This window comes from Sorangium sp. So ce295 (genome assembly GCF_051527405.1).
Classification (GTDB): Bacteria; Myxococcota_A; Polyangia; order Polyangiales; family Polyangiaceae; genus Sorangium; species Sorangium cellulosum_B.
The window spans coordinates 1,382,820-1,498,162 of the sequence record NZ_CP150324.1 but is presented as its reverse complement, the minus strand read 5'-3'; the positions used below and the strand labels follow the sequence as shown (position 1 = coordinate 1,498,162).

92 protein-coding genes and 1 pseudogene (2 of these 93 cut by a window edge) are annotated in these 115,343 nt (G+C 70.5%); 40 read left to right on the top strand and 53 right to left on the bottom strand.

Translation table 11 applies throughout. From position 1 onward, the window contains the following. Positions 1-293, bottom strand: partial view of a LysR substrate-binding domain-containing protein gene (locus WMF11_RS05610; protein WP_437976695.1) — the beginning only. The gene continues 613 nt to the left of window position 1, outside the view; only the first 293 of its 906 coding nucleotides appear in the window; its start codon is at positions 291-293; its stop codon lies off the left edge, out of view. Between the two features lie 214 nt (positions 294-507). Here WMF11_RS05610 and WMF11_RS05605 point away from each other — a divergent pair, with 214 nt between their 5' ends. Both WMF11_RS05605 and WMF11_RS05600 read left to right on the top strand, forming a co-directional pair. Next, positions 508-963 (top strand): DUF6640 family protein, encoded by a 456-nt coding sequence (locus tag WMF11_RS05605; RefSeq protein WP_437907394.1) that lies wholly within the window; start codon positions 508-510, stop codon positions 961-963. Between the two features lie 16 nt (positions 964-979). Continuing rightward, positions 980-1,612, top strand: a complete 633-nt coding sequence (locus tag WMF11_RS05600) for a HupE/UreJ family protein (RefSeq protein WP_437976694.1) — start codon at positions 980-982, stop codon at positions 1,610-1,612. Positions 1,613-1,794: 182 nt separating this feature from the next. Here WMF11_RS05600 and WMF11_RS05595 read toward each other — a convergent pair whose 3' ends face one another. Further along, complete coding sequence (locus tag WMF11_RS05595) at positions 1,795-3,015, bottom strand: FAD-dependent monooxygenase (RefSeq protein ID WP_437910951.1); 1,221 nt, start codon at positions 3,013-3,015, stop codon at positions 1,795-1,797. Between the two features lie 84 nt (positions 3,016-3,099). Here WMF11_RS05595 and WMF11_RS05590 point away from each other — a divergent pair, with 84 nt between their 5' ends. Next, positions 3,100-4,056, top strand: a complete 957-nt coding sequence (locus WMF11_RS05590; RefSeq protein WP_437976693.1) for a LysR family transcriptional regulator — start codon at positions 3,100-3,102, stop codon at positions 4,054-4,056. 134 nt (positions 4,057-4,190) lie between these two features. Here the strand turns inward: WMF11_RS05590 and pyrF are convergent, their stop codons facing one another. The 15 genes from pyrF to WMF11_RS05515 form a co-directional block, all read right to left on the bottom strand. Beyond that, positions 4,191-5,069 carry an orotidine-5'-phosphate decarboxylase gene (gene pyrF, locus WMF11_RS05585; protein ID WP_437976692.1) on the bottom strand — a complete coding sequence of 293 codons (879 nt, stop codon included), beginning with the start codon at positions 5,067-5,069 and terminating at the stop codon, positions 4,191-4,193. An 11-nt stretch (positions 5,070-5,080) separates the two neighbouring features. Next, entirely contained in the window at positions 5,081-5,722 is a 642-nt protein-coding gene (tmk, locus tag WMF11_RS05580) for a dTMP kinase (RefSeq protein WP_437907389.1), read from the bottom strand. Further along, positions 5,719-6,327, bottom strand: coding sequence for a GTP cyclohydrolase II (locus WMF11_RS05575; protein WP_437976691.1), 609 nt, complete (start codon positions 6,325-6,327; stop codon positions 5,719-5,721). Before WMF11_RS05575 ends, tmk begins: the two co-directional genes overlap by 4 nt. Continuing rightward, entirely contained in the window at positions 6,321-7,010 is a 690-nt protein-coding gene (locus tag WMF11_RS05570) for an SDR family NAD(P)-dependent oxidoreductase (protein ID WP_437976690.1), read from the bottom strand. Before WMF11_RS05570 ends, WMF11_RS05575 begins: the two co-directional genes overlap by 7 nt. Beyond that, positions 7,007-7,891, bottom strand: coding sequence for a hypothetical protein (locus WMF11_RS05565; protein ID WP_437976689.1), 885 nt, complete (start codon positions 7,889-7,891; stop codon positions 7,007-7,009). Before WMF11_RS05565 ends, WMF11_RS05570 begins: the two co-directional genes overlap by 4 nt. Next, positions 7,881-8,573, bottom strand: a complete 693-nt coding sequence (locus tag WMF11_RS05560) for a hypothetical protein (RefSeq protein WP_437907381.1) — start codon at positions 8,571-8,573, stop codon at positions 7,881-7,883. Before WMF11_RS05560 ends, WMF11_RS05565 begins: the two co-directional genes overlap by 11 nt. Before the next feature lie 22 nt (positions 8,574-8,595). Further along, positions 8,596-9,927, bottom strand: coding sequence for a hypothetical protein (locus WMF11_RS05555; protein ID WP_437976688.1), 1,332 nt, complete (start codon positions 9,925-9,927; stop codon positions 8,596-8,598). A gap of 2 nt (positions 9,928-9,929) precedes the next feature. Then, a complete protein-coding gene (locus WMF11_RS05550) occupies positions 9,930-10,388 on the bottom strand; it encodes an acyl carrier protein (RefSeq protein WP_437976687.1) in 459 nt (152 codons plus the stop codon). Further along, positions 10,385-11,329, bottom strand: coding sequence for a nucleotidyltransferase domain-containing protein (locus WMF11_RS05545; protein ID WP_437976686.1), 945 nt, complete (start codon positions 11,327-11,329; stop codon positions 10,385-10,387). The genes WMF11_RS05550 and WMF11_RS05545 overlap by 4 nt, the downstream gene beginning before the upstream one ends. Then, complete coding sequence (locus WMF11_RS05540; RefSeq protein WP_437976685.1) at positions 11,319-12,839, bottom strand: AMP-binding protein; 1,521 nt, start codon at positions 12,837-12,839, stop codon at positions 11,319-11,321. Before WMF11_RS05540 ends, WMF11_RS05545 begins: the two co-directional genes overlap by 11 nt. Then, on the bottom strand, positions 12,836-13,621 hold the full coding sequence (locus WMF11_RS05535; protein ID WP_437907371.1) for a glycosyltransferase family 2 protein: 786 nt from the start codon (positions 13,619-13,621) through the stop codon (positions 12,836-12,838). Before WMF11_RS05535 ends, WMF11_RS05540 begins: the two co-directional genes overlap by 4 nt. A gap of 2 nt (positions 13,622-13,623) precedes the next feature. Continuing rightward, a complete protein-coding gene (locus tag WMF11_RS05530; protein ID WP_437976684.1) occupies positions 13,624-15,174 on the bottom strand; it encodes a condensation domain-containing protein in 1,551 nt (516 codons plus the stop codon). Positions 15,175-15,241: 67 nt separating this feature from the next. After that, entirely contained in the window at positions 15,242-16,231 is a 990-nt protein-coding gene (locus WMF11_RS05525) for a hypothetical protein (protein ID WP_437976683.1), read from the bottom strand. Positions 16,232-16,269: 38 nt separating this feature from the next. Next, positions 16,270-16,605, bottom strand: a complete 336-nt coding sequence (locus WMF11_RS05520; protein WP_437907364.1) for a hypothetical protein — start codon at positions 16,603-16,605, stop codon at positions 16,270-16,272. Positions 16,606-17,177: 572 nt separating this feature from the next. Beyond that, positions 17,178-20,108 (bottom strand): protein kinase domain-containing protein, encoded by a 2,931-nt coding sequence (locus tag WMF11_RS05515; protein ID WP_437976682.1) that lies wholly within the window; start codon positions 20,106-20,108, stop codon positions 17,178-17,180. Positions 20,109-20,514: 406 nt separating this feature from the next. Between WMF11_RS05515 and WMF11_RS05510 the strand changes: the two genes are divergently transcribed. From WMF11_RS05510 to WMF11_RS05490, 5 genes are all read left to right on the top strand, one after another. Then, positions 20,515-21,363 (top strand): SDR family oxidoreductase, encoded by an 849-nt coding sequence (locus tag WMF11_RS05510; protein ID WP_437976681.1) that lies wholly within the window; start codon positions 20,515-20,517, stop codon positions 21,361-21,363. Positions 21,364-21,374: 11 nt separating this feature from the next. Beyond that, positions 21,375-23,708 (top strand): tetratricopeptide repeat protein, encoded by a 2,334-nt coding sequence (locus WMF11_RS05505; RefSeq protein ID WP_437976680.1) that lies wholly within the window; start codon positions 21,375-21,377, stop codon positions 23,706-23,708. Next, positions 23,705-23,968, top strand: coding sequence for a GIY-YIG nuclease family protein (locus WMF11_RS05500; protein WP_437976679.1), 264 nt, complete (start codon positions 23,705-23,707; stop codon positions 23,966-23,968). Before WMF11_RS05505 ends, WMF11_RS05500 begins: the two co-directional genes overlap by 4 nt. Before the next feature lie 104 nt (positions 23,969-24,072). Further along, positions 24,073-24,708: a PH domain-containing protein gene (locus tag WMF11_RS05495; protein WP_437976678.1), complete on the top strand. Its 636-nt coding sequence runs from the start codon at positions 24,073-24,075 to the stop codon at positions 24,706-24,708. 36 nt (positions 24,709-24,744) lie between these two features. Then, complete coding sequence (locus WMF11_RS05490) at positions 24,745-24,963, top strand: hypothetical protein (RefSeq protein ID WP_012233609.1); 219 nt, start codon at positions 24,745-24,747, stop codon at positions 24,961-24,963. A 41-nt stretch (positions 24,964-25,004) separates the two neighbouring features. Here WMF11_RS05490 and WMF11_RS05485 read toward each other — a convergent pair whose 3' ends face one another. Then, entirely contained in the window at positions 25,005-25,334 is a 330-nt protein-coding gene (locus tag WMF11_RS05485) for a DUF2325 domain-containing protein (protein ID WP_437976677.1), read from the bottom strand. A gap of 253 nt (positions 25,335-25,587) precedes the next feature. Beyond that, positions 25,588-25,917, bottom strand: a complete 330-nt coding sequence (locus WMF11_RS05480; RefSeq protein WP_437976676.1) for a DUF2325 domain-containing protein — start codon at positions 25,915-25,917, stop codon at positions 25,588-25,590. A gap of 539 nt (positions 25,918-26,456) precedes the next feature. On the opposite strand from WMF11_RS05480, the gene WMF11_RS05475 reads away from it, so the two are divergent. Both WMF11_RS05475 and WMF11_RS05470 read left to right on the top strand, forming a co-directional pair. Further along, positions 26,457-27,431: a ferritin-like domain-containing protein gene (locus WMF11_RS05475; protein ID WP_437976675.1), complete on the top strand. Its 975-nt coding sequence runs from the start codon at positions 26,457-26,459 to the stop codon at positions 27,429-27,431. Continuing rightward, positions 27,404-28,318 carry a hypothetical protein gene (locus WMF11_RS05470; protein ID WP_437976674.1) on the top strand — a complete coding sequence of 305 codons (915 nt, stop codon included), beginning with the start codon at positions 27,404-27,406 and terminating at the stop codon, positions 28,316-28,318. The genes WMF11_RS05475 and WMF11_RS05470 overlap by 28 nt, the downstream gene beginning before the upstream one ends. 9 nt (positions 28,319-28,327) lie before the next feature. Here WMF11_RS05470 and WMF11_RS05465 read toward each other — a convergent pair whose 3' ends face one another. From WMF11_RS05465 to WMF11_RS05455, 3 genes are all read right to left on the bottom strand, one after another. After that, entirely contained in the window at positions 28,328-28,960 is a 633-nt protein-coding gene (locus tag WMF11_RS05465; protein WP_437976673.1) for a sigma factor-like helix-turn-helix DNA-binding protein, read from the bottom strand. Further along, entirely contained in the window at positions 28,953-29,879 is a 927-nt protein-coding gene (locus WMF11_RS05460) for a helix-turn-helix transcriptional regulator (protein ID WP_437907343.1), read from the bottom strand. The genes WMF11_RS05465 and WMF11_RS05460 overlap by 8 nt, the downstream gene beginning before the upstream one ends. Before the next feature lie 98 nt (positions 29,880-29,977). Then, a complete protein-coding gene (locus tag WMF11_RS05455) occupies positions 29,978-31,066 on the bottom strand; it encodes an RNA polymerase sigma factor (protein ID WP_437907342.1) in 1,089 nt (362 codons plus the stop codon). Between the two features lie 225 nt (positions 31,067-31,291). On the opposite strand from WMF11_RS05455, the gene WMF11_RS05450 reads away from it, so the two are divergent. The 3 genes from WMF11_RS05450 to WMF11_RS05440 are packed head-to-tail and all read left to right on the top strand — an operon-like array spanning position 31,292 to position 35,651. After that, positions 31,292-32,413, top strand: a complete 1,122-nt coding sequence (locus WMF11_RS05450) for a hypothetical protein (protein ID WP_437907341.1) — start codon at positions 31,292-31,294, stop codon at positions 32,411-32,413. Then, the gene (locus WMF11_RS05445; protein ID WP_437907340.1) at positions 32,407-34,068 is read left to right on the top strand and encodes a hypothetical protein; all 1,662 of its coding nucleotides are present in this window, start codon (positions 32,407-32,409) and stop codon (positions 34,066-34,068) included. Before WMF11_RS05450 ends, WMF11_RS05445 begins: the two co-directional genes overlap by 7 nt. 35 nt (positions 34,069-34,103) lie before the next feature. Then, positions 34,104-35,651, top strand: coding sequence for a hypothetical protein (locus WMF11_RS05440; protein WP_437976672.1), 1,548 nt, complete (start codon positions 34,104-34,106; stop codon positions 35,649-35,651). 215 nt (positions 35,652-35,866) lie between these two features. Here WMF11_RS05440 and WMF11_RS05435 read toward each other — a convergent pair whose 3' ends face one another. The 4 genes and pseudogenes from WMF11_RS05435 to WMF11_RS05420 all read right to left on the bottom strand — a co-directional run. Continuing rightward, a complete protein-coding gene (locus WMF11_RS05435; RefSeq protein WP_437976671.1) occupies positions 35,867-36,457 on the bottom strand; it encodes an SMI1/KNR4 family protein in 591 nt (196 codons plus the stop codon). Between the two features lie 57 nt (positions 36,458-36,514). Further along, complete coding sequence (locus WMF11_RS05430) at positions 36,515-37,570, bottom strand: RHS repeat-associated core domain-containing protein (protein WP_437979277.1); 1,056 nt, start codon at positions 37,568-37,570, stop codon at positions 36,515-36,517. 153 nt (positions 37,571-37,723) lie between these two features. Continuing rightward, the gene (locus WMF11_RS05425; RefSeq protein WP_437907336.1) at positions 37,724-38,098 is read right to left on the bottom strand and encodes a hypothetical protein; all 375 of its coding nucleotides are present in this window, start codon (positions 38,096-38,098) and stop codon (positions 37,724-37,726) included. Positions 38,099-38,769: 671 nt separating this feature from the next. After that, positions 38,770-44,798 (bottom strand): annotated as a pseudogene (locus WMF11_RS05420) (RHS repeat-associated core domain-containing protein); the annotation flags it as partial. A 371-nt stretch (positions 44,799-45,169) separates the two neighbouring features. Between WMF11_RS05420 and WMF11_RS05415 the strand changes: the two are divergent. The 6 genes from WMF11_RS05415 to WMF11_RS05390 all read left to right on the top strand — a co-directional run bounded on the left by WMF11_RS05415 (position 45,170) and on the right by WMF11_RS05390 (position 49,863). Further along, entirely contained in the window at positions 45,170-45,766 is a 597-nt protein-coding gene (locus tag WMF11_RS05415; RefSeq protein ID WP_437976670.1) for a hypothetical protein, read from the top strand. 12 nt (positions 45,767-45,778) lie between these two features. After that, a complete protein-coding gene (locus tag WMF11_RS05410) occupies positions 45,779-46,345 on the top strand; it encodes a sterol desaturase family protein (protein ID WP_437907333.1) in 567 nt (188 codons plus the stop codon). Beyond that, the gene (locus WMF11_RS05405; protein WP_437907331.1) at positions 46,342-47,097 is read left to right on the top strand and encodes a sterol desaturase family protein; all 756 of its coding nucleotides are present in this window, start codon (positions 46,342-46,344) and stop codon (positions 47,095-47,097) included. Before WMF11_RS05410 ends, WMF11_RS05405 begins: the two co-directional genes overlap by 4 nt. After that, positions 47,097-47,264: a hypothetical protein gene (locus WMF11_RS05400; protein ID WP_437976669.1), complete on the top strand. Its 168-nt coding sequence runs from the start codon at positions 47,097-47,099 to the stop codon at positions 47,262-47,264. The genes WMF11_RS05405 and WMF11_RS05400 overlap by 1 nt, the downstream gene beginning before the upstream one ends. A gap of 128 nt (positions 47,265-47,392) precedes the next feature. Further along, complete coding sequence (locus WMF11_RS05395; protein WP_437976668.1) at positions 47,393-48,085, top strand: hypothetical protein; 693 nt, start codon at positions 47,393-47,395, stop codon at positions 48,083-48,085. A 74-nt stretch (positions 48,086-48,159) separates the two neighbouring features. Beyond that, a complete protein-coding gene (locus WMF11_RS05390; protein WP_437976667.1) occupies positions 48,160-49,863 on the top strand; it encodes a DNRLRE domain-containing protein in 1,704 nt (567 codons plus the stop codon). 57 nt (positions 49,864-49,920) lie between these two features. Here the strand turns inward: WMF11_RS05390 and WMF11_RS05385 are convergent, their stop codons facing one another. Next, complete coding sequence (locus WMF11_RS05385) at positions 49,921-51,312, bottom strand: right-handed parallel beta-helix repeat-containing protein (protein WP_437907326.1); 1,392 nt, start codon at positions 51,310-51,312, stop codon at positions 49,921-49,923. Between the two features lie 499 nt (positions 51,313-51,811). Here WMF11_RS05385 and WMF11_RS05380 point away from each other — a divergent pair, with 499 nt between their 5' ends. The 3 genes from WMF11_RS05380 (at position 51,812) to WMF11_RS05370 (ending at position 56,106) form a co-directional block, all read left to right on the top strand. After that, positions 51,812-52,993 carry an N-acetylglucosamine-6-phosphate deacetylase gene (locus tag WMF11_RS05380; protein WP_437907325.1) on the top strand — a complete coding sequence of 394 codons (1,182 nt, stop codon included), beginning with the start codon at positions 51,812-51,814 and terminating at the stop codon, positions 52,991-52,993. A gap of 527 nt (positions 52,994-53,520) precedes the next feature. Then, positions 53,521-54,741: an aldose epimerase family protein gene (locus tag WMF11_RS05375; protein WP_437976666.1), complete on the top strand. Its 1,221-nt coding sequence runs from the start codon at positions 53,521-53,523 to the stop codon at positions 54,739-54,741. A gap of 165 nt (positions 54,742-54,906) precedes the next feature. Further along, entirely contained in the window at positions 54,907-56,106 is a 1,200-nt protein-coding gene (locus WMF11_RS05370; RefSeq protein WP_437907322.1) for an alpha/beta hydrolase, read from the top strand. A 116-nt stretch (positions 56,107-56,222) separates the two neighbouring features. Here the strand turns inward: WMF11_RS05370 and WMF11_RS05365 are convergent, their stop codons facing one another. Together WMF11_RS05365 and WMF11_RS05360 are read right to left on the bottom strand one after the other, a co-directional pair. Beyond that, positions 56,223-57,878 (bottom strand): glycoside hydrolase family 30 protein, encoded by a 1,656-nt coding sequence (locus tag WMF11_RS05365; protein ID WP_437976665.1) that lies wholly within the window; start codon positions 57,876-57,878, stop codon positions 56,223-56,225. Positions 57,879-58,299: 421 nt separating this feature from the next. After that, positions 58,300-58,830 carry a hypothetical protein gene (locus WMF11_RS05360; RefSeq protein WP_437976664.1) on the bottom strand — a complete coding sequence of 177 codons (531 nt, stop codon included), beginning with the start codon at positions 58,828-58,830 and terminating at the stop codon, positions 58,300-58,302. Here WMF11_RS05360 and WMF11_RS05355 point away from each other — a divergent pair. The 3 genes from WMF11_RS05355 (at position 58,829) to WMF11_RS05345 (ending at position 62,086) form a co-directional block, all read left to right on the top strand. Then, positions 58,829-59,377, top strand: coding sequence for a glycoside hydrolase family 11 protein (locus tag WMF11_RS05355; RefSeq protein ID WP_437976663.1), 549 nt, complete (start codon positions 58,829-58,831; stop codon positions 59,375-59,377). The genes WMF11_RS05360 and WMF11_RS05355 overlap by 2 nt on opposite strands. Before the next feature lie 331 nt (positions 59,378-59,708). Continuing rightward, positions 59,709-61,259, top strand: coding sequence for a DUF5924 family protein (locus WMF11_RS05350; RefSeq protein ID WP_437976662.1), 1,551 nt, complete (start codon positions 59,709-59,711; stop codon positions 61,257-61,259). Next, the gene (locus tag WMF11_RS05345) at positions 61,256-62,086 is read left to right on the top strand and encodes a hypothetical protein (protein WP_437976661.1); all 831 of its coding nucleotides are present in this window, start codon (positions 61,256-61,258) and stop codon (positions 62,084-62,086) included. Before WMF11_RS05350 ends, WMF11_RS05345 begins: the two co-directional genes overlap by 4 nt. 18 nt (positions 62,087-62,104) lie before the next feature. Here WMF11_RS05345 and WMF11_RS05340 read toward each other — a convergent pair whose 3' ends face one another. From WMF11_RS05340 to WMF11_RS05295, 10 genes are all read right to left on the bottom strand, one after another. After that, positions 62,105-64,024 carry an ATP-binding protein gene (locus WMF11_RS05340; protein ID WP_437976660.1) on the bottom strand — a complete coding sequence of 640 codons (1,920 nt, stop codon included), beginning with the start codon at positions 64,022-64,024 and terminating at the stop codon, positions 62,105-62,107. A 187-nt stretch (positions 64,025-64,211) separates the two neighbouring features. Beyond that, complete coding sequence (locus tag WMF11_RS05335; protein ID WP_437976659.1) at positions 64,212-65,945, bottom strand: SEL1-like repeat protein; 1,734 nt, start codon at positions 65,943-65,945, stop codon at positions 64,212-64,214. A gap of 204 nt (positions 65,946-66,149) precedes the next feature. After that, positions 66,150-66,479, bottom strand: a complete 330-nt coding sequence (locus WMF11_RS05330; protein ID WP_437976658.1) for a hypothetical protein — start codon at positions 66,477-66,479, stop codon at positions 66,150-66,152. Between the two features lie 169 nt (positions 66,480-66,648). Continuing rightward, positions 66,649-67,029, bottom strand: a complete 381-nt coding sequence (locus WMF11_RS05325; RefSeq protein ID WP_437976657.1) for a hypothetical protein — start codon at positions 67,027-67,029, stop codon at positions 66,649-66,651. Positions 67,030-67,642: 613 nt separating this feature from the next. Next, positions 67,643-67,873 carry a hypothetical protein gene (locus tag WMF11_RS05320; RefSeq protein ID WP_437976656.1) on the bottom strand — a complete coding sequence of 77 codons (231 nt, stop codon included), beginning with the start codon at positions 67,871-67,873 and terminating at the stop codon, positions 67,643-67,645. Between the two features lie 134 nt (positions 67,874-68,007). Beyond that, positions 68,008-68,493, bottom strand: a complete 486-nt coding sequence (locus WMF11_RS05315; RefSeq protein WP_437976655.1) for a DUF1579 domain-containing protein — start codon at positions 68,491-68,493, stop codon at positions 68,008-68,010. Between the two features lie 75 nt (positions 68,494-68,568). Continuing rightward, complete coding sequence (locus WMF11_RS05310) at positions 68,569-68,955, bottom strand: VOC family protein (protein WP_437549822.1); 387 nt, start codon at positions 68,953-68,955, stop codon at positions 68,569-68,571. 261 nt (positions 68,956-69,216) lie between these two features. Then, the gene (locus tag WMF11_RS05305; protein ID WP_437976654.1) at positions 69,217-70,350 is read right to left on the bottom strand and encodes a formimidoylglutamate deiminase; all 1,134 of its coding nucleotides are present in this window, start codon (positions 70,348-70,350) and stop codon (positions 69,217-69,219) included. A 161-nt stretch (positions 70,351-70,511) separates the two neighbouring features. Beyond that, positions 70,512-71,150, bottom strand: coding sequence for a hypothetical protein (locus WMF11_RS05300; protein ID WP_437976653.1), 639 nt, complete (start codon positions 71,148-71,150; stop codon positions 70,512-70,514). A gap of 174 nt (positions 71,151-71,324) precedes the next feature. Beyond that, entirely contained in the window at positions 71,325-72,347 is a 1,023-nt protein-coding gene (locus WMF11_RS05295) for a YegS/Rv2252/BmrU family lipid kinase (RefSeq protein WP_437910949.1), read from the bottom strand. A gap of 158 nt (positions 72,348-72,505) precedes the next feature. Between WMF11_RS05295 and WMF11_RS05290 the strand changes: the two genes are divergently transcribed. Further along, entirely contained in the window at positions 72,506-75,589 is a 3,084-nt protein-coding gene (locus WMF11_RS05290; RefSeq protein ID WP_437976652.1) for a PEP/pyruvate-binding domain-containing protein, read from the top strand. A 235-nt stretch (positions 75,590-75,824) separates the two neighbouring features. After that, positions 75,825-76,337: a DUF1993 domain-containing protein gene (locus WMF11_RS05285; protein WP_437976651.1), complete on the top strand. Its 513-nt coding sequence runs from the start codon at positions 75,825-75,827 to the stop codon at positions 76,335-76,337. A 39-nt stretch (positions 76,338-76,376) separates the two neighbouring features. On the opposite strand, the gene WMF11_RS05280 is transcribed toward WMF11_RS05285, so the two are convergent. The 4 genes from WMF11_RS05280 to WMF11_RS05265 all read right to left on the bottom strand — a co-directional run bounded on the left by WMF11_RS05280 (position 76,377) and on the right by WMF11_RS05265 (position 83,440). After that, positions 76,377-76,859: a Uma2 family endonuclease gene (locus tag WMF11_RS05280; RefSeq protein ID WP_437976650.1), complete on the bottom strand. Its 483-nt coding sequence runs from the start codon at positions 76,857-76,859 to the stop codon at positions 76,377-76,379. Positions 76,860-77,079: 220 nt separating this feature from the next. Further along, positions 77,080-78,978: an FG-GAP repeat protein gene (locus WMF11_RS05275; protein WP_437976649.1), complete on the bottom strand. Its 1,899-nt coding sequence runs from the start codon at positions 78,976-78,978 to the stop codon at positions 77,080-77,082. A 368-nt stretch (positions 78,979-79,346) separates the two neighbouring features. Next, positions 79,347-81,386 carry a sulfatase-like hydrolase/transferase gene (locus tag WMF11_RS05270; RefSeq protein WP_437976648.1) on the bottom strand — a complete coding sequence of 680 codons (2,040 nt, stop codon included), beginning with the start codon at positions 81,384-81,386 and terminating at the stop codon, positions 79,347-79,349. A gap of 5 nt (positions 81,387-81,391) precedes the next feature. Then, positions 81,392-83,440: a sulfatase-like hydrolase/transferase gene (locus tag WMF11_RS05265; protein ID WP_437976647.1), complete on the bottom strand. Its 2,049-nt coding sequence runs from the start codon at positions 83,438-83,440 to the stop codon at positions 81,392-81,394. A gap of 152 nt (positions 83,441-83,592) precedes the next feature. Here WMF11_RS05265 and WMF11_RS05260 point away from each other — a divergent pair, with 152 nt between their 5' ends. Beyond that, positions 83,593-84,876, top strand: a complete 1,284-nt coding sequence (locus WMF11_RS05260) for a SprT-like domain-containing protein (protein WP_437549810.1) — start codon at positions 83,593-83,595, stop codon at positions 84,874-84,876. A gap of 182 nt (positions 84,877-85,058) precedes the next feature. Further along, entirely contained in the window at positions 85,059-85,523 is a 465-nt protein-coding gene (locus tag WMF11_RS05255) for an SRPBCC family protein (RefSeq protein WP_437549809.1), read from the top strand. On the opposite strand, the gene WMF11_RS05250 is transcribed toward WMF11_RS05255, so the two are convergent. Continuing rightward, positions 85,520-85,750, bottom strand: coding sequence for a hypothetical protein (locus tag WMF11_RS05250; RefSeq protein WP_437976646.1), 231 nt, complete (start codon positions 85,748-85,750; stop codon positions 85,520-85,522). The two genes, WMF11_RS05255 and WMF11_RS05250, sit on opposite strands and share 4 nt — an antisense overlap. Positions 85,751-85,978: 228 nt before the next feature. Between WMF11_RS05250 and WMF11_RS05245 the strand changes: the two genes are divergently transcribed. The 11 genes from WMF11_RS05245 (at position 85,979) to panD (ending at position 98,747) form a co-directional block, all read left to right on the top strand. After that, positions 85,979-87,385, top strand: coding sequence for a sensor histidine kinase (locus tag WMF11_RS05245; protein ID WP_437976645.1), 1,407 nt, complete (start codon positions 85,979-85,981; stop codon positions 87,383-87,385). Positions 87,386-87,795: 410 nt separating this feature from the next. Further along, positions 87,796-88,197, top strand: a complete 402-nt coding sequence (locus WMF11_RS05240) for a c-type cytochrome (protein ID WP_437976644.1) — start codon at positions 87,796-87,798, stop codon at positions 88,195-88,197. A gap of 179 nt (positions 88,198-88,376) precedes the next feature. Continuing rightward, the gene (locus WMF11_RS05235; RefSeq protein WP_437976643.1) at positions 88,377-90,932 is read left to right on the top strand and encodes a transglycosylase SLT domain-containing protein; all 2,556 of its coding nucleotides are present in this window, start codon (positions 88,377-88,379) and stop codon (positions 90,930-90,932) included. 106 nt (positions 90,933-91,038) lie between these two features. Then, positions 91,039-92,376 (top strand): protein kinase domain-containing protein, encoded by a 1,338-nt coding sequence (locus WMF11_RS05230; protein WP_437976642.1) that lies wholly within the window; start codon positions 91,039-91,041, stop codon positions 92,374-92,376. A 4-nt stretch (positions 92,377-92,380) separates the two neighbouring features. Further along, complete coding sequence (locus WMF11_RS05225; protein ID WP_437976641.1) at positions 92,381-93,460, top strand: dipeptidase; 1,080 nt, start codon at positions 92,381-92,383, stop codon at positions 93,458-93,460. A 47-nt stretch (positions 93,461-93,507) separates the two neighbouring features. Then, complete coding sequence (locus WMF11_RS05220) at positions 93,508-94,686, top strand: hypothetical protein (RefSeq protein WP_437976640.1); 1,179 nt, start codon at positions 93,508-93,510, stop codon at positions 94,684-94,686. Between the two features lie 220 nt (positions 94,687-94,906). Then, complete coding sequence (locus tag WMF11_RS05215; RefSeq protein WP_437549802.1) at positions 94,907-95,452, top strand: DUF1232 domain-containing protein; 546 nt, start codon at positions 94,907-94,909, stop codon at positions 95,450-95,452. A 102-nt stretch (positions 95,453-95,554) separates the two neighbouring features. Further along, the gene (locus WMF11_RS05210; protein ID WP_437976639.1) at positions 95,555-96,700 is read left to right on the top strand and encodes a metallophosphoesterase; all 1,146 of its coding nucleotides are present in this window, start codon (positions 95,555-95,557) and stop codon (positions 96,698-96,700) included. A 202-nt stretch (positions 96,701-96,902) separates the two neighbouring features. Then, positions 96,903-97,079 (top strand): hypothetical protein, encoded by a 177-nt coding sequence (locus WMF11_RS05205; protein WP_437744419.1) that lies wholly within the window; start codon positions 96,903-96,905, stop codon positions 97,077-97,079. After that, the gene (locus WMF11_RS05200) at positions 97,079-98,224 is read left to right on the top strand and encodes a hypothetical protein (protein ID WP_437976638.1); all 1,146 of its coding nucleotides are present in this window, start codon (positions 97,079-97,081) and stop codon (positions 98,222-98,224) included. Before WMF11_RS05205 ends, WMF11_RS05200 begins: the two co-directional genes overlap by 1 nt. A 133-nt stretch (positions 98,225-98,357) precedes the next feature. Next, positions 98,358-98,747, top strand: a complete 390-nt coding sequence (panD, locus tag WMF11_RS05195) for an aspartate 1-decarboxylase (RefSeq protein WP_437297999.1) — start codon at positions 98,358-98,360, stop codon at positions 98,745-98,747. Positions 98,748-98,831: 84 nt separating this feature from the next. On the opposite strand, the gene WMF11_RS05190 is transcribed toward panD, so the two are convergent. The 9 genes from WMF11_RS05190 to WMF11_RS05150 all read right to left on the bottom strand — a co-directional run. Continuing rightward, positions 98,832-100,211, bottom strand: coding sequence for an MATE family efflux transporter (locus WMF11_RS05190; protein WP_437976637.1), 1,380 nt, complete (start codon positions 100,209-100,211; stop codon positions 98,832-98,834). Positions 100,212-100,588: 377 nt separating this feature from the next. Then, positions 100,589-102,241, bottom strand: a complete 1,653-nt coding sequence (locus tag WMF11_RS05185; protein WP_437976636.1) for a hypothetical protein — start codon at positions 102,239-102,241, stop codon at positions 100,589-100,591. 8 nt (positions 102,242-102,249) lie between these two features. After that, a complete protein-coding gene (locus WMF11_RS05180) occupies positions 102,250-104,337 on the bottom strand; it encodes a PhoX family protein (RefSeq protein ID WP_437976635.1) in 2,088 nt (695 codons plus the stop codon). 585 nt (positions 104,338-104,922) lie between these two features. Continuing rightward, positions 104,923-105,126 (bottom strand): hypothetical protein, encoded by a 204-nt coding sequence (locus tag WMF11_RS05175; RefSeq protein WP_044964020.1) that lies wholly within the window; start codon positions 105,124-105,126, stop codon positions 104,923-104,925. 153 nt (positions 105,127-105,279) lie between these two features. After that, complete coding sequence (locus tag WMF11_RS05170; protein ID WP_437976634.1) at positions 105,280-107,769, bottom strand: sodium-translocating pyrophosphatase; 2,490 nt, start codon at positions 107,767-107,769, stop codon at positions 105,280-105,282. A gap of 494 nt (positions 107,770-108,263) precedes the next feature. Beyond that, positions 108,264-110,015 (bottom strand): protein kinase domain-containing protein, encoded by a 1,752-nt coding sequence (locus WMF11_RS05165; RefSeq protein WP_437976633.1) that lies wholly within the window; start codon positions 110,013-110,015, stop codon positions 108,264-108,266. Between the two features lie 225 nt (positions 110,016-110,240). After that, positions 110,241-112,757 (bottom strand): sensor histidine kinase, encoded by a 2,517-nt coding sequence (locus WMF11_RS05160; protein WP_437976632.1) that lies wholly within the window; start codon positions 112,755-112,757, stop codon positions 110,241-110,243. Between the two features lie 104 nt (positions 112,758-112,861). Next, complete coding sequence (locus tag WMF11_RS05155; protein WP_437976631.1) at positions 112,862-113,557, bottom strand: DNA-directed RNA polymerase; 696 nt, start codon at positions 113,555-113,557, stop codon at positions 112,862-112,864. A 166-nt stretch (positions 113,558-113,723) separates the two neighbouring features. Continuing rightward, a protein-coding gene (locus WMF11_RS05150) for a hybrid sensor histidine kinase/response regulator (protein WP_437976630.1) crosses the window boundary here: on the bottom strand, positions 113,724-115,343 show its 3' portion. Its footprint extends 285 nt past the window's final position; only the last 1,620 of its 1,905 coding nucleotides appear in the window; its start codon lies off the right edge, out of view — the gene reads right to left on this strand; it ends in the stop codon at positions 113,724-113,726.

Genomic DNA, 115,343 nt, shown 5'->3' with positions numbered 1-115,343 from the left:
GCGTAACCGATGCGAACTTTGCCGATGTCGCCGCGCAGCGATTGCTGGACGATCGCCTTGGCCCGCTCCGCCTGGGCGACCGCCCGCTGCGCCTCGACGACCAGCAATGCGCCGGCTTCGGTCAGCTCCACGCGCCGACTCGTCCGCACGAACAGCGCGCCGCCGATCTCGCTTTCGAGCGCCCGAATCTGCATGCTCAGCGCCGGCTGAACGATGTGCAGTCGCTGCGCGGCGCGGCCAAAATGGCGTTCTTCGGCGACGGCCAGGAAATAGCGGAGGTGTCGCAGGTCCACGACATTCGACCGTACCACGAATCAATCAGAAGATCAAATCGATCGATTGGATCAATATATTGTTATTCTGGTGAATGGGCGGCTATGGTCTTCCTGGCCGGCGCGCCCGCCACCTGCTGGCCAATGCCGATAGCCAACGGAGTCACCGGTGTGCGGGGAATGGGTGGCTCGTCACAGCGGATCGATCGTGCCCGCCGGTCAGGAGCCTATCACCATGAACCGAAGTACCCTGGGAAGAGTCGTCCTCACGTTCGCGCTGGCGAGCGGCGCCATCGTCGCTGTCGGCGTGGACTGGAATAAAACCCACCTGTTCAACCCTGCATGGCATGAGCATGCGCGCTTTCATGGCGCCCTCATGCTGCTCATCCTGTGTGGCGTGACGATCGTCGGATTGTGGATGGTGTGGCGGCGGTCCATGGAGCCGCAGGTCGGGTTCAACGTGGCGGCCTGGATCGTCGTCATCACCTGGACGCCCTTCTTCTACATTACGTGGCTCATCCCGGGGACCAGCCTGCTCGCGGGCCCCGACGTGCCGCTCCCGGTCGTGGCGGGCATCCCGCTCTACCCGAACGTGATCATCGCAGGTACCGAGCTCTTGCTCGCGGCGCTCGCCTACAAGCTCTTCCACAGCGATCCTGCATCGACGGCAGCGCGCGTGGCGAACGCCTGACGAGGAGAGGCGCTTCATGAAATCCACGATTCAGAAGACGATGGGATGGGCTTCATGTCCCGGCGCGCGCGCCCTGCTCGTCGCCACGCTCGTCTCGTGGCCCTCCGTGAGCTGGGCGCACCCGGGCGGCGCCGATGCGGGATTTCTGAAGGGCCTCTTCCATCCGGTGTTCGGCGCGGACCACCTGCTCGCGATGGTGAGCGTCGGTGTCGTCAGCTCGCAGCTCGGCGGAAAGCACCTCCTCCGGATCCCCGCCACGTTCGTCGCCGCGATGCTGGTCGGCGGCCTCCTGGGGATGGCGCGATGGCCCATGCCCCTGGGTGAGCTTTGCATCGCGGCGTCGGTCGCGGCGCTCGGTCTCGGCATCCTCACCACGACCCGTGGCTCCTCACCGTTCCTGCTCTCCGGATGCGTGGCGATGTTCGGTGTCTTTCACGGACATGCCCACGGCCTGGAGATGCCTCATGCGGTCAGCCCGGCGCTGTATGCCATGGGCTTTCTGCTGAGCACGACCGTGCTTCATCTCTGCGGTCTCGTCCTCGGCGAGCTCGCCGCCGGTCGAGAGTCCCTGTCGCGGGGGCTGCGCTACGCCGGCGCCGCCGTGATGGGGACGGGGATGGTCCTTCTGGTGCGCGGGACCGGCATCTGACTGGAAGCGGCTCGCCGCGACGGATGAAGCTCGTCGCCATGGTCACTGAGCCCCGGAACATCGCCCGCTTCCTCTCCGCGCTCGGCGAGCCGACCGATGTTCCAGCACGCTCTCCCATCGTCCACGCGGCGGCCGCCGTACTGGAATCCTGGTGGACGTCCAGAAAGATCGCAGGCCCCTGACTACCGCCGCTTCGGATGGGCATCGCCGTCGCCGCCATCGTAGCTCTTGAAATCGAACGGCAGCGTCAGCGCTCCGAAGTCCGGGATGCTGCCGGCGGGGGCGGTCTGCCCCTCGTCGGTCGGTTCGTCAGGCTTTGCGTTCTGGTCCAAAGCGATGTCCTGATTGCGGATCACATAGGCGCGCAGGGCGTCCTCGTACGCGGCGATGCCACCCACCAGATCATCCTCGTGCCTGGCGAGCTCACTGGCCAAAACGTAAGCGCCGACCATCGCGACCGAGGTGGCCTGCCCCGTACCCAGAGAGACGGCGTAGCCAGCATCGCCGACCAGCACGATCCGCCCGCGTGACCAGCTGCTCATGCGGACCTGGCTCAGCGAGTAGAAATGGAAGTCGGTCGCGCGCAGCATATGCTCCACGATCTGCGGAATGACCCAGCCTGCGCCTGCGACGCGGTCGGCGAGCAATCGCTTCTGTGCGTCGATGTCGCGGGAGTCGTGGTCGATCCCCTTCGGCGCGTTGAAGCCGAGATAGGTCCTCGCGTGGACATCCCTCCGCAGGCCCATGACCAGCGCGCCGACGGAGTCCGGCTGCCGGTACATGACCTGCCAGCGCTCGAGACCGAGGAAGTTCGGCATGCCGAACGTCGCGACGTACAGGTCGCCGAAGGCGCGGATGAACTGCTCATCGGGGCCGAAGGCGATCCGCCGCACCCCCGAACCCAATCCGTCGGCGCCAACCACCAGCTCGAAGCGGCGAGGCGCAGCCTTGAGGAACGTGACGTCGACGCCCGACTCGTCCTGGGTCAGCGACGTGATGGAATCGGCGAAGAGGTACTCGACCCGGGGGCCCACGGCCTCGTGAAGCACGTGACACAGGTCGTCGCGCAAGATCTCGACGTCGGGGCTGTCGAGCCGGCCGCCTGTCAAGGTGCTCTCCGTGCTCCGAAAGATCTCCTGACCGGCCGAGTCGACCACAGAGATGCCCGTCAGCCTCGTGCTTCGATCGCGAAGCGTGGCGAGGATGCCCATCCGCTCCGCGACCTCCAGGGCCGGCCCCCGAACGTCGAGCGCGTGCCCGCCCGGGCGTAGATGCGGCGCACGCTCGACCACCGTGACCGCGAAGCCGTGGCGGGCGAGCCAATAGGCGACGGTGAGACCGGAGACGCTGGCGCCGGAGACCAGCACCCGGGAGGCGGGACGCGTCGGGATCGTCGAGTTCATGGCGAGCACGGTATGTTTCTCGAACCGAGCCGTCCAAGACATTGATCGCACGGCTATGATGCCTGTAGGGTAACGGTCGAGACCATGGAGCTCCGACACCTGCGCTACTTCGTCACGATCGCCGAGGAGCAGAGCTTCCGCCGAGCCGCCGCCAGGCTCCACGTCTCGCAGTCTCCATTGAGTCGGCAGATGAAGGACCTCGAGGAGGAGATGGGCGTCGAGCTCTTCGCGCCCGAGGGACGCGGGATCAAGCTCACGGCCGCCGGGAAGTCCTTCGCGGAGAGAGCCAGGAGCATCCTCGCGAGCGTTGACGCGGCCGTCGACGAAGCCAAGGGAATCGCCGAAGGCAGGCTCGGAACCGTGGTCATCGGCTTCGAGACGGGCACGACCTTCATGGGCTTGTTCTTGTCCCTCGTCGCGGCGTTTCGTCGGCGAACGCCCCGCGTCGGCCTCCAGCTTGTCCCCATGAGCAGCCTGGAGCAGTGGACGGCGCTGCGGCAGGGGACGATCACCTTCGGCTATGGGGCCTACGCGCCCGAAGACGACGCCCTCGGCCACCTCGAGATGACCCGCGATCGACTGGGGCTGCTGCTCTCCCCTGAGCATCGGCTCGCACGGCTCAAGAAGATCCGGCTTCGAGATCTCGAGAGCGAGCGCGTGCTGCTCCAGCCGCGTCAGCTCTATCCGAAGCTCCACGCGGACATCATCACGGCGGCGCGCGCACAGGGCGTGACGCTGCACGTGACGGCGGAGGTGCTCGACCTGGAGGCGCTCATGGCCCTGGTCGTGATCGGCGACGCGGTCACCTTCCTCTCAGAGAAGTTCTGGGAGCTGGCTTCGCAGACGTCGTTGCTGTGGCGGCCCGTCGAAGATCTCCACATCGATCTGAGCGAAGTCGTCACATGGCGCGCGGAGGACGACGGCGCGCCCATGGTGCGAGCGCTGATCGAGGCCGCGCGAGAGGTGAGCCCGCTCCTGCAGCACGCCGCAGACCGCGCGCGCTCCCCCAGGGCCGCCGGGCGAAAGCGCAACGAGCGCTGAGGCGTTTTCCCGGGCGGTCACGAGAGCAACACGCGTCGCCTCCGCGCCTGGGCGGCTGCTTTGCCCGTGCGGAGGTCGACATCACCGGCGCGCTGCAGCGCCTGCTGCCCTGACCTGCCTCCGAGCGGAGGGCCTCAAGCAGCCCGGTGGGCAACCACGGTGTCGATGAGCTGCCGGGTCGACGACCGGACCGCCTCTTCGCTCCAAGCCGCCGCGCCGCCGAACCGATCCGGGAACGTGAGTGCCCTCGAGCTCGACAGCAGCGCGCCGAGCCCATCAGGCCGGCGAAAGCGAACGAGGGTGTCGAGGGAGCCCCCCTGGGCACCGATGCCCGGCACCAGAAACCACGACCGCGCCCCCGAGCTGCGTAGCGCCTCCGCCGTCCCGGGGAAGGTGGCGCCCACGACGAGGCCGAGGCTCGGCTCTTCGGCCTGATCGTAGCGCGCTACATGCTCGGCGACGAGCTGGTACACTGGCTTTCCGTTCACGGTGGCGAACTGGAGATCCCGGGCGCCGGGGTTCGACGTCTGCGCCAGGACGAACACCCCCTTGTGGTTCGCAAGAGCCACGGAGAGGAAGGGCTCGATGGCGTCCCACCCGAGGTAGGGGCTCACCGTCATCGCGTCGCACGGGAGGAAGGCTCTCGGGCCCAGGTACGCCTCCGCGTAGGCCGCGGAGGTCGACCCGATGTCGCCGCGCTTGGCGTCGATGATCACCAGGAGGCCCCGGGCGGTCGCGGAGGCGGCCACCTTCGCCATGGCGTGCACCCCGTCCCCCCCCAGCACCTCGAAATACGCTGACTGCAGCTTTACCACCGGGACGAGATCCCCGACCGCGTCGAGGATGGCGAGGCAGAACCGCTCGACGGCGGCGCTCGGCCCGCCTCCGCTCAAGAACGCCGGAGGGATGAGATCCAAGCTTGGATCGAGGCCGACCACCACGGGATTGCCCAGGCGCCGCACCTGACTGGCCAGCCTGACACCAAACGAGACGACTGTGGATTGATTCTCCATGACCCCCCCTATCACAGGATCGAGCCCCACCGGCGCTGGATCTCCTCGGCGATCCTGACCGAGAGGACATCCGCCGACAAACCGGCGTCGAGCACCAGGAACGATTCGTCCCGGCACTCGAGGAACGTCTCCCGGACAAGTGTCATGAACTCGATCCTCCGCTCCTCGAATTTCGTGATCTTCCCCTCCCGGCACAGTACGCGGCTCCTGGCCTGCTCCGCGGAGAGATCCAGCAGCAAGGTAAGGTCGGGGATCCGCACCCCCTCGTTCGCACGCCGAACGAACGCGAGGTCGACCCTCCGCGCGCGAAAGAACGCATACGAAGAGTATACATACCGGTCACATAGCACCCAGGCGCCGCGCTCCAGGGCCGGGCCGATCACGGTTGCAAGGTGCTGCCGCCTATCCTCGGCAGCCAGAATACACAACTCCTCCATCCCGATGCTCCCGTCGCCTCGCTCCAGGTAGGCACGGACCCGCGGGTCCTCGCGGTAGTGGGACGTCGGTTGACGCGTACAGAGCACGCTGGCGCCCCGCGCGCGCAGCATGCTCTCCAGGGCTCCGAGCTGGGTCGTCTTGCCGCACCCGTCAAGCCCCTCGAAGGCGATCAGCTTTCCACTCGCTACATCCATGTCCGGCCGGTCGTTACTCATGGTCCGGCATCTCCCGACAGGAACCGATCCCGGAAGCGATAGAAATCCGCGAGGCGAGGCTCGGGTGACCGCAGCCCGACGACCTCCACCGCCTCGATGCCCTCCTCTACAAGAGCGCCCCTCTTGGCGTCGTTGTCCGAGAGCAGGCGAGCCCTCCGGACGCCAAGCCATCGCGCCGCGAACGCCTGGCTGCGGAATTGCCGCAGGTCACGCGTCGCGAGGTATCGGCCCTCGAGGCCGCTCGAGGCGGTCCCGTCGGACCCGAGATAGGCGCGCAGCTTCGAGACGAGGCCGTGACCGCGCCCCTCGTCCGTCGGAGTGTACACCAGCGCGCACGACTCCTCGGCCTCGAACATCCTCAGCGCCTCGGCGAGCTGCCAGATGCAATCACAGCGCTGGCAACCGAAGAGCTCGGAGGTCAGGCACGCGGAGTTCAGCCGCAAGAGGCAGATGGATCCCGGCCCCACGCCCCTGTACAGGCACAGGTGCTCGCTCTCGCGCCCAGCCACGTCGCGCAGCCGGATCGCAGCGGACAGGAAGCGCCCGTGCGGCGTCTCCATGGGAACGTCCCGCACGCAGTCGAGGATGACGTGCTCGTTCACCATGTCAGTCCATTGCTCACGTTGAGGTCGGCGCCGCTCATGTAGTGAGGGCGCGTCTCGACGAGCCAGAGGATCGCCGCCGCCACCTCCTCCGGCCTCGCGGCCCTCTTCAGCATGGTTCTCGAGATGGCCATCTCTCTCCGCTCCTCCGGCTGTGCGCGGGACATCGCCGTATCGACGATCCCGGGAGACACACTGAACACGCTTGGCCCGCGCCCCGTCAGGTTGAGGGCCAGGCTCCTCGTCAGGCCCAGGATGCCGGCCTTCGAGGCCGAGTATCCGGGATCGCGGCTGCCGATGTGGCCGGCCGCGGAGCCCACGAGCACGACGACGCCCCGCGGATCCTCCGCCGATGGATCGAGCCACGCCCGGACGAGCGCGAACGGGCTCACGAGGTTCATCCGGAGCACGGAGGCGAACGAGTCGACGGTGCACCCGTCGAGAGTCGAGGCGTCGTAGCGCGCGGCGCACAGGACCAGCGAGTCGATGGATCCGAGGGCGGTCCGCACGGACGCGATGAGCGAGCCCGCCCCCTCCGTCTCGCTCAGATCACACTGGACGTAGCAGTCCGCCTCCTGCGGCTGGTTCCTGTCCGCTACGGCCACCCGGTGCCCCCGGACGCGGAGCCCCTGCACGACAGCCTGGCCAATGCCGCCCGAGCCTCCCGTCACGAGCACGTTGCTCACACGACCCACCTTTCGTCGTCGAGCAGCCCGTCGCCCGACGTGCGCCCGCGCAGGTGCACCGGAGGTACCTCGTGCTCCGCGAAGCGGGCCACGTACTCCTCGAGGGTCGTTCCGAGCTCGTCCCGGGCGGCGACGCCGCCGAGCAGGTACTCGGCGACCGCCGCCGGCCCGCAGAGATGGGCGCCGGCCAGGACGCCGGACAGGTCCGCGCCCCGCCTGCGCAGGCTCTCATCGAGCGTCGCTCCGGCGGCCGCGAGTACCTCCTCGAGCGCGCAGAGGTTCCGCTCCAGGAGCTGACGGACGAGGAGCTCCTGGCTCGCAGGTGACATGCAGTCTTCGTACGTCCAGATGCCGTGGCGTCCCGTGAACGTGCCCGCCCAGGTGTTGACGTCTGTCGCCCAGATCAGCTGTCCCTCCACGCGCTGGAGCCCCGCCCGCCGCCCGGCAGCCCAGCAGCTGGCCGGGACGGCGCCCGAGTAGAGGCAATCGACATCGATCCCGCGCCCTTGGTGATCCACGCGCACGCGCCGCGGACGGTAGACACCGAGGCTCACGAGGGCCGCTTCGCCGAACTGGTATCCGAAGAAGCCGAGCGCGTTCACCGAGCGGTACTGCATCGAGGCCAGGCACCCGGGATCCCGGGGATCGAACAGGTCGGCGACGCCGAGGCTCGCGAAGTACTGTTGAACGGTCATCTGCTCGATGATCAGCGCGCCGGTCCGCGGATCGCGGCGGCACCGCCCCGGGCGCTCGACCGCCATCGACCGGAGGACCGGCTCGTGCAGGTTGCTGCGGTACCAGGCGTGGCGCCGTAGATCGACGCCCGACTCGACCGCCAGCAGCGCCGGCAGGAGCGGCTTCGAGAGCCTGTCAAACGGCATGGCTCCTCTCGATCACCTCGAGGAGGGCGCGCTCGACCTCGCGCGGCTCGAGCGTGCGCCCGGAGGTGGTCCCGTCGCACGATCCCCCTGTCTCCGGGTCAGGCCGCATGATCACCCGGGAAAAGCTCCGCCGCGGGGGACCCGTGAGCACCAGGGTCGCCGCGAAGCTGCTCGGCGCCGGTGTCCGGTGGAGCTGGGTGTGCTCGATCCAGTGCGTCCCGCCGGGGGTCACGGTATACTCGCAGGTGAGGCGCAGATCGCAGCGCGCGAGCTGCGCGCACTGCTTCACGCCCCGCAGGTCCGCGTCGGTGAGGTCGCGCGCGAACCAGCCTCCGCCCGCCGCGGGCACCTGCTCGAAATTGGAGAAGCTCAACCGGCCGGCCAGCACGAGGGAGGAGAGATTCCACCTGTGATTGTGCACGGAGGACGTCGACGGCTGTCGGGCGGGCTTCCAGACATGAACGCGGATGGATGTCCCGGTCTCCGGATGGCGCCACAGAGAGATCTTGAGAAAGCCGTTGTTGTGGGCATGGGATCGTCCGGCGGGACGGCTCTCGCGCCTCGACCAGGCGAGATAGCTCTCGAGGAGACGGAGCGCCTCGCCGCGGCTCGCGAGCTGCTCTAGAAGCGCGCGGTGCTCGTCCTCCCGGGCGCCGATCTTCGAGATGAAGTGTGCAAACATCGATCCCGGCATGTCCGCACTTTCAGGAGACATTTTGTATAAGGCCGTCGCTGGCCTCCCGCTCGGACCACGAGGACACGAGCTCGCCGAGCATCGCCTCCAGGGTCTCCTTGACCTCGCCGGACGTGCGCGTCCCGGCGCGGACCTCGCGCGCGAGCCCGAAGCAGAGCTCGTTCACCGCGCGCTTGTGCCAGCCGGCGAGCGGCGCCGATAGCCGAGGATCCGGCATTACGAAGGACGCGGAGCCCGGCCAGAGCACCCCCCCGATACACAGCCAGGAGTCCGACACCGTGCTCGCCAGGGGATTGTGAAATTCGGCCCGGACGTTCACGTGGCCGAAATCAAACATCTGAGCGACCCGCCCGCCCGCGTCCACGTCCCGGGTCAGCTGGATGTTGATCCGCTCGATCCGGAGATCGCCTCGATCGCCCTTGAACTCTCGAAGGCGGCGCAGGTCGTCAGCGTCGAGCGCCAGAGTGATGTCCCGTCCACTGCTCGTCACGCTGAGCTCTCCGTCCTTCTCCTCGATCGTCAGGCAGTTGCCGTTGTTCACCGAGGTCAGGCCGTACGAGCGCAAGAGGAGCTCGATGAACGTGCTCATCGCCTCCGCGTTGCTGCCGCTCGCGGGGATGCTCGAGCCCCCGGGCGGACGGCGATGCGCTCTGCGCACGTGTACCCCGGCGGGGCCGGTACCGTTCCAGCCGTTCACGATGTCGAAGCCGAGATCCAGGACCGCATACACCGGGACCGTCGAGAGCGAGGGCACCGTCCTCGTGAAGATGGCGTCGACCAATCGCTTGAGGAGGTAGTCTCCGAGCGCCACGCCGAGGTATTCCAGGCCGCTCCCGTAGGGACCTGCGTGAGGCCGCGTGCCGGCCGCGACCCCTACTCCCTTGAGGTCCAGGAGCCCCCCTCGCTCCTCGCCCTGGCACGACCAATCCGCGGCGCGGATCTCGTCGAGCGCCACGATCGCCGATCGACCGTACCCGGGCGGCCGGTGGCAGGGCAAGGCAGGTCCGGTCGTGACGATCTCCGAATTGACCACGTTCTGCCCGAGCTGAGCCTCGGAGATGAGGCCGGCGTGCTCGACCAGCCACCGGTCGACCATCGCGCTCATCGCCCGCCGCCGCTCGTCCTCGGGCAGGCTCCCCAGAGCCGGGAAGCGACGCAGCAGGGCGGCGTCGGATAGCTCCGGGAAGTCGTGCTGCAAGAGCCGGTAGTCCGCGAGGGCCACTCGAGCCGATGACAGACGTCGAACCGAATCCGGGCGGATCTGCGCCTCATCGAGCTGCTCGATCGAGGTCAGGACAGGACCGACGGGCGCCGGAGCTCCGGAGGATACTACCTCCCCCATACCTACGCCTCCTCCGGGCGCCCGGGCACCGCCGGGGCCCAGGGGACCTGCATCGAGAGCAGGATCGCGAGCGCCAGCGTCTGCTTCGGCTGCGGGTCGACCCCGAACGGCCGGTATCCCAGGAGCTCCGAGGCCGCGCGCCCGGACCTGTCGACGGCTCGCTGGTGCGCCGGGAGGGCCAGGAGACCCGGCGGGACCTCGGGAGAAGCGCCCCCACGACCGGGCTCGTCCGGATGATCTGCGGCGAGGACCGCGCGAACGAGCCTCTCGAACGTCGGGTGCGCAAGGAACGACCTGTATTCGAACGCGAGATCCAGCTCCTCGCACACCCGGGCGACCAGGTTGATCACCCCCATCGAGTCGCCGCCTGCCTTGTAGAAATCATCCTCGTCGCGAACGACCGGGACCGACAAGACGGACTTCCAGATGGCCGCAAGCCGGCCGACGGTCGCCTCGCTCATGGTCGCCCTCCGCTGATGATCCGCGGCCGGGCAACGAACGGCGAGACATCCAGCGCCAGCCGGAACCGCAGGTTCGAGTCGAGCACGCGCCGAACATCCCCGACGAGCTCCTCTACGCGCGTCAGGTAGCCGAGGACTTCCTCGGGGGCGGCGACCGGAAAGAGCAGCTCGCGGCCACGCACGGCGACCGGCGCGGGCAATCGGCCGCGCTCGACGCCCGTCATGTCGCTCCAGCGGCGCTCCAGGAACCTCAGCCACTTCAGCCCCAGGTAGCTGTAGCCGCGACTGGCGAAATAGGCCTCGAACGCCTTCTCGACCGAGTGGCGCCCCATCGCGAGCGCGAGCCAGAAGCTGTCCTCGGCGGCGACCCGGGCGTCGACGAGGGAACGGTAGGACGTGATCATGGACTGGACAGCACAGTGGATATCGAAGCTCTCGTCCGGCAGATCCACCACCGCCGACGGCCACGCCTCGGGGCTCAGCGGCCACGCCCTGCGGAGCCGGGCCAGGAGCTGCCGCTGCTGGAACGAGAGCGCCACGCGGGAGGTCTTCAAGAGCCCAAGGAGCTGCGATAGCTTCTCGGTCAGGAGGAACTGGACATCCATCTCGACGTTCGAGCTGCGCACCACCGCCGTCGCGATCGCGAGCTCGTCCGAGCTGGCATAGTTGCCTGCAAAAAGCACGTGAGGCGTGCCGGCTCGTGGCATACGGAGGCAGTCCGGCGATCTCAGCAGGACCAGCAGATCGATGTCGGAGGCTTCCGTGGCGATCCCGAGGGGGATCGACCCGCCGAGCGCGATGAGCACGATCCCGGCGGGATCCACGAAGTCCGACAGCACGGCGTCGATGGTGCGGCCGGTCGCCGCCTCGAAGCGGGACCGGAACACGGCCGCGTCCGAGGCGGCATGCAGCCTGTGGCCAGAGATGGTGTCAGTCTCCATAGCGTTCGCTCATCGATCCATCCGCTTGCAGCATCTTCGCGAGCCGGACACGGTCGACCTTGCCGCTGGAGGTCCGCGGCAGTTCTCCGAGCGGGACGAACCGGCGCGGCACCATGTGAGGAGGCAGCTCCTCGCCGCACATACGCGTCAGGTCGCTCGCGGAGCAGGCGCCCTCGACGAAGGCCACGATGCCCGACACTCGGCCGTCCGCCTGCGCCACCGGCACGACCGCCACGTGGGCCCGCGTGAGCGCGCGGAGGTGGCTCTCCACCTCGAGCAGATCGATCCGGAAGCCGGACATCTTGATCTGCTGATCACGACGGCCGACAAAGAGCAGGCCATGATCGGGGGAGAGCCGCACCACGTCGCCGGTACGGTACCACACGCCCGCGGACGTGTCGTCGAAAGCGGCGGCTGTAGCTACCGGGTCGCCCCAGTACCGCCCGGCCACCTGGTCGCCCGACAGGAGCAGTTCCCCGCGCCCGTCCGGATGTCCATCCAGCGGATCGATCCGGACACCCACGCCCGGCAGCGGTGCGCCGATCGGCACGATCCGCAGATCCTCCGGGAGCCCCCCCGTGTACCGGAACCAGGTCACGCAGACAGTCGCCTCCGTCGGGCCATAGAGATTGACGAGCTCCGCGCCGGGGGCGAAGCACCGCCAGGCGTCGGCGAGCGAGACGGGCAACGCTTCTCCACAGAAGAGGGAACGGCGGAGGTGCCGCAGCATGCCTGTCCGGACGGCGCGCATCGAGACCATCGCGGCGGCGAGGGTCGGGACGGAGCTCCAGATGGTGATCTTCTCTTGCTCGCAATAGGGAGGGAGCGCCAACTTCTCCTCGGCCGAGGGCACCGCCACACAGCCTCCCCCGTGCCAGGTCGGGAAGATCTCGCCGACCGAGAGATCGAACGAGAGGTCGGCCGCCTGCAGGACCCGGTCCGAGGGCTCGACGGGCAGGACCGCGCTCAGGGCATTGACGAACGAGACGGCATGGTGGTGGGAGATCGGCACCGCCTTGGGAATCCCCGTCGAGCCAGAGGTCAGGATCAGGTACGCGAGCCCGGAAGCTCCGGCGGAAGCCGTGGTCGCCGGACGCAGATCGACCAGATCGAGCGCCTCTCCTTCGACCGAGACCTGCGGGCGCACGGCGTCGTCGAGGTCGAGGGCAGCGCGCAGTCGGCCGCGGAGCTCCGGAGCGCAGAGGACCGCTGCGAGCGTCGCCTGACGCACCTGTGCGCCCAGCCGCTTCGGGGGCTCCCTGAGGCCCAGAGGAACGTAGGCATTGCCGCTGGACAACACGCCGAGCATCGCGGCGAACATCGCGAAGCTCTTCTCCCCGAGTAGGCCGATCGGCACCCCGGCGAGACCCACGCCGGTGAGCGTATCCGCGATCCGACGTTGTGCGGCTTGGAGCTCGTCGTACTGCCAGACGCGCCCGGCCACGGACAGGCATGGTCGCCCGGGGAATCGCGCGGCCGCGAGTTCGAAGCAGTCCTGGATGCGGCTCATAGGGGATCTTGGCCGGAGAGACCGACGGCAAACCGCAGCTTGTCGCGGAGGTAAGGATGGGCGTCGAGGACGGCGGCCATCCTCTCCAGGACGACCCCGCACTCGTGGAGGCGGGCGCTGTCATGTTCCAGGCTCGTGAGCCGGGGGTCCTCGTGGCAGTGAACCGTGACGTGCACTCCCGGGACGACGGTGGGGAGGTATCCATGAGACAGGAAGCGCAGGAACCACTCCGTGTCCTCCACCAAGCGGAGATCCTCGGAGAAGCCGCCGACCTGCGCGAAGCACTCACGGCGGACGGTCACGCCGTGGCCGAGGCCGATGGACAGGAACGCCAGAAGCAGGCTGCGCTGATCGCGGATCCTCGGCGCGAAGTCCCTGACCCGAGACGCCCGCGGGTCGTCCGAGTTCGAGGGCTTGAGCAGGACCCCCGTCCAGCAGAGCCCGACCGTGGCAGGCGCCTCGGCGAGCGCCGCGGCTGCACGGGCGAGGTAACCGGGGTGGAATTCGTCGTCATCGTCGAGGAAGGCCACGAGCTCGGAGGTGGCCGCGCGGAGCCCCGCGTTCCTGGCGACCGCTGGCCCCGCGTTCCGCTCGAGCCGGACCACGTGGATGCTCGGATCCAGCGCCCGCAACGCGGAAACGTAGTCGAACGAGGAGGCGTCGTCGACGAGGATGATCTCCCGGGCCGCGCTGCTCTGAGCAAGGACGCTCCGCACCGCCCTGTGCACGAGCTGTGGACGGTCACAGGTCGGAATGATCACCGATACTCGAGGATCGCTCATCGTCACTGCCCCTCGACGGAGCGCGCGAGATCCGTGATCTCCTCGCGGCAGAGCTCGGTGAAGGCCTCGACGTGGGACCGGGAGAGCAGCCGCTCGCTGAAATCCCACGCGACGCAGACCTTGCCCTGCCGCCGGATGACGCCGCCGCTCAGAAGGAATACACGCTGTGTCGAGGGCGCGACCACGCTGGGCGCGACCACGCTTTCCTCGCGCACGAAGAACGCGCTGTGTCTCGGCAGGAGAGGCTCTCGCAGATCGATGTTCAGCGACACGTCAGCGTCCGGCAGCCGGCGGATGGCATCGACGCCGGGCACGGTGGAGGGAACCAGGTGCCTGAGCACACCGAAGGAGCGCCCCGAGGAGGCGGCCCTCTCGAGCTGCGCCCGGGCTTCCAGGGCGAGGGCACGGCGATCGGCCTCAAGCGGCAGGACGATGGGCACCGTCTCGCTGATCCAGCCCACCGTCCGCGCCAGCTCCCCGGATAGCCCGTCCTCGGTGCGCCCGTGCATCACCAGCGAAAGGTGGAGCGCGGCATGCCCGCTCCAACGCCGGAACGCTCTCGCAATCCCCGCGACGATGAGGTCGGTGATCTGGAGATCGCCCGCGCCCCCCCCGTCGCGCAGGACGGGAAGATCCTCCAAGGCGAGCAGGACCTGGACGGAGTGCTCCTCGGTGTTGAGCGGATCGGCCGGCGACGTCCCCGGCAGCAACGGTGAAACAAGGTGCCATGGGAGCGACAGCCAGCGTGGGACCTCCTCCGGCCCACGTCGAGCCCAGTACGCGATGCTCTCTGACGAGTATCGCGCGAACGACAGGGTCGGCGGCGCCGGGGGCGGGTCCTCGCCGGCCCCCTTCGCCCAGCACGCGTAGGCCTCGACGAGGCTCGCCATGACCATCCGGAAGGACATGGAGTCCACCAAGAGGTGATGGGCGATCACGCAGAACCAGGCCGAGCCTGTGAACACATCACGGAAGAGCAGCACCCGGAAGAGATCGCCGGGCAGCGCGAGCGCCTGTTGCGCCGCCCGGCTCTGCTCCTCCATCCACCGCGACGCCATCGAGGCGGAGAGCGCACCGGGGATCTCCAGGACGCGGAGCGGCCGGACCTCCCGAGGCGGGAGGCATACCTGCTCCACGCCGCCGGGACCGACGCAGACACGGAGCCGGAGGCTATCGTGCCGGGCCACGACCAGATCGACGGCCCTCGCGAAGGCGTCCACGTCGACCGGCGGGAGCAATCGATACACGTGGCTGACGACGTTCCACGCCGAGAGGTTCCGGACGCGCCGGACGAAGTAGGAGTAGCGGTTGGCGAGCGCCGGCACACGCGCGGCTTGCTCCTCGTCCGGCGCAGGCAGAGCGGATGTCCCCGCGCTCTCCGTCCGGACGGCGCTCAGCCTCGCCGCGAGCGTGGTCGCGATCTCGTCCAGGCTGTGGGATACCGAGAGATCCCTGGACGACAGCAGGAGGTGAAACTCATCGTGGATGCCCGCGAGCAACAAGATCAAGGAGAAAGAGTCCGCCCCCAGCTCCTGCAGGGGCCGATCGAGCACCGAGGCGCGCGCTCCTACGGTCGCCCGGGAAACGCGGACCAGCCTCCGGCGGACGTCCTCCAGCATCTCAGAAGGCCCCCGCCGTGGAGGCCAGGACATCCAGCATCTGGCGCCACTCTGCCTCGAAGCCTGCGTCCATCGCGGCCCAGTCCACACCTTGGGGTCGAACCAGGATCTCCACCATCATGCTCTCTCGCCGCCCCTTCGTGCGCGCAATGAATTCATCCACCTCGCGGGCGACACGCGCGCTCTCGGGCGCGCGCTCCTGGACGAGGTGCTGGGCGAGCATCAGCAGGTGCAGGTTGCCCAAGTTGACCTCCTTCAGGTACGATCTCAGGAGGCGCTGCGTGACATCCCGGCCCCGGCCGCGAGCGGCCTGAAGACGCCGCAGGTGGCGGCGATCGACCGAAGCGCCGGGCTGCAAGCTCGACCCATTGATCATGCGCAGCAGTGAGGTCGCGTGCGCTCCAGCCGGGCTGGGGCGTGCTCGAACCCGCATTGCCCAGAGCCCCGGCTCCCGCAGCATGGATCGCACATCGCCGGCTCCGGCCAGGGAGAAGCGCTCCAGAAGAGCCCCGAGCTCGACCTTCGGGAACCGGAACTCCTGGTAGGTGGTCCGCTCTTCGTACGGGGCGGCATCCGCCGAGTCCAGAAAGACCAGATCTTGCTGCTCCTCGCGCAGGACGAGATGATAATGGACAGCCTCGCCCTGCCCCACGGAGCTCGCCTCCCCTCCTCGGACCCGTCGAGCCGCCGGTACGAGCACGGGCTCCCCCGCGGCGACGGCACGCTCGACGGCCTCTCTCACCTGGTCGGGGCCACGACAGGGCTCAATCAGGAAATCGACGTTGAGAGCCGGACCCGCCACTTCTCCGACGAAGGAGAAGTGCCCGCAGTCCTCCGACGAGAAGTGGTCGCCGATGCCGTGGGCCCTGTGTAGCGAGAGGAGGAGAAGGAACGGATCCCCGGTGCCGGGGGCCGCGAGCTCGAGCAGGTGAGCCTGAGGTCGCAGGAAGCAGTCGATGGCATCCCAGCCGAATGCTGTCCAGATCGCCATGGCGACGGCGCTACCTCACTCCGAGTTCGCGCGAGAGGTCACGCGCCAATGTCGATGATCATGGCGTCCAGCCTGAGCCTCTGGAGGGCGAGCCTGGAATGCGCCCTGTAGATCTCGGCCCACTCGGCCTTCAGCTCCTCGGGAGACGACTCCTTCAATGGCTGACCGTGGAGCTCCGGATGCAGGGCGTGAAACTCGGCGTCCGCGCCCCGGAAGATCTGGAATAGCGCACCGTCCTTCCCGTCCGCCATGACACGCTTCGACATGGAACCGTACAGCACGTTCACGAGCGCCGAGCGAAGAACCTGGCTCTCCCGGAGAGCACGATTGCCGCCGTCGGCCGCCGCCGAAACATCCGCATCCTTGCTTGTCATCGGTTACATCCTCCGCGTGAAGTTGAGACCCCAATCCGCGGCTCCGGCTGGCAGTGTCGTGCCCGCGCGTGAGCCCTCACCACGGTCGCCGACAAGCTTGCGGTCTGGGCGAATGGCGAGTCAAGCATTTTCAGGCTACCGGCGCGGTCGCATACAAATGCTCCATGGGCTGTCAAGCTCAAATTTTATTGATTCCCCGTGCCGGCATTCCCCGCGATCCGCGTCACGCCGCGCAGGGCATTGGGCGATAGGCGACGGCGCCGCAAGCTCACGCCAATACTACAGTCGTACTTCGGCGAGGCAGCCGCCCCCGTCCAGCCCCCGCAGGCCCGCGGGTCTCGTGCATGGTCACCGCCGCACCCCGGACAGCTCGGCCGGACGCCGCTCTTCTGCACGAACTAGCAGCGCTCGGTGACGTCTGGGCATCCGCCTGGACGGAAATTTCTCGAGCGCGTGGGCAGCCACTTCGCACGCGGGGCGACGAATCGGTGGCCTCGTCTGGAGGAGATCATTCATGTGGTCCACGTGCCAGAAGGCATTGAGTCAGGAGGCACCCAACGATCCCAGCGCGCTCAGCGCGCGGGCCGGTCGAGCGCTGCGAGCGCCTCCTGCGCGCCCCGGTGTTTGGGATCGAGCCGCAGCGCCTCCTCGAGGTGCTTCTTCGCCTCGGCGAGGAGCTCGGCGCGTCGCTGCTGCTCCTGCTCCTTGTCCGCCAGCGCCCGGAGGTACAGCGCCATGCCGTGCGGCGCCTCGGCGCTCCCGGGATACGCCTCCTTCGCGGCGAGGAACTGCGCCCGCGCGCCCTCGAGGTCCTGCCGGGCGAGCAGCTGCCGGCCCTTGCCGCACAGCGCGCTGGCCAGGATCGTGCGCCCTATCGGGTAATCGTTCATGGCGAGGGCGGCTCGCGCCATGTCCACCGCCCGATCGTGCTCCTCTCTCCACGTGAGAAAGTTGGCGTAGTTGCCCTTGGCCCAGGCGGACTTCGGATCGAGGCGAACGATCGCCAGGTAGGTGTCCTCCACCGCGTCCCACTCACGCATGGCCTTGTAGACGTCGGTGAGGATGTCGTAAGCGCGCGCCAGCACCTGCGGGTTCTTGCTGGTCTCGATGATCCGCTTCGCGCCCGCGAGGGCCTCCTCCGTCTTCCCCTCGCGCTCGGCGAGGGTGGCCGACAGGAGGATCACATCGTCGGCGTCGCGGCGGAGCGCCTCCGCGGCCTCGACCATCCTGCGCGCCTCGCCGTGGTTCTTCTGGAACATGTAGGCCCAGCCCTTGACCACATGGGCGTCCAGGCATCCGGGATCGAGCTCCAGCGCCTTGTCGGTGTGCTCGTGGGCGCGCACAAGGCTGTCGGGCTCGTACTCGTTGCCACGGAGGTAACCGCTCTTGTAGGCGACGCGGCCGAGCGCCGCGTGGGCCGGCGCGTAGGCGGGGTTCGCGCGGATCGCCTGATCGAGCAGCGCGCGCGCCCGCTGGTAGACGCTCTGCGATCTGGCCTCGTCGAGCAGCGCGTTGGCGTCGCGGACGAGCGACGCCTCGACGGAGGGCGACGGCTCGGGGGCGATGGGCGCAGGCGTGTAGTCGGCGGGCGGCACCGGCGGCCTCCACACCTTGCCCGGCGCCGCCCAGATGCGGATCTGGTTGTTCCCGCCGCCCGCGGCGAACTGCGCGCCGCCCGGGTGGAAGGCGAGCGCGATCACGCCGTTCAGGCCGGCGCGCAGCTCTCTCCTGAGCTTGCCCGAGTAAACGTCCCAGACCCGGATCATGTCGTCCTTGCCGCCGCTCACCAGGGTGTCGCCGTTCGGTGAGAGCGCGAGCGACCAGACCTCGTCGGTGTGCCCGGAGAGCGTGTTGAGCGGCTTCCGGCTGCCGAGGTGGGAGAGGCGGATGGTCCGATCGTCGCTCGCGCTGATCACGGTCTGGCCGTCGGGCCCGATCACGATGCGGTTCACCGGGCCGGCGTGGCCCGAGAGCACGCCGATCTCGCTGGCCGTCTCGACCGACCAGACCCGGACGGCCCCGCGGTCGTCGCCGCTCAGGACCACGCGGCCGTCGGCCGTCATGGCGACGGACATGACACGCCCGCCGTTCTGGAACGTCTTCTCGTTCTGGCCAGTCCGGATCGAGAACACCCGCACGGTCCCATCCATGCTCGAGACGGCGACCCGGCCGCCGTCGGCGGACAGCGCGAGATCGGTGATGACCCCGGCGCCGGCGTCGAGCGTCTTCAGCGGCGCGCCGGAGTCGACGTCCCAGAGGCGCACCGTCGAGTCGGCAGCAGAAACAAGTGTCTTGCCGTCCGGCGTGAACGCGATCCCTCCGATGCGCTTCGTGTGCCCGGCGAAGGAGCGCAGCGGCTGGCCGTCGTCGAGGTTCCAGAGCTTGAGCGCGAGATCGTTGCTGCCGCTCGCGAGGCGCTTGCCCCCCGGGTCATAAGCGACCTCGAAGATCGCGGACCAGTGGCCCGAGAGCGTCCGCAGCGGGGCGAAGGACGCCCGTCCCTTCGCTTCCTTCGCGGCGGTCGTCATCGCGGGCGTGCCGGGCGTGCCGGGCGTGCCGGGCGCGTCGCGCGAGACGGCCGCGGTGGGGAGCGGAGCCGATCGGGTGCGATGGACGACCAGGGCGGCGCCGCCGGCGACCGTGAGGCCGAGGGCGACCGCGGCCACCGCGAGCAGGCTCCGCCGGGGGCCGCGTTCCGCCGGACGATCGAGCGCGAGGAGCGCTTCCCTCGCCGTGGCGAACCGGCGATCCAGGTCGGGATCGAGCATGCGATCGAGCCAGTCGGCGAAGGGGGGCGAGACCTGGACGCTGCCGCGGACATCGAACCGCATGCCCTTCTGGGGCAGATCCGCGGGATCGCGGCCGGAGAGCACGTGCAGCAGCGTGGCGCCGAGCCCGTAGAGATCGCTCCCGGGCGCGGCGCGGCCGCGGAACTGCTCCGGGGCCATGTAACCGTACGTGCCCACCACCGTGCTCCCTCCCGACGTCGTGTCCCGCGCCTCCCCCACGGCGCCGAAATCGACGAGGTATACGGAGCCGTCCTCGTGGCGGAGGAGGTTCTGCGGCTTGATGTCGCGGTGGACGATGGGCTGGCTGAAGCCCTGGAGATAAAGCAACGTCCGCAGGACGTGCCGCGCGATGGTCGTCGCCTCGGCCTCGTCGGCGCGCCATCCGTCCTTGACCCAGGCCGAGAGCGGTCGCCCCGGCGCGAGCTCCTGCACCAGATAGAAGCAAGGCCCCTGCGCGCCGTCGAGCTTGAGGTAATCGATGTAGCGAGGAATGCTGGGGTGGGTGAGGCTCGAGAGGACCCTCGCCTCGCGCTCGAACAGATCGAGGGCCTTCCACTCCGCGTGCTTCCAAATCAGGAGCTGTTTGACGGCGACGCGCCCCCCGGTCGAGAGGTCCTCCGCCTCGTAAGTGATCGCGTTGCCGCCGCGGCCAAGCACGCGAACGACGCGGTACCGATCGGCGATCACATGCCCTTCGAGGTACGCAGAGTCCATGAGGAGCGAGAAGATACCATGCGGAATGCGCTGCTCTCCGCGCGGTCCGCGCCGCCGGAGCGCCGGAATCGTGCCCCGAGGCGAGGGCGGCTCCGGGGCCCAGGGACGTCGTGAGGACACGCAAATGACCCAATTCGTTCAACAATGCCTCGCTCGAGAGGCGCAGTCGCTCACGTGAGCAGCGCCGGCGTCGCGCAGCGGGATCGGCGGTCCGACCGCGCGCTGGCCACGAGGCGCCTGGCAGGCGCGCCGGGCGATCGCCGAGCCGTGGAGCACTCCGCGCCAGGCGCCGGAGCCGGACGGGCAAGCGCCCCCGAACGCCGGGGCCTTTCTGCCTGGGACGCCGGATACCCCCCGGATCGCCCAGCGTGTGGCGGCGCCCGCTGAGCCGTTGTAAACGCGGGGCGTGACCCAGGTGCGCTCGATCTTCGCCCCAGGACTCTTCGAACGCCAGGTGGCGATCGTCACCGGCGGGGGCAGCGGCATCGGCCTCGCGTGCGCGCGTGAGCTCGCTTACCTCGGCGCGAAGGTCGCCCTCTGCGGCCGCCGGGCCGACAAGCTCGAGGCCGCGGCGAGCACGCTCGCGGGCGACGGCGTCCCCGGCGAGGACGTGCTCGCCGCGCCGTGTGATATCCGCGAGCCGGAGCAGATCGCCGCCTTCGTGGGCCAGGTCCTCGGGAAATTCGGCCGTATCGACGTCCTCGTGAACAATGCCGGCGGCCAGTTCCCGAGCCCGGCCAGCGAAATGACGCCGAAGGGCTGGGAGGCGGTCGTCCGCAACAACCTGAACGGGACCTTCTTCATGACGCGCGAGGTCGCGAGGCGCGCGATGCTCCCGGCGCGCCGCGGCCGGATCGTGAACGTAACCGCGTCGGTGAGCCGCGGCTTCCCGGGCATGGCGCACACGGGCGCCGCGCGCGCCGGCGTGGAGAACCTGACCCGCTCGCTCGCCGTCGAGTGGGCGGCGCTCGGCATCCGGGTCAACGCGGTCGCGCCCGGCAGCAACATCCGGTCGAGCGGCACATCGCAGTACGGCGACGAGCTGCTCGAGCTCGCGCGGCGCGCCACGCCGCTCAAGCGCCTCGCCACCCCCGAGGAGGTCTCGCGGCTCATCGTGTTCCTCGCCAGCGACCAGAACGACTTCATCACGGGCGCGGTCTACGGCGTCGACGGCGGCCAGCCGCTCTGGGGCGACATCTGGTCCATCCCCGAGCCGGACGGCGCGCCGGGCGCTCCACCGGACGTGAAGGGCTGAGAGGGCGCGGCGTGACCTATCGGCCCCCGTCCCCTGCCGCCGCGCGCGACCCCATGTCCAGCGCGCTCGACGACGACACGACGACGCCGTACGGGCCGCCGTCCTCCGGGCCGCCGCCGTCCTCCGGGCTGCCGCCGTCGGCAGGGCCGCCCGCCACGCCGTCCTTCCTCGGGGACGCCGCGCGGCGCGTGCGCGACTACTTCCTCGCGCTCGACCCGACCTTCGTGTCCGCGATCGCGCCGCTCGCGCTGGTCGCCGTCATCCTCTTCACCCGCGCACCGTCGACGAACTACATCTTCGACGAGCAGGAGGCGCTCCTCGCCAACCCGTACGTGAACGCGAAGGGCGGGATCGGCTTCCTCGACGCGATCCACCGCGATTTCTGGGGGCTGCCGCCCGACCGGAGCGTCGGCTCCTACCGCCCGCTGCCGAACTTCCTCTGGCGCACGATCTGGGCGGTCACGAAGCAGCCGTTCTTCCACCACTTCTACAACGTCCTCTTCCACGCGGTGAACGCCGCGCTGCTCACGTGCGTCACGTTCTGGCTCACGCGGCGGCGCGGGCTCGCGTACCTCACGGGGCTGCTCTTCGTCGGCTGCGCGGTGCTCACGGAGGCGGTGAGCGGCATCGTGGGCATCGCCGACGTGCTCGGGGGCATGGGGGCGATCGCCGCCCTCGCCGCCCTCGCGCTGCCCGCGTGGGCGATGCCGTTCGGCGTGTTCGCGGCCGTGCTCTTCGGCCTCTTCTCCAAGGAGAGCGCGCTCGTCTGCGTGCCGCTCGTCCCGTTCGCCGCGCTGATCGCCGCGCCGCTCACCCACCCCACGCGGCCGGCGCGGTTCGTCCGTGCGCTGCTCGCGCTGCTCGCCGCGGCCGCGGCGTTCGTGCTCTACGTCGAGCTCCGGCGGCGCTGGTTCCCCGCGCCCATGCCGGCCGAGCTCGCCGCGCCGCTCCCCGAGGGCGCGCCGCTCGTGAAGCGCGCGCTCCACGAGGCGCTCGTCTGGTTCCACCAGGCGCCCCTGCCGCGCGATCCGCTCAACAACCCGCTCGGCGCCGCGGACATGCCGCACCGGATCGCCGGCGCGCTGCGCGTCTACTGGCGGGGCCTCACCCAGCTCGTGTTCCCGTGGACGCTGAGCGGCGACTACTCGTACCCGCAGGAGCCGGTGCCGGATAGGCTCGTCTTCTTCGGCAGCGTCGCCGGCGCCGCGATGATGGTGCTGCCCCCGCTCGGCTCGCTCGCGCTGTGGATCGCGGCCCTCCGCCGCGAGCACCTGGAGCGGCGCGAGCGGCGGTCGGTGCGCGCCGCCTTCCTGGTGGACGGCGGCCAGGCGACGTCGCGGAGGTGGCCGCTGCTCCTCGCGGGGGCGCTCCTCGCGATCGCGGCGGCGGCGCTCGCGGCGTACGACTGGCACGTGCTCCGCCCTGCGGGGCGCGTGCCGCTGCTCCGGGCGCTGCCGCTCGTGCTCTGGCCGCTGCCGTTCCTGCCCGCGTTCCTCCTCGGGCTCGGGCTGCTCGTCGAGGGCGCGCGCCCCCTACCCTGCCCGGCGACGGCGGACCGGAGCGCCTGGGTGCCGCTGCGCCGCGGCTACGCGGGGCTGTGCATCGCGGCGATCGGGCTGACCTGGGTCGTTGTGAGCTACTTCCCGCACTCGAACATCCCGGTCGTCCTGCCGACGGTGCGCGCCGAGCGCTTCTGGTACTTCCCGGCCATCGGCTCGTCGCTCGTCCTCGCCGTCGCCTTCTCGTGGCTCCACGAGGCGCTCGCGGGCTCGACCCTCACGCCGCGCGCGCGCTGGTCGTGGAGGGCGTGGGTGACGCCGGCGCTGTTCGTCGTCTTCTTCGGCTTCCAGTGCGCGCAGGCCTACCGGCACGCGATGGACTACCGCAACGACCTCGATTTCTGGGCGGCGACGAAGGAGGCGGTCCCGAACAGCGCCAAGGCGCACCTCAACTACTCGGTGATGAAGGGCGCCCGCGGCGACCTCGAGACCCGCCTCGCCGAGAGCAAGATCGCGATGGATCTCGCCCCGACGTGGCCGATGGCGCACGTGTACACGGGCGACACGCTCTGCCGGATGCACCGCCCCGACGAGGCGTTCCCGCACTACAAGCGCGGCATGGAGCTCGGCCCGAACGAGCTGAGCCTGATCGCGCTCGCGCTGCAGTGCCTGCACGACGAGCAGCGCCTCGCGGCGCACGACGCGGAGCTCCGGCGGCTCGCGGAGGAGCACCCCGGGACGTGGCTCGCGTACCTCGCGACCGACACGCTCGACAACGGCGCGACGCACGGCGGAGTGGACCCGAAGTACCGGCCGCGGGGCTACAACGAGGGGCCGAAGGAGTGACCGCGGGCTGGCACGTCTACATCCTGCGCTGCGGAGACGGGTCGTTCTACACGGGGATCGCGCGCGACGTGGAGGCGCGCTTCGCGCAGCACGCGGCGGGGCGCGGGGCGCGGTACACGCGCGGGCGGGGGCCGCTCGCGGTGGTCCACGTCGAGGCGGCGGCTGACAGGGGGGCGGCCCTGCGGAGGGAGGCCGCGATCCGGCGGCTGGGGCGCGCCGGGAAGGCGGCGCTCGCCGCCGGGGGCCAGGGGTCAACGTGAACGTTTACGTAAACGTGAACGTGAACGTTTACGACCACGTAAATGTTCGGATGTAGGACAACGCGGCGCGAGGCTTGGTGGTTGCCGTGGATCTCACGCCCGGGATGTCGACTAGAATCGTCGGGGTGAAGCCCTGCCCCTTCTGCGCGGAGCAGATTCAGGACGCCGCGATCAAGTGCCGATTCTGCGGCAGCATGCTCGACGAGCGAGCGCCGGTGGCCGCGGCCCCCGCCGCGCCGCTCGCCCCCGCCGCCCCCGCTGGCGGCGCGCTCGCCCACGCTGGCAGCGCGCTCGCCCCCGCCGGCGGCGCGCTCGCCCCCGCGCCGGGCGCGGCGCACGTCCTCTTCGAGGGGACTCCGAGCTGGAAGGCGTGGTTCTGGTCCTACCTGGCGGCGGGCGTGCTCTCGCTCGTGCTGGTGGGCCTCATCTGGCTCGGCATCCTGCACTGGAAGCGCAAGAGCCTCCGCTACAAGATCACCGATCGCACGATCGACTACGAGGCCGGCCTGCTCACGCGCCGGATCGAGACCCTGCAGCTCTGGCGGGTCCTCGACATCGACCTCCGCCAGACGTTCATGCAGCGGCTGCTCGACGTCGCGGAGATCCGCGTGTTCACGAAGGACGCGAGCGACCCGGAGCTCGTCATCCGGGGGCTGCCGGCGTCGCGCGAGCTGTTCGAGGCCCTCAAGAACGCGGCGGAGCTCGCGCGCCAGCAGCGCGTGCTCGGCGTCGTGCAGTGAGCGCGGCCCACGAAGACCACATCTCGGAGCCCGACCATGCCCCCGAGGCGATCCCCGCTCGACGAGCTCCCGGACGTGCGCGACGGCCTGACCCGCGCCGAGCGCATCATCCTGTGGAAGCTGTCCGAGCTCGAGAAGGAGTTCAACGGCCGCAACGTGCCCACGGCCACGCTCTACGGCCGCGTCGTGGAGCACATCGACCTCTCGGTCCCCGAGTTCCAGCGCCTCATGCAGCGCCTCGTCGGCGTGCGCTGAGCGCTGCGTGGCGTGTCCGCGCGCTGGCGCGGCGCCTCCCGTCAGGCGGCCGCCTGCTCGATGGCGGCCCGCAGCGCGGACACGGACGCGCTGCGCAGGTACACGACCTGAGCGCCGTCCGCCGCGAGGCTCTGCATCTGGTCACGCAGCGCGTGCGAGACCATCGTCACCATGATCACGATGAGCGCGATCCTCCCCACGCCGTGGCGCGCGCCCGGCGGCACGCGGTTCTCGTAATGGCGCAGCGACCAGCCGTGCTTCTCGGCCACATCGCGGTAGCGGCTCGACATGCCGCCGCTGCCCCCGATGACCAGCACCGTCTGCTCCTCGCGCCTCCCGTCGCTCCCCTGACTCCGCCGCTCCGCCTTCATGCGATCTCCCTGGAGCAAGGCGCAAGCCACGCTCTCCAGCTCGCCGTTTCTTGCAAAACCCTCGGTATCGGGCTCTATTCCTGGGCAAATTGTCCTCGAATCGCAAAGGCCCTTGTCTCCGTGACAGCGCGGGCGTCGGAGCGCGGGACAGACATGCTCGAGGAGGGGCGGAAGAGGAGAGCAGCAGGAGAGGAGGCGCGACGCCGGCTCCGGGGGAGAGGTCCTCTCCTCGCCGCGGCGGCGCGACGTGGTGTCAGGCGGCGCGCTGCTCGATCGCGGCCCGCAGCGCCGAGACGGAGGCGCTGCGCAGGTACACGACCGGGGCGCCATCCGCCGCGAGGCTCTGCATCTGATCGCGAAGCGCGTGCGAGACCATCGTCACCATGATCACGATGAGCGCGATCCTCCCCACGCCGTGGCGCGCGCCCGGCGGCACGCGGTTCTCGTAATGGCGCAGCGACCAGCCGTGCTTCTCGACCACATCGCGGTAGCGGCTCGACATGCCGCCGCTGCCCCCGATGACCAGCACCGTCTGCTCCTCGCGCTTCCTGTCGACCGCCTGGGAACGCCGCTCCGCCTTCATGCGATCTCCCTGGAGCAAGCCGTAAGCCACGCTGCTCCAGCGGCCATTTCCGCGCAAATGTCGCGGCTCCGGCCTATTCCCCGGCAAAATGTCGTCGAGTCACCGAGGCCTCTGTCATCGTGACATCGCGAGCGCGAGGACCCGGCGCTGCGCCGCGGCCGCCACGAGGATCGGGGAATATTCTCCCCCTCGCGGCAGTTCCTGCCGGCGCGCGCGGCCCGGGCGAGGAGATGGATCGCAGGCGCTACCGCGAGCGTCCCGCCAACGCCACGAGGGCGCCGCGACGACGACCCCTCGGTGCGGAAGGCAAACCCACCGGCACCGAGATAGCCCGACATGCCGTCCCCACTGCCCGCGGCCGGGGTGCGCCCGGTGGAAGGGCGCCGGATGCGGGCACGAAGGCGGGAACGCCGGAATAAAATTCAACAATATTCCATGTTGAACGCTGCAGGATGGCTCTCTCCTGGCGGACGCCACGGCGTTCCGCCGGCGACGTCGAGCTGTGGTAGGGAGCGGCGTCCCCCCTGCCCCGCCCTGCCATGATGTCTCCCGCCACGCCGCCCAGCGACCCGCCTCCGCCGCCGCCCGGCACCGTCGAGCGCTGGGCCTGGGATTACGTCCTCTCGACCGACCTCGAGCACAAGCTGTCTCCGCCGCCCGTGCCCTCCCTCTGGGAGTCGGATGCCACGCTGTCGGCGTCGGGCGCCGCGCCGGCCCCGCCGCGGCGCCTCGAGCGACCTGGGCGGCCCGCCGCGCTGCGCATCTCGGAGCGCGCGCAGAAGAGCCCGGGGCCCGAGGCGCTGCGCAACCCGGCGCGCCGCGCGCAGCTCTTCCACGCGTTCCTGCACCACGAGCTCCAGGCGGCGGAGCTCATGGCCTGGGCGCTGCTCGCCTTCCCCGAGACGCCGCGCGCCTTCCGCGGCGGCCTCGTCCGGATCGCCCTCGACGAGGCGCGCCACATGCGGCTCTACGCCGCGTACCTCGCCGCGATCGGCCACCGCTTCGGCGACTTCCCCGTGCGCGACTGGTTCTGGACGCGGGTGCCCGCCGCCGCGTCGCCCGCGCAGTTCGTGGCCGTGATGGGCATGGGCCTCGAGGGGGGCAACCTCGACCACACGGCGCGCTTCGCCGAGCGCTTCCGCGCCATCGGCGACGTCGAGGGCGCCGCGCTCACGGAGCGGGTCTGCGCGGAGGAGATCCCGCACGTGCGCTTCGGGGTCCGCTGGTTCCGCCGCTTCACGCAGGCGAGCGGGAGCGCTGGCCAGGCGGCGCCTTCCACGTCTGCCGCAGGCGATCCGGCCGCCGCGGGTGAAGCGGCGCCGCGCGGGCCGGATGACGTCGCGCAGCGCGGGCCGAGCGATTTCGAGGCCTGGGTCCGCCACATCCCGCCGCCCCTCTCGCCGCTGCTCATGCGGGGCGAGCCGATGAACCGCCGCGACCGCAGCCGCACCGGCCTCTCCGAGCCGTTCCTCGACGCGCTGGCCTCATGGACCGAGCGAGCGCCTGGGTCCTGAACTTCGACGCCGACGAGGAGCTGGCGCGCCCCGCGGGGTACACCCCGCGCGCCGCGGTCGCCGGCCGGGCTCCCGAGCTCGCCGGCCGCGTCTCGGCCCTGCTGCGCCCCGGCGACGTCGTGCTCAGCCCCGAGCTCCCCTCGCCCCTCGTGCCGCCGGCGCCTCCTGGAACGCCGCTCGTCGGCCGCGCGTGGTGCCCCACGCCCCGCGCCCTTCGCCTCCTCGGCCGCGCCGGTGTCGCCCTCGCGGAGGCGCCGCCGCTCGAGGTGCTCCGGCGCGTCAACCACCGGAGGTTCTGCGCGGACCTCGGCCAGACGCTGCCCGGCGCGCGCTATGTCGCCTCGCTGGCCGAGCTCGAGGCCGCGATCGCGGAGCCCACGCCGACGGGCCACTGGCTGCTCAAGCGGCCGTTCGGGTTCGCAGGGCGCGGCCGGCGCCGGGTCGCCCGCGGGGCGCTGCCGCCCGACGCGCGGCCCTGGGCCGTCGCGTCGCTCGACCCCGCGTCGCCGGACAGCGGCCTGCAGGTCGAGCCCTGGGTCGAGCGCCGCGGCGACTTCTCGCTGCACGGGCACGTCGCCCGCGGCGGCGCGGTGCGCCTCGGCGACCCGTGTGTGCAGCGCTGCGACGCGAACGGGGCGTACCTCGGGGCCGCCCTGGCCGGCGAGGGCGACCTCGGCGACGGCGAGCGCCGGGGGCTCGTCGAGGCCGCGTTCGAGGCGGGGCAGGCGCTCGCCGGCGCGGGCTATTTCGGGCCGTTCGGGATCGACGCCTTCCGCTGGGAGGACGAGCAGGGCGCGCTGCGCTGGAACCCGCGGTGCGAGATCAACGCGCGCTACACGATGGCGTGGGCCATCGGCATGGGCAGCGCGCGGCCTGACCTGGAGTGACCGAGGCCGTCAGCCCTCACTGCTCGGCTCCCGAAGCGGTGACGTGCTCGCCAACATGCTCCTGATGGCTGGCAGCGTCGGGGCATCGTTCAAGCGCAGCACCCTCCGGAGCCGCTCTCTTCCGCGCGCCAGACGCTCCTGGATCGTGCTGGGGTTCTGACCGAGCTCGGCCGCAATCTCCTCCGCGGTGAGTCCCAGAGCGAAGTCCACCACGACGTCGCGCAGCGCGGGATCGATCCGTTCCAGGTTGCGGAGGCTGAGCCGCGCCTCCACGCGCCCGGACGGCGACGACATCGGGTCATCGATCGCCGAATACGCATAGGAATCGCGGCCTTTCTCCCACCGATTCTGGAATTCCCTGTAGTGCGTCGTATGGTGCCACACGACCACATCCAACCAGCGTCTTGTCGCCTGCTTCATCGACAGGTGCTCGCGCGCAGGAACGCGTCCTGCCTCAACTGTCTTCCATACGGAGAGCAGGATCTCCTGCATCACATCATCGCGATCGCACTCTGGAACCTGGAGCCGGCGCAGCCTGTCCCTGATCATCGAACTTTGCTGCACGATGACATCGAATGTAACGCGTGCCCCGGGGCGCATGGCCACGTCCTCCGCATCCGCGGCACGGTGGCGCTCACCCATGGCGCCCTACTCCCGGAAGTGTCGTGTTCAGCGGAGAGCGCTCTGCTTCCTCCCAATCCGACGCGTCGGCGGAGCTCGCCCCCCCTTCGTCACGCTGTAGCGGGATGCTCGCCAACGTCCCAGCTCGACGGGCGACCTCTTCCCCCGTGGCGGAGCGGACAGGGAGCGGCGACCGAAGCCGCGGCAGCGGTGGCGGCGGGAGCTTCGCCCGCGGGCTCCTGGCCGCGAGCTCGGGAGACGGCACCACGGGCGGAGGAACGTCGGGCGCGCGGGGAGGCATCGTGAGCGGAGGCGGCGGCACCGAGCTCGGCGCCGGTGACGACGCGGAACGCGCCGAGCTCTCGCGCCTGGTGACGGGCTCGCCGACCTGGATCACCGCGGTCTCCTCTGCGTCCGCCCGGTAGTCCTCGTGCAGCCGCCACAGGCGCTCCCAGTACCGGGCGGGTGTGCCGGTGAACGCCTCCAGCTGCCGGGCAAGGCCGGGGGTCATGGGAAGGTCGCTCCTTAACAACTGCTCCACCTCCCTCGTCGATAGCCCCGTGCTCTCGGCCAGCTTTCTCCTCCACGAAGGGTTTGTCGCGCAGAACGACTCGAGGACCCTGCCTGGCCCGGGAATGGGGCGCGCGCGGACGTTTGTGAGCTCTGCGAGCGCCGCATCGATGTGGCAGTCCAGCAAGCGCCGGTATCGGTCCCGCTCCGCCGCAGCCTGCTCCTTCGCATCGGTGAGGACTGCCACCTCGTCATCATGCGCGTGCTCGCGCGCCTCGCGAAGCCCGCGCTCGCGTCCCAGCGCTTCGCGCGCGGTGACCGCGAAGCCGATCGCGACGCAGGCTATCATCGCGAGCCCGAGCGGCGAGATGAGCCACATCGCACCGAGCACATCCTCCATCGTCGTCATCGCGTTTCGTTTCCTGGACATGACCGTTCTTGTCGGGAACAAGGCGGATCGTCGCCTTGTGCTGTCCGAAGACCTCACCAGCGTCACCGCCTGCTTGCTGTCAGAGGACAGCCGAGGGCTCAGCGTAGCTGTCGGAGAAGCGCTTCGCGCTCGGCGGCGAGCAGCCCATCGGGGAACTCCCGCGCGTGGACGTTCAGCAGCTGGAGCGCCTCGACGTCGGCCATGGCGTTGCCGGCCTCGACAGCCCTCCGGGCCTGGTCGATCAGGCTCCTCTCGTGCTCGCTGACGGTCGGTCGAACGGCCCTCGCCGGAGCCACGGGCCGGCCGTTGGTCCTCTTCGAGGGAGCGGGTGTGCTGCTCGCAGCCGGCTGCGCGCGTGCGCTTCCTTGATGCCTGACCGACGAGATCTCGTGCGCGATCGGCGCAGAGGGCGCCGCGGCGCCGTGCGCGCCGCCTCGCGCAGGGGACGCCCCAGCATCCTGCGCTGCGGGTGGGGTGACAGGGACGCGGACCACCGCCGCCCCGAGCCATGATTCCAGGTCGGCCAAGGGCGGCACGGCGGAGACGATCGCGCCGGTCAGCAGGACGAGCGCGCACTGAACGAGGATCCTCACGCCCAGATGGCGCAGCGAGGCCACCCACGACGCGTGGCGGCGGAACCCCAGCGCGAGCGACAGGAAGGCGCGATCGTCCCTTCCCTGCGAGCGCTCCCGCGCCTGCCATCGCTCCCGCTGCACCCGGAGCTCCTTGTGCGCCCGCCAGTGTCGCGTCTTCACCGTGGCCAGCGGCAGCCCCTGCTCGGCGGCGATCTCAGCGAGCGGGACCTCCTGGAGATCGTGCTTGATCACGAGCTCCCGGTACTTGGGATCGAGCTGGTCTATCAGCTGCCGCGTGAACTCTTCCTGCTGCCGTCTCCGGAGCAGCTCTTCCGGCGTGGGGCACTCGTCTCGGAGCTCGCACTCATCGAACGACGTCAGCACCTCGCCGCGGAAGCGCGCGTCACGGACGTGGTTGCGCGCCTGGTTGACGGCGATCGTGACGCGGTACGGGGCCGGGTCTCCCCCCGGGTCGAGCCGCTTGTCGGCCTCCAGCCCCCGCAGCAGCGCTTCCTGAGCGACATCCTCGGCGCTTCGCGCCGGCACGCCGTGGCGCCTGGCGAGGCGCCGGAAGAGCTCGAAGCCGGGGGAGACGGTCGCTGGCTTGTCCACGGTAAGCAGCACACTTGAGCGGGTCGAAAGGCTTCAAAGAAATGAACCGCCGAGCAATTTTGGTCGGACAATGTAGTACAAAGCAACACCATTAATCACATCCAGTCGGGCATGGCGTTGGCTGATCGCATTCAATTAACCGACCGAAAATTCTCACCAAAACGGACTAAATCTGGCGATTTCTGTCGGTTGACGCCAAGAGGACGGCATCACTAGCGTGACTGGATGCGTTACATCGCGCATTCGCTCTCGATCTTTCTTGCGCTCGGGATCGCGACAGGCCTCACGCGCTCCGCCAGCGCGGACGACATTCAAGCGAAGGCGAAACCGAGCGGCAGCTCCTCGGTGAAGGACCATGTTCGCCGCGGTCAGAGAGCGCGTTATGCCGGGCTGTGGGTCGAGGCGCACGCCGCCTACAAGGCTGCTTTCGAGGCCGCGGACCCCGCGACCAGCACCGAGCGAGAGCGCGCGGAGCTTGCCGGTGAGCTCGGCCTTTGCGAGGTCGCGCTGCACAGGTACCGCGACGCGGCCGAGCACCTCTCCAGGAGCCTGCAACAGCGCGAGACGCTGCCGGACGCGCTCCGGCGCCGATTCGAGGCAGGTCAGCGCGAGGCAGCGAAGCACATCGCGACGCTCGTGCTCGGGGTCGATCCGCCCGACGCCGAGGTGTTCATCGACGGCGAGCGCATCGGCGAGATTGCACGGACCTACACACGCTTCTTCGAGCCGGGCAAACACATGGTGCGGGCCCGCGCACCGGGCCGTGAGGACGCGCTCCATTCGTTCCTCGCCGTGGCAGGCGCGGAGCACGAGATCACGATGCAGCTGCCCCGCAGTGCGGCGAGCAGCGCCAAAGAGGCGAGCAGCGCCAAGGAGATCGCGACAGCGGCGCCGTCCTCCGCACGCAGGTTGCCCGCTGCGCGCGCGCAGGCTCCTAGCCCGTGGGCCTCCTGGCCGGGGACGCTACGCATCACGGGGATCGCCGTCTCGACGGCAGGCGTGGCCGTGGGCACCATCCTCATCGTTCGGGCGGGCAAGCTCGATGACGATCTGAGCGCCCGCAGAGCTCGGCTCCAAAGCGAGCCGTCATCGAGCGCGTCGATGTGCTGGCAAGCGCCTCGGAGCTCGCCATGTGGCGAGCTGGCGCGCCTTCAGGACGCGCGCAACACGTACGGCCGGGCCGGGCTGGCCACGGTGATCACGGGCGGTGTCCTCGGGGCCATGACCGCCGCGTCATTCTTCACGGACTTCTCTTTCCTGGGACTCGAACCGGCTGGAGACCGAGTCCATGTCTCGCCCGTGGCGAATGGGAGCGAAATTGGCGCGCGAATCGAGGGGAAATGGTGAACACGCAGGGGGCCGAGAGAACGGCGGCGCTGGCAGGCCGAGGCGCCGTGAGGTCGGTCATCGCTCTGGCAGTCTGCTTGTGGGGAGCTGGCACGCTGACAGCTTGCGCTAACTATTCCGATGATTGCTCGGAAAAGCTGGCGTGTGCTCCCGAGACGGAGCCTCCGCTCGACCCGTGCGCGGGAGACCCCAGCACAGCGCCAGCGCTCGACAAGTGCGGCGTGTTCGTCAGCGAGCACGGCGACGACGAGCACCCCGGCACGAAGGATGCGCCCGTGAAAACCTTGCAACACGCGGTCGGGCTCGCCGCGCACGGACGAGGCCACGGCGAGGCAGCGACCCGGCGCGTGTACGCGTGCGGCGGGAGGTTCGAGGAGGCGCTCGCGTTGCCCTCGGGCGTCGATCTCTGGGGCGGGCGGCTCTGCGAGGACGGCGAGTGGTCGTATGAAGGGTCGTTCGGCGGGCCGGATCACCCGACGATCATCGCTCCGGCGGTGGGGATCCCGCTGCGGGTCCTCGGGGGGAACGACGGGGGCATCGCAGGGGACGACGCGACCTCCGTGATCTTCGGCGTGCGCGCCGTGGCGGCCGACGCCTCCGCGAGCGATGGAAAGTCGTCGATCGCGATGATCTTGAGCCAGGGCGCCAAGGCGAGGGTGGCGTCGAGCGATGTCATCGCGGGCGACGGCAAGGATGGGGAGGCGGGCAAGGACGCGCCGAGCCATCGAGCGACCGACGGCGAGCTGGGGAACGACGGCGCGCCCGCCTGCACCGTGGACGCCGCTGTGGGCGCCCTGCCGGTTGTCAACTCCTGCGAAGACGGCATCGAGTCGACGGGCGGATATGGCGGCGACGGCGGACTCGACGTCGGCGGCGATGGCGCACCGGGAAAGCCGGCGCCCGCGGAAAATCCGCAAGGCTACGGGGTTGCGGGGCTCGGCGCGGGCAGCGATCCATGCACGAAGGGGGCAGACGGCGCGCCCGGTGCAAGCCGTGGCCGCGCTGACGGCGCGGTAGGTGAAGGCTACCTCAACATCTACGGATGGGTCGGCGTCCGCGGTAAGGATGGAGAGAAGGGCGGCGTCGGCCAAGGGGGGGGCGGCGGGGGCGGCAGCAAGTCGCGCGGGCCCATGGTTGCGTGCCCGGTAGGCCGCCCCCAAAGCGGTGCGGCTGGCGGCTCGGGGGGGAGCGGGGGTTGCGGCGGCGACGGAGGCAGGGGCGGCGGCTATGGCGGCGCGAGCATCGCCATCGTCGCGCTGGAGGACTCGGAGCTGGAACTCAACGCCACGAAGGTTGTCGCGGGCAACGGCGGCAAGGGCGGGGTCGGCGGAACGGGTCAACCGGGCGGGCACGGCTGGACTGGTGGTCATGGGGGGGGAACGAGAGGTGATATGTGGCCTGCGTGCCCCGGAGGCCAAGGAGGCGACGGCGGCCACGGCGGTGACGCCGGTGGCGGGCTTGGCGGCGCCGCGATCGGCATCGCGTACGTGGTCCCCCATCTGACCATCCTGCCGGGCACGACCTTCGAGGTTGGGCCAGCTGGAGAAGGCGGCCCCGCAGGCAACACCGATGTCAATGACGAGGTGGGCAAAGGCGCGCGCGGCCCACGGGGCCACCTCTATCCTTTCGGTGCGGCGAACGAGCCGCCCCGTTGAATCGTTCACCGCGGCGCCGCCGTCGAGGAATACCGATGATGTCAAGACGCACGATTGTCCTGCTCCTGGCACTCCCTCTCGGCACGATCGGCTGCGGGAGCGCGCCAGGCCCCATGGATGCCGATGGACCGCCGTGTGCGCTCACGTCGTCGTGCCAAGACGAACCACCGCCGGAAGCCGTCTGTCTCGAGCACCTCGCGGCCGATCGGTTCGACGACGGCTGTGGCGTGTTCGTCACCGGACCCTTCTTTGGCGGCGACGATGCGAATCCAGGCACGAAGGACAAGCCGGTCCGCTCTCTCCATCGTGCGATTGCCCTGGCACGCATCGGTCGAGGAAGGGTGTTCGCGTGCAACGACGCCTTTGAAGGAGCCGTCGTCCTACCTTCCGGCGTGGACCTCTACGGGGGCCTTGATAGCCAAACGTTTGAACGCTTCAAGGAGGATGTCACGACCGGCATCGTCGTCCGTGAGAAACCTTTCGCCATTGCCCTTACCGTCGAGCCGGCGGGCGCCGGCGACACCGGGGCGGCGGATGGAGTCTCGAGGATCGACCACATAGACCTTGCGGGCGGAAAATATCTCGGGATGCTCGTTCGGTCGGGCACCGCGGTGGAGCTCACCCGGAGTTACATCAGCGCATCCTACGGGAATGGGGGTGCCCCCGGAGAGAGGTGGCCTGGGCCGTATCAGGCACCCGACGGGGCGCACGGCATCTACGGCGGAGATGCGTGCTCGGCGGCCACCGTCGCCGGCGGGCCCGCGGTGGTGAACCCGTGCGAGGGCGGGCTCCCGAGCGTCGGTGGCAAGGGAGGCGACGGGCGCGCCGACGGCGCCGGAGATGGGGAGGCCGGCGAGCCCGTTCCCGCGCCGGACCCCGGACACGATGGGCAAGGAGGACTCGGCGACCGCGAAGACGTTGGCTGCTACAGCGGCGTTGCCGGGAAACGCGGGAAGTGGGGCGCCGCCGGCGCACCCGGCGAGGGCATCGGGCGGCTTGCCGAGACCGGATGGGAGGGCGACAAGGGAGCCGAGGGCGGCCGCGGCATGCCGGGCCAGGGCGGTGGCGGGGGAGGCGGCCGTCGCGGCGGGCTCGCCGTGTGCGACGTGGCCTCCAAGGGAGGCGCCGGCGGTGGTTCGGGCGGCGCGGGGGGCTGCGGCGGTCGAGGCGGCCGAGGAGGCGGGAACGGCCAGCCGAGCATCGGCATCGCCGTGCTTCACGCCAAGCTGACGGTGCGCGACAGCGTGATCGAGACGCTGGCTGCGGGGCCGGGCGGCGATGGCGGGGAGCCACAGCAAGGCGGCGACGGGGGCCGAGGCATGCCAGGCGGGGCCGTGGGGGACGGCACTTGGTCGTGCGGCGGCGGCGAAGGAGGCCGAGGAGGCGACGGCGGCTACGGCGGCCCGGGGCGCGGCGGCGACTCGATCGGCATCGCCTACCTCGACGAGGACCAGCTTACGCTGGAGGGCGTCAGGTATGAACTGGGACCGCCGGGTAAGGGCGGCGTGAGCTGGGATTGGTCTGGCGACGAGATCAGGGGGGAGGATGGCGTCGCCATCAAGACGCTTCGCTTTCGCGAATAGGTGCGGTCATCGGTCAAGGCATCAACGAGAGAGCCTTGACTTCATATGTTACGGCGGTGTCCCACGTCCACGTGGTCGTCCGGCTCTCCGCGCCGTCCTGGTCCACGCGCATGCGCGGTCGACCGGCCGCGTTGCTGGTAAAGGTAGTCGTGCCCCGATCATGGTCTGCGATCCACCGCGCGTGCCGCACCTCGTCGGAGCGCTGAACGGGCGGTTCAGCTGGTCCGTCCACGGTAGGGCACGCCGATTGGACGGCTTCGAAGTCGCGCGGTCATCGGAGCCCTGGTGAACGGATTGATCCCTGAACGCTCCTCAAATGTGAACAGCCTCTCCGCGAGTGAAGCACCATTGACCCAGTCAGCCATCCAGTCATGAAGCGATATCTGCGTGTCGGCGAGGCCTGTCTCGTCCAACATCAGCACATGTCCAGTGTCTTCGTCGATGCACGACCATGTGCCGCAGCCCCAATCGCAGAGAGGGACTACCTGCGCAGGTACACCAGCACCCGTAGGGTCTGCGAAGAGCTGTTCGCGGAGCTCTACGACCGATCGACCGTCGTCATCAACTTTGCCTCCCGGTAAGCCAATGAGACCATTCGCTGGACCGAATCCACCATTTCCGACCTCTTGGAGCAGCCTTCGGTGCAATGGGTGGAGCTTACACTTCAATGCTTTCTCGGCTCGCTCCACCTGCTCCAATGTGGCGCACTGAGCTAGCTCAGGCGTGTCTCGGTCCGGCCAATCCGTGCGGGTCGTCGGATCTGTTGCTCGTCTGATGATCGCGCCAATAAGGGTGTCGTCTTTCATGATTAGAACTCGAATGCATGCTTTCCGGTGACGCGGCCTCCGAGGCCTTCGATAAACTCAGTGCATCCACCGGGGGCCTGTGCAAATGGTGCTGGTGGTTACGCCGCACGTAGGTGTCAGGCCGAGCTCTCCGGCTCCGAAAATTGCGGTTGGCTCAGCATGAACTCCTGGCATCGGTGGTGCTGGAGTCAGCCCGAGCCTCTGAGCCGCAGCGATTTGAGCGGCGGATAGATCGCTCGCGCCTCCAGCAACCAGCGTCGGTCCTTCGGCCGTTTCGACGAGCACAACCGTTCGTCTGAAGTTCATCGGCACACGTTCGACGTTGGCAATATGCTGAGCGAGCTCGCGAGTGGCTCCTGCCCCGCGTACCGCCCCCGCCGCAACCGCCGATCCCTCTGCTGCCCCGAGCCCCCGTCCCATCCCGAAGACGGTGGCCGCGGCGAGCACCATCGTCTTGGTCCCCGCCGCGCCCGCTGTCCGATAGTCATCCGGATCGATGGCGAGGGTCGTGTCCGCCGCGCCGCGGCCGACGTGGTAGAGCGGGTTGACGGCATTGAGCGCGCCGACGAGGCCGTCTTCGTCGTAGCCGTCCCACCTCGCGCTGGCGAACTCGTAGCCGCTGTACATCCCGAGCGTCAGCGCATTCAGCACGAGCATCCGCCCGATCCCTGTTCCGAGGTCGCGCGTCCCCTCCGCGGCGCCCAGCAAGGTCTGGCCGACGACGGTGCCTGGGCCGCCGACGCCCGAGTGCTCCGGCGATAAGGTCACCGGCTGCGGCACGTACCCGGACGAGCTTCCGGTCGTGCCCACGTCGATAGGCGCCGTCGTGGCGCCGACCTCCACCGCCTCGTGCGGCCCTTCTTCAGGCTGGTTTGCTTTCGGCGGCGAGTAGAAGATCTCCACGGCATAGTGTTCCGGGCGCACCATCGAGTAGACCGGCAGGATCGGCGCCTCCACCGGCTCTTCCTGGAACCCGCTCGGATCCACGTGATTGAGCGGACTGTTGCGCACGTAGCTGCACGGATTCCAGCTCTGTCCGAAGGACTGGATCGAAATGATCAGGTCCGTCGTTAAGAACCGCCCGATCCTTGGATCGTAGATCCTGCCCTTCATGTTCACGAGCCCGAGCTCGTCGTCGCTCTCGTGCCCGGTGACCCCTTGCGTCGTCTCGCTCGGGAACGACGCAGGCGGGCGCTCCCCCGATGGATCGGATCGTACCTCCACTCGGTCACGGGCCCATGATGCCGCGATCCGGGCGGTATCATGCTATATATTCTTATCGCTCAATTGCTGGTTCAGGATGTCGTGCAGCGGCGTTCCGTTGGGACTGTTTATCTCCCACTCGCGCCCCCCCTTTCGGAATATCAGCCTGAATTCTCCCTTCTCTGCGTCATCTTCGATCACTCTCGAGCCGTCGAGGACAGCGAGAAAGCCGAAAACCGCTTGATGGGCCGCCATGTTGAGCACTCGGAGCAGCGTCGCCTGCTCCTGGTCGGACAAGGTTTCAAACCACCGACTGGCCTCAACAAGATTCTTCTCGGGCCGACGCCCCGGCGGGTGCTCCAATGTTGCCACCGTCGCTTCGGTTGCGGCTTCGAGGACATTTTTTTGTATCGCTGCGACAAATTCTTCCGGTGTCATTTTGTAAAGGCTCCAGGGTACATTTCCTTGTTGAGTCGAACTAGCTCTTGGAGTGGGCCGTTTGGCACATTGGTGGACTGACGCAAGTTCCAAATGTCATGAGCGAGCAGCGCCCGCGGTGAGAGCGATACAGGCCCTCGGAGCGTCGGAACCAAGGCGTGTTCACCGCGGGGTAAGGCGATGGCAGGTCCGGAAGCCCTGCTGTAGCCAGGGACGACTTGCTCCATTGCGTGCGCCTGTCCCACATGATGAATGTCGAGTGCATCCCCAACAACTGAGCGAGCTTTCAGTGCGTCGTAGGTCCCCACTTCGTATGCGGCGACTCTCGGGGCTCCGCCTGCAGCTCGAGCCGCAACCACCGACTCCTCCGTCGCCGCCCCCAGCCCCCTTCCCATCCCGAAGACGGTGGCCGCGGCGAGCACCATCGTCTTGGTCCCCGCCGCGCCCGCTGTCCGATAGTCATCCCGATCGATGGCGAGGGCCGTGTCCGCCGCGCCGCGGCCGATGTGGTAGAGCGGGTTGACGGCGTTGAGCGCGCCGACGAGGCCGTCTTCGTCGTAGCCCTCCCACATCGCGCTGGCGAACTCGTAGCCGCTGTACATCCCCAGCGTCAGCGCATTCAGCACGAGCATCCGCCCGATCCCTGCTCCGAGGTCGCGCGTCCCCTCCGCGGCGCCCAGCAAGGTCTGGCCGACGACGGTGCCCGGGCCGCCGACGCCCGAGTGCTCCGGCGAGACGGTCACCGGCTGCGGCACGTACCCGGACGAGCTTCCGGTCGTGCCCACGTCGATAGGCGCCGTCGTGGCGCCGACCTCCACGGCCTCGCGCGGCCCTTCTTCAGGCTGGTTTGCCTTCGGCGGCGAGTAGAAGAGATCCACGGCGTATTGTTCCGGGTGCACCACCGAGTCGACCGGCAGGATCGGCTCCTCCACCGGCTCTTCCTGGAAGCCGCTCGGATCCACATGATTGAGCGGGCTGTTGCGTACGTAGCTGTACGGATTCCAGCTCTGCCCGAAGGACGGAATCGAAACGATCGGGTCCGTCGTCAAGAACCGCCCGATCCTGGGATCGTAGATCCTGCCCTTCATGTTCACGAGCCCGAGCTCGTCGTCGCTCTCGTGCCCCGTGAATCCCTGCGTCGTCTCGCTCGGGAACGACGCCGGCGGGCGCTCGCCCCACACGGGGTTCCTGCGCTGCCCGAACGGGTCGTAGCTCCGCCGTTCGATCACAGCGCCGTCCTCGTCGGTGAGCGCATCGATCGAGCCGAGGTGATCGACATGCACGTAGCGCGTACCCTCGTCCGAGCCTCCCCGGGTCACGATCGCCACCACGCGCTCCGGCGAGTGGACGTGGTACCGGTGCTCCACGGCGCCTGACGCCGCTTCGGTGACCCGCTCGTACAGATCGCCGAAGTAGAGCGTCTCCATTTCCGGCGTGGTCTTGCGGATCCGCTGCTGGTCGCCGTCGTAGCCGAACGTGATGGTGCTCGCGCCCTGCGTGATCTGCTCCGGCAGGTCGAACGGCGTATAACGCACCGTCGCGCCGCCAGGCCGCGCCGTCTGATTACCGACAGCGTCATGCGCGAAGGTGTCCGTACCCGCGCCGGTGATCGCATGCGGGTGCAGCGGGTCGTCATACGAGAGGTCACCGACGTCCGACTTGAAGGTGAGATTGCCGTTCGGGTGGTAGTCGTAGCGGAGCGCGCAGGGCGCCGTCGCGCTCTCGAGATCGCCGAAGTATGCGCAGGTCAGCCGTTGGATCAGATCATACCGGAAGCGCTCCGTCGTGTTCTCCGGCTGGAGCGCGTCGGTGCGGCGCGTGAGATTCAGGAGATCGTCGAACCCATAGTCCAGGTCTTGCACCTCCCCCGCGCCGCTCTGCGTCGCCATGTGCCTCAGGCGCTGCTTGTCCGCGAAGTAGCTCCGCTCCGTGACGGCGCCGTTGCCGAACACCTCCTCCCGGAAGCGCCCCGCGTCGTCCACGCCCGCCAAGCGCCAGTAGGCGAGGTTCGTTCCGCTGTCTCGCACGGCGAGCACATGCCCGTGCGCGTCGCGATCGTGGGCCACGACGAACGGCGTCGCGCCGGCAGGCGCCGGGTACGTGACCGTCTCGACGCGGCCGAAGTCGTCATAACCGAGCCTGGCCTCCAGCGGAGAGCGCTCGCCGTCGATGCGGAGCGCGATCGTGTCGAGCTGGCCACGGCCCGTGTACCCGTACGTCTTCTCCCCGTCGGGGCTCGCGAGCGTGTGCAGCTTCCCGACGCCATGCGCCGCGGTGTCCCAGGTCCACGTGGTCGTCAGGCTCTCCGCGCCGTCCTGGTCCACGCGTGAGCGGGGTCGACCGAGCGCGTCGTACATCCACGTGACCTTTCGCTCGAGCGCGTCGGTCGACGAGATCAGCTCGCCGAAGCCGTCATGGATCGAGACCGTCGTGCCCCGATCGGGGTCGTCGAGCTGCCGGACACGGCCGAACGCGTCGCGCGTCGTGCGCGTCACTGCCTCACCCGGATCGGTGACCGTGTGCAGCAGGCCGAAGGGGCCGTACGCGTAGCGGGTAATCCCGTCGGCCGCGTCGGTGATGGTCTTGATGCGCCCCAGCGGGTCCTGCTCGGTCACCGTCACGTGATCGAGCGGGTCGGTGACGCGCACCTGCAGGCCATCGTACGCCGTCGTCGTGACCGCGTTCCACGGCGTCGTATGGCGCACCTCGCGGCCCGCCGCATCGTACTCGTAGCGATCGTACAGGATCGCGCTCTCGGGCGTGTCCTCCCTGACCGGCACCGAGCGCCGTGCGATGTGCTCGCCCAGCGCGTCGTACCCGATCTCCTGCATGATGCGCTTCGCATCACCCGAGCCCTCCGACGGCTCCGGTTCGGGCCCGTGTCCCAGCCATCGGATCGGGCGGCCGAGGCTGTCGAACTCCACCGTATCGTCGGCCCCGCCGGTCGTGATGCTCCGCTGCCTCACCCGCCAGGCATCCTGCTCCGGGCCACCCTCCTTGCTGCGAGCGAGGGTGACGGTCGTCGTCGTGCCGTCCGGGCGCCTCTCGATGCCGAGCCGCCCGAAGCCGTCGTGCACCCACATCGTCACGAGCTGATTCGGATCGACCCGCTTGAGGAGCACGCCGAGCGCGTCGTCGAACTCCAGGAGCGTGGTGTGCCCGGCCGCGTTCACGTACTTCTCGGGGAACATGCCCTCCTCGTCGAAGCCCGTGCTGAATGGCCGCTTGTGCCCGAAGGCGTCCTCCGCCGTGACGCCGGTGATGTTCCCGAAGGCGTCGCGCGCATAGGTGAGCTTCAGCTTCGTGTCCGGCAGGCCGTCGTCGCTCTCGGTGGACTCGGTCTCCACCTCGCCGTGGATCGTGTTCGTTCGCTTGAGGGTCCTGCACTGCGACATCCCGGCCGCCGCGCTGCACTCCTTCTGCGTTTCAAGCTGGCCGAGGGCCCAGCGCCCTGTATCGTTCTTGAACGACCGCGTGACCTCGAGCGTCAGGTCGACGCCCTCCGTCGACACCTCCTCGGCGCGCACGTTGCCGAACGTGTCGAAGTCCATCACCTTCGATACCGAGTCGCGCAGCAGCGTCGCGCCGTCACCGCCACGCTCGATCGCCCGCACGTACGCCTCGACAGAGGGCGTCGCGTCCCCGCTCGGGGGCGGATAAACCCCTTGCGCTCGCCGCACCCGGCGCTCGGTGGGCAGCGTGAAGTACGTGGCGCCGTCGTTGGTCGGCACGAGCGTCCGCGTCACGTCGCTGAACGAGAGCTCGATCAGCTCCGGCCTGGGCTGGCTCGCGAGCCCCGGAGCCCCGCGCAGCGTCCGCTGGATGCTCCCCGCGAAGGGAAAGACCTGGAGCTCGTCGTCGAAGGTGACGTGATCGTAGACGTCGATCGTCACGGCCCCCGTATCCAGGTCGGTGACGATCCGCTCGCCGAACCCGAGAAATCCGCGGCCCAGCCGGTGGTAGCGCCCGTCGCGGTAGCCGACCTCGAAGCGCCTCGCTCGATCCGCGCCGTTGTTGAGCGCGTACGCGCTGACCACCCGGCGAGGGCCCGCGACGCACTGCCGAGGATAGCCGCAGTCGTCCGCCGCGCCGGAACGCGCGACGTAGAGCGCGCTCCTCCTTTCAGGATCCTCCTCCGCGCCTCCGCTCGTGACCGGCGCATCGGTCAGGTGGCCGTACGAGATGCTCACGTTGGGCACGAAGCCCGGCTCGGTCGGCTCGTGCGCGTTCATCCCGTCAGAGACCGCGACCAGGAGATCCTGGTCGGCCGAGAGGTTCTGGAAGACGTTGAACACGCCGCCGAGCGCCAGGATCACGTCCTGGGCCCCGTCCCCGTCGAGATCGCCGGTGCGCAGCCCGCGCGGATCGGCGAGCGTGATCGCGTCGCCGAGCTTGGCCTCGAAAGGAACCCCTGCATCGACGAGCTTGAACGGCGGCCCCGCCAGGTCGCCCGTCGCTTGCAGGACGGCCCAGGAGGGGAGGACATTGGAGCCACTCAGCAGCATGCCTGGTGGGACGGGCATGAGCAGATCCTGCCGTCCATCGCCGTTGAAGTCGAGCGGCACCGCGAGGCGGAAAAGCGCGTCGTGATCCGGGGCCCCCAGCAGATCGCCGAAGCTGAACGCGTCGACGGTCCGGAACGGCGACATCACGAACGTCGGCCCCGTGTTGACGTAGGTATAGAGCTGGTGGTCGCTGCTGCCGGATTCGACGGCATCGGGCAGGCCGTCGCCGTTGACGTCGAGAAAGACGACGCGGCCCCCGCGCCGCACGACAGGGAGCTTGGTGTCGATGAGCTCCCAGCGCCCCTCGCCCCGGCGCATGATCGCTTCGTAGCTTTCTCCGATGAGGGGCGTCCCGTCATTCCACAACATCAGGGAAGGCACGACGAGATCGATCTTGCTGTCGGCGTCGATGTCGAGCGTGTGGAGCTCCACATCGCATGGATAGGCGCTGAGCACCTCGATCGATTCGCCCGTGGGGCCGAACTCCGCGGGCGTCGCGCCGCGCGCGGGCCTCCAGAGGTGGACGGTCCACACGGTGGACCGCGGATCCGGTACCAGCTCCTCGACGTGGTCCTGGCACTGGATCAGATCCGGCACCGAGTCGCCGTCGAGATCGGCGAGGTGCACCGAGGCGACGGGGCTGCTCAGGCTCGGCGGTCTTGGCGTGCTCCCGAGCGGGAACGGCCGGCGGATGCCCGTGTCATGCAGCGCGAAGGTCCGGTCCGGCCGGGACAGGAGCACGTGCCATGTGGTCCTGGTGTCGAAGACGCGTGGAGAAAGACGTCCATCTGCCCATCGTCGTTGTAATCGAGCACCGTCCCGAGCTCGGGCTGAAGAAGGGCCGGGTCGGACGGTCCATCCGCATCGGCGGCGAACAGCCAATCCTGGAGGAAGGCGCGCTCCGGCGCCGCGAGAAAGGACGGCGAGGCGCTGGGCCCGAGGTTGCGCGCCACCTGCCACGTGGTGATCGGATGCGACGGCGTGCTGGACCCCGGGACGATGTCCGGAATCACGAGATCGTCGAGGCCGTCGGCGTCGATGTCGAACACCATCGGGCTCGCCTTCTCGGAGACCGGCTTGTCGATGTCCGTCGTCAGCCGTTCGAATCCGGGCTTTCCGCGGCTGTACTGGAACCGTGTCGGAGGCTTGCAGACCCCGTCGCTCGCGCACTCCTCGACCTGGGTCAGGAGCGTCCGGCTCGTCGTCGGGCTGAGCTCGTAGCGGAAACCGTAGCTCCGGACCAGCGCGTCGCCCGGACCGAGCATCTGGATCTCCTCCAGGCGAAGCGAGCGCTGGAGCGCCACGCCGCCCGAGTAGCCCGTGCGAACCGAGGCCAAGTCCTTGGTACCATACACGAAGCGCACCGCCCGGGTGGGCGCAAGAGACGGCGTGCCCTCGAAGCTCGTGTAACGGATCTCGTCGATCGCGTACTCGGCGGCATGACCGTCCTCGGCCTCGGCGAGGCAGTACGCGTACGTCATGGCGTTGCCGCGGCCGTCACGGGCCTCGTTCGCGAGCCACGCGCGCGGGACGCCGTCTCGCGCGAGCGGCTTGCTGCCATCGTTGCGCCCGTACTCGACGACGCGGCCGGAGGGCAGATAGGCCTCGAAGAAGAGCGCCTCGGCGGGCGCGCCGCCTTCCGGAGCGTAGTGTCCGACCACCTTGACGAAGGTGTCCGGGAACGTGCGGTACTCGATGATTCCCGGCCCCTCTCCCACGGGGACGAGGCGCTGGCCGTCGAGGCAGAGCCCGTCGTCTCCGTCGTACCGCACCGCGCGGACCTCCCCGTCTTGCGCGAGGCTCTTCGGACATCGCGTGATCGCGGACAGTCCGCTGAGGGAGAAGCCGTTTCCGAGCACGCCGTCGCCGCCGTCGCTGCGGTAGACGAGCTGGAGCCCGGGACCCATGCCCGCACGCGACGGCGGGGAGGCCAGACCCATGGTGTACACGGCCTCGCCGGTGCTCGTGATGGAGAACGCCCCGGGGATGGTGCCGGCGGCGACGGTCTCGACCTCCGGCGCGGGACGGGACGTGGCAGGGCCATGCGCGCGCTGCGTCCGGCAGGCGACAAGGCCAGGCGGCTCCGGAAGCGGCTCACCGAAGGCGCACTGGCACCCGCCCGACGCGAGCACGCAAGCCAGAAACATCCAGAGCGGGATCAACGCCCGGAGCGACCAACGCGGAACTGGCGACATCTCAGCCTCCCCGGCGAACAGCCGTGCCACGGCGCTGCATCGCGCGTCAAGCGCCGCGCTCCTGCGGAACCGCGCCATCGACGCCGAGATCGACGCATTCGTGAATGCCTCTGTACGTGTCCGGGGTGCACGCCGCAGGCGCCACAGCTGCGCTCATCAAGGCGCGATTGGCCGTCCATGCTCAAGTCGCGACGAGGAGAGGGCAAGCGAGCGTGAACGCGCGCATGACGGCGTGCCCCCTACCTCGACGAGGACCAGCTCACGCGGGGGTTACCGACGATCTGGAACCGAGGGGCACGGGAAGCTGGAGTCCCTGACACGGGCGACGATCTGCGCGCCAGCTCCGGCGCGCTCCGTGGTAGGATCTCATCATGGCCGAGCTCATGCCGACGCCGGACGCCGCGCTGTCGCATCGCCTCGGAGCGCGTCCGGCGCTCGGGGCACGCGCGCAGGAGCTCTTCGAGGAGCTCTCCCCCTACCGCGGCGACGGGCTGCGCAACCACTGTCTTCGCGTATTCCACTTCACGATGCTGCTCCTCGAGCGCCGCCGCCAGAAGGCCGATCCCGACCTGCTCCACGCGCTGGCGATGATTCATGATCTCGGGCTGCTGTGCCCAGACGAGCGGGGCGGAGACTACATGCAGCGCAGCCGCTCGCTGTTCCACCGCGCCTTCGCCGCGAAGTCGTTCGAGCTCTCCCCGCACGACCTGCGCGTGGCCGACGAGTGCCTCCTCTACAACCATCGCCTCCGCCCGACGCCGGCGTTGTGCCCTGAATCGACGGCATTCCGGCAATCGGTGTGGATGGACCACTCCCTCGGTGTGCGCCGCTACGACCTCGACGTCGCCTCGGTGCGCGACGGCTTCGCGCGTTATCCGCGGGGCGACTTCAACGCCGTCCTCCTCGACTTCGCCCGGCGCGTCCTGACGCGCGAGCCCTGGACCCTCGTCGACGGCATCTTCATGTGAGGGCTGGGCCGCATGTCGACCCTGCGTCGCGCCATGTTCCGGGACCCCGCCGACGCGCGGCGGCTCGCCGTCGTCGCGGCAGCCGAGGTGCTCCTCCTCGGGATCGGCGTGTGGAGCGGAGGCGGCGCCCTCGCCGGAGCGCTCTTCTGGGCGGCTGGGCTCGCGGGCTGGACCTTGATTGAGTACCTGCTCCACCGCTTCCTCTTCCACCTGCCGGCGGAGCACCCGCTCGCCTTCCTCGGCGCCCGTATCCACCTGGCGCACCACGAGGCCGCTGACCAGACGCCGATCGTCAAACCCCCCGCTGCCACGCTCGGAGCCTTCTCCGCCGGCTTCTGCGCGACCGCGGCGGCCGCGGGGGTCTCTCGCGCCGCGCCGCTCTGGGCCGGGCTCGTCGCCGGCTATCTTCTTTATGAGCTCTCCCATCTCGCGGCGCACCTGCTCAGCGACGCCGAGCACCCTCTTCCGGCGCAGCGCCGCCATCACCTCCGGCACCACGCCGCGCCGCGCGCGCGCTTCGGGGTGAGCTCCGCGCTCTGGGACCGGGCGTTCGACACCGGGCGCGAGGCAGGCCAGTGAGCGCGTCTGACCAGAGTGGCTCGCCCGACCCCGCCCCGCTCGACGACCCGGGCCGGGCCGAGCTGCGGCGGCGCCGGGTCATGTCGATGCCGCGGTGGTACTCTCCCTGGCTCCACCTCGCGAGCACGGTCGGCCTCGGGTGTGGGCTCGCGGCGCTCTCGCTGACGCGGTTGCATGGCCTGCGGACCTCGGAGCTCGCCGCGATTCCGCTTTTTTTCGTCTTTTGCAATGCCGTCGAGTGGCGGGCGCATCGGGGTCTGCTCCACCGGAGGCGGCGCTTCCTCGAGGCGTTCTACGACCGGCACACGCCGGTGCACCACCGCGTGTTCGTCGAGCACGACATGGCGATCCGCACACCGCGTGAGCTCGGCTTCGTGCTGATCCCGTCGTACGGCATCGCGGGTGTCTTCGCGCTGACGCTCCCGCTCGCGCTCGCCCTCAGCGCGGCCGGTCAAAGCAACCTCGCATCGCTCTTCGTGGCGACGTGCATGGGGTACATGGTGCTGTACGAGTGTCTCCATCTCGCGTACCACCTCCCGCCGGAGAGCAGGATAGGCCGCAGCCGCGTCGTGGCACGGCTCCGGCGCCACCACGGCGCGCACCACCGGCCGTCGTTGATGCGGCAGTGGAACTTCAACGTCACCTTCCCCCTCTGGGATCTGGTACGCGGGACGTACTACCGCGGCGACGCCGCGGACGCGACGACCCGGGATGTGCGCTCCGGATCAGCGCTCGAGCGCCTCGAACGGTGATGTCAGCGCCCGGGAACCGCGGGGCGGATCCGGCGGTCACGCAGATCAAATTCCCGTTCGGCCAGCTCTTCTCGCTCGTTCCGAGAGAGAGCGATGACGCCGTGGAGGCCTCAATGGTCCGCGGTAGGGGCAAGGCTGCCGAGCGGCTCAGCATCCCGGAGCTCTGATCGCAGCGCCGCGCCCTCGCCGACACAGACTTGTTGCACACTGGCCCGTCCAGCTCCTTTACCTTCCGCCCGCCGAACGACACGGGCCATCCAGGATCGTCCGATGGCCACGTGAGAGGAGGGGCGGCATGGATCTTCCAACGTGCATGGCGGTGCGACGTGCGGTGAGGCATGGCGCGGTGCAACCCGGCACCAGCGCGACGACGAGCGTCGGGCTCGGGGCGTTCGCCGCGCTCGCCGCGCTCCTGGCGCTCTTCGCGGCGTGCGGGGACGGCGGCGACGACGGAACGGGCGCGGCCCGAGGGCCCTGCGGCGGCGTGTTCTGCGGCGCGGATCAGTACTGCAACTACCCGCCAGGCGACTGCGGAGAGGGCGGCGTCGTCCCAGGGAATTACGGCGTCTGCCAGGAGCGGCCCCCGTCGTGCGACACCGCCACGCCGCGCGACGTCTGCGCCTGCGACGGGCGCTCCTACGCCAACGCCTGTGAGGCCGCGCGGGCCGGCGTGAGCGTCGGCAACGGCGAGGAGTGCGCGGGCGCAGCGCCGCCGGGGACGTTCGCCTGCGGGAGCTACTTCTGCCGATCGGACGGCGAGTACTGCCAGACCATCGAGGATCAACACGACGAGCTGTTCCGGCTGCCGCCGCAGAGCTCGTGCAAAGCGGTCGCCGTCGCCTGCGCGCCGGAGCCCTCCTGCACCTGCCTGATCGACGTGGTCAAGCCGGCTGGCAGCAGCGACAAAAGGGAGTGCACCACCGCACCGACCTGCACGCAGGACGCATCCGGCAATTTCGCCCTCCGGTGCGCCGGCAATCTTTACTGAGCTGCCATCGCGAGCGGCGGGCTCTGCCTCGCTCACACCTACGTTCGAGATCAGGAGAAAGGGTAGACAGACTCATGCAGAATTTGCGCACGCGAGAGGACGCAGGCACACACGAACACCGACAGACGAGCTGGTCGAGACGATCGAAGGGCGCCCTCTGCGCCGCCCTGCCGGCGCTCGCGGTCATCCATGCCTGTGGCGCCAATGACGGGTACATCGAGGAGGTCCTGGAGACGCGGCAGACGCTGACCACGGTCTCCTTCCAGCAGGGGTCGCTCCCGAGCTCGTCGTACGCCGGCTCGACCGACGCGACCCTCCGGCAGGCCGCCGGCACCACGAACTATGGCGGAGCCACCACGTGCGAGGCCGACGGCGACGACGGCTCGGGCGTGGACAAATCCTGCCTGCTGAAATGGACCCTCTCCGGCATCCCCGCGGGGAGCATCGTCCAGTCGGCGTCGATCACCCTCCAGGTCACGGACGGCTCCGCGAACACGTACAGCGTCTACGAGGTGAAGCGCTCGTGGAACGAGTCACAGGTCACCTGGAACAACGCGACGTCCACGACGGCGTGGGCCACCGCGGGCGCGATGGGCTCGACCGATCGCGGAAGCCTCGTGGGCAGCGTCACCGGCAGCGCCGGCGCCAGGACGATCACGCTGAACGCGGCCGGCGTGGCGCTCGTCCAGGCCTGGGTCGACGGGACCTCCAACGACGGCATGCTCATCGCGAGCGCGTCGAACACGGACGGCATCGACTTCGCGTCCTCGGAGCACGCCACCGTGGCGCAGCGGCCCAAGCTCACGATCACGTATGGCGCGCCCGGCGGCGGCGCGGGCACGCCGACCGATCCCGATCTCCTGATCGCCTTCATCGGCGACCAGGGCGCGAACGGCAACTCGGACGCGGTGCTCAACCTGATCAAGGACGAGGGCGCCGCGGCGACCATCCACAACGGTGACTTCGACTACGCGAACAACCCGACCGCGTGGGACAACCGGATCAACAGCATCCTCGGCGCGAACTATCCTTACTTCGCGATCATCGGCAACCACGACGCCGCGGCCTGGGGCGGCGCGAGCGGCTACGCCAGCAAGATCCAGGCTCGCCACGCGGCCGTGCCGTCGATGAACTGCACAGGCGAGCTCGGCGTCAAGTCGACGTGCAACTTCCGCGGGCTGCACATCATCCAGTCCTGCGTCGGGACGAGCGAGCTCCGGTCGACCTGCGCCGCCAACGCGGCCGACCAGGTGGACTTCATCCGCGACGCGCTCGCCGCCGACAGCTCGATCTGGTCCATCTGCAACTGGCACAAGAACCAGAACGACATGCAGGTCGGCACCAAGGGCAACGAGGTCGGCTGGAGCGCGTACCAGGAGTGCATGAACGCCGGCGCCATCGTCTCGACCGGCCACGAGCACTCCTACGCGCGCACGCTGACCCTGACCGACGTCGGCAACGCCGCGACCGGCCACGGCAAGACAGGCGCCTACGACCTCGTGGAGCTCGGCCCGAGCCGTAACTTCGTGTTCGTCTCCGGCCTCGCCGGCGTCGGCATCCGCGACTACGACGCGGCCAGCCACGACGACGACACGTGGTGGGCCTCCTACTACGCCGGCAACAAGTGGAAGAAGAACAACGTGGTCATGTCGGGCACCGCCGCCTATGGCGCCCTGTTCATCCGCTTCCACGTCGGCGGGGATCCGAAGCGCGCGACGGCGTACTTCAAGGACGTGAACGGCCGCCTCGCGGACGAGTTCACGATCCAGGTCCAGTAAACCCGGGCGGCCCCGGCGAACCTGCGGGATCCATGGGTCCCGCCGGGGAACAGCCGGCTACTCGCAGCCGGGCGGGGCAGACAGCCCGATCAGCGAGAAGAACGTGCCGAACGTGTTGTCCTCGAAGCAGCTGTCGTGCGTGTCCGGCACGGTGAGCAACGTCAGGTCGCTCGCGGCAAAGTAGAAGGGGTTCTCGGCGGGCGATCCTGGATCCAGGCCGTTGCCCGTCACCGTGTTGCCCGCCACGTGGTTGTCGCGGGCGTCCTGGTCCATCAGGTACGGAACGGTGATGGACGGATCCGTCCGGCAGTCGAGGCTCGGTATGCCGCTGGCCACCGCACAGTAGTCCGCGATGGTGATACCCGAGAGCTTGTTGCCGAAGACACGGTTGCCCGAGATCTCCGACTCGTCCACGCCGACATAGAGAACCCCGATTCCGGGCGGGATAGCCGAAAGAATGCTCCCTGGCCGCGCCGTGTTCGGCCTGTTGTTGTCGACCACGTCGTTGTCGCGAACGTCGATTCGCCTGGCGCCCGCCCGGACGTCGAAGATGCCCGGCAGGAGCACGACCGAGAACCCCACGGCGTTGTTCCTGGCCACGTTGTAGCTGAGATCGACGTCGTCGCTGTTCGACACCTCGAAGCCGTTGGTGTTGTCTTCGACCAGGTTGTGCGTGACCCGGACGTCCTCGGAGGTCTCGACCCAGATGCCGCTGTCATTGGCGCCCGTGGCCTTGCTCAGCGCGATGAGCCCGTTGCGCGATTGCGTAGGGAAGATCCCGTAGCTCTTGTTGTTGTCCGAGTGGACGTCCACGATCCGGAAGCCGTCGACGCGCTCCGTGAACAGGCCGTTGTTGACGAAATTGCGGATGGTGATGCCGCGGATCTCGACGTCGTACAGGGCGGGCTCGCCGCTCGTCGCGGCGCTGTGGATGCCAGGCTTGAGCTCGAACGGCGGCGCCATGCTCTCGTGGCAACCCATGCAGTCGTTGCGCTCGCTGGGCACGACGACGATCCCGTTGCGCTGGCCGCCGGCGTTCTCGAGGACGACGCGCTTCGTCGGGGTGTTCTGCCCGATGAGCGAGAGGCCGCTCTTGTTGATGATCAGGCCGTTGGTCGCATTGGCGGTCTCCCGGTACACGCCTGCCAGGACGAGGATCCTGGCCCCGTCGTTCGCCTGGTCGATCGCTTCCTGGATCGACTGGCCGGGCCGGACGACGAGGGTCTGGCGCTCGTCCCGGCCGGCCACGAGCAAGCTCTCCTCCGCCGGCGGTGATGCATGACAGCGCTGGCAGCCGGCGTTCTCACCGGACCCGAACATCGTTCCATACGGCGCGGTCCACTCCGTCAGCGTCGCGCCGGAGGCGTGGGCCCGCGCAGAGACGAGGCATGCAGAAGCTCCCCCGGATACCGCACACAACACGACCAGCACGGCGCGATTGCAGCTCATGGAACTCCCCTCTGCGATCCCGACGATCCGCGGCATGCAGTCGCCCGCGCTGCGTCTACGACAGCTGAGCGCGAATTCTCTGCATGTCACGATATACCATGCCTTCCGCTTGCCAGCAAACCATGGTGCTTCACCACGTCAGCGGACCACCACGCCTGGAGGCGGAAACTGGCGACGATCCCCGGAAGGCAACCTCCTTCAAATCGGTCGATTCATCCCGGACGGGTCGATGGAAGCGTGTCCGCGGAGCGCCTGGGACACACGCCAAGACGAGGACAGGAGACGAGGGCACCAGCTATCCGGACGGTGAACGCTGGCCATCAGCAATCCACCCCGGCGCTCTTGCGCCCTTCATTCTTCAGCATCAACATGCCGACGCGCCGGCTCGCGGACAGATCCATGAACGGTTGAACGGCGCTGTCCGCGTCCAGCAGAAGGTCGACGAGACCCCCTCGCCCTGTGGGAGAGGGCAGCGCGAGCGGACGTGGGGCCCCCTGTCATGCGTGTGCGGGCAAAGCATTATCGGACGGGCCAGCCTCTCGACCTCGTCTGCGAGCGAGGCGCGATCCAGCGCGTCGAGTCCGCCGGCGCCGGCCCCGCCGATCACGAGGCGGATTGGGTCGCGCCCGCCTTATGCGATGTGCAGATCAACGGCTGCGGGGGGATCAGCTTCAACTCCCTCCAGCTGACACGAGCACAAGCCCGCCACGTCGTGGACACGTGCCAGCGACACGGCATCGCCCAGCTCTGCCCCACCCTCGTGACCGGCTCGTTCGATGCCCTGATGCACGGATGCCGCACCCTTCGCGCCGCGTGCGACGAGGATCGGGAGTTGAGCCGGGCCATCGTCGGGATTCACCTGGAGGGCCCTTACATCTCGCCGGACGACGGGCCGCGCGGAGCGCATCCGAGGCACCATGTCCGCCCACCCAGCTGGGAGGAATTTCAACGCTTTCAGGACGAGGCCGCCCGCGGCATGATCAAGATGGTGACGCTGGCGCCAGAGACTCCGGGGGCGCTGCCGTTCATCGAGAAGCTGGCGAAGGCGGGCGTGGTCGTCGCCATCGGCCACACTGCGGCGTCGGCCAGCTGCATTCGCGACGCGATCCGCGCCGGCGCACGCATGAGCACGCACCTGGGCAACGGTTCCCATGCGATGCTGCCCCGGCACGACAACTACCTCTGGGAGCAGCTGGCGGCGGATGAGCTCTGGGCCAGCATCATCGCCAACGGGCATCACCTCCCCATCCCCGTGATGCGCTGCATCCTCCGCGCCAAGACGCCGGCCCGTTTGATCGTGACGTGCGACGCGGACCCCCTGGCCGGGCTGCCGCCGGGGAAGTATCGCGAATGGGATCAGGAGTTCGAGATCCTCCCGGCGGGCAAGATCGTCGTGCCCGGCACCAGCTTCCTCGCTGGCTCCTGGGCGTTCACGGACGTGTGCGTGCGCAACCTGCTCAACCTGGGCGAGACGTCGCTGCCGGACACGATCGACATGGCGTCGAACCGACCGCGCGCCCTGCTCGGGCTGCCCCTGCGCCGGATCGAGGCCGGCGAGCCGGCGGAGTTGATCCTGTTCGACTGGTCGCCGGGGCAGGAGTTGCACGTACGGGCGATCGTGATGGGCGATACCTCAACTGGGCACTGCGCAGACCCAGAGCACCCAACAAGACCCCGCTGACACCGCTCGCGAGCCGGCTCGCTCGAGTGATGCTCGGCTGACGGCGCGGTGGTCGAGGAAGCCGACGCGCACGCCGCGAGCGGCGCGAGCGCCATCGTGAGGCACAGCCTGGAGGACCGGCCAAGCTCGACATCGGATGGCCGACAAGTCTCCTCCGGAGCGGCGCGTCAAAAGGGCGGGCGCAGGGCCACGGTATTGTTCGATGTGGATTCCAATTTCGGGATCGAGGCTCGCCTCGCGCCGGTTCATTTGAGTTGACATGGGGAATGTGAACGTTCACAATTTCGTCTCAGGGTATCGTTTCGCTTTGTCCCGGGTAGCCGTCGTGCGCACCGGACTCCTGGTCCTTTGTACCGGGATCGATCTCTGCGCCGGCTCCGCTCGGGTGTCGTGAACGCAGGCCGTGACGAGATCGCGGGGGCTCGCCTGCGCTGGGCTCGCTCAGGTGGAGCCGATCCAGGTGAGACAATCGTGGCGGAGGGAACAGCATGGCGATGGGTAGGACGAGATCGTGGTTCGGATTGACGATGACGGCGTGCCTCGCAGGCGCGTGCGGCGGCGCGCAGGCCATCGACACGCCCCCTGCGGCAGCGCCGCCTGCGCCTGCGCCGGCGGCGGCCCCCGCGGCGGACGCCGCTCCAGCGGCCCCGGCCGCCATATCCAAGCCGCCTGGTGGTGAAGCCGTGAACGCAAAGCCCGCTTCCGTCTCCAAGGCGCCCTTCGGCAACGCCGATGGCAAAGAGGTGATCCTCTACACGCTCACGAATGCGAACGGCCTGGTCGCGAAGGTGATGACCTACGGCGCGACGGTGACCGAGCTCCACGTCCCCGACAGGACAGGGAAGATGGGCGACATCGTCCTCGGCCACGACAACCTCGACGGGTACCTGAAGAGCAGCCCGTACTTCGGGGCGACGGTCGGCCGCGTGGCCAATCGCATCAAGAACGCGCAGTTCCAGCTCGATGGCAAGACCTACAAGCTCTCCGCGAACAACGGCGCCCACACGCTGCACGGCGGCAAGAAGGGCTGGGACAAGGTGGTCTGGGACGCGGAAGCGACCGAGACGCCGGACGGCCCGTCCATCAAGCTCACGTACGTATCGAAGGACGGGGAAGAAGGATACCCCGGCACGGTCAACGCGACCACGACCTACACGCTCACCAACAAGAACGAGCTCAGGGTCGAGATGTCGGCCACGACCGACAAGACAACGATCGTCAACATGGCCCACCACGGCTACTTCAACCTGGGAGGGCACGGCTCGGGCTCCGTCGCCGACCAGGAGCTGACGCTGCACGCCGACAGCTACACCCCGCCGGACGCCACCGGCGTCCCCTCGGGCCAGACCAAGCCGGTGAAGGGGACGCCGCTCGATTTCACCGCCGCCAAGCCGATCGGCAAGGACCTGGAGGCGATGGGCGGCAAGCCGGTCGGATTCGACCACAACATGGTCATCAGCGGCGACCCGCACAAGCTCCGCGAGGCGGCTCGGGTCAAGGATCCGAAGACCGGCCGGGTGCTGACGATCGAGGCCGATCAGCCGGGGATCCAGTTCTATACCGGCAACTACCTCGACGGGTCGATCAAGGGCAAGGGCGGCGCGGTGTACAACCAGTACAGCGGATTGTGCCTCGAGCCGCAGAAGTTCCCGAACTCGATCAACGTCCCGGCCTGGAAGAACGAGGTCATCCTCAAGCCCGGCCAGCGCTACGCGCAGACGGCCGTCTTCCGGTTCACCACCGAGTAGCTCGTCGGCGGTCACCCGCGCTGCCTCGCGGCGCCTGCGCGCTCACGCGAACGTCACAATCGGCTTCAATCGGCTTTACGTCCGCCACCGGCGCGCGAGCGCTGCGGCCTGACGTCGGCGCCGCACACGCCAATGGCGGGCGGCAACTTCATCCCAGGAGGATCCATGACCCGGTCGATCCCGTGCAGTATCTCACTCCTCGTCGCGCTTTCAATCGCCGCTTGCGGGTCCGACAACGACGCCGCCGACGGCTCGGGCGGCAGCGGAGGAAAAGAAAGCAGCAGCAGCGCTTCGAGCAGCAGCAGCAGCAGTTCTTCGAGCAGCAGCTCTTCGAGCAGCACCGGCAGCACCTCGGGCGCGGGCGGCACGGACGACCCGAACCCGAGCGGCGGGGGAGGACAGGGCGGGACGGTCGATCCGGTCGGCACCGAAGGCGACGGCGATTTCGAGATCGGGCCTGACTACCGGGACGCCCCGGAGATCAGGAGGATCGACGGCGTTCCCCAGGGGCGGACGTTCACGTTCACCCTGTCGTCCCGGGAGAGCAAGATCTTCACCGGCCACGATCCGACGTTGAACGACAACGCCAAGGGGGATTTCAACCGCCGCGTGGAGGTCGCGATCCCGGCGACGTACGTCGACGGCGCGGAGGCGCCGTTCATGGTCGTCCAGGACGCGCGGGACAGGAACGAGATCATCAACACGATCAACAACTTCGTCGCGGATCCGGACAACCGCTTCCCGAGCGTCATCACCATCTTCGCCGCGAGCGGAGGGGGCGACTCGTACGGCAGCGAGCGGGGGCTCGAATACGATACCATGTCGGACGCTTATCAGAGGTTCGTCGATACGGAGCTCCTGGAGGCGGTCAAGAACGACCAGGCCGTCCGCGCCGCGTACCCCAACCTGAAGTTCACGAGCAACCCGGATGGCCGCGCCTCGTACGGGTGCAGCTCGGGCGGGGCGGCGGCGCTGACCATGGGCTGGTTCGGCCACGACACCTACCGCAAGATCGTCACCTACGCCGGCACGTTCGTCGACCAGCAGAACCCCATCGCGCCCACCGAGGCCGAGTATCCCGACGGCGCCTGGGAGTACACGGAGGGGCTCATCCGGGACAGCCCGCCCAAGCCGTTGCGCGTCTTCCTGCAGGTCGGCGAGAACGACCTCGGCAGCACCCGGGATGAAGCCAGCCACCACAACTGGGTGATGGCGAACCAGCGCGTGGCGGCGGTCCTCAAGGAGAAGGGGTACCATTACCGCTTCGTCTACGCGAAGGGCGCCGGCCACTGCGACGGGAGGGTGATCAAGCAGACGCTCCCCGACACGCTGCGCTGGATGTGGCGGGGCTATCCGGTCGATTGACGACACGGGCCGGTGGCCTTGGGGGCAGCCCGCGAGCGCCCCGCACGACGCGCCGACGCACAGCGTCGTGAAGCGGACGGTCCGACGCTCGACCATGGATGTCGAGCCAGGCGAAATCAGGGCATCGGGATGACGAAGGTGGTGACGGAAAAGGCCGGGACCGTCACCACCAGGCGATAGCCTTCGATCGCCATGTCGGGGAGCCGATCGAGGTCCTCCGTGCGCGAGGTGCGGTGCACCTCCGCGGCGGGACCGACCGTGGGCAGCCGGGTGAGATCGAGCGTGTAGCCGCGGCTCGCGTTGCGATCGCCGTTGCGGACCACGAGCGAGAGAGAGCCCCCGTCGGCGCTGACCGCGGCCACCATGTCCTCGCTGTCGACGTCGACGAAGCGCGCGCCGGGCCGGATGTAACGGCTGAAGCCGGCATGCATGTAAAAGCGCTTGATGGGAGCGAAGGACTGCTCGCGGTCGTTCAGCGTGAAGCTCGCCCAGCTGCGCGACGGATCGCCCGACTGCCAGTCCACCCAGGCCTCCGGCTTCAGCTCGCGCAGATCGTCGATGATGCGCTCCGCCATGAACAGCGCCGCGTCCGTGTCGTCGCTGATGTTCTGCCCGAGCGGCCCCGACTCCGATTGCCACAGCCGCTTGCCGAGCCTGGTCGCCAGCCGCCGGAGCTCGCTGCGCTGGCTGCCCGCGTAGGAGTGGACGTTGAGCTGCTGGAAAGCGGCGAGCGTCCCCGCGCCGAAGGCGCCGATGTTCCGGACGGCATCATCCATGCTGTTCTCGTCCGACGCGCTGACCGCCGTCTCGCCGAGGCCCTTGCTGGTCAGCTGCTTGGCCACCTCCTGGATGATCTTCTCCTGGCTCGCCCGGTCGAAGTGGCATCCTTCCTGGGAGCCGTTCGATTTCCACCAGTCGGCGAAGGGCTCGTTCAGCGGCTCCAGCGTGCGAAAGGTGATCCCGTGCTCGTCCCTGTAGTGACGGACGACCTCCGTGAGGTAGTGGGCGAAGTCGTCGTAATGGTCCGCCTTGAGGTTGTCCTTGCCGTTGCTGCTGCCCGAGGCGCAACCGCTGTTCGTCATCCAGTAGGGGGGAGAGTTGGAGAACGCCTCGAAGATCAGATCCGCTCCGCGCTCCGCGATGCGCAGGAGGATGGCGCGTTGCCTTTCGTCGTTCGCCCACGTGAAGGTCCCGTCGGCGCTCTGGAATCCAGGCATCTCGCGGTGCTCCTTCATGTGCTCGTGGGACGGGTTCTCCCCGCCGCCGATGTTGTAGCGGAAGACGTTGTAGCCGAGGCCATTCACCGGATCGACGACCGCGTCGACCACGGCGTTGCGCCTGGCTTCCTGCCATCCACCCACGTGATCGGCCCACCAGCACAGGCTCGTGCCCCAGCCCTCGAAGGACTGGTGCATCACGTCCGTATCGACCCGGACGAGCTCCGTGCCCGGAGCGGCGGTCACCGTGGGGCGAGGCTCGCCCGGCGCGCCCCCGCTCGCGCCCGACGAGCCGCCGCTGGTCGAAGCCGCGCTCGCCGCCCCTGCCCCGCCGGAGCCCGCCGGCGCCCCGCCGGAGCCCGCTGGCGCCCCGCCGGAGCCCGCTGGCGCCCCGCCGGAGCCCGCGGCTCCTCCTGCTCCGGTCGAGGGCGCGCCGCCGCTTCCACCGTTCGACCCGGCCTCGTCCGAGGGAGCTGCCGAATCACGACCGCAGCCCGATACGAGGACCAGGGTGATCGCAAGGAGGGACGAGGTTCTCGACGTCCTGGTCATCATGGGGTCGTCCCCGAGAGCCGGCGACCGGTCGCTCCACGGTGAGAGGTCTCAACAGCTCTCTCAGGTGGCCGATGACCTGTCCGGCCGGGCAAGGCGCCGAACAGGCAGCGTCTTCCCAAGAACCGCAACATTAGAGCATGGCGGCCCGGAGCGTGGAAGATGGGACCCGAGCCGATCCCATATTCCCGTCCTCATGTAGTTCTCTTGCGCTGTTTCACGCGACTCAGCGCGTCAAGGCTCCAGCGCGTCAGGGATCCAGGGTGACGGGGGGAAGCGCGTGCCTCGGCAGCTGTTCGCAGACCCACCGTACCGGGGCGGCTGTGCGACCTCGTCCGCAACTTAACCGGATCGAGCCGAGGGCGGGACTTGGACCAGCGGCTGGAAGGGCTCTACGGGTCGTTGTCGCCACCGAGTCCTGGTGCTAGCCATGATCACGAGAGCGGCTGCGGGGAATTGAGTCATCTAGCCAAGGAGGCGCTGTGCGTTTAACTTTGTTAAAAGTTTTTACTATCTCTTTAGGGTTCGTCGCCGTGGGGTGCGCGGGGCCGGACGATTCATCTGCTGAGACCGGGGCGGGGGGCAGCTCGTCTGCTGGGACGGGCGGCGTGACCGCGGGCAGCACCGGCACCACCGGCACCACAGGCACCACCGGCACCACGACGGGCCCGGGCGGGTCGACCACGAGCGGGACCGCGGGCAGCACCACCACGAGCGGGTCGACGACGAGCGGGGCCGGGGGCTTTGACGGGTCCGGGGGCGGGAGCACCACGACAACGAGCAGCTCGACAACGAGCAGCTCGACCACGAGCAGCTCGACCACGAGCAGCTCGACCACGAGCAGCTCGACCACGAGCACCACGACCGCGAGCAGCACCACGTCCACGACCGGGACCGGCACACCCACCCGGTGCACGGAAGCCGACCTGGAGGTCTGCAGCGACAGGACAGGCATGCATTGCGGGCTCACCTTCGAATACTGGAAGGACCGAGGAAACGGGTGCCTCGTCAACACGGCGGATGGCTTCCGCGTGGACTGGAACAACATCAACAACCTGCTGGGCCGTAAAGGCTTGAGGCCGGGCGGGAAGAACAATATCGTCACCTACGAGGCCGACTACCGGCCGAACGGCAACTCCTACCTGTCTGTCTATGGGTGGACGAGGAACCCGCTCATCGAGTATTACATCGTCGATAGCTGGGGCAACTGGCGTCCGCCGGGCGGAGAGGGGTTCGTGGGCACCGTCACCAGCGACGGAGGCACCTACGACATCTACAAGACCCAGCGAGTCAACCAGCCGTCCATCGACGGCAATGCGACCTTCTATCAGTTCTGGAGCGTCCGGCAGCAAAAGCGCACGAGCGGAACCATCACCGTCGGCAACCACTTCGACGCGTGGGGGAAGCAGGGGCTGACCCTGGGGACCTTCTATGAGGTCTCGCTGGTCGTGGAAGGCTATCAAAGCAGCGGCAGCGCCGATGTGAAGCTCTCGATCGAGTGAGCGCCGAGCCCTGAGCATCGTTTCGGCCGACGGCCGTCCCTGAACGGAGCAACGACGGGCAGCTGAAGCATCCCCTCGAATTCTTCGAGGGGGGAGGATTCACAGGGAGGCGGGGAGACGGGGAGTAACATCCCGACGATCTCACCGTCTCCCTGTTCCGTTTCCCGGCAAGATGCCGACCGATGCCGACCCATGAGGGGGTTGTTCAGGACGACGACACGCGCCCCGTCCAGGCGCTCGCCGCCCTGCGCGCCCCCGAGCGCCGGCCGCGCCGGCCCGCTCGTGCGGCGCTCGAAGGTGGACCGCCCGTCGGGTACGCTGCGGGCCGGACATGAAACAGCACGCGCCGCGCTCCCCTGACGCCCCGGCCCCCGGGGCCCACGCGAACGCGCCCTCTCTGCCGTCGCCGCCTTCCAGCGCCACGACGCAGGTCCACAAGACGCGCGTCCCGGAGGCGTTCGGAGAGGCGCCCACGATCATGTACATGCCGGGCGACGAGCCCGATCGCTCGCCGGGCCACGCCCCGCCCCACGCGGCCGGACAGGCCCGGCCTCCGGCGACCGACGAGGCCACCGTGCGCATGCCGCACAAGGCCGGCGCCCAGGCCGGGGACGAGGCCACCCTGCGCATGCCACCCAGGGCCGGCGCCCAGGCCGGGGACGAGGCCACCCTGCGCATGCCGGCCAGGGCCAGCACCCCGGGCGGGGAGCACGACGACCGCACGCTCAAGATGCCCGAGCGGCAAGCGCGCGGCGGGGCAGCGGACGACGACAACGCGCCGACCGTCAAGGCCGAGCCCAAGGCGTCCTACGTCGACCTGAACGCCGAGGACGAGGGCAAGCCCGGGGACCTCCGATCGTCCGCCCGCGCCTTCCTCAAGCGCCACCACAAGAAGCTCTGGTGGCTGCACACCGCGTATGCGCTCAGCCTCGGCGCCTTCGTCGTGACCTTCGCGCAGAAGGGGTTCCAGCACGCGCGCTTCCTCGCGGTCACGGTCAGCGTCGCCTGGCTGCTCGTGCTCCTCTTCTTCCGGCTCTTCGGCACCGGCGCCCGCCAGGACTTCGCGACGGCGTGGCGCGGCGCCCGGCTGCGCTTCCTCGTGATGACCTATGTCCTGAAGAACCTCTATCAGGGCATGCTCTTCTTCCTCCTCCCGTTCTACTGGAAGAGCGCCAGCCTGGACGCGCCGAACCGGTGGTTCGTCCTCCTCCTCGCCGCCTGCGCGGTGCTCTCGACGCTCGACCTCGTCTTCGACCGCGTGCTCATGCGCTGGAAGACCCTCGCGTCGGTGTTCTACGGGGTGACGCTGTTCGCCTGCCTGAACCTCGTCATCCCCGCGCTCCTCCCCGACACCCGCACGCTGTACACGCTGCTCTCCGCCGCCCTCGTGTCCGTGCTCGGCTTCTGCACCCTGCACCTGCCGCTCGGGGCCCTCTGGAGCCGGATGGGCGCCGTGTTCCTCGTCGTCGCGATGGCCGCCGGGGTCGGGCTCGCCTACGGGACGCGCGAGCTCATCCCGCCCGTGCCGATGCACCTGTCCTCCGCGGCCGTGGGCCCCTCGGTGCTGCCGGACGGACGTCTCGCCATGTCCGTGAAATCACTTCATTTTTCTGTGATCCGCGAGCTCCGCGCGGTGACCGACGTGGTGGTGCCGGGCGGCGACGGCGATCGGCTGCTCCACGTCTGGCGGCGCGAGGGGCGCGAGGTCCTCCGCGCGCCCGAGGAGACGCTGCGCGTGCCCGGGCCGGAGGGCGCGGTGCGGCTCAAGTCGCAGCTCGTGGGCGGGAGCCTGCCGCGCCGCCTGGCGGGGCGCTGGACGGTGGATGTCGAGACCGAGGACGGCCAGCTCGTCGGCCGCACCTCGTTCGAGGTGACGGAATGAGCTGGCCGCTCCGGGGCGGAGGCGCGGCGAGCGGCGCAGAGCGCGCGCGCTGGGTCGACGCCGGCAACATCGCGAACGGGTTCCTCGTGTTCGGCAACGTCGTCACGGGCTTCATCGCGATCGGCAACGTCGCGCGCGGCTTCATCGCGATCGGCAACGTCGCCGTCGGCGTCGTCGCGATCGGCAACGTCGCCGTCGGCGTCGTCGGCGGGTTCGGCGCGACGATCGCCGTGGGCGCCTTCGCGGGCGCGGGCGTGCTCGCCCTGCCGGTGCTCGACGGGGTGGCGGGCGTGACCAGCCTGCTCGCGCTGAATCCGTTCCTGTCGGTGCTCCCTATCGCCCTCTGGCTCTTCGCCGCGCGCGTCCTCCCGGGGGAGCGCGCGCCCCGGCTGGGCCCCGATCCCGAGCTCGCCTCGCTCTCGTCGGTGCTCCGCGGCGAGCGCTCCGAGGGCTGGGTCCGCGCGCGGGTCGAGCGCGCGGGGGACGGCGCGCTCCGCCTGACGCAGCGCGGCCGGGCCGTCGAGCTGCCCGCGACCCCGGAGGCGCTGCGCGCGGGCGCGGCGCTGCTCCCGGAGGGGCGCGGCGCGCGGCTCCTCGCCCTCGTGCGGGCGGAGGAGCACGTCCGCGGCGGCGAGGGCGGCTACCGCGCGGCGCAGGAGCGCGAGCGGGTCCTCACCGTCGCCGATCTGCTGGCGCCGCCGGCGTGGGTGCCGCCGTGGATCAACGGCGCCGAGGTGCAGTGGTGGCTCGCGCGCGCGTGGAACGTCGGGGCGGTCGTGGCGGTCCTGCTGAGGGGGGCGCAGCTCATCGCGGGCGCGATGGGATGAGCCGCTCGCCTGCTCCCGTTACTCCGTCCCTCCGCTGCTCCGCTCCTCCGCCGGCTTCCGCTCGCCATCGGGCGCCAGGGCGGCGTCGCCTCCCTCGATCTCCGGAGGCAGCGGCAGCCGGACGCGGAACGTCGTGCCCTGACCTGGCTCGCTCTCGACGACGATCTCTCCGCCGTGCGCCCACACGATCAGCCTGCAGACGTAGAGCCCGACGCCGAGCCCGCTGTGCGCCTCCGGGGTCCACCGGAACGGCTCGAAGAGCCTGTCCCGCTGCTCCGGCGTGATGCCGACGCCGCGATCGCGCACGGAGATCACCGCGAAGCCGGCCTGCCGGACGACCGACAGCGTGATCGGCTGTCCAGCGCCGTGCCGCGACGCGTTCGACAGGAGGTTCGTGATGACCTGCTCGACGCGCGCGTCGTCCCAGTAGCCAAACACGGATCGATCGAGCTGGAGCTCGAGGGAACACCCGTCGGCCTCGAGCTGCTCTGTCACCTGCCGGGCGGTCCTGCGCACGACCTCGTTGAGCTCCGTCCTCTCCAGGTTCAGCGCCGGCGGGCCGGTCGCGAAGCTCGCGACGACGAACATGTTGTTGATGACCTGCGTGATCCGGGCGAGCTCCCGCGAGGACACCTTCAAGAAGCGGCTGATGTCCTTCGAGCCCAGCGTCACCATGAGGGGCTGCGATCGCGACCGCAGCATGTGCTCGTACAGGAGCCGCAGGCTCGTCAGCGGCGTGCGCAGCTCGTGCGAGGCGAACCGCAGGAACTCCTCGCGGACGCGGATGGCGTCTTTCAGCTCGGTCTCCGCGCACTCCAGGCGGCGGACACGATCCTCGAGCTCCCTGCGCAGCTCCTGCTCGCGCTGCACGCCGGTGGCCGGGTCCTTCGCGCGCCGCTGCAGCAGGATCGTCAGGACGAGCGTGGCGAGCAGCATCACGCCGCAGGCGGTGAGGACCACACGGCGCGTCACGACATAGACGCCATAGGCATCGTCCTTGTCGATCTCGGTCGCGAGGCCGAGGTCGAGCTCCTGATCCCACAGCCACGAGCCGACGACCTCGACGCCGCGATAATCGCGGTATCCCTCCACGTCGACGCCGGCGATCCCCGCGATGGCGCTGGTCGCCATGCGCGTGAGCGGCTGCTCCGCACGGGGCAAGATGCGCCCGGAGCCTTCCGGCGCCTCGCCCCCGGGATCGCGTATCTGCACGTTGAGGCTCGTGCGCTCGCCGGCCGCCAGGAGGCCCATTTCGCGGAGGTTCTGGGCGAACCTGAGCTCCGTGACGACGCGGCCGTGCCTGTCGAACGCGTAGGTCTCCCCCGCCGCGCCGACCTGGCCGCGATGGGCGATCTGCGTGAGCTCCCTCCCGGGATCGATGCGGAAGGCGAGCGCCGCGATGATCTCCCCTTCCCCGGCGACCGAGCGCACCGGCGCCGCGACGACGAGGACGGGGGTGACCCTGCCGAGGACGGGGGACCGCATGGCGAACGGAGTACCCATGACGGTCGAGCCGCGCAGGGCCGCGGCGATGGTGTCCGGGTCGTGGGCGCTCAGCGTCTTGGTGCCGAGGAGCTCATCGCGATCCGAGGCGATATGGGTGCCATCCAGCGCGATGACGTCGAAGCCGAGGCACTGTTGCCGCTCGACGACGTTCCCCAGCTCCAGCCGCAGATCCTGGAGGTACGGGCTATCGCGGAGCGAGCCATCGCCGCGGCGCAGCTCGACCTGCGCGGCGACCGCGCGCTGTACCCTCCGCTCGTTCGCCCAGAACCCCGTGGCGCTCTTCACCTGCCGCGCCCAGGTCAAGAGCCCTTCGCGGGTCGTCGAGAGCACCGCTTGCAGGGTCGCCGCGATGTTCCTGCGATGGACGTCCTGGATCTCGTGGAGGCTCAGGAGCAAGACGATGCCGATCGGCAGCAGCGCCGCCAGAGGCATCCAGTCGAGCCATTCTTTCCTTGGCCGTTCGTTACCCATGCATGACGCAGGCAAGACGCGGGGAGCAGCTCCTCACAAACCCCACGCCACCCCCCCGTGTGAGCGCGCTTCACGCTCGCCCGCTCGGCCCGGGCCTGCCTCGATCCCCCCGCGCCACGGCGCGCCGGCGCCCCGCCTCGGTCGGCCGCTATCTCTTCTTCTTCGGAGACGACGAAGGCTGCTTCGGCGCGCCGTTCGCCTTGGCGCACACGTCGGACCCGTCGAGCCCTTCGGCCCGCATCGCCTCGCACGACCTTCGCCAGTTCTCTTTCGCCTTGTCGAGATCCTTCGGAACGCCCTTCCCCTCGGCGTGCAGGTCCCCGACCTCTTCGCACCAGACCGCCCTGCGATCACACCCGGATTTCGCGAGGGCGAACGCGTCCGCGTCCTTGCCGATGCGGAGCGCGACCTTCGACGCCAACGAGCAGAGATCGGCCTCCTGGGCGCAGCCGAATTGAGCGACGCTGAGCGCGCGGACGGTGTCGGCATGGTCTCGGGACTTGGCGAGGAGCTCACCGAGGCGGACGCAATCGGATGGATAGCCGCCGTAGCAGGCGCGGTTCATGAGCGCGAACGCCTTCACCTCGTCTTTCCCGACCCCCTCCCCGAGCAGGTACTGCGTGGCGCTGGCGGAGCAGCCCTCGCCGTCGCCGAGCGCACACGCGCGCTCGTACGCGCGGACCGCGCCCGGCAGGTCGGAGAACGGGCCGGCCGACTCATAACCCCAGAGGAAGTCGCCGAGCATCGTGCATGCCTCGCTCCCGCCCATGGAGCAGCCCTTCCGAGCGAGCTCGATCGCCTCCTTGTTCGCCGGGCTCTTCGAGTGGTCTCCCCCCTGCCAGCGGTAGAGCCCGTACCACCCGCAGCCGTTCGCGACGCCGCCGTCGCAGGCCTTCTTGTAGTAAGCCTCTCGCTCGTTCTTCTCGACGGTCTTTCCGGCAGCGTAGTTGTAGCACGACTCGGCGCTGCCTTTTTCGCACTGCTCCCTGCAATCCGGCCCATTCTCGGGCTTGCACAGGTGCGCCGCCTCGCCCGCGCGCGTGCAGATCCCGCCGCTGAAGACGAAGTCTCGGGGGCAGGGGCTCTCCTGCGGCGTCGGCTCCTTGCCTTCCTTCCCGCTCTTGCCTTCCTTCCCGTGCGGCTCCTTGGCCGCGCTCGCACCCCCGAGCGGATGGAGCTGGACGCTGAGCGGCGACCGGCACTCCGGCGGCGGGCTCGGCGCGTCCGGGTCCGCCGTGCGACAGGCCTCGAGCGAGCCGTCGGTGCTCGAAGCGTTGCGTGACGCGGAGCTCGAGCCCGACGAGCCGATCTTGAAGAGATCGGCGACGGCCATGATCTTCCCGGCGGAGCCTGTCGTCATCGAGAACGCCCCGAGCGAGGCCGACTGGAGAAAGTGCGTCGCGCCGTCGCAGCTCCCCGTCAGCTCGGCCCGATCGATGTGTTCGACCGTCGTCGCGCGCCTCCCGACGAGCACGAGCGCGAGATCGATCGAGTTGCCGGACTTCATGTCGGCGCCGATCTTCCCGGCGCTGAGGGGGAGGTTCACGTTGAGATCGTCCTGGTTCGTCATCTGGACGACCTGCTCCTTGCGGCTGACGCCCGCATATTCGTAGTCGCCGTTCGCGAGCTTGCACGAGGGCAGGACACGCAAGCTCTTGCAGTCGTACGCGACGATGGCGACGCCCTTCTTCATCGATGCTTCGAGGTCGACACGCGACGATGCGTCGAGGTCCACGACCAGCGCCTGCGCGAGCTTTGGCTCGGCGCCGCAAGGCTGCACGGTCGTGCCGAGGGCGTCGGTGCCGGTGATGTCGTTCGGTCGAACGATCTCTCCGCCAGCGCCTCCGCACGCGGCAAGGAACGTCGATGCCAATGAGAACATGAGTCCAGGCTGGCGCATGGCCCGAAGGGTTACCTGAAAGCGCATCCAAAGACAATGGATCCTGCCTGGGGCGCCCGACGCGAACAGACATTCATCGTGTCGAGCCTCCAGCCCGGATACCCCGGCGAGAGCGCGATCGCACCGGCGGGCAGCTCGACGTCCCCAGGCGCCAGCGTCACGTCGACCGCCGCGCGTCGGAGCCGCTCACCCCTCGACGATCACAGGGCTCCCGCTGTACATCACCGCGTCGAGCAGCCGCTCCTCCCGCACCATCGCGAGCGCCGGCGCGTCCCGGCGCACCGAGATGCTGCCGCCGGGATCCGCGAACCCGCACGCCTCCGCCCCCCGCTGCGAGCCGATCTCCCAGAGCACCTCGGCGGGCGTCGCCCCGCCCTCGCCCCGCAGCGTCACGCGGCGGCCCGTCCGCAGCGGCTCGCCGAGCTCGACGCCGCGCATGTCCTCGAACGGATCGGTGATCACGTGGCTGTCGATCCCGACGCACAGCCGCGCGCCCGCCGCGCGCAGCGCGCCCACGTCGGGCAGTCCGTCGCCGAGGTCGCGCTCGGTCGTCGGGCACAGGCACGCGAACGCCCTCGCCGCGCCGAGCAGCGCCGGCTCGTGCGGCGCCGCGGTCCCGCCACTCCGGTTTGCCGCGCCACACTTCCTCGTGCTGCGGTCCGGCTTCTTTTACCTACGCGCCTGGTCAGGGCCGCACAAATTCATAGGTGTACGTCTCGTTGCAGGTTTCCGTCGTTCCATCGAACAGATCGGTTTCGACGACTGCCTCCCCGTCCTCACGCATCCAGTGATCGACAAGGTTGATGTCGTCTCTCGTGTAGATCCAGCGCATCTCGATGTACTCCGGGAAACCCGTGCGGACGCATGTTTGCTGGCCGTCCAACGTCGCGACCTCACCCTCCACGGAGTAACCATAGATGCAGCTTCCCCAGGGTTGACCCTCCTCATCGAGCGTGATGTACTCGAGGTCGCTGTCTTCTCCTTCGCGTAGCCGGATGTTGAGGAGGACCGCAGCTCCCAGTCGCCGTAACACGAGCTGGTGCCCCGGCCGCCTACTGCCCTCCACGTTCCCTCGAATCTCGAGACGTCAGGCCCTGAACAGCCCACGACGAGCAGGGCGAGGGCTCCCAATAACGACTTCCGCATGAGGTTCTCCTGAGAGCAGGACATGGAATCAGCGACTGAGTGGGTCTTCACCGCCGATCTGAGTGTCCGGAGGAGACAGCGCGCCAGTGGCTTCCCCCCACGCGCGCGGGATGTCAAATCAGCGGTGAGGACCCACTTGGCACTGTTCTGGTGCTGCCTCGCACGAGGCAGGAGAGAAGGAGACCCAAACGCTCAGGAAACGTCAAGCCCCAGCCGCGGGGTGTGCCCCGGGTCGGCAGACATGCTTGTGGGCGATCCGATACCTCCCTGCGGAAAGCGACTCTGGTTGAACACGCATCGATACATCGATCGTGAGCAAGACGAGGCCATGGCCGGCTCGTCGTCCTCGCGGCAACCAGGCCGGGGCGAGAGGAGCTGAACACGAGGTGTCCGGAAGAGACAGTGCGCGGGCCGGTCCCCAGACGCGGTCAGCAGGGGTTCCGCGCTCAGCGCTCCACGACCGTCGGACGTCCCGATCCCGAGCGCGCGGACGCGCGAGGCCCAGTAGCGCTGATTGGCGAACATCGGCACGATCACCTGCGGGACGCTCGCGCGCAGCCATGGGTGAGGAGCGCGCCCCGGCGCGCGCGGGCGGCGTGGTAGCGGCGGCCGAGCTCGAAGGCGGCGGCGAGCCGGCTCGCATTGAAGAGGGCGATCTGGGTGCGCTCGGCGACGCTCGGAGGGCGGTCCCACCAGCCCACGCCCGGGTTGACGGGTCGGTGTGCCCGGCGCTCCAGTCGAGACCGGCCTCCGGGAAGCTGCACCTCGTCACTTCCCGTGCCGAGCAGGGTGCGAGTTCGTGGACTGTTCGACAGGTCCTTCCCGCGACGGGGGCGCGCCCGATCATCGTGCCGCCGCGCCCCGCGCGTCCGTGGTCGTGGGCAGCCGTCGCCGGCGGTCACTTCTTGCGCCGGTAGTTCATCGTCATGACCTCCTGCCACGCCCCGTCGGGGCTCAGCATGCGCGACGTCAGGACCCGATGGTCGTCGCTCTTCAGCTCGATCGAGTCGACGTATTTCGTCAGGCCCGCCCCCGGCTCCATCCCCGGCCCCTCGGTGTCGAGCCGCAGCACCCGCTCCGACGCGTCGAGCGAGCCCTCGTAGACCCACAGATGGGTCATCATGGCGCCGACGAAGGTCCCGATGAACTTGTTCTTCTGCGGGTCGTAGCCGAGCGTCATCAGATTGATCCCCACGCCTCCCGGCGTCTCGAAGCGCCCTTCACACACCACCCAGACCCCGCCCAGCGAGCGTACGATCTCCGTCCCCGTGAACGTCTGCGGCGGCTTACCGGGCTCGGCCGGCGCCTCGAACTCGCTCGTCCACTCCCCGACGAGCTGCTCCAGCCACGGGTGCACATTCTGCGATCCGGTCGTCGTCGTCATCGGCTTCTCCTGGTGCAGCGCTTGTATCGTGGGGTTCGCTCCGGCGCTCCGCGCGCGCCGGCGAGCGCGAGGAGCCTACTCCACCTTGGTGGCGATCCACCACGTCGTTCCCCCCGCGTCCCTCACGCCACCCCGTTTGTCCTCATCCGCCTTCTTCACGGGCTCCTGCACCGAGGTCGCGCCCGCCTCGAGGGCGCGCCGGTAGGTCGCGTCCACGTCGGACACGTAGACATGCACGTACGATGGGATCGGCGGCCAGCCGTCGGCGCCATCGGCGATCATCACCACCGTGTCGTCGATGCGCACCTCGGCGTGCTGGAGCTTGCCCTCGGCGTTCGGGAAGCGGCGCAGCTCGACCGCGCCGAAGACCTTCACGAGGAAGTCGATCGTGGCGCTCGCCCCGTCGACGATCAGGTACGGCGAGACAGTGCTGTAGGTGTCGGGCTTGTGGTGCGAGCTCATGGAGTCTCCTCCGGGTGGCTGGTTCTCCGGTGGTGTCCTAATTTGAACATGAAGGCGGGAAGGCGGGAAGAAGAGATCGATGATCTTCCCGCCTTCATGTGGACTCTCTCCGGGCAAATTAGGACACCACCCGCGGAGGGTGAGACGGGTTTCATCGCGCGCGGAGTCTACTAGACTCCACGCGCGCCTGCGAGCGGGCTCCGGCTCGGGCGAGCGAGCGCGAGGCGAAGAGCCTTCGTTCGTGCTCGTGAAGAGCGCGGCTCACCCATCCACGATCGCCGGGCTCCCGCTGTACACCACCGCGTCGAGCAGCCGCTCCTCCCGCACCATCGCGAGCGCCGGCGCGTCCCGGCGCACCGAGATGCTGCCGCCGGGATCCGCGAACCCGCACGCCTCCGCCCCTTGCCGGGAGCCGATCTCCCAGAGCGCCTCGGCGGGCGTCGCCCCGCCCTCGCCCCGCAGCGTCACGCGGCGGCCCGTCCGCAGCCGCTCGCCGAGCTCGACGCCGCGCATGTCCTCGAACGGATCGGTGATCACGTGGCTGTCGATCCCGACGCACAGCCGCGCGCCCGCCGCGCGCAGCGCGCCCACGTCGGGCAGTCCGTCGCCGAGGTCGCGCTCGGTCGTCGGGCACAGGCACGCGAACGCCCTCGCCGCGCCGAGCAGCGCCGGCTCGTGCGGCGCGAGGTGCGTCGCGTGCACCGCCACGAAGCGCTCGTTGAGGACCCCGCGCTCGGCCAGGAGCTCCACCGGCCGCCGGCCCGTCTCGGCGAGGCACGCCTCGATCTCGGCCGGCTGCTCGGCCACGTGCATGTGCACCATGAGCCCGCGCTCCGCGGCGTACCGCGCGATCTCGCCGAGCCACGCCGGGGGCACGGCGCGCACGCTGTGGGGCGCCACGCCGACGCGCACGTCCTCGCGGCCCGCGTAGCGCGCCCGGAGCGCCTCGACGTCCGCGAGCGCCGCGTCGAGCGAGGCGTCCGAGAACCGCCGCTGCGCCCCCTCGGGCGCCCTGCCCGCGCCGGCGCGCGCGTAGACGACCCGGAGGAGCGCGATCCGGAGGCCCTCCTCGCGCGCGGCCTCGATCACCGCGTCCGCGAGGACCGTGCGCTCCGCGTAGGGCGCGCCGCCCGGCTGGTGGTGCACGTAATGAAACTCGCCCACCGTGCGCACGCCCGCGGCGCGGAGCTCGCGATAGGCCACCTTCGAGATCGCATGAATGGACTCCGGCGTGAGCGACTCGGCGAGCGCGTACATGGCGCTGCGCCACGACCAGAAGTCGTCCGCCCCCGACGGCCCCGGCCGCTGCGCCTCACCGCGCATCCCGCGCTGGAAAGCATGGGAGTGGGCGCTCGCGAGCGCCGGCAGCTCGATGGCTCGCTCGGTCAGCCTCATGGCGCACGTCTATCACGTCTATCACGCCTATCACGTCCATCGCGCCGGGATGGCCGGGGAGAGGCGCGGCCGGCCGCGCTGCCGGCGCTGCGCCGCGCGCCAGAGCGGGCCCCGTACGACGCCGGAGGCACACGGCCCGGGCGCGCCGCGTCCGGCTCCGATCACTCGTCGCGGAGCGACGCGAAGAGCGGGAAGCAGCCAAGGCTGAGCTTGCCGCAAGCCCCTTCGAGCAGGGTGTCGCCCCTGTCGGTTTGCTCGTAAAAAGCCATGGTGAGCGCGCTGCACTCGGGGAGCACCTTGCGCGTGGCCCCTCGCATCTCGACGGCGCAGGCGTCGATCTCCGCGATCGTGGCCGTACACTGCGTCGGCTGGCCGCAGGGCTCTGCCTCGACGTCCGCGATGGCCTGCTCTATCAGCTGCTCTGCCTGGCTCGGGTCGGCCATGCACCCCTCGACCAGCTCGGAGCACTTCGCCTGCAGCTCGGCGTCGTTGGTCCCGGCGTCGTCCCCGTACGCCGCGCCGAGCACGCCCTGCATACGGCACATGAGCTCGACCGTCATCTGCTCGGCACTGCAGCGGCGATACCCCTTGCACGCCTGCTCGACCTCCGCTGGCGAGAGCTCGCTGACGAGCGCCGACGTGTCGAGTCCGGAGCAGGACGCGGCCCCGGAGCCCCCGCCCCCCGCCGGACCCGTCGAGTCAACGGGCGTCGCCCCGTCGTCGTCGCCCCCGCAGCCCAGCCCCGAGAGGCCGCAAGCCAAGCACACCCCCACCACCCCAGCCCAGAACGTCGTTCGCATTCCTGTGCGCTCCCGATGAAAGGTCAAGAATCGAGCCCTGCCGCGGCAGAACCACGTTTCCTTACGCCGGGCGGCTCCGATTCCCCCCTGACGAGGCCGTCACGATGCTGCTCGCCGCGCGCCCCGGCCCCGGTCCTCTGGATTTTCCTCGGGCCTTCGCGGCCCGAGGGCGCCTCACTGCTTCGGCTCGACCTCGAGCTCGGGCAGTCCCGCGAGCTTCACCTCGACCTCCGCGGCGGGCGGCGCTTCACGGGCCTCCTCGCGGCGGGGAGCCATGACCGTCAAGGCGCGCGGGAGGCACTCCACCACGAGCGGCGTCGTCCCGGCCTCCTCGCCGTCGATGAGCACGTTCTGGGGCGGCTCGGTCGTGATGCAGACCCGCCGGGCGGCGAGGAAACCGACGTTGTCGCGCTCGGCCGGCTCGCCGTCGATCGCGGTCCTCAGGAGGTGCAGCCCTGTCGCGACCGCCTCCACCAGCGTCGTGGCCGACACGATGGTCAGGTCGAGCCGCCCGTCGTCGGGGGACAGGACGGGCGGCCCCTGCGCCAGCACCGTGCGCGGAGGCGCCATGTTCGCGACGGTCACCGCGACCGCACGGCAGTGGATCCGCTGGTCCTCGGTCTCGATCTCGACAACGAACGGCTCCAGGCTCATCAGCTTCTTCAGCCCGGTGCGGATGTACGCGAGCACACCCCAGCGCTGCTTCTCGTCCTGCGGGGTCTCGCCGACCGTGTCGGCGTGCAGCCCGACCGCCGAGAGCAGGATCATGGTCTTCCCGTTGGCGCGGGCGGCGTCGATGCGCGTCGGCTCGCCGTGGACGAGCACGTCGATCGCCCCCTCCAGGTCGGCCGGGATCCCCAGGGAGTGCGCGATCGAGTTCGCCGTTCCCAGCGGCAGGACCCCCAGGCACGCATCGGTCCCGAGGAGCGCCGACGCCACGCTGGAGATCGTCCCGTCACCGCCCGCCGCGATCACCAGGGAGGCGCCTTCGCGGCGCGCTGCGTCGGCGCAGGCGGCGGCAGAGCGCTCCGCGCTCGTCTCGTAGACGCTCAGCGCAAACTCGCGCTGGAGCCGGGCAGGCAGCGACTCGACCGAATCGCCCGCGTGGCCCGCAGCAGGGTTGACGATCAGCGCCGCTCTCCGCTCGGTCATGGCGGCATCGTAGAACGCCGAACCGGTTGAAACCCCAAGAAAAATCGGCAGGGTGGCCGCCAGCGGACCCCCGCGAGCGGCTATCGCCGCGCCCGTACGGCTGTGCCTGCGTGCGCCACCCGCGCGACAGCAGCGCCCCGCCGCGCAGCCCAGAGACGCCGCTGGCCGCACGATGGCACGGCAGTTGTACCGCGATGTTGTTCATGAGACTTCAGCGAATCGGTCGACCGGCTTGTCTTGCGCTCGCGCTCCTCGGCGCGGGCACGCTCGCCGCGTGCGGAGAGGACTCGTCACCGGGCACGGGTGGCAGCGGCGCCACGAGCAGCGGGGGCGCCACCGGCGGCGAGGGCGGCGCGGGCGGCGAAGGCGGGGGGGACGGCGGGAGCGCCGGAGGCGGCGCGTCATGGCCCGTCGACACCTACCCGATCGACATCACTCCATCGGAGGACTGGAAGAACCAGATCAGCTTCCCCTTCGAGCCCTTCGCCGCCTGGCCCCCGACCTTCCAGACGCCGGGCTGGGTGAAGTTCACCGTGCTGATGCACGACCCCACCAAGGTCTACTACCAGGACAGCAACAAGTTCCCGTTCCACGGCGAGTTCGCCACGGCCCGGCTCGACCCGTTCTTCGAGATGTCGCGGGACGAGTTCGACCAGGTCTCGCTGCACGAGGAGGGGCAGAAGGCCATCCTCGGCGCCGTGATCTTCCCGCCGACCCCGGAGAGCGTGCCGGAGTACGGCATCCAGCTCGTCCGCCAGGACGCCTACGATCCCGAGGTGGCGCGCGTCGTCCTGGAGCTCGTGAAGGACAGCGTCATCGCGCCCGGGGGGACGCGGCCCTTCTATTTCCCGACGTACGAGCAAGCGGCGTCGGCCGCGGAGAACAGCGCGTTCTTCGAGGCGAGCGGGTTCCCGGTGAGCTCGGTCGAGCGGTGGCTGGACGGCGACGCGTGTTATGCGACGGGCTGGGCCGTGGGCCGGCTCCGCTATGTCCCGCCGGACGCGATCGACGCCGCCTACGCGAGCGGCGAGCTCCGGGCCGAGGACATCCTGCTCACCGACTCCATCCCTGCGGAGGTGCCTTATGTGGCGGGCATCGTCTCGCTGTCGCCCGCGACGCCGAACGCGCACACCGCCCTCCTCGCGACCTCGTTCGGCATCCCGTTCGTCTACCTCGGCGATCAGGCCGCCGCGGACGCGGCAAAGGCGCTCGACGGCGAGGAGGTCGCGCTGCGGGCCTCGCTCCAGTACGGGTCCATCTGCCGCGCCGTGCTCTTCGAGGCCGGAGGGATCGCGCCGGCGGACAGGGAGCAGCTGCTCGCGCTGAAGCGGCCTGGCGAGCTCGGGATCCGCCCCAAGGAGCCCTTCGGCGCCTACGCCGGGTCCACCGAGGACCTCGGCCCCGCGGATATCGTGCATTTCGGGGGCAAGGCCGCGAACTATGGCCTGCTGCGGGACGCCATCCCGGAGAACTCCGATGTCGCGGTCGCGCTGTCGCTCGATCTCTGGGACGATTTCCTCGATCAGGTCATGCCCGGCGGCCGCACGCTGCGCGCCGAGATCGCGGAGCGCCTCGCGGGCCATAGCTACCCGCCCGACATGCTGGCGCTCAAGGCCGATCTCGCGGCGATCCGCGCGCGGATCACCGGGGATACCGCCTTCTCGGCGGGGCAGCGGCAGGCGATCGAGGCGGCGCTCGAGGGCTTCACGCTCACGAAGAAGATCCGGTTCCGGAGCTCGACCAACGTGGAGGACAGCGCCGTCTTCACGGGCGCGGGCCTCTACGACAGCTACAGCGGCTGCCTGGCCGACGATCGGGACGCCGACCAGGAGGGGCCGAGCCTGTGCGACCCCGGCGAGGCCGGCGAGCGCGGCGTGTTCCGCGCGATCCGCAAGGTGTACGCGAGCTTCTACAACGACAACGCCTTCCTCGCCCGGCTCCTCCATGGCGTGGACGAGGCGGAGGTAGGGATGGGCGTCCTCGTCCATCACTCCTATCCTGACGAGGACGAGATGGCGAACGGCGTCGCGACGCTCGAGCGGCGCGAGCTGGTCAATGACCAGATCAAGATCGTGACGCAGCTCGGGGCGACGTCCGTCACCAACCCGGAAGGCGGAGCGCAGCCGGAGGTCGTGACCGCGAGCCTCTTCGACCAGGAGACCTCGGTTTACCTCCTGTCCGGCTCGACGCTCGTCCCGCTCGGCGGCCACGTGATGCAATGGGAGGACGATTACCTCGCGCTCGCCGGGCTGCTCGGCCGCGTCGAGGCGCGGTTCAGCGAGCTGAACCCCGGCAGGAAGTCGTTCCTGCTCGATTACGAGTTCAAGAAGATGAAGCCCGGAGATCTCGTCGTGAAGCAGGTGCGCGAGGTCGCGCTCCCGGACACGACGCCGAGCCTCACGCCGTTCCTGCTCGACGAGCCCCGGGAGGTCTGCACCTTCCAGGGCGAGTCCGGCGACGTGTTCGCGAACCACCGGCTCAAGGTGCGCGCGAGGCTCTCGGCGAAGAGCGGATTCCTCACGCCGGCGGCGCTCGCCAGCACGCTCTTCAACGAGGACGCGCGGCTCGATTACCTCTCCGGTGGATCGGTGGCGACGCTCTCGGGCAGCCCCGCGGCGTGGCCGGCCGCGTCCCACGCGTACGCCAGCGAGACGGCCACGGACTCCTTCGTGGACGGCGCCGGGGCCTCGGAGATCGCCTATGCGCTCGCCGCCTCCCCGGTGCCCGAGCTGTTGCCGCCGTCGCTGGGCCCGCTGGTCGCGCTGCGCGACGTCGGGATGATGCTGAGCGCCTCCTACGCCACGCCCGTGCCGGCGCTCGAGTGGGACGGGACGCCGCTCGCGGTGTCCTCGGAGGTGGTGCAGCTCGACGCTTGTCCCGCGGAGGGCCCCCCGGTGGCGGGCGCGCTGCTCCAGGAGCGCTCGCTCTCCTGGACGTCCGGCGTCACCGTGGAGACCGCGTTTTACTGGCCGCCGGCCCCCACGGGCCCCACGGCGGGGTACACGGCGCCGCTCCACAAGTGGGTGGGGACGCGCATCGCGGGGCTGACGAGCGCCCCGATCGTGCTCAAGGGCTACTACGCGCAGACGTACCGCCCGCAGCACCACAATTTCTCGGAGGACTTCATCTTCGAGCCCCGCCTCGAGCCCGGCCTGGATCCCGCGATCCTCGCCGAGCTGGAGGAGAAGGGCATCCGGCTGATCCACGTTCGGACGCCGGACGGCGGCGAGCAAGGCCCGAAGCTCTGGACCCTCGATCCAGCGGGCGTGTTCCACCAGGTCGACTGAGCGTCCCCGAAAGGCCTGCGGAGCCCCGGCGAGCCCCGCCGTCGCCCGAGGCTCCGCCGGGCTCGTGACTTCTCCTCGAAGCGCACCACCGGGCTCGACCGCCGCTCCAGTCGACCGCGCCGACCGCGCCGACCGCGCGACGTGGACCGTGGCCGGCGCGCGCGCGTGGAGTTGACGCGCGGAGGCCGCGGGTGGACCAGAGGCGCCAACTGTTCCTGCTGACGAGGAGACGATCATGAGCCTTTACGACAGCTCGTTCCCCCAGATGACTCGCATGCTCGGCCAGGTGCTGGTCTGGCTCGACAAGGCGGAGGCCTACGCACAAAAGAAGAAGTTCGATCCGGAGGTGCTCCTCACGGCGCGCCTCGCGCCCGATCAGTGGAACCTCAGGCGTCAGCTCCAGAACGTCATCGCCTGGCCCCTGAGGCTGAGCGCGCTGCTCACCGGCGCGGAGCTGCCGCAGCTCGAGACGGGCGACGAGACGATCGCGGAGCTGCGCGCGCGCATCGGCAAGGCGATCGAGCAGCTGAACGCGGTGAAGCCGGAGCAGCTGAAGGGCGCGGAAGACCGCACGATTCCGCTCTTCTTCCTGCCGGGCAAGGGCATGAAGGCCCCGGCGTTCGTGTTCGGGTTCGTGCTCCCCAACTTCTACTTCCACGCGACCACCGCGTACTCGATCCTGCGGCACAACGGGCTCGACGTCGGCAAGTCCGACTTCATCGGGTCGCTCGACCTCCGCGACCTGTGACCGCGGCCGCCCTCCCCCGCGGGAGGCGGCGGGGGGCCGTCAGTCGTCCTCGCGCTCGTCGCCGAAGAGCACGCCGACCTGAAGCTCGAGCGCATCGAACGGCTCGGCCCTGATGCGCTCGCCCCGCTCCGCGCGGAGCGCCACGAGGTACCCCTCCGGGGTCCACCGGTGCACGGTCAGCGTCTCCTCCCGGGGATCGACGATCCAGTGATGGGGGAGCTGACAGCGGTGGTAGACGCGCATCTTCTTGACCGTGTCGTTGCGCGCGTTGCTCGGCGACAGCACCTCACAGACCCAGTCGGGCCGGATCCGGACAGGGCACCCGCTGGGCCGCTCCGGCGCGCGCTCGCGGCGCCAGCCGACCACGTCAGGCCGGTACACCTGGTCCGGCATGAGCTCGACCTCGATCTCGGTGGCGAACCACCATCCTCCGGGCCAGCGGCCCCCGGGGCGCCGCTGGAAGGGGTTCTTCACGTGCGCGACGATGGCGGACTGCGCGTCGCCGTGCTCGAACGAAAGCAACGGCCTTCTGCACGAGCTCGCCGTCGAGGATCTCGTGAAAGCGCCGCTCCTCGGGGATGGCCAGGAGATCCGCCACCGTGGCCGGGCGTGGCTTCTGTGCTGCGGGCACGCGTCGAGCATAGCGCTTCCGGGCCGTGCAGGCGGCGCTGCTGGAGGAGGGCTGAGCGCCGCGCGCGGGCTCACCGGCCCGCGCGCGGCTCGACCGGACGGCCGGAGAGGGTCAGATGTCCTCAAGCACGAAGACGTATGCCGAGCCCGAGTCGCTCCCGAAATCGTCGTCACTTGACGCGCCCACCACGACCGTATCCCCGTAGAGCGCGACCGAATTGCCGAAGTTGTCGTAGCTCGCTCCGTCGGAGGCAAAGAGCTCTTGCTGCTGCGTCCAGGTGGACCCGGAGCGCTCGAAGACGTACGCCGCCCCCGTGTTGGAGACACTGGCAGCATCGCCGCCCGTGGCGCCGATGACGGCCCTGTCGCCCTGGATCGCGACGGAGATCCCGAAGGAGTCCCAGGCAGCCGCCCCCGTGGGAGCGAGCACCTGCTGCCCGGTCCAGCTGGAGCCAGAACGAACGAAAACGTAAGCAGCACCCGAGGTGTTCGACGGATTCCAGTAATTATAGGCCCCCACGAGCGCGGTGTCTCCGTTGATCGCCACGCTCTCTCCGAAATACGTCCCCGAGCCCGTCCCAAAACTCACAAGCTTTGCCTGCTGCGTCCAGGTGGAGCCAGAACGAACGAAGACGTAGGCAGAACCCTGGTCGGAGGACGGGGCGTCATCCTGGGGCGAGCCGACGACGATGCTATCCCCGCTGATCGAGACCGACCGGCCGAAATTGTCGGCCTGGGCGGCATCGTCGGGGATGAGCTCTTGCTGCTCGGTCCAGGTGGACCCGGAGCGGGTGAATACCCAGGCTGCGCCGTCGTTGAAGGCCGAATGGTCATGGAATGGACTGCTGGCAACGAGGGTGTCTCCGTCCAGAGCGACCGACCAGCCAAAGGCGTCGCTTGCAACAGCGTGGCTGGCGTAGAGCTTCTGCTCCAGGGTCCAGCTGGAACCCGAGCCGACGAAGACGTAGACCGCGCCGACGGAGGAGGCGCCGCCCGTGCCGCGCTTGGCGGGCGCCGATGCGGCGATGGTATCCCCGCTGATCGCGACGGAGTAGCCAAGCCACCCGCAGCCCTCGTTGATGCCAGGATCACCGCACGTGAGCTTGGCCTGCTGGGTCCAGGTGGAGCCAGAGCGGGTGAAGACATAGACTCCGCCGTAGGTTCTCAGGACCCCACCGACCGTCGTCGTCGTGTAGGGAGCACCCACGACGGCCGTATCGCCGCTGATCGCGACCGATCTGCCGAAGAGGCTGCTGGCTGTCCCGTCCCCGGGCAGCAGCTTCTCCTCCTCCGTCCAGACGAGCGGGTCGACGACCACCGGATACACCGCTTCGGTGTCGTCGACCTGGAGCGACACCTGGCCCGCGTTCACGGCCAGCTTGGCGGGCAGGACCTTCCCCATCGCATCGACCACGTGCAGGTCCGTGTAGCGCACCACCGCCTGCCCCTCGGCGTCCCGCCATTCGACGGCGTCCCCGCCCTCGGCGAGGGCCGCCTCCAGCGAGCTCTGGGCCTCCAGCGCGACGGTCACCGGCCCGCCGCCCGCGGCCCTGCACGCGGGCGCCGAGGCCAGCGTGAAGCCCTGCTCCAGTCCCAGCGGCCCGTTGACGTACCACTCCACGAGGTCGCCGCGCCGGTACTCGACGCGCCCCCCGGCGGTCGTGGGCGCCGCGGCCTGCACGGGATCGAGCGCACCGTCGCAGCCATATCCCACAGTGGCGACCGACCAGCGCCAGTCGCCCTGGCCCTCGCTCGGCGCGAGCGTCACCCCTGACGTGGTGAGCTCCGCGCCAAACCGCTGCGCCGGGTTCTGCACCCGGACCGCCGCTCCCCCTTGCTCCGCGCGGTATGCCTCCGAAGCCCCTGCCTGCACGGCAGCGATGTAGGCGGCCCGCAGTCCCGGCGGCATCATCGCGCGCTGGCTCGACCGCGGAGCCGTGGCCTCGACGACCTCCGTACCAAGAGGCGCGTCCCCCACCTCGGCGTCAACGGCGCACGAGGCGCTACCCACCACCACAATGCATGTCAGCCCGAACAACCCACCCAGCGGGTTTCTCCGCACCATGATTTCCTCGCTTTGCAAGAGAGAGGAATCCGGATATTAGTTATCCAGCATACAGTCAACGGCGCAGAACGATTCCGACGGCGGCGATGGGTTCAGGCCCTCGGCGCGGTGATGTCGGTGCTTTCAGGAGGGTACGACAGGATCCCCTCGTGCGGCCCCCTCACGAGATCTCCGCTTTCCCATTCAGGAGATGAGGTGAGCTCTCCGTGAACCTTGCGAGACATCCCGCAGGGCAAGCGCGATTTCGTCCACCAGCGTGCTCGACAGCCGCAGAGACGCGCACGCCCAGGCGCGGCCAGCGCTCACCGGAAGGCTCACCCGCCCCAGTCGACCTTCGGCCTCCCGGGCGGCGTGACGTTCGGCATCTCGTGGAAGAGCCCCCGCGCGAGGTCGGGCAGCGGAGCGCACGCCTGCTCTCCCAGGTTGGTCAGCTCCAGCGGGTCGTCGAGCACGTTGAAGCAGTGGTACTCGCCGTCCCACTCGCGCGCCTCGATCTTCATCGGCCCCTGCATCATCCCCCAGTTGCGGAACGCGCAACCCCACACCCACGTGCAGTTCGTGAGCGGCATCGGCGCGACCGTGCGCTCCGGCCGCGTCAACGGATGTCCGATCATCCGCCGGCGGAACGGATCGAGCCCCGGCTCGTCCCAGAGGCCCATCAGATCGAGGAACGTCGGCGCCAGGTCGAGGTGCCACACGAACGCATCCTTCGCGCCCTCGATGCTCGCCCGCTCCTCCGGGGCGAGCGTCCCCTCCGGCGCGTCGACCCACGTCGGGACGAGGATCTCCTCGTCCCAGAGCGAGCTCGTGTGGCCGAGCTGCCAGTGCTCCCGGAACGACTCGCCATGATCCGACGTGTACACGATGACCGTGCGCTCGCCGCTCGGGGTCCCGCGGATGTGCTCGATGAGCCGGCCAACCGCCATGTCCGACAGGTAAACGACGTTCTTGTAGTAGTTCTTGAAATGCTCGTTCTTCTCGGGCGCCTTCGTCAGCTCGCTCGGTTGAAACGGCGAGTGGAGCGGATCGCTCACGTACGGGAAATGGACGTTCGAGTAATGGACGACCGCGAAGAACGGCTCGACGAGCTCGTCCCACTCCTCGATCACCCGATCGGTGAGCTGCCGATCATAGGCGCCGTAATCGAGGTCGGCGCCCGGATCGAGCTGGGTCGCGACAGCCCGGTGCGAGACCGGGATGTCTTGCACGTAGAGCCGAGCGTTCCCGAACATGAGGTTCTGGCTCGTCCAGTACGCGGTGTCCCACCCGGCCGCGTGGGCGTAATCCCAGAGCAGCGGCGCAGCGCCGAGCACCGCGAGGCGCTCCGTGGGAGGGACGCCGGACCAGATGTTCGATATGGAGATGGCCGTCGTCGAGTCGTGGGCCCGCATCTGCAGGAGCGGCATGCGGCGGGGCGCGGCGGCGTTGGAGAACGGCGTCGCCTTGTCGCAGGCCGGGTCGTACGCGACGCACGTCACGTCCGCCCGCTGGCTCTCCTGCAGGAGGAGCACAACGTTCCGCGGCCGCGCAGGCCGCGCCGAGAGCCGCGGCACGCGCTCCGGGTGGCGGCGCTGCACCCGCAGATCCGGGGAGTCGTTCGTGATGCCGAGGTGCTCCTTCACCACGGCGGTGATGCCGTGGAAGTAGATCATGTCGGCCGACGACGACTGGATCACCCGGTAGCTCACCGGGATCACCGCCACGCCGGTCAGCGCGAACGGCACGAGCACGGCGGCGAGGCGCCGCCGGAGCCGCCGGGGGCGCACGAGCCGTCGGGAGAGCCGGAGCGCCCCAAGGGCGAGCCCGAGCGCGACCGCGAAGTGGGCAATGACGCGCGGGTGCCCGAGCGGCAGCGTGCCCACGATCGACCAGGGGATCGACTGGGAGTGGATCTGGGAGTCGACCGAACAGTAGAGGTTGTAGAGGGCGTGGAAGCCCCCCTGGACGCCGCACGCGAGCGTGAAGAGCGCGACGAACAGCGCGCCCACGGCGCCGCGCGCCGCGCCGCGGCGGCCCGAGGCGACGTAGAGCAAGAGGCCCCAGAACCCCAGCGACGCGGCCACGGTCGCGGCGTACCCCGCGGCGTGCGGCCGATCGAACGTTGTCATGTGGCGGGCCCGGCGCAGCACGTCGGCGACGAGGATCCAGAGCGCCGGCGAGGCCAGGAGGGCAGCGCTGATCAGGCAGCCGCGGCGGAGCGCGGCCCTCCGCGCGGCGCGCGGGCGGACGCGGTCACGGGCGGCGCGATCGTCCGCTCGCGCGGCGCGATCGTCCCCGTGCGCGGGCAGGCTGATGGCGGGGGACGCGGGCGGCTCGGCGAGCGCGCCGCCCTGTCGGTCGATGTCCTGGGTCATCCGGATCAGTCGTGGCGAGGCCCGACCGCGAGGTCGCGGAGGTGGGCGGGGACGTCGACGCTGCCCGCGGGACCGCCGTAGAGGGCGTCCGCGAGCCGGGGCAGGTCGCCGCAGGCGGCGGGCCCGAGGTCGCGCTGCTCGCGGGGGTCGGCGAGCACGTCGTAGCAGTGCCAGGCGGTGTCCCAGGCGCGGGATTCGAGCTTCATGTTGCCGCGCATCATCCCCCAGTTCTTGAACGCGCAGCCCCAGATCCCGGTGCAGTTCGTGAGCGCCAGCGCCGCCGGCCCCGGCGACGGCCGGAGCAGGCTGTGCCCGACCATCGGCGCCCGGTACCCCGCGAGCGCAGGCTCCTCCCAGAGGCCCATCAGGTCGAGCAGGGTCGGCGCCACGTCGGTGTGGAAGACCGGCTCGTCCCGGGCCGCGCGCAGCGCGCCCTCCTCCGCGGCCGTCAGGGTGCCCGGCGGAGCGTCGATCCATCCGGGCACCCGGATCTCCTCGTCGAGGATCGAGCCCGTGTGGCCGAGCTGGCCGTGCTCCCGGAACGCCTCGCCGTGATCCGACGTGAAGACGATGACCGTGCGCTCGCCGACCGGAGAGCCGCGGACGAAGCGGATGAGGTCCGCGATGGCCGCGTCCTGACGGTAGACCGCGTTCCTGTAGAAGTTGCGGTACGCCTCGTTGTCGTCCGGCGCCTTGCTCTCGAGGGCGGGCTGGAACGGCGCGTCCTCCGGGTCGACAAGGTAGGGCACGTGGGTGTTCCCGAAGTGAGCGACCGCGAGGAACGGCTCGCGCAGCGAGAGCACCTCGGACCGGACGTGCGCCGACAGCAGCCGGTCGTCGGCCCCGAGATCGATGTCGGCGACCGGATCGAGCTCGGTCGCGCCGCACTGGTGCGAGACCGGCAGGTCCTGCACGTAGAGGCGCGAGTTGGCGAACATCATGTGGTGGCTCGTCCAGTAGGCGCTGTCGAAGCCGGCGGCGTGCGCGTAGTCGAAGACGAGCGGCGCCGTGTGGAGCGCCTCGCGGGTCGCGACCGGCTGGAGGCCGGACCAGAGCACCGCGAGCCCGATCGCCGTCGTCGAGGCGTTCGAGCGCATCTGCGTGAGCGGCAGCCGGTCGGGGACCGCCGCGTCGATGCGCGGCGTGCCGGGGCACGCGACGGGCGCCTCGCCGGCGGCCACGGGCATGCGCGCCGAGCACGTCGCGTCGGCCCGCACGCTCTCGGTCAGGATGAAGAGGACGTTGCGCCGCGGGCCCGGCCGCGGGGTGACCGGCGGCAGCGAGGGCGGCGTGCGGAGCCCGGGGCGCACCTGCGCCGTGGTCTGGACGCCGGCGAGCTCCTTGAGCAGGCCGCCGATCGCGTGGAAGTAGATGACGTCGGGCGTGGAGGCCTGCACCGTGCGGTAGGAGCACGGCAGGACGAACGCGGCCACAACGACCGCGGGCGCGGCGAGGCGGGCGGCGCGGGCCCACGCCGTGCGGCCTGGCCGCACGATCCGCCGGCCCAGCCAGACGAGCGCGATCGCGAGCAGGAGCGGCGGGAGGACCGAGCGGAAGAAGTTCTCGCCGTCGGCCCGGAGCTGGCCGAAGAGGCTGGCCGAGAGCGAGGTCCCGAAGAGCGTCGCGTCGAGGTTGAGGTACGTCGCGTACTGGCGGTGGAAGTAGAGCTGGCCGCCGAGCGACAGCGTCGCGAGCGCCACGAAGAGCAGCGCCGCGAGCCACCGCGACGCGCCCCGCCGCGACGAGGCGGCGAAGAGCAGGAGCCCCCAGAGCGCGGCGCTCTCGACCATCGCGCCGAGGTAGCTCGCGATGTGCTTGCCGCCCAGATCGAGCAGGCGATCGCCGCGGAGGAGGACGTCGGCCGCCACGATGAGGAGCAGCGGGAGCGCGAGGAACAGGCGGCCGTAGCGGCGGCGGACGCGGGCGACGGCGCGCAGCCGCGCGCGCGCCGCGGCGCGATCGGCCCCCAGATCGCGGGCGAAGCCGCGGGACGAGCGGCTCGAGGCGTCGGCCTCGACCGGCGGAGGATCGTTGAGCGCCTTGGAGCGGAGCACGGAGGCGCGCGAGTTTACCGAGGACGTGGCGTATCGGGAACGTTTCTGAGGCGGCTCGGTGGCGTCGAGGTGACGGCGCCGGCCGGGATTGCCCGCCCGGGGAGGAGAAAACCCTTCGACCGCCGCGCGAGGCGTGCCATGGAGGCGTTCGCATGGCGGAGCAGCTCTTCCTGAACGGGATGCGCGGCGCGCAGCAGGCCCCCGGGGCCGCGGCGCCGCCGGCCGAACCCGCGTCGACCGAGGCCGCCGCGCAGCCCGAGGCGCGGCCGTCGCCGGGCGCGCTGGCGCCCGAGCCGCCGCTCGAGACGGCGGCCAGGCTCAGCGCCGAGCTGGAGGCGGCGCTCGTGCGCGAGCTCATGGCGGCCTACCAGAGCCTGAACTACACGCATTTCCGGCGGAAGCTGCGCTCTGCGTCCATCGAGCTGTCCGACGCCGCGAGCCGGCTCGGGCGATGGGTCTCGGAGGCGCGCGCGATCGAGATCTCGCGGCCGCTCGTCCTGACACAGCCGTGGGGCGTCGTGATCGAGGTGCTGAAGCACGAGATGGCGCACCAGTACGTGCACGAGGTGCTGGGCGTCACGGACGAGGCGGCGCACGGGCCGGCGTTCCGCGAGGTGTGCACGCGCCTCGGCATCGACGGGACGGCGGCCGGGATGCCGGCCGCGGGGCGCTCGCCGGCGGATCCGGCCGGGGTCGCGCGCGGCGACGACGCGGGCGCGTCGGAGGCGAGCGTGGACGCCCGGATCCTCGATCGCATCGCGCGGCTGCTCGCGCTCGCCGACAGCCCGAACGCGAACGAGGCGCAGGCGGCGATGAGCGCCGCGCAGCGGCTGATGCTGAAGTACAACCTCGACGTCGCGAAGGCGCGCGCCGCGCGGCAGTACGGCTTCCGCCACCTCGGGGCGCCGAGCGGGCGCGTGGGCGAGACCGAGCGGATCGTCGGCGGCATCCTCGGGAAGCACTTCTTCGTCGAGGCGATCTGGGTGCCTGTCTACCTGCCGCTCGAGGGCAAGCGGGGCAGCGTCCTCGAGATCTGCGGGACGCCGGCGAACCTGGAGATGGCGGCCTACGTGCACGCGTTCCTGCACCACACGGCCGAGCAGCTGTGGAACGCGCACAAGCGGACCCACGGGGTGAAGGGCAACAAGGACCGGCGGACCTACCAGGCCGGGGTGATGCTCGGGTTCCTCGAGAAGCTGAACGCGGAGCGGAAGGTGTCCGTCGAGCAGGGGCTCGTCTGGGTGAGGGACGCCGATCTGGACGGCTACTATCGAACGCGCCACCCGCACGTGCAGCACCTGCGCCACGCGGGCAACCAGCGGACAGCGGCGCACGCGCACGGGCGCGAGGCGGGGCGAAAGATCGTCCTGCACCGGCCGATGCAGGAGGCGACCGGCAACCGGGGCATGCTGCTGCCGCCGGGCAAGAAGGGCTGAGCTCACGACGCCGGATCCGGGCCGCGCGAGGAGCTCGGACGGAAGCCGGATCATGCGAGAGATGCGAGATGGCGCAGCGCCGGCGTCTCGGCCGCGGCGCGCGCTCGACGCGCTCGTTGACGGAGAAGGAGCGGTTCCGGCACGATGGCGCGGCGCGCGGGAAAGCCTAGGAGAAGAACGAGATGCCGCTCCTGTTCACCATTGAAGAGCGCTTCGATGCATCGCCCGAGGACGTCTTCCGGCTCGCGACCGACATTGACGCGTTCGGCGACTGGATGCCCAATTTCGTGCGGGTAGAGAGGCTCACGGGCGCCGTCGTGGGCAAGGGCGCGATGTGGCGTGAGACCCGCAAGATGTTCGGCAAGGAATCGACCGAGCTGTTCGAGGTCACGGCGGCGGAGCCAGGCAGGCGTCTGGACCTCTTCGTCGATGGGCAAAAGGGCACCACGGGGCGGGGGGCCTATCGCTTCCGGTATGTCTTCGAGCCCGAGGGCGCCGGCACGCTGCTCAAGATGGAGGGCGAGATCGCCGGGATGGGCTGGTTCATGGAGACGCTGGGGCGGCTGTTCATCGGCAGCTTCAAGAAGGCGGTGCACGGGGATCTCAAGGCCATGAAGACGCACCTGGAGCGGCGGCGGGCGAGCTAGCGCTGCGCCGGCCGGCCCTCCCCGGAGAGGGCGCGGATTCCGGCGGCCCGGCCCCCGGAGAGGGTGTCCGTGGGGCGGCGCGGGGGCCCCACCGAACTCGCCTGATCGACGAGCTCTCTCCGGCGCGCTGCGCACGCCGGAGAGAGCTCGTCGATCAGGCTCAGACAGCGGTCCGTCCCCCGCGCCGCCCCACGGACACCCTCTCCGGGGGCCTCAGGGGTGCTCATCAAGCTCGTTCGATCGCGCTCAGGGAAACCAAGGGTGCCCCGGGGCGCACCAGCGTCATCGTGGTTATTTCATCATCCCTCGACACGAGCCTGGGGGACATCCGCTGATGCAGCGAGGGCGAGCCGCGACGGGGGACTTCCCGCGTTGCGCTCGGGGGGACGGCGGAACAGCATCCCGGCATGGCGATGCGACGGCGTAAGGACCCGGCGAGAGCGAAGTCTTCTGTTATGCTCGAGCGGCTGCCTTCTATCCTGCTGTCGCTGTTTGCGGCGTTCTTCGTCGCTATCGCGAGCTTCGTGATCTCCGCCGGCTACGCGGAGCACCGAGCCGCCGAGATCGACGCGGCGGCCATGAGCTTGGCGGAGAACGCCACGCCGAGCATCATGCACCTGGCGGCCGCGCGCGCCGAGCTGAGGCATACCCAGGCGCTCCTGAGCGACCTCGTCAACGACGCCGCGCTGGGGCGCCCGCGCGACCGCCACGAGCTCGACGAGGCGCGCGACAACCTATCCCGGAGCGTCGACGTCTACCTCGGCATGCCCCTCTATCCGGGAGAGCTGAAGCAGTGGCAGAGCGTCGCGCAGGCGCTCGGCAAGCTCGATCTGGACACCGATCGGGCCCTCTCGCTGGTGGCGAACGGCCATCCGGACGAGGCCAACAGGCTCGTGGACGGCGCGCTGCGAGCGGACTTCAACTCGACGAACGACGCCGTGATGGCCAGCATCGAGCTCAACGCCCGGCACGCACGCCGCCTGGCGATCGAGATCGCAGCCAACCGCGTTCACTCCCGTCGGACCGCGCTGGTGCTCAACACGACGAGCGTGACGTTCGCGCTGCTGGCCTGCGCGGCGGCCGCCGTGCAGGTCCGGCGCCACGTGAGGCTGCTCTGGCAGCAGGGCGTGGTCCTGGAGCGTCGAGCGGATGAGCTCGAGCAGTTCGCCGGTCGGGTCGCGCACGATGTGCTCAGCCCCCTCGGCGCGGTCGCGCTGGCGCTGGACGTCGCGCTGCGCCGCTGCGACGAGGGAGATCCGGCGCGAAAGGGGCTCGAGCGGGGCCGGCAGGCCATCCTGCGCGTCAAGCGCATGACCGACGGGCTGCTGGAGTTCGCTCGCGCGGGCGCCAGGCCGGAGCCAGGCGCGCGCGCCGAGGTGCACCCCGTCATCGACGATCTCATGGTCGAGCTCGCCCCTGTCGCGGTGGAGCTCGGCGCGGAGCTCCGCGTCGAGCCCTTCGCCCCGTGCGCGGTGGCCGCGAGCCCCGGCGTGCTGACAAGCATCCTCGCCAACCTGATCCGCAACGCGCTCAAGTACCTCGGCGACGCGGCGGTCTGTCGCGTCGTGATCCGGGTGCTCGACGCGAGAGAGGCTGTGCGGATCGAGGTGGAGGACACGGGGCCCGGCGTCGCGCCGGCCCTCGAGCACCTGGTGTTCGAGCCTCACGTCCGAGCGCAAGGCGCTCGAGTGCCGGGTCTGGGCCTGGGGCTCGCCACCGTCAAACGCTTGACCGAGGCGCACGGCGGCCGCGTGGGGCTCCGCACGGTCGTGGGCAAGGGGAGCCTCTTTTGGTTCGAGCTGCCCAGAGCGAGCGCCGAGCCAGCGCACGCGTTCGACATCGGCTCGAGCACCAACGCATGACGCCCGGGAGGCTGCGCCCAGGTCGCTCCGCGAGCGACATGAGGATGCGTTTGCGAAAGACAGGCGCCGGGCTCGAGCTCGACACGCCGGTCCCGGACGTGCCCCGGTAGCCGCCCCATCCACACGGGCCGGCGGCGCCTCCCCTCGCACGATGCTGCCGCCGAGGAGACCCAGGGCGCCTCGAACTTGTACAAGGTTGCCCCCTCGGACGACCCACGGCGCCTCGAACCTGTACAAGGTTGCCCCCCTCGGACGATCCCGGTTTCCTTCGGTACACACCGATCCGTCTTTGTTGACCCGGTGCGCGGCCCCAGGCACCATCGGCGCGCAGCGCCCGGCCGGCCGGCCTGCATGGCCGGAGCTCGACTCCGGCTCGCTCCCCTTCCCTAACAAGCTGTTGAGGTGCTTTGATGCCCGTTCGTACGATGCTCTTGCTCTGCTTCGCGCCCTTTGTCATTGGCGCTCTCCAAGGTTGCGGCGGCGATGACGGCGGCGGCAATACCTCCGGGGACTCGCCGCTCGGTGACTGTCCGCCGGACTCGGCCGCGCAGGCGGATACGGGCTACCAGGCGCTCCAGACGCAGTGCGCGCCCTGTCATCTGTCGACCTCGGAGGGCGCGTCGCGCATCGGCGCTCCGGAGGATGTCAACGTCGACGACCCCGCCAGCGTCACCGCCGAGGCGGAGGAGATCCTCGCGGAGATCCAGATCGGCGGGGCGAACGGCGGGGACGGGATGCCCATCGGCTCGAAGCTCTCCGACGACACGATCGAGGCCATCCGGGTCTTCCTCGCCTGCGACGCGGCACAGTAACGCCGCGTCTCTGCCCCGCACGCTTCCCACCACGTCCGAACGCCGGCGCGCCAGCTCACGAGAGGGCGCGCCGGCGGCTCGCAGGCGCGCCAGCTCACGAGAGGGCGCGCCGGCGGCTCGCAGGCGCGCCGCTCGCCTCGATCGCTGTGCGATCGCGCGATCCGGAGTATGGTGCAGGCATGTTCAGGCTGGATGCCCGCTCCGGGGCCGCCGCGCTCGCGCTGGCCGCCACGCTCGCGCTGACCGCGTCGCTCGGCGCCTCGTGCGCCGGCGCGCCCCCCGCGCAGCGCGGGGCGGCGGCCTGCCCGCCGCTCTGCCCGCAGCCGGCGCCCCCGCCGAGCGCAGCGCCGGCCGGGCCCGTCGTCCAGGGCACGCCGGGAGAGGCGCCGGCGTTCGACCCCGAGCGCCTCACCCTCGTGCTGGACGACCCGCGGCTCGCGCAGGTGCAGAAGCTCGTCGAGCAGGAGGCGTACGCAGGCGCGGCCGCGGCGATGGCCCAGGCGCTCTCGGCGCCCCTGTCGCCCGCGGACGCGGCGGCGTTTCGCTACCAGCTCGGGCGGCTGCGCGCCCTCGCGGGCGATCCCGTGGGCGCGGCGAAGGAGTACGACGCCGCCGCGGCGGCGGGCGGGCCGCTCGCGGATCACGCGAGGTTCGCGGCGGCCGATCTCCTCGCCAGGGCGGGGCAGCCCGACGCGGCGCTCGAGCGCGCGCGCGCCGTCGCGTCGGACGTCGCGATCGCCGACGAGCTCGATCGCATCGTCGCCGGCGCGCTCGCCGACAAGGGCGACATCGAGGGCGCGGCCGCGCGCTGGCGCGCGTACCTCGCCCGCAGCTGGCCTGCGTCGACGTGGGTGCCCGAGGCGCTCCGCTTCGCCCGCGCGCTGCTCCGCCACCCGAGCGAAGACCACGCCGAGGAGGCGGTCCGCGTCACCCGGCGCGTCATCGACGAGGCGCCGGGCGGCGCCGGCGCCGGGGAGGCGAAGGAGATCCGGGACCAGGCCCTGTCGACGCTGCCGTTCGCGCGGCGCAAGCCGTTCCTCGACTTGGGCCCCGCCGATCTGCTCGCCCGCGCGCGTGCCCTGCTCGCCTCGCGCCAGGACAAGGAAGCGCTCGCCGTCACCGACGCGCTGATCGCCCTCCCCGAGGCGCAGGCGCCCTCGGCCTTCGCCTGCGACGCGTTCGCCGCGCGCGGCGAGGCGCTCGGGCGCCTCCGGCGGCGGGCCGAGGCCGCCGACCTCTTCGGCACGGCCATCGAGCGCTGCGGGCCGGCCGCGCCCATCGCCGCAAGCGCGAGCGCGCCCGCCGCCGCAAGCGCGGCCCCCGCCGCAGGCGGGGCGCCCGCCCCGCGGCGGCCCGAGGCCCTCTACAACGCCGGGCGCGCGTCGCTCCGCGTCGATCGGCACGCCGAGGCGGCCGCGCGCTTCGCGCTGCTCGAGAAGGAATACCCGGATCACCGGCTCGCGGACGACGCGCGCTACCTCGGCGCGCGCGCGCTGCTCGGGCTCGGGGACCAGGCGCATTTCGTGCAGCTGCTCACCGCCATGCCCGACGACTACCCGTCGGGCGACATGGTCGCCGACGGCCTGTTCGAGCTCGCGCTCTTCGAGATGGAGCGCGGCGACTGGGCGGGCGCGGTCAGGCCGCTCGAGCGCGCGCTCGAGCGGTTCCCGCACGAACGCGCGTACCACGCCGCCGGCAGGCTCCCCTATTACCTCGGGCGCGCCCACATCGAGACGGGCTCGCCCGACAAGGGGAAGGCGCTGCTCGAGCAGGTGATCCGCGATTACCCGCTCTCTTTCTACATGGCGCTCTCGCACGCGCGGCTCGCCGACGTGGACCCCGCCGCCGCCCAGCGCGCCCTGTCCGCGGCCCTGGAGCGCGACGCGAGCGCGCCGTACACCGAGCTCAGGAGCCCGCTCTTCGCGCAGCCCGCGTTCACGCGCGCGGTCGAGCTCGCGCGCCAGGGGGAAGCGAAGCTCGCGCGGCGCGAGCTCGACCTGCTCGGCGTCGGGGGCAAGACGGCGCCGCGCGAGGTGATGTGGGCCTCGGCGTTCCTGCTCGCGCGCTCGGGCGCGCTGCCGCAGTCGTACAGCATCCTGCGCACCGCCATGGCGGCGCCCGCGGCCGTCGAGCTCGCGGGCGAGTGGGTCGACCACTACCCCGTCGGGCGCTGGCGCGGCGCCTGGGAGCTCGCCTACCCGCGCCCCTTCGCCGGCCTCGTCGCCGCGGAGACCAAGCGGAGCGGGATCCCCGAGGCCCTCGCCTACGCGATCATGCGCGAGGAGTCGGCCTTCGACCCGAGGGTGGCCTCGCCGGCCCAGGCGTTCGGGCTGATGCAGCTCATCGTGCCGACAGCGAAGCTCGTGGCCAAGCCGCTCGGGCTGCCGTGGAGCGCCGACGCGCTGAAGCGCCCCGAGGTGAACATCGCGCTCGGCTGCCGCTACCTCTCGCAGCTGCGCGGCCAGTTCTCGGACAACCCCCTGCTGGCGATCCCCGCCTACAACGCGGGCGGCGGCGCGCCGAAGCGATGGATCGCGGAGCGCCCCTCGCAGAGCTTCGACCTGTGGGTCGAGCGCATCCCGTACGAGGAGACGCGGCTCTACACGAAGCGCGTGATGACGAGCCTCGCCGTCTACGAGCTCCTCTACGCCGGCGCTCAGCCGGGCGAGGCCCTGCGGACGCCGCTCCCCGCGAGCCCGGCCGCGCGCTCGGCCGTGGCGAACGCCGCGCCCTGACCCGCGCCGGCGGAACCGGAAGCCAAACGCCGAAGCGCCGGCGGAAGCCGCATACCGCCGAGGTTTCGGCGAGCGGGCCGCGCTCAAGCTTTGGTAGAGTCCGCGTGTGATCGACCCATCGAGCCCTTCCCATCAGCTCGTGGGCGCCGTGCTCAACGGGCGCTTCCGGATCCTGCGTCTCCTCGGCGAGGGGGGCATGGGCGCGGTCTACGAGGCCGAGGGCCTTCGCGGCGAGGGCAAGCGGGCGATCAAGGTGCTCCACCCCGAGTTCACGCAGGAGGAGCAGGTCCTCCACCGCTTCTTCGCCGAGGCGGAGGCGACGAGGGGGTTCGTCCACCAGAACATCGCCTCGGTCTTCGAGGCGACCCGCGCCGAGGACGGCACGCCGTACCTCGTCATGGAGCTCCTGCAAGGCGTCCCGCTCGCCGCGTACATCGACACGGGCAACCCGATCCCCCCGCAGCAGGCCGTGCCGATCATCCACGAGGTGCTCCAGGCGCTCATGGCGGCGCACAGCCACAAGGTGATCCACCGCGATCTGAAGCCGGAGAACCTGTTCCTCATCCGCGATCCGCGCGGGGGCTTCCGCGTGAAGGTGCTCGACTTCGGCATCGCGAAGGTGATGGACGCGGCCGGCGGCATGGGCCTGAAGACCCGCGCCGGCACGCTCCTCGGGACGCCCGGCTACATGAGCCCCGAGCAGATCAAGAACGCGCAGGGCGTCGACGCGCGCGCCGATCTCTGGAGCGTCGGCGTGATCTTCTACGAGATGCTCACGGCGACGCAGCCGTTCCCCGCCGAGAACGAGTTCGCGCGGCTCACCGCCGTGCTCGCCAAGGAGGTGCGCCCGATCGAGCAGGTCGCGCCCCACCTCGCGGCCTGGGGCCTCTTCTTCCAGCGCGCCCTCTGCAAGGACGTGGCAGGGCGCTTCCAGACGGCCGAGGAGATGGCGCAGACGCTGGGCGCCATCGCGCACCGCACGGGCATCGCGACGCCCAGCGCGCGGCCCGAGGCGCCGGCGTCGCCCGCGCTGACGCACCAGCTGCCCTCGCTGCCGCCGCCGCAGCCGCTTCAGAGCGCGACGCCGCCGCCGCAGAACATGGCGCCCCCGCCGCAGAACGTCACGCAGCCGGTGCAGAGCGTGCCGCCGATCGCGGCCAGGATCCCGACGGTGCCCCCGCCGCGCATGACGGCGCCGCCCGTCCAGGCGTCCCCGTCGGTGGCGCCCACGGCGACCTTCTCGGCCAGGCCAACCCACATCAGCGCGCAGCAGCCCGCCGGCGTGCCGACGCTCACGGGCGGCCACTACGACGTGCGGGTCGTGGACGTCCCCCTCGTTGCCGAGGGCGGGGGCTCGGAGGGCGCTGCCTGGTGGCTCGTGGGGCTCATCGGGCTCGTGTGCCTCGGCGTCGGCTTCGCGCTGGGCGTGCTGGTGAGCCGGTGAGCGCATGAACGGAAGCGCCCGCGTCCGCGCCCTGCTCGCCGTCACCTGCGCCGCCGGCGCCCTGGGCGCGCCGCGGCCCACGCTCGGCGACCCGCCCGCGGAGCCCCCCGTGCCGGTCGTCGATCTGCACGTCGACGTGCCCTGGCAGGTCCACTTCAAGGGGCGCGACAGGCGCCTCGGCGAAGGCCACGCCCGCAGGGAGACGCTCGTCGCGGGCCACTACCTCGGCATCGTGCTGCCGATCTACCTGCCCGACCAGGCGCGCCCCGAGGGCCCGCAGATCGAGGACGCCAGCGCGGTCCTCGCGACGATCGAGGCGATCATCGCCGCGAACCCGGTGCTCCTCCCGCTCGGCGCGGCGCGGGCCGAGCCGGGGAAGATCAGCACCTTCCTCTCGATCGAGGGGGCCGGCGCGTTCGCGGCGGACATCGCGCAGATCGACCGCTTCATCGCGCGCGGCGTGCGGCTCATCAGCCCGAACCACGCGAAGAACACGCGGCTCTCGTCGTCCGCGACCGGCGAGCCGGCGGCGTACGGGCTGACCGAGCTCGGCAAGCGGTTCTGCGAGCGCGTCTACGGCCAGGGCGTCCTGATCGACGTCTCGCACATCTCGGACGCCGCGTTCGCGGATCTCGTCCCGATCGCCGCGGCGCACGGCGCGCCGATCGTCGCGACGCACTCGAACGCGCGCGCGGTGGCGAACCGGCCGCGCAACCTGACGGACGAGCAGCTGCGGCTCATCGCGCGGAGCGGCGGGGTCGCGGGGCTCAACTTCCACGCCCCCTTCGTGAACGGCACGAGCGAGGCGGACGTCGACGACGTGGTCGCGCAGGTCGATCACATGGTCCGCGTGGCGGGCGTCGATCACGTCGCGATCGGCTCGGATTTCGACGGCGGCATCGTCCCGCCGAGGGGGCTCGACGACGCGTCGGCGCTCCCGGCGCTCGCCGCGCGGCTCAGGCAGCGCGGCATGTCGCGCGAGGACGTCGTGAAGATCTTCTCGCAAAACGCGCTGCGCATCCTCGGCTGGCGGCCGGCGATGGATGCGAAGAGCGCGAGCGCGGCCGGCGGCGCGCGCCCGTAGCCGGAGGCCGCCGCGCGCCGCCCGCGCGATCGTGGTAAACGCCACGCATGCGCCGGGAAGTCGCTCGGTCGGCGCGAGGGCTTCTCGCCCTCGCGCTCTTCGTGTCGATCGCCGGCCCGAGCTGCGCCGAGCTCCCGCGCGTCGAGGGCGCCTACCCCGAGCTGCTCGGTCCGGGCGACGTCCGCTGGGCCCAGCTCGCCGCGGGCCTCCCGCGCGTCGAGGGCGCCGGCGAGGCCTCCTGCCCCGAGCTGCGCGACCCGGGCGACGTCCTCGGGGCCCAGCTCACCGCGGACGCCCGGACGAACGCGAAGGTGAGGACGTTCGTGCAGGCCGCCAAGGACATGGCGGTCGTGTCGGTCGTCATCGAGGCGCAGGTGGCCGACGCGTGCCGCCGGATGGGCGCGGATCTCGGGGTACCCCCCGCGCAGATGGCGCCTCGCGACGAGGTGGGGGGCCAGGCCAGCGGCGCCTGCGGCCCGGTCTCGGCGGCGATCGACGCCATCTTCCTCCAGGACGCCCTGGTGGGGGTCGCGCTGACGCAGCCGGACTGCGAGCCGAGCGGCGCGCGGTGCAGCGGCTCGTGCAACGTGGACCTGACTCAAGAGGATATCGTGGTGTACTGCGAGCCCACGCGGCTCTCCGGCACCTGCCAGGGCCGCTGCTACGGGCCGTGCGACGGGCGCTGCACCGGGCAGTGCTGGGGGGGGGAGTGCTCCACCTACGACGCGCAGGGCCGCTGCGTGGGGCAGTGCGACGGCAAGTGCGACGGCGGCTGCGACGACACGTGCCACGAGCGCTGCGCGGGCACCTGGCAGGCGCCGCAGTGCTCCTGGATCGAGTGGCCCCCGAGCGGCGACGCCGAGTGCGAGGCGTGCTGCCGCGCGCACGCGGCCGTCCACGCGGCCTGCACGCCCACGCTGGTCCAGACGCGCGTGGTGCAGGGCGGCGAGATGGCCGCGCGGCTCGCGGCGACGCTGCAGGCCAACCTGCCGGCATTGCTGCACGCCCAGAAGGCGCTCGGCCACCGGCTCCTCGGCGACGCCCAGGCGGTGGCCCAGGTCGGCGCCGCGCTCCCGCGGCTCGTGGGCGACGCGGGAGCGCGCGCGCTCGCGTGCGTCGCCGAGGCGGCCGAGGCCTCGAAGAGCGCTTCGGTGCGCATCCAGGTGAGCGTGCGCGCGAGCTCGAGCGTCGCGGGGCAGGTCGGGTTCGGGTTACCGGACGAATGATCGCGGGGCTGCCGCGCTGGCGCGCCCGCGCGCGCTGCGCGGCGCGGCGCTTGCGAGCCCCGATCGACGCGCGCCGGCGACGCGCGCGCCCGCGCCGGCAACGACGTCCTGGTCGCAGCGCCCGGCGCCCGAAGCGGCGCCGAGCGCCTTCGCGTGCATGGATGGCATGGACGGCGCCGCGCCCCTCGGACTACCCTCGCGCTCCCGCCGGGAGGATCCCATGACCGATCTCGACGACCGCTGTCTCGACACGTTCCCCGAGTGGCTGCGCAGCCTCGCCTCGGACGCCACGGATCTGGCGGGCCTGCTCGCCTCACCGGAAAGCCCGGAGGCCACGCGCCGATCGCTCGCGGGGGGCCTCAACTACCTCTTCAAGTCGCTCGACCTCATCCCGGACGGCATCGAGGATCTCGGCTTCCTCGACGACGCCTTCGTGCTGCGCGTCGCCGCGTCCTTCGCCGCGGCGGAGAGCCCGGAGCTGCGCGACCAGGCGCCGGCCCTCGCGCGGCTCGCCCGCGACGCGGAGCTCATCGCCGAGCTGCTCGGCGGCGACTACGCCCGGCTCAAGGGCTACGTGCGCTCGCTGGAGAAGGGCGCCGCGCGCGGCCGCACCGTCGACGACATCCTGGGCGACGAGCAGGTCCGCACCTCGTTCATGCACGAGATCACCGGCTGGGCGTCGAGCTACACGGCACCGAGCTTCAGCCGTGACGCGAAGAACCTGATCAAGCTGAAATCCTTCCTCTCCGCCAAGCTCCCGGCCTGAGCGCGCGCGTCGAGGCGCCGCCGCGGCGCGTCGCGGCGCGTCGCGGCGCGTTCACAGCTCGCCATGGTACACCCCCGATCATCCCCCGGAGGATCGCGTCCGATGTCAGCCGCTCCCCGCCTCACCGCGCTGCTCGCCGCACTGCTCGCCGCGGGCTGCGACGCCGACCGACCCGCCTCGACGGCGCACAGCCCGGCCGCCGCCGCCTCATCTCCGCCCTCGCGCTCCACCGCAGCCCCGGCCGCGCCGCCGCCCGACGCGGATCGCTCCTACGCCTACCCGGCCGCCGATCGCGTGGTCGCCATCGGCGACGTCCACGGCGACCTCGCGGCAACGCGCGCGGCCCTGCGCATCGCGGGCGCGATCGACGGCGCGGATCGCTGGATCGGCGGCAAGCTCGTGCTCGTGCAGACGGGCGACGAGCTCGACCGCGGCGACGGCGAGCAGGAGATCGTCGACCTCTTCGATCGCCTCGCCGTCGAGGCGCGCGCCGCCGGCGGCGCCGTGTACGCGTTGAACGGCAACCACGAGGTCATGAACGTCCAGCTCGATTTCCGCTACGTCACCGAGGGCGGCTTCAAGGACTTCGAGGACGTGCCCGGGCTCGACGCGTCGGGCCCCCGCCTCGCGCCGGTGCCGCCTCCCGCGCGAGCCCGCGCCGCCGCGTTCGCCCCCGGCGGTCTCTACGCCAGGAAGCTCGCGGCGCGCGACGTGATCATCGCGGTCGGCGACACCGTCTTCGCGCACGGCGGCGTGCTCCCGGCCCACACGCGCTACGGCATCGCGCGGATCAACCGCGAGGTGCGCGCGTGGATGGAGGGGAAGAGCCCCTCCGCGCCGGCCGTGATCGCGGCCGAGGACAGCCCGGTGTGGGCGCGCCTCTACTCGAGCGAGCCGCCGCCGAGCCCAGGGTCGCCCCCCTGCGCGGCGCTCGACCAGACCCTCGCGGCGATGTCCGCGAAGCGCATGGTCGTGGGCCACACGGTCCAGAAGCACGGCGCCACATCGGCCTGCGGCGACAAGATCTGGCGGATCGACGTCGGCATGGCGTCGCATTACGGCGGAAAACCAGCAGCGCTGGAGATTGTCGGTGACACCGTGCGCGTCTTGACGGCCGACGCAACCAAGGCAACCGAGGCGACCGACGCGTCCAGCGCGACCGGCGCAACCGGCGCAACCGGCGCAACCGGCGCAACCGGCGCAACTGACGCGACCAAAGCGACCAAAGCGACCAAACCGAAAAAATAGACGCAGTTGTGAGAAAACTTCAGCGCCGTCCGCAACGCGATCGCGTGTCGTCAACGACCACGTTCACGGCGACGGCCACGCCGACACGCGCCCGCGGGAGAAGCCCCCGGGCGCGGCCACCAGCGCATTGACGCGCGCCGCGAAGACCGGATAACGTGAATAGCAAACTGGGGTGCTTCGATCCCCAGGGGAAGGGAATCAGATGCCCGAGCGACCGCTCGCGCTGATCCACGAGGCGAATCTGAGCGACGGGGTGCCTACCCTGACGCTCGGCGAGCGGCGCCCCCCCCTTCCGGTCCCCCGTGCTGCGCCCGCGCTCCTGAGCCGGTGCCGGCGGGGCGAGCGCTGTACCGCGTGGCTCGACGCGGGGAGCGGCTGATGGACGACGACGAGCTGCTGCGCGCCCTGACGCGCATCGCACAGCGGGATCCGACGACCGATCCGCGCTGGCGCAGGCTCGCCGAAGAGACGCGCCCGGAGGACGCGCAAGACGCTCCGGGCGACGCCGCGAACACCGCGTCCCCCTCGAGCGCCGGGCGGGAAGAGCGCGAAGTCCGGCCGCCCCTCGACGACGAGACCCGCGCCCGGCTCGCCGACCAGCTCCTTGCCCAGCTCCGGGAGCCGCGCGGCGGTGCGCCCGCGCCGTCTCCGCTGGCGCGTCCAGCGGTCGATCGGAAGTCGGGGATCCGCTTCCGGTGCCCCGAGGAGTGGGACTGCGACGCGGAGGAGGCGAGCGACGTCGCCGATGCCGCGCCGCTGGGCGCGGACGCCGACTCGCTCAGCGGCACGAGCGCGCCGTCCACCACCGACGCGCCGGTCTGTCGCGCGATCGACGGCGAATCCGTGCCGCCCGGGACATCGGAGCCGCCGCGCGATGCGCGCTCGAGCGCGGCGCCCGGGCAGCCTGCCCAGCGCGCGCAGGACGGCGCGGACGCCCTCGCCAGGCCGCCGCGCAAGGGCCTGCCGCACCCCGAGCTGGTCGTCGAGCGGCGGAGCGCGCGGCGGACGACGCCGGCGGCGCGGGCCCGGGCGGCCGTGGGCGTGGTCGGCTGGGTCGTGTCGGCGGCGCTCGTGTCGCTGCTCGCGCTGCGGCCCGCGCCGTTCGCGCCGGGCGCCGCCCCGCTCCCCGACTACACGCTCGCGACGACGACCCTCGGCGACGGCCCGCAGCAGGGAGCTCGCGGGCCGGGCGCCCCGCGCCACGTCGGCAGGGGCCAAAGGCTCACGATCGCGCTCTCGCCCGGCACACGCGTGCCGGCGCCGGTCGCGGTAAGGGCCTTTCTGGTGCAGGGCGGGAGCGCGCGCCCGTGGCCCGTGGAGCTGGCGCTGGATGGCGCCGGCGGCGCGAGCATCTCGGGCACGCGCGAGGAGCTGTTCCGGGACGTCGCGGTGGGTCCCTGCGAGGTCGTCCTGGTGGTCGCGCACCCCGACGCGCTGCCAGGCCCGGACGACCGGCTGCCCGACGAGGACGCCATCCACCTGGCGGGCGGCCGGCTCCTGCGGCAGCGATTGTTCCTTGACTGACCGCCGCCTGCGCGCATGAGGTAGCCCGTCCTTCCCCTGGCGAGGGAGCCGCCTCGCCCGCGGGCCTGCGGGGCGTGCTCGACCCGGCGCGCGCGCCGCCGTCCCTGGCCGGGAAGGGCAGAGGGCATCACGCATGAACCGACGGATGTTCAAGAGCAAGATCCACCGCGCGACCGTGACCCACGCGGATCTGCACTACGAGGGCAGCGTCACGATCGACGCCGACCTCCTCGAGGCCGCCGACATCCTGCCGTACGAGGCGGTCGACATCTGGAACGTGACGCGCGGCTCCCGGCTGACCACGTATGCGCTCGCGGGGGCGCGCGGCTCGGGCGTCGTGTGCATCAACGGCGCGGCGGCGCACCTCAATCAGCCCGGCGACCTCGTGATCATCGCGACGTTCGCGGACATGGACGACGCCGAGGCGCGGCGGCACACGCCGCGCGTCCTGCGCGTCGACGGGCGCAACCGGCCGCTCGCCGACCAGCCGCCCGAGACGCCGGGCCCGCTCGCGCCCAACTGAGCCCGCGGGCCAGCCGGGCGCCTCGCGCCTCGCCCGAGACGCGCCGCGCGCCCGGCGGACCGGCGGACCGGCGGAGCGCGCGTGTCACCCGGCGTGCGGCAGCGCCCGCGCGAGCGGCGCGCGGGCCAGCCGGACGAAGCGGGCCGAGAGCCCCCCCGCGACGGCGATGAGCCCCGCGGTGAGCCCGAACCAGAGCCCGCGGACGCCCAGGTCGAGCCCGAAGGCGAGCCCGATCGACAGCGGCAGGCCGAAGGCCCAGTGGGCCCCGAGGTTGGCCCAGAAGGGGAACCGCACGTCGCCCGCCCCGCGCAGCGCGCCGGCGGCGACCGCCTGGACGCCGTCGAACAGCTGGAAGAGCGCGGCGATGCGGAGCAGCGGGACGCCGATGGCGAGGACGTCGGCGTCCGGGGTGAACGCGCCGATGAGGGCGCGAGGGAACGCGGCGTACATCGAGGCGCTCACGCACATGAGGCCGGCGCCGAGCAGGAGGCCGAGCACGCCGGGGCGCAGCGGCGACCGGCCCGCGCCGACCGCGTGCCCCACGCGGACGGCGGTGGCGCCGCCGACGCCGATGGCGCCCATGAACGTGAAGGAGGCGAGCCCGATGGCGATCTGGTGCGCCGAGACCACGGTCGCGCCGAGCCGCCCGGCGAGCAGCGCCGTCATCCCGAACACGCCGACCTCGGCGAGGAGCTGCAGGCCTATCGGCACGCCGAGCCGGTAGACCACCGCCACCGGCACCGCGCCGTCCTCCTCGCGGGGCGCCCCGCGCCGGCGCCCCGCGGCGAAGAGGACGATCGACGCCAGCACCGCGCTGGCGAGGCTCGCGGCGAGCCCCGCGCCGAGCGCGCCGAGCTGCGGCAGGCCGAGCGGCGGCAGGCCCACCCAGCGCAGCGCCTCGTCGCCGCGGACCATCAGGTTGCAGGCCACGACGTTGACCGCGTTCGCCGCGACGACGGCGACGAGCGCGGGCCGCGTCGCGCCGTGGGCCTGGAGGAAGTTTTTCCCGGCGAGGAACACGGGCCAGAGGAAGATCCACAGCGCGTGACCGAGGATGTACCGGCGCACGCCGGGGACGAGCGCCGGATCGACGCCCATGGGCGCGAGCGCGAAGGTCGCCGCGAGCGCGGCCCCGAACGCGACGACGCTGACGAGCAGGCTCGCGCGCAGGGTCGCGCGCAGCGCCGCCCACGCCAGCCCCGGGCGACCGGCGCCGATCGCCTGCGACGCGAGCGGATCGACCGCGGCCGAGACGCCCATCCCGAGCGCGTTGCTCGTGTGGACGATCGTCCTCCCCATCGCGCAGGAGGCGAGCTCGTTCACCGAGACACGCCCCACGATCGCGACGTCGACGAGCGCCATCGCGACGAGCCCCGCCTGCGCCACCGCGATCGGCAGCGCGAGGCGCGCGAGGGCGCGCAGCTCGGACCGCGCGCTGTCCGCGGCGAGAGGGGCGATGTTCAAGGGTTCACCGGCTCGATAAAGGGGCGCCACCATAGCGCGCCTGGGTGGGAGCGCTCGCCGGAGGTGGGACGACCACCAAAAGATCAACGATTACATAAGTTTATCAAGAAACAAGCGAGCCGGATCGAGAGGAGAAGAACGAGAAAAGAACGCAAAGGCGCAAAGACGCAAAGACGCAAGGGAGAGATAGAACCTCTCTCAGCTCCGGGCGTCGTCTTCGACGGACAGCACATTTCCGTGCCTCGGCCATCGCCGTGCGCCCAGGAGCGCTCAATCATTCTTCTCTCTTTTTTGCGTCTTTGCGCCTTTGCGCCTTTGCGTTTTTTCTTCTTCCCCCCGCGCGTCGCCCCGCCCTCTTCGCGCCCGAGCCGCAGGCCTCACCAGGCGAGGTGCGCCCGCCCGTCGAGGTACACGCGCTGCGCCTCGCCGAGGCCCGTCGACTCGCCCTCCACGACGCGCAGGATCCCCGTCGCGGGCCCGAGCGCCACATCCCGCCCCGCCTCGAAGCGCTGCATCCGGACCAGGGCGCGGTAGGCCTTGTCCAGCAGGAGGGCCCGCTCGCGCGACGGCGCGACGAGGTACGCGAGATCGCGGTCGCCGCCGGGCGCGCCGCGCCGCACCTCGGCCTCATCGAGCGCGCCGCCCGGGAAGAAGCGGGCGAGCATCTCCGCGTTCCCGCGGTAGTCGTCGGCCCCGCGCGCGCGGCGCAGGTAGGTCAGCACCTCCGGCTCCGCGTGGCCGGCCTGCGGCACGTCGGGCATGCCGCGCAGGTCCTGGTGCCGCCAGCCGGCCGCGCCGGGCACCTTGCGCGCCAGCGAGAAGGTGTGGTCCACCGTCACCCCGACTGCGCCGTGGCAGCCCATGCACGCCCGGTGCTCCTCCGCGGTCTGCAGCCGCAGCCGGCCCTGCTCGTCCTCGATGAACGCCTGGATCTGCCAGCCGAACGCGTTGCGCAGGCCGACCTCGGGCCCGCCCGGGTGGAACGGCGGCTGCCCCTCGTCCTTCTCCTCCGCCTCGCGCTCGTACGCGCGCGCGATCGCCCAGTCGTCCGGCTCGTCGACCTTGCGCGCGTAGCGCAGCTCCTTCATCCGCGCGGCGAGCAGCGCCGGGCGATCCGGGTCGAGGTACCGCACCGAGTGCAGGAGCTCCGCTCCGCGCGGGTAGAGCCACGCCCGCACCGGGACGCCGGCCGCCCCGCCGGCGTACCGCGCGGGCAGGCGGACGACGCGCGTCACCGCGGGCTCGAGCGCGCCGTCGCCGTCGAGATCGAAGCCGGCGAGGAGCTCGCTCACCGGCTCCACCTCCCGCCCGGCGGCCGCGCCAGAGGGCCCGGCCGCGCCCTCCCTCGGCAGGGGCGACGGCGACGCGATCGCCGCCTCGAGCAGCGCGAGGTTCAGCTTGTACACCGCGCGCGACGGCGCGCCCGAGGCGTCCTCGCGGAACGCGGCCGGCAGCCGGAGGAACACGTCGCCGGCGCTGCCGTTCGTGGGCCAGAAGCTGCCGGGGAACGGCTTGTAGCGGACCGCGCGGAAGCCGCTCCCGTCGCGCGCGAAGCCCTCCTCGTCGAGCCCGGCGCCGAGGTCGAGATCCGGCACGTAGCCCGGGTAATCCCGGCGCGCGGCGAGCGCCTCGCGCAGCGGCGCGTAGTTGTCCTCCCGGATGTACTCGAGGATCTCCGCGTCGCTCGTCCGGGCGGCGGCGGCCGAGAGGTCCTCCAGCAGGTTCGTCCAGGGGTTCTTCCGGGCCGCGTCCGAGAAGCTGTACTCGCGCTGGAGCTCGTGATCGGCGAGCGTGTTCGGCCCGATCCCGATCGTGTGGCACGTCCAGCAGCCGTTCGCGCCGCTGGCCGTTGTCGCGTAACACATCGGCGGGATCGAGGCCTCGGGGTTGCCAGCGCGCCCGGCGCGCGCGGCCGCGGTGGCGAGCGGGTCGTAGCCGCCCCCGCCGCAGCGCGCGCCCGCGGCGAGGACGGCGGACACCGCCGCGAAGGCCAGGGGCGCGGACAGCAGGCGCGCGCGGCGGGCGGGCATGGCGGAGATCACTCGGGCAGGAAGGTGACCGCGATCACGCTCGACAGGGCCCCGTCGCCCTTCGGCCAGGTGCTGTAGGCGTTCTCGCCGGGGTGCTGCACCGACATGAAGATCGTGCCCATGTCGGGCGTGAACGACGGGCCCGTCGCCTCCGCGTCGCTCGGAAACGCCACGACGCGGAACGCCTTGCCGAAGCTCGGCCGGGTCACGCCCGGATGGCCAGCGCGGTGGGCGGGGTCGAGATCGAGGTAGTAGAAGGCGTCCGCGTGCGAGGCCACGCCGAAGTTGCCGTCGGTGCCGAACCACACGCCGCCGTCGCGGTCGAGGAGCAGGTTGTCCGGGCAGGAAGCGTCGAAGTCGCCCTGCCCCTTCGAGCCGTGCCAGACCTCGAAGTACAGGAACTCGGTCGACGCGCCCGGGTTCGCGGGGTCGGACTCCTCCAGAGCGAAGATCGAGCCCACGGCGTCCGCGCGCTTCGGGGACTGGGTCGCGTGCGTCGCCGGATCGTACACCGCGCCGTCCTGATCGAGCGACGTCTGCCCCGTGTGGTTGGTGAACGCCACGTAGAGGCGCGGCGTGCCGCTCGGGTCGCGCGGGTTCCACTCGATGTCCTCGGGCCGGTTCAGCTCCATGATCCCGACCTTGTTGCTCACCGTGAACAGCGCGCGCCAGACGTCGTAATCCGTCTGGAAGCCGCCGATCCGGTTCCAGCTCACGTCGCGCAGCGCATCGCCGACCGTCCTGGCCGGGTCGCCGAGCGCTGCCGCGTTCGGCGCGATGGCGGCGCTGTCGACGGAGAGCTCGATCCACTGCCCCGTGCCCGGGGCCGCCTCGGTCGGGGCCGCGTGGGTCGCGACCAGGGTGTTGCCTGTCGTGTTGTCGAGCCCGGCCATGTGCGCCGCGTAGAGCTTGCCCTCATCGAGCAGCGCGCGGATCGCCGCGCGCGTCATCCCGGCCGTGTAATTGCCGCTGGTCACGTACTTGTAGATGCGGCCGCCGCGGCGATCGTCGGTCCCATAGACAACGATCGGCCGACCGGGCACGAGCCTCCACGCGTCGTCGACAGCGAACGTCGCGGCCTCCCAGCGGGCGCGGCCCATGAAGCCGAACTTCTTGTGGCCCGTGCCCGGCTGCGTCTTGCCGTCGTACTCGCCCGCGGGCTGCCCCGGGTCGATCTCGGTGAGATAGCCGTAATGGTCGCGCGGCTGCCGGCCGTTCGGATCGGAGATGCGCCCGAACTCCGCGCTGGTGCTCGCCTCGAAGACCGGGCTCACCGGCGCGCCCGGGTCGAAGCCCCGGCCGGTGAGGAACCGCTGATCGCCCGACCAGCTCGCCTCGAGATCACCGTAGTAGTCCTGCACGTTCTCCTCGGCGGTGATCACCGTGCCCCACGGCGTCTGCCCGCCGGCGCAGTCGCCCATGATGCCTGCCACGAGCCCGCCCGCGAGCGCCGCGCCTGTCGTGTCGTCGCGGCCCGGACTCGAGAGCTCGTGCCCTGCGAGGCGGCTCAGCGTCTTGCTCGTCGCGTCGTAGCGGACGGCGGTCGCGCTCCGGTCGACCGACCATGCGCCCGTCGCCGGGTCCTGCACGGTCCGGAGCCAGGAGCCGCCGACCTCCTTCTTTTCCCAGCGGATATAGGTGTCGACGTCCGCCTGCGACCAGACGTTCGACTCGACATCATTCGTGAGGACGCCGAGCTTGCGCAGGTGCCGGGCCAGCGTGAGGTGCTGCCCGGTCGGCGCGGAGCTGACCGTCGGGCTCCGCCCGGAGACGTACTCGTGGTTGACCCAGAGCCACCCGGCGGTGGCGGAGCCGTTCCACTGCGGCGCGTCGCCCGCTGTGGCGGCCCACCCTTCGCCGAAGAACGCTGTGTAATCGTTGTTGGCGCCGAAGCGGGGCGCTTCCGGCGCGGCGCTGAAGGTCAGCGGATCGAGCCAGGTCACCACGATGTCGGAGCGCACGCCGGCGAGCGCCCGGAGGGTGTCCGTCGCGGCCGCGCGGAGCGGGAACTGCTCGCCCTCGGGCAAGGTGCCGGCGGCGAACAGCGCGACGCGCTCCCTCACGTAGTGCGCGAGGTTCGCGGCGCTGCTCCACACCGGCGCGTCCTCGCCGGGCGCCCCGGGTTCACCGGGTGCACCGGGCTCACCGGGTGCACCGGGCTCACCAGGCGCCCCTGGCGCCCCTGGCGCCCCTGGCGTCCCTGGCTCCCCAGGCGCCCCTGGCTCCCCAGGCGCCCCTGGCTCCCCAGGCGCCCCTGGCTCCCCAGGCGCCCCTGGCTCCCCTTGCTCCCCGTTCGCGCCGTCCTTGCCCGGCGCGCCCTGTTCACCGGGCGCCCCGGGCGCGCCCTTCGCGCCATCCTCGCCGCAACCGCTCCCGATCGCGGCAAGACCGCCTGCGAGCACCAGAAGCAACGCCGTCCTCAGGGTCCGCCTCGTCATCATGTCCTCGTCTCCGCCGGGTAATGGCCGCAGACGATGCCTGGCGACGGTGGCGCCCCAATGCCCCTCACGCGACGAGTTGTTGTCAGAGATCCCCTGACCCTCGATCGGGCGTGTCATGAGCACCGCACGACCGGCGGCCACGCAACGGGGCCACGGCGAAGATCCCTCGGAGGACCGGCGGAGCCGCCTCGCTCGTCATGACCGCGCAGGCGCCATGACCGCGCGGCCGTCGTCGCCGCGCTACTCGTCGTCCTCGTCGGGCACGACGACGTCTTGACCGAAGCGCGCGCGCGCCTCGAGCAGCTCCTTGTCCGAGATCCAGGTGCGCTCGCAGCCGAGGAGCGGCTCTACCTGATAGACGTCCTTGCGCTGCTCGCCGTGTCCGTCTTCGAGGACCCGGACTACCTCGTGATGGAGGCCGCAGGTGGGGCAGAGCGCTCGCATGAAGGGTCCCTATAGTGCGGGCGCGCTGGGCGCAAGGCCCTCCCCTGCGCGCCGACGGCCGCGGAGCGGCGTCGGGCGGCGGGGGAGGTCAGCGCGTGCGAGAGGGGGGCGAAAGGGCGCGGGGAGCGCCGAGCGCGAGAGGAGACGCCCGGCTCAGGCCGTGGCGCGGGCGCCGGCAGCGGCGGTCGGCTTCTCGTCCGACTTGATCCGCATCCCGTAGAAGGAGCGGTACACGAACACCGTCGAGAGCACGAAGAAGATGCCCGCGAGAACGAGGCTCGTCCCGCGGTCGATCTCGATCGCCAGCTCGACCGCGAGGAGGCCGAACAGCGTCGTGAACTTGATGATGGGGTTCATCGCGACGGACGAAGTGTCCTTGAAGGGGTCGCCCACGGTGTCGCCGACGACCGTCGCCGCGTGGAGCGGCGTGCCCTTCTCCTTTAGCTCCACCTCGACGAGCTTCTTCGCGTTGTCCCAGGCGCCGCCGGCGTTCGCCATGAAGATCGCCTGATAGAGCCCGAAGAGCGCGATGCTGATGAGGTAGCCGATGAAGAAGAACGGCTCGAGGCAGGCGAACGCGAGCGTCGAGAAGAAGACGCCGAGGAAGATGTTGAACATCCCCCGCTGCGCGTACTGCGTGCAGATCTCGACCACCTTCTTGCTGTCGGTGATCGAGGCCTTCTCAACGCCATCGAGGCGGATGTTCGCCTTGATGAACTCGACCGCGCGGTAGGCGCCGGTCGAGACCGCCTGGGTCGACGCGCCGGTGAACCAGTAGATGATCGCGCCGCCCGTCACGAGGCCGAGCAGGAACGGCGGGTGGAGCGGCGAGAGCAGGCCCATGATCTCCTTCAACCGCTCCTGGGGCGTGAGATTCGCCGCGTTCTTCACCAGCGTGTTGCTGAGCACGACGATGATCGAGAAGATCAGCGTCGTCGCGCCGACGACCGCCGTCCCGATGAGCACCGGCTTGGCCGTCGCCTTGAAGGTGTTGCCCGCGCCGTCGTTCTCCTCGAGGTAGTGCTTCGCCTTGTCGAAGTTCGGGGTGAAGCCGAAATCCTTCTTCAGCTCGGCCTCGACGTTCGGGACGCTCTCGATGAGCGAGAGCTCGTAGACCGACTGCGCGTTGTCGGTCACCGGGCCGTAGGAGTCGACCGCGATGGTCACCGGGCCCATGCCGAGGAAGCCGAACGCCACGAGGCCGAACGCGAACACGCTCTCGGCGATCATGAGCTGCCCGAGGCCCTGGGCAGAGAAGTAGTACGAGATGCCCATCAGCACGACGAGGACGATGCCCATCCAGTACGCGCTGAAGTTGCCGGCGGTGAGGCCCGACAGGACGTTCAGCGAGGCGCCGCCCTCGCGCGACGCGGTCACGACCTCGCGGACGTGGCGCGACTCGGTCGAGGTGAAGATCTTGATCATCTCCGGGATGATGGCGCCCGCCAGGGTGCCGCAGGTGATGATCGACGAGAGCTTCCACCAGAGCGTCGTGTCGCCGCCGAGGTTCGGGATCATGAACGCCGACACGGCGTAAGTGAGCGCGACCGACACGATCGAGGTCAGCCAGACGAGGCGCGTCAGGGGGGCCTCGAAGTTCATCTTGTCGGCGTCGGCGTAGGACGCCTTCGCGATCGCCTCGTTGAGGAGGTACGAGCCGATGCTCGCGAGGACCATCACGATGCGCATCACGAAGATCCAGACGAGCAGCTGGACCTGGACGGCCGTGTCGGGGACGGCGAGGAGGATGAACGAGATGAGCGCGACGCCGGTGACGCCGTACGTCTCGAAGCCGTCGGCGCTCGGGCCGACCGAGTCGCCGGCGTTGTCGCCGGTGCAGTCGGCGATGACGCCCGGGTTGCGCGCGTCGTCTTCCTTGATGTTGAAGACGATCTTCATGAGGTCCGAGCCGATGTCGGCGATCTTCGTGAAGATGCCGCCCGCGATGCGGAGCGCGGAGGCGCCGAGCGACTCGCCGATGGCGAAGCCGATGAAGCACGGGCCGGCGTAGTCGCCCGGGATGAAGAGCAGGATCATCAGCATGAGCATGAGCTCGGTGCTGATAAGGACGGCGCCGATGCTCATCCCGGCCTTGAGCGGGATCGCGTACGTCGGGAACGGCTTGCCCTTGAGGCTCGCGAACGCGGCGCGCGAGTTCGCGAACGTGTTGATGCGCATGCCGAACCACGCGACGCCGCAGCTGCCGGCGATGCCGACGAGGCTGCTCAGCAGGATGACCACGACCTTGCCGGCATCCATGTGACGCAGCACGCCGAAGTAGAGAACCATGACCGCGCCGATCAGGATCTCCAGGACCAGGATGAACTTGAACTGCGTGACCAGGTACGTCTTGCAGGTCTCGTAGATGAGCTCCGAGATCTCCCGCATCGCGCGGTGGACCGGGAGCTTGTTCAGCTGCGAGTAAATGGCGAGCCCGAACACGAACCCGAGCGCGCAGACGCCGATGCCGCCCATGAGGAGCGTGCGGCCGTCGATGCCGCCGAAGGACTGGGTGCCTAGGTCGGGGAGGACCAGATCGGATTCACTGGCGCTGGCGAGCCCGCCGCTGAGCAGCAGGGCAAGCGCGGCGAGCCCGGCCAGCATCGGTGCGAGCCAGGCCTTTTGGGACCGGATGACGTTCATTGACGGTGTGCCTCCATCGCAAAATCCGAAGGCAGAGGACGGCGCCATCGCCGCCCGCAGCTTCGTGGTTCCGAGGGGTTGGCCGCCTGCGTAAAGGGGAAGGGGACCGGCGCGCTGCCGGAGTGGCTCTTGCTCTAACGCTGACGCTTCAGCACAGCCTCGTCCCTCGACGACCGGAGGGTGTCGGAGTGCCCAGAGCTGCCAGGCATGCCTCCACCGTCACCGGACCCCCGAGGCGCGCGCTAGCTACCATGCACCCGAGACGCCGTCGAGAGGGCGCGATGCGCGCCCACGACGAGAGGGCCTGTCAGCGGCGCGACGTCAGGAGATCACTTAGGGAGATTACGTACGATGGTGAAAGAAATACGTACGATGGTGAAAGAAAGAAACGCGCACGACCGAACGCTGTCACACGCTTTCGCGTCCGGTCGTATTCAGCTGCGCTCGGACGCTTTCAGCTGCGCTCGATCGTGTTCAGCTGTGCTCGTCCGTGTTCAGTTGCGCTCGGTCGCGTTGTTCAGCCGGCGATCCGAGCCGGAGAGCCGCTGATCCGAGCCGGAGTCCGCGCCAGGGCTGGCGTGGGACGTGAGGAGCTCCGCCACGAGATCCCGACACTCCGGCTTGTTGCGGAGGTGGCTCAGCAGCAGGTTGGAGGCCTCGCTGAACGACTTCTCGTAGGCGAGCCCCTCGCGCGTGCGCGCCGCGACGCGCTCGCGCCCCTGCGCCAGGTCCTCCTCCAGGGCCTCGGCGTAGCGGGCGAGCTGGGCGCGGAGCTCGTCGATCTGGCGCCGCAGGTCGCGCGCGTTCGCCTCGCGCGTGTTCTTCTTGTGCTCGTAACGCCCGAGCTGCTCGCGCTTCGCCTGCGCGGTCGCGCCGGCCGCGCCCGCGCGCTCGTAGACGAGCGGATCGTGGTTGCCCTGGCGGACCGCCCCGTCCGCCAGCTGGCGCGCGGACAGCGCGAGCTTCTCGGCGGCGGCGAGCTCGACGCGGACCTTCTCGACGTCCTCGCCGTCCGCCATCGCCTCGCGCATCACGCGCGACTCCTCGTGCGCGAGCTCCTCGACCTTGCGGCCGATCTCGGCGCGCAGCGCGCGGCCGCGGCGCTCGAGCGCCTCGAGCTTGCGGGTGAGGCTCGCGACCTCGCCCTCGAGCTTGTTGGCGCGCGCGGCGAGGTCCCAGGCCTGCGCAAGGCCGTTCTGGACCTCCTGCGGCACCTGCCCGGACGGGTAGGCGCGGGAGACCATGCGCGAGAACAGGGCCGCCCGGCTCGCCCACTCGATGACGCCGGCGCTCTGCGGCGGCGGCGGCGGCGGCGGCACCGGCACGCCGTCGCTCCCCTCGACCTCCCACGCGTGGGCCGGGAGCCCGCGCTGGAGCGCCTTCAGCTCCTCCTGGAGGTGGTGGGCGTCACGGTAGCGCTTGCGGATGTCCTTCTCGAGCAGGCGCAGCACGATCGCCTCGCCCTGCGAGTGCGCGTCGGGGCGGATCGAGCGGGGCCGCGGCGGCGCGTGGGTCCGCTGCATCTCGAGGAGCGTGTCGCGGTCGTTCGCGCGGAAGGGGAGCTGCCCGGTCAGCATCTCGAAGAAGAGCACGCCGAGCGCGTAGAGGTCGGACTGCGCCGTCGCCTCCTCGCCGCGCGCCTGCTCGGGCGACATGTACTCGGGCGTCCCGAAGACCGCGCCCTTCGGGGCGAGGCGCGGGTCGCGCGCGATGGCGGCGAGGCCGAAGTCGAGGATCTTGACGAAATCCTTCCGGCCGCCGCGGTGGGTGAGCAGGATGTTGTCGCTCTTCAGATCGCGGTGCACGACGCCGAGGTCGTGGGCGCGCGCGAGCGCGGCGCACATCTGCTCGAGGATGTCCACCGATCGCGCGATCGGCATCGGGCCGCGCGCGAGCTCCGCCGAGAGCGGCGTGCCGACGAGGTACTCCATGACGAGATAGAGCTCGCCCTCCTCGGTCTCGCCGATGTCGTGGATATCGATGATGTGGGCGTGATCAACGCGGTTTGCGGCGCGCGCCTCGCGCAGCATCCACGCGCGGAGGTGGGTCTCTCCGCGGAGATCGGGCCGGATGAGCTTCAGTGCGACGACCCGGTCGATCAGCACGTGGCGGGCGCGATAGACGACGCCCATGCCGCCTTCGCCAAGCCGTGCCTCGAGCCGGTACCTGCCGGCCACGACCTTCCCGATCAACGGATCGGTGCTCGAAGCCTTGGGACCTGCCGGTCGCTGAATCGCGCGCTCCATGGTGCCTTCGTTTCTCCTCAGCGCTCCCCAGAAGAGCCGTTCTCGTCTCTCAGGGCCCTATTGCGCTGTGCGGTGAGTCGGATCGCTCGCTGAACGTATCCGGTTTGAAACAGCTGGTCTACGGGCCCGCGGTCGGGTTGCGATGAATATCGCGCGAGCTCCGTGGGGAGGTGGGGTGGGAGACCGGCGCCGATGACGCGCTCGTCGAGCCGAGCCTAGCCGAGCCTAGCCTAGCCGCGCGTTAGGCCGAGCAGGCGGGCTCGCCTCGGCGGACGGCCGTTCGGGCGGGCTCGCCTCCGCGGGCGGCCGCGCGGGAGGAGGGGTATCGCCTTGCGGACGGGCGCTCGCCGGGCGAGGATCGAGGGGCAGGCGACAGACGAAGCGCGCGCCGTGGACCGAGGCCGGCGCTCCGCGGCACGGGTGTCCGCCGCGGCCGCCGTCGCCGTCTTCTCCTTCTCGTTCTGGTTCTGGTGCTGCCGCGAGGGCGAGCGTGCCGCCGTGCCGCCGGACGATCTCGGTCGAGATCGACAGCCCGAGGCCGGTCCCCTGCCCTCGCGGCTTCGTCGTGAAGAACGGATCGAAGATCCGCGGGGCGAGGTCCGGCGGAACGCCCGGCCCGCTGTCCGAGATCGCGACGGCCGCCATGTCGTCGTCGACCCAGGTCTCGATGCAGATCGCCGGCTCGCCGGGCGCGCGCGGCGCCGCGCCGCCGCCGGAGGTCCCCTCCTCTGCCGGCGCGGCGGGCGCCGGCGGCGCCTCGAGCGCCTGGATGGCGTTGACGAGGAGGTTCATGAACACCTGGTTGATCTCGCCCCCCCGGCAGGTGACGGGCGGCAGCTCGCCGTAGCGCCGGATCACCTCGATGCGCGCCTGCCGGAGCCGCGGGCCGAGCAGGAGCAGCGTCTCCTCGAGCCCCGCGTGCAGATCGACCGGCAGCGGCTCGCCCGAGACGCGCGAGAAGCTCTTCAGGTTCGTGACGATGCGGACGCTGCGCTCGACCGCGCGGTGGACGAGGGTCGAGATGCCGGCGAGATCGTCGAGCGCCGCCTCGGTCTGGAGCCGCTCGCGGAGCGCCTCGAGCGCGCGGCGGCGCTCACCCGGGAGATCGCGCTCCGCCTCGCGGTACGCGTCGAGGACGGCGCGGAGCTCCGCGGCGCGCTCCTCGATCGGCTGGGCGGCGCCGGCGATGGCGTTCAGGGGGTTATAGATCTCGTGCGCCACGCCGGCCACGAGCTCGCCGATGGAGGCGAGCCGCTCGCCCTGGATGAGCGCGGCCTGCGTCCGCTTCAGCTCGGACAGGGCGCGGGTGAGCTCGGCGGTGCGCGCGGCGACGTTCTCCTCGAGGCCGGCGCGCTCGGCCTCGAGCTCGGCGATCGTCCGGGAGAGCGCCTGCCGCATGCGCTCGACGCTCTCGCCGAGGCCCACGACCTCCTTCGGCCCTGACAGCCGCGGCACGGCGGCGTCGAGCTCGCCGCGCGCGACCTCGTCGGCGGCGCGCGCGAGCTGTGCCATCGGCCTGGAGAGCTCGCGCGCCGCCCGCGCGACGACGCCGAGGGCGGCGAGGACGAGGAGGGACAGCGAGGCGAAGAGCGCGGTGATCGCGTTGAAGTCCTCGTCGAACGACGAGCCTGTGGCGAGCGCGCGGTAGAGGCCGATCGAGGAGAAGAGCGAGAGGAGCCCCGTGAACAAAAGGGGCAGCCCGAAGTCGCGCAGCATGCGCCGCCGGAGGGGCGTCGGGGGCGCGCCGCCGTGCTCGGGCGCGCCCGTCCAGGCGCGCAGGAGGTCCACCGCGCGGGCGACGGAGTCCTTGTGCCAGGCGCGCTGGTAGAACGAGACGCCGAAGGCGAAGAGGGCGCCGAAGCCGAGCTGCATGAGCGCGTCGGCGACGCTGGAGGTGGCCCCGACGCGCACGTAAGCCATGCCGATCGCGGTGCACCCGAGCCACAGCGCGAAGTTCAGGGAGGCGAGCACGTCGGGGAGCCGCTCGGCGCGGGCGAGGCCGCGGCCGAGCAGGGCGCGGGCGCCGGAAGGGCCGGCCGCGAGGGCGGCCAGGATCGGGCGCGTGGCGGGGCGCACGGCGAGCGTGAAGCCGAGGGTGCCGGAGAGGGCGAGGAGGGGGACGACCTCGAACCACGCCTGGAACACGACCTGGCTCTGGGTGCGGAGGAACGCGACGCAGAAGAGCAGCATGACGTGCCCGCCGACGATGCCCGCGGTCGCCGCCGACTCCGCGAGCCTCGGCCGGAGCGCCGCGGCGAGGGCGCGCGCCGAGGCGGCGTCTCCGGCGCCGCCCTCGACGGCGCCTTCGCGGAGCAGGGCGCGGTAGATCGCGCGGCGCATGCCGCCCGCCATGACGCCGAAGGCGACAGCGGTCACCAGGAGGCCGAGCCACGAGGGCGGCGTCGAGCGGCCGATCCCGAGCGGGCCTGGCCAGGAGGGGGGCGCGGTCGGGGCGCCTCGGAACGCGAGCGGCAAGACAGCGAGCGGCCACGAGAGGGCGCGGATCGCCGCCGCGACGGCGAAGCCGCGGTCGCCGCGGCGGGTGAGCGAGCCCGAGAGCGCCGCCGAGGCGGCCAGGGAGGAGAGCAGGAGGATCGCCGGCCACGGCGTGGTGAGGGCGGCGGGGACGACGGCGGAGAGGAACAGGAGCGCCGAGAACAGCTCCCAGCCGGTCGCGACGAGCTCTGCGCGGACGCGCGGGGCGCGGAGCGCGGCGGGCGGGGGCGGCGGCGGCGTGGTCACGAGGCGAGCGGCATGGAAGCGCAGGGCGCGCGCCATCGCAACGGCGCGCCCCCACGTGCGCACGTGCGACGGCGCGCCGTTACGATGGCGCGCGCCTCCGCGCGTCAGCGGGCGGGGAGGCGCACGCCCGGGAGGACGGTGCGCCGCTCGACGACCTCGTCGAGCGCGTCGGCGTCGATCAGGAGGTGCGCCCGCAGGCTGTCCTCGATGGCCGAGAACACCTTGCCCTGGTAACGGATCTCGCGGCCGGGCCCGGCCGCGAGCCAGTAGTTGCCGCCGGGGCCGCTGCCGTCCCCGGCCGCGCTCGGGCTGGCCAGGAGCGGCTCCGCATTGCCGGGGAACGGATCGGGCGGGGTCGCGAAGCCCGGGAACGACGTCGCGGGCGGCGCGGATGTGAATGGCTCAGGGCCCGCGGAGAACGTGAGCGACGCGCCGGGCTCGAAGCTCACCGACAGGGCGCCGCCGCGAGCTGCGACCACGACGCCGGGCGTGCGCTCCTCGACGACGACCTCCTCGATGACCTTCCCGGAGACGAGCAGGAGCTTGTGGCTGCTCGTCACCTGCGAGCTCTCGGCCGTGAGCTCTCGGCGCAGCGCGATCTGGTGCGAAACGTAAAATTGCAGGTTCTTCACGTCGCTGTCGCTCAGGTCGTGCTGCACCCGGAGCTCGTGCGTGAACGGGACGAGGCGGGGGCCGCAGCCCAGGACGAGGAGCGACAGGAGCGCGAGAAAGAGCGGGGCGGACGCCGTGGACAGGCGCCAGCGCGCCGCGGCGTGGGTCGTGTGGACGGAGAACGGCATGGAAGCCCTCGTTGAGGAGGCCTCGGCGAGATCGCCGCGGCGCACCTCTTCGCAACGGGGCGGCCGGGCCCAGCTTACAGCGGGCCGACGAGCCGCTCGCCGCGAGGGTGCCTGGCGACGCCACGGCGGAATCGCCGCCTCCGGGGCGCGCGACGGGATGAGGCGCTCAGCCGGCTCCAGGACGATTGGCGATGTCCGCCAGGTGCTGTTTCAGCACCTCCGCGCGGATCGGCTTGACCAGGTGCACGTCGAACCCGGCCTCCCGGGTCATGCGGCGGTCCGATTCCTGGCCGTAACCGGTCATCGCGAACAGCGATAGGCCCGCGAGACCCGGAGTGCGACGCAGCGCGCGCGCGACGTCAACTCCTGTCATGCCCGGCATGCCGATATCGAGCAGCACGACGTCCGGCTGGAGCTGCGCCGCGAGCTCGAGCGCCGAGGGGCCGTCGAACACGGCGTGCACGTCGTTGCCCATGCGCTTGAGCAGCAGCGCCATGCTCTCGGCCGAGTCGCGGTTGTCGTCGACGACGAGGATGCGCAGCTTGCGCCCGGCTTTCGTCGCGGGAGCGCCCACCGCCGGCGGCGCGAGGGGGCGCGTCAGCCGCGGCAATCGCACGATGAACTCGCTGCCGCGGCCGGGCCCCTCGCTGAGCGCCTGGACCGTCCCGCCGTGCAGCTCGACCAGCCGGCGCACGATCGTCAATCCGAGGCCCAGCCCGCCCTCGACGCGATCGAGGCCGCGATCCCCCTGCGTGAACAGGTCGAACACCTGCGGCAGCAGCTCGGGCGATATCCCCACGCCGCTGTCGCGGGTACGGAGGATCGCGTGCGTGTCGTCCGCCTCCACCGTGACCCGGATCGAGCCGCGCGGCGGCGTGAACTTCGCCGCGTTGTGCAGCAGGTTGCTCGCCACCTGCGTGAGCCGCGCCAGGTCGCCCGAAACGACGGCGAGCGGCCCTTCGGGCAGCTGCAGCTCCAGGGTCTGCTCGCGCGCGTCGATCCAGGTCCGGGACGCTTCCGCCGCGCGCGTCACCACGTCGGCGAGATCGATCCGCTTGGACTCCAGGGCGATCTTGCCGCGCGTGATGCGGCTCACGTCGAGCAGGTCGTCGACGAGCCGCACGAGCTGGCCGAGCTGCCGTTCCATCAGGCCGGCTGCCCAGACGACCTGGGCGTTGTCCTTCCCTTCGAGCTTGAGGACGCTGGTCGCGTTGGCGATCGGCGCCAGCGGATTGCGCAGCTCGTGCGCCAGCATCGCCACGAATTCCTCCATCTGGCGCGCGTTGGACTCCATCTGCTCCAGGCGCTTGCGCTCGCTCAGGTCGCGCGTGATCTTGGAGAAGCCGCGCAGCTCGCCGCTCGGGCCGTAGATGGCCGTGACGAGGACGCTCGCCCAGAACGACGACCCGTCCTTGCGCACGCGCCAGCCTTCGTCCTCAAAGCTGCCTTCGCGCCGCGCGGCGGCGAGCACCGTCTCTGGGCGGCCGCGCGCGATCGCCTCGGCCGGATAGAAGCGCGAGAAGTGCGTGCCGATCACCTCTTGCGCGGAGTATCCCTTGATCCGCTCGGCGCCGGCGTTCCACGTGGCCACCCTGCCGTCGGGGTCGAGCATGAAGATGGCGTAATCCTTCACGCCTTCGACCAGCGCGCGGAAGCGCTCCTCGCTCTGCCGCAGCGACTCTTCCTGGCGCTTGCGCTCGCTCAGGTCGCGCGTGATCTTGGAGAAGCCGCGCAGCTCGCCGTCGGGGCCGTGGAGGGCCGTGATGATGACGTTCGCCCAGAACAT

What these genes read in the sequence shown, in the direction of transcription:
- WMF11_RS05550 (WP_437976687.1), bottom strand. Translation starts at nt 10,388, where the DNA reads ATGAGCGAGGCGACCGTCGGCCGGCTTGCGGCCATCTGGAAGTCCGTC.
- WMF11_RS05465 (WP_437976673.1), bottom strand. Translation starts at nt 28,960, where the DNA reads ATGGGTGAGCGCCACCGTGCCGCGGATGCGGAGGACGTGGCCATGCGC.
- WMF11_RS05290 (WP_437976652.1), top strand. Translation starts at nt 72,506, where the DNA reads ATGAGACTTCAGCGAATCGGTCGACCGGCTTGTCTTGCGCTCGCGCTC.
- tmk (WP_437907389.1), bottom strand. Translation starts at nt 5,722, where the DNA reads ATGAGTAACGACCGGCCGGACATGGATGTAGCGAGTGGAAAGCTGATC.
- WMF11_RS05605 (WP_437907394.1), top strand. Translation starts at nt 508, where the DNA reads ATGAACCGAAGTACCCTGGGAAGAGTCGTCCTCACGTTCGCGCTGGCG.
- WMF11_RS05170 (WP_437976634.1), bottom strand. Translation starts at nt 107,769, where the DNA reads ATGAACGTCATCCGGTCCCAAAAGGCCTGGCTCGCACCGATGCTGGCC.
- WMF11_RS05380 (WP_437907325.1), top strand. Translation starts at nt 51,812, where the DNA reads ATGCGTGTGCGGGCAAAGCATTATCGGACGGGCCAGCCTCTCGACCTC.
- WMF11_RS05245 (WP_437976645.1), top strand. Translation starts at nt 85,979, where the DNA reads ATGCTCGAGCGGCTGCCTTCTATCCTGCTGTCGCTGTTTGCGGCGTTC.
- WMF11_RS05410 (WP_437907333.1), top strand. Translation starts at nt 45,779, where the DNA reads ATGTCGACCCTGCGTCGCGCCATGTTCCGGGACCCCGCCGACGCGCGG.
- WMF11_RS05545 (WP_437976686.1), bottom strand. Translation starts at nt 11,329, where the DNA reads ATGGAGACTGACACCATCTCTGGCCACAGGCTGCATGCCGCCTCGGAC.
- WMF11_RS05155 (WP_437976631.1), bottom strand. Translation starts at nt 113,557, where the DNA reads ATGCCGTTCTCCGTCCACACGACCCACGCCGCGGCGCGCTGGCGCCTG.
- WMF11_RS05445 (WP_437907340.1), top strand. Translation starts at nt 32,407, where the DNA reads ATGGTGAACACGCAGGGGGCCGAGAGAACGGCGGCGCTGGCAGGCCGA.
- WMF11_RS05305 (WP_437976654.1), bottom strand. Translation starts at nt 70,350, where the DNA reads ATGAGGCTGACCGAGCGAGCCATCGAGCTGCCGGCGCTCGCGAGCGCC.
- WMF11_RS05300 (WP_437976653.1), bottom strand. Translation starts at nt 71,150, where the DNA reads ATGCGAACGACGTTCTGGGCTGGGGTGGTGGGGGTGTGCTTGGCTTGC.
- WMF11_RS05520 (WP_437907364.1), bottom strand. Translation starts at nt 16,605, where the DNA reads ATGACAAGCAAGGATGCGGATGTTTCGGCGGCGGCCGACGGCGGCAAT.
- WMF11_RS05415 (WP_437976670.1), top strand. Translation starts at nt 45,170, where the DNA reads ATGGCCGAGCTCATGCCGACGCCGGACGCCGCGCTGTCGCATCGCCTC.
- WMF11_RS05360 (WP_437976664.1), bottom strand. Translation starts at nt 58,830, where the DNA reads ATGCCTGTCCTGTCGCTGCAGACCTCCAGGTCGGCTTCCGTGCACCGG.
- WMF11_RS05220 (WP_437976640.1), top strand. Translation starts at nt 93,508, where the DNA reads ATGCGCCGGGAAGTCGCTCGGTCGGCGCGAGGGCTTCTCGCCCTCGCG.
- WMF11_RS05285 (WP_437976651.1), top strand. Translation starts at nt 75,825, where the DNA reads ATGAGCCTTTACGACAGCTCGTTCCCCCAGATGACTCGCATGCTCGGC.
- WMF11_RS05435 (WP_437976671.1), bottom strand. Translation starts at nt 36,457, where the DNA reads ATGAAAGACGACACCCTTATTGGCGCGATCATCAGACGAGCAACAGAT.
- WMF11_RS05375 (WP_437976666.1), top strand. Translation starts at nt 53,521, where the DNA reads ATGACGGCGTGCCTCGCAGGCGCGTGCGGCGGCGCGCAGGCCATCGAC.
- WMF11_RS05485 (WP_437976677.1), bottom strand. Translation starts at nt 25,334, where the DNA reads ATGAAGGCGGAGCGGCGGAGTCAGGGGAGCGACGGGAGGCGCGAGGAG.
- WMF11_RS05425 (WP_437907336.1), bottom strand. Translation starts at nt 38,098, where the DNA reads ATGACACCGGAAGAATTTGTCGCAGCGATACAAAAAAATGTCCTCGAA.
- WMF11_RS05255 (WP_437549809.1), top strand. Translation starts at nt 85,059, where the DNA reads ATGCCGCTCCTGTTCACCATTGAAGAGCGCTTCGATGCATCGCCCGAG.
- WMF11_RS05440 (WP_437976672.1), top strand. Translation starts at nt 34,104, where the DNA reads ATGATGTCAAGACGCACGATTGTCCTGCTCCTGGCACTCCCTCTCGGC.
- WMF11_RS05345 (WP_437976661.1), top strand. Translation starts at nt 61,256, where the DNA reads ATGAGCTGGCCGCTCCGGGGCGGAGGCGCGGCGAGCGGCGCAGAGCGC.
- WMF11_RS05600 (WP_437976694.1), top strand. Translation starts at nt 980, where the DNA reads ATGAAATCCACGATTCAGAAGACGATGGGATGGGCTTCATGTCCCGGC.
- WMF11_RS05565 (WP_437976689.1), bottom strand. Translation starts at nt 7,891, where the DNA reads ATGCCGTTTGACAGGCTCTCGAAGCCGCTCCTGCCGGCGCTGCTGGCG.
- WMF11_RS05480 (WP_437976676.1), bottom strand. Translation starts at nt 25,917, where the DNA reads ATGAAGGCGGAGCGGCGTTCCCAGGCGGTCGACAGGAAGCGCGAGGAG.
- WMF11_RS05560 (WP_437907381.1), bottom strand. Translation starts at nt 8,573, where the DNA reads ATGTTTGCACACTTCATCTCGAAGATCGGCGCCCGGGAGGACGAGCAC.
- WMF11_RS05575 (WP_437976691.1), bottom strand. Translation starts at nt 6,327, where the DNA reads ATGGTGAACGAGCACGTCATCCTCGACTGCGTGCGGGACGTTCCCATG.
- WMF11_RS05260 (WP_437549810.1), top strand. Translation starts at nt 83,593, where the DNA reads ATGGCGGAGCAGCTCTTCCTGAACGGGATGCGCGGCGCGCAGCAGGCC.
- WMF11_RS05315 (WP_437976655.1), bottom strand. Translation starts at nt 68,493, where the DNA reads ATGACGACGACGACCGGATCGCAGAATGTGCACCCGTGGCTGGAGCAG.
- WMF11_RS05595 (WP_437910951.1), bottom strand. Translation starts at nt 3,015, where the DNA reads ATGAACTCGACGATCCCGACGCGTCCCGCCTCCCGGGTGCTGGTCTCC.
- WMF11_RS05475 (WP_437976675.1), top strand. Translation starts at nt 26,457, where the DNA reads ATGATGTCTCCCGCCACGCCGCCCAGCGACCCGCCTCCGCCGCCGCCC.
- WMF11_RS05165 (WP_437976633.1), bottom strand. Translation starts at nt 110,015, where the DNA reads ATGGAGCGCGCGATTCAGCGACCGGCAGGTCCCAAGGCTTCGAGCACC.
- WMF11_RS05175 (WP_044964020.1), bottom strand. Translation starts at nt 105,126, where the DNA reads ATGCGAGCGCTCTGCCCCACCTGCGGCCTCCATCACGAGGTAGTCCGG.
- WMF11_RS05235 (WP_437976643.1), top strand. Translation starts at nt 88,377, where the DNA reads ATGTTCAGGCTGGATGCCCGCTCCGGGGCCGCCGCGCTCGCGCTGGCC.
- WMF11_RS05395 (WP_437976668.1), top strand. Translation starts at nt 47,393, where the DNA reads ATGGATCTTCCAACGTGCATGGCGGTGCGACGTGCGGTGAGGCATGGC.
- WMF11_RS05515 (WP_437976682.1), bottom strand. Translation starts at nt 20,108, where the DNA reads ATGGACTCTGCGTACCTCGAAGGGCATGTGATCGCCGATCGGTACCGC.
- WMF11_RS05365 (WP_437976665.1), bottom strand. Translation starts at nt 57,878, where the DNA reads ATGATGACCAGGACGTCGAGAACCTCGTCCCTCCTTGCGATCACCCTG.
- WMF11_RS05205 (WP_437744419.1), top strand. Translation starts at nt 96,903, where the DNA reads ATGCCCGAGCGACCGCTCGCGCTGATCCACGAGGCGAATCTGAGCGAC.
- WMF11_RS05590 (WP_437976693.1), top strand. Translation starts at nt 3,100, where the DNA reads ATGGAGCTCCGACACCTGCGCTACTTCGTCACGATCGCCGAGGAGCAG.
- WMF11_RS05460 (WP_437907343.1), bottom strand. Translation starts at nt 29,879, where the DNA reads ATGTCCAGGAAACGAAACGCGATGACGACGATGGAGGATGTGCTCGGT.
- WMF11_RS05210 (WP_437976639.1), top strand. Translation starts at nt 95,555, where the DNA reads ATGTCAGCCGCTCCCCGCCTCACCGCGCTGCTCGCCGCACTGCTCGCC.
- WMF11_RS05525 (WP_437976683.1), bottom strand. Translation starts at nt 16,231, where the DNA reads ATGGCGATCTGGACAGCATTCGGCTGGGATGCCATCGACTGCTTCCTG.
- WMF11_RS05350 (WP_437976662.1), top strand. Translation starts at nt 59,709, where the DNA reads ATGAAACAGCACGCGCCGCGCTCCCCTGACGCCCCGGCCCCCGGGGCC.
- WMF11_RS05200 (WP_437976638.1), top strand. Translation starts at nt 97,079, where the DNA reads ATGGACGACGACGAGCTGCTGCGCGCCCTGACGCGCATCGCACAGCGG.
- WMF11_RS05355 (WP_437976663.1), top strand. Translation starts at nt 58,829, where the DNA reads ATGCATTGCGGGCTCACCTTCGAATACTGGAAGGACCGAGGAAACGGG.
- pyrF (WP_437976692.1), bottom strand. Translation starts at nt 5,069, where the DNA reads ATGGAGAATCAATCCACAGTCGTCTCGTTTGGTGTCAGGCTGGCCAGT.
- WMF11_RS05390 (WP_437976667.1), top strand. Translation starts at nt 48,160, where the DNA reads ATGCAGAATTTGCGCACGCGAGAGGACGCAGGCACACACGAACACCGA.
- WMF11_RS05400 (WP_437976669.1), top strand. Translation starts at nt 47,097, where the DNA reads ATGTCAGCGCCCGGGAACCGCGGGGCGGATCCGGCGGTCACGCAGATC.
- WMF11_RS05225 (WP_437976641.1), top strand. Translation starts at nt 92,381, where the DNA reads ATGAACGGAAGCGCCCGCGTCCGCGCCCTGCTCGCCGTCACCTGCGCC.
- WMF11_RS05240 (WP_437976644.1), top strand. Translation starts at nt 87,796, where the DNA reads ATGCCCGTTCGTACGATGCTCTTGCTCTGCTTCGCGCCCTTTGTCATT.
- WMF11_RS05250 (WP_437976646.1), bottom strand. Translation starts at nt 85,750, where the DNA reads ATGAGCACCCCTGAGGCCCCCGGAGAGGGTGTCCGTGGGGCGGCGCGG.
- WMF11_RS05450 (WP_437907341.1), top strand. Translation starts at nt 31,292, where the DNA reads ATGCGTTACATCGCGCATTCGCTCTCGATCTTTCTTGCGCTCGGGATC.
- WMF11_RS05270 (WP_437976648.1), bottom strand. Translation starts at nt 81,386, where the DNA reads ATGACCCAGGACATCGACCGACAGGGCGGCGCGCTCGCCGAGCCGCCC.
- WMF11_RS05430 (WP_437979277.1), bottom strand. Translation starts at nt 37,570, where the DNA reads ATGAAGGGCAGGATCTACGATCCAAGGATCGGGCGGTTCTTAACGACG.
- WMF11_RS05555 (WP_437976688.1), bottom strand. Translation starts at nt 9,927, where the DNA reads ATGGGGGAGGTAGTATCCTCCGGAGCTCCGGCGCCCGTCGGTCCTGTC.
- WMF11_RS05470 (WP_437976674.1), top strand. Translation starts at nt 27,404, where the DNA reads ATGGACCGAGCGAGCGCCTGGGTCCTGAACTTCGACGCCGACGAGGAG.
- WMF11_RS05185 (WP_437976636.1), bottom strand. Translation starts at nt 102,241, where the DNA reads ATGCCCGCCCGCCGCGCGCGCCTGCTGTCCGCGCCCCTGGCCTTCGCG.
- WMF11_RS05370 (WP_437907322.1), top strand. Translation starts at nt 54,907, where the DNA reads ATGACCCGGTCGATCCCGTGCAGTATCTCACTCCTCGTCGCGCTTTCA.
- WMF11_RS05495 (WP_437976678.1), top strand. Translation starts at nt 24,073, where the DNA reads ATGTCGACTAGAATCGTCGGGGTGAAGCCCTGCCCCTTCTGCGCGGAG.
- WMF11_RS05540 (WP_437976685.1), bottom strand. Translation starts at nt 12,839, where the DNA reads ATGAGCCGCATCCAGGACTGCTTCGAACTCGCGGCCGCGCGATTCCCC.
- panD (WP_437297999.1), top strand. Translation starts at nt 98,358, where the DNA reads ATGAACCGACGGATGTTCAAGAGCAAGATCCACCGCGCGACCGTGACC.
- WMF11_RS05535 (WP_437907371.1), bottom strand. Translation starts at nt 13,621, where the DNA reads ATGAGCGATCCTCGAGTATCGGTGATCATTCCGACCTGTGACCGTCCA.
- WMF11_RS05335 (WP_437976659.1), bottom strand. Translation starts at nt 65,945, where the DNA reads ATGTTCTCATTGGCATCGACGTTCCTTGCCGCGTGCGGAGGCGCTGGC.
- WMF11_RS05385 (WP_437907326.1), bottom strand. Translation starts at nt 51,312, where the DNA reads ATGAGCTGCAATCGCGCCGTGCTGGTCGTGTTGTGTGCGGTATCCGGG.
- WMF11_RS05310 (WP_437549822.1), bottom strand. Translation starts at nt 68,955, where the DNA reads ATGAGCTCGCACCACAAGCCCGACACCTACAGCACTGTCTCGCCGTAC.
- WMF11_RS05215 (WP_437549802.1), top strand. Translation starts at nt 94,907, where the DNA reads ATGACCGATCTCGACGACCGCTGTCTCGACACGTTCCCCGAGTGGCTG.
- WMF11_RS05490 (WP_012233609.1), top strand. Translation starts at nt 24,745, where the DNA reads ATGCCCCCGAGGCGATCCCCGCTCGACGAGCTCCCGGACGTGCGCGAC.
- WMF11_RS05340 (WP_437976660.1), bottom strand. Translation starts at nt 64,024, where the DNA reads ATGCCTCTGGCGGCGCTGCTGCCGATCGGCATCGTCTTGCTCCTGAGC.